A 115,343-nucleotide genomic window follows, 5' to 3' on the forward strand; every position below is an offset into this window, starting at 1 on the left:
TCTTGGATCCAATAATCCTTTCTTAGAAAACATATCGTTTACTGTAGGCAAATATCTTATTTTAAGCTTGTGTTTTCCGTTTTCTAAGAGATAAGGGTTCAGCTCTGTTGTATTGTTCATATTATCCTCATAAAATCGATCAATAAGAATATCATCTAAATAAAGTTCATAAGGGGTTAGTGCATTCACATGAACTGCGTAAGTAATTCTCTTTTCGGAGGGTATTTTGTTTACTATTTCCATTGCTTTTGTGTTGTTTGCTTGTTCTTTTTTTTGACAATTGATTAATGAAGTTATCAAGAGTAAATAAAATGTTATATTTTTCATATTCTAATTATCTTTGTTAAAAATATTTATTTCCCATGGATCTTTCGGATCTATAATTGAACGTATATAATCTGGTTCTTCATCTGGTTCTGAAGATTCTTCATCTGAATTATTTGTCGAAGCTTTCAATTTTACCCAAATTTTTGCACTCAATCCATTAAATTTAAGGAGTGCCGGACCTTTATTTTCTCTCTTATCATAGGTTATTCTGGATTCAAGCTTCATTTCGCCTTCTATTTTACCTTCTGCTTTACCACTACCGACCCCTTGTATGCTTACATTGATGTCAATTCCCGACCTGATATATATAGTTATTGGCAGATCAACCTGAATTTCACCGCCATCCCAACCGTCTATACTGTGATATTCTAATGCCTTTAATTCTACATTCACATCAACTGTAAATCCTATGTATATAAAATAATCAATTCGCACAGCGCCCAAAGTCAGATAATTTACTTTTTTTACGACTTGGGAAATTCTATGCATTGCCTGCCCAATCGGTCCTATAAATTGTGCATAATACAACAGATCCAACTCCCCTTTAACAGCAAATAATGGTTTCGCGGCAAATGCCAAGTTATAAAACGAGCCAATATTGTTTGGCATTTTTTTGCTTTGGGTAAACTTTCCATAAATTCCCCCGCTAAAACTAGGCATAGAAAGTTCGACTCTGAATGGGAGATTTTTTGCTTTTCTTTGTCTCCATCTTTGGGTCATTCTTCTCTCAGGTTCCCTTCCGTCAGATGCCCTTTCGGTACCAATGCCAATACTTTGTTCTGTATCTTCTGCTTCATCAGCAAATGAAAGGGCTCTCACTAATTCGTAAGTTTTCAGAAAAAAACTAATGGCTTGAAAAAGAGGAAAGCCATCACCTAGAGAAAGAGAATGTTCCTCTCCATTCAATTTGTACCCAGCATCAATCCCCAATTCATATTTCTTATCCCGAAGTTTCCAGTTTTTACTATGTTCGCTACGCCTTGCACCTTCTACTCTTTGATTTTGATTTCTCTCTGTAGTAAAAAGTCTTTTTTGATAATTAGTTGCTTGTGCTACTGCGAGAGGAGAATCTGTTTCGTACTTCACATTAATCCACCATTCAAAGTCCGGATACACCTCAATTTTTGCAATTTGATTGGGATAGCGGCAAGTAGAAATTGGAACAAAATAAGATTGTTTATGCGCCTCCTTCATAAAGATATATCTGGCGACCCAAGCAGTAGACTGCATATTCATATATGCTGTTGAATGTATGGCATCTACAGTATATCCTAAAATTTTTTGTAAAGCACTTTCATAAGTTTTATTATAAAAATAATGAAGCATTAATTTTAATCTATGATCACTTTCAAATTCGTAATCAATTCCTTCCGTCCATTTTTGAGCTTGTGACGGGTTATAAGATTGATCAGTTTTTATGACATCATAATCATTTTCATTTTTTCTGGAGTCAGAATATAGACCTGCATTTTTGAGTTGCTCTTGGTGCGTATTATCTTTTTCAGTATAATATCCATTTTTACCTCTTTTAGCAGCAAAAACTTTATCTACCTGAAAGACATTTTTCTTATCATCATGCTTTTGACCATCCTCTAATAGTAAGCCCTGACAAAAGACTCCTTTTGTCTTAAGATTATATAAAACAATAGTAATGTTTCTTGTTTTATCTCCCGCAATTATAGCAAATACATTATCAGTTTTATCTATTATTTTATCGGTTGCATCTTCATTAAAAAGAATAAATTTATCGCGTTCTTCATCATCATCCTGTATGGTTATCTTAGAATATCCACAAGGATCATTTTCTTTATGAAGATATTTAATATCCCCAATATACTGTATCATATTGGTTTTCTCAATTTCAATTCTTCGATAGATCATCTCCATGGTATCAAACCTTACCTCAATAAAAGGCTGCATTGGCAGATCTTCCCATTGTCCTGTCTGGGCATTGAACATTCTCCACTGCTGAAAATCGGTGTAGGTATTGTACGTTCCGGAAACGAGCATATCCTTTAATCGGGTTTCATAGTCGACGGGATTATTAAGTTCAGGATTTTGCGCTACTGAAAAATCGCGATTGGTGATATAGGCCTGTAGTTTGATATAATATTTCTGAGACTGGTTAGGCTTTTGGTGTGTTCCCAGGTCTCTCCATTCCGGATTAATAAAGAGATCAAATTCCTTGTATGAATTGTAAGATGTGGCATCGATCGTCTCCATAAAGGAGTCGAGAACCACCTCTTCGTTATCTTCGTTCATAAAAAATACTTCTCCCCGTATATTGCAGGTTTTGGTACTGTCGATGGCCTGTTTCCTGAAATCCGGCAATAAATGATTGCTGATATTCACCTTAGCGGACATCCCGTACAGATGCAGCTTACTATTATAGCCCGGCGGAAAATCAGCCTCATTCGCTGAAGGCGGTTTGATATACGCATATCTGATGTGCGGAGCTTTGATATACACCAGTTGTAGGTTCTGACTGGCAAATTTTCTTTCCGGATAATAGGTGTAGGGCATCAGCAGATAAATGTTTCCTGCGGTAAGCTCATTTGAAATCATATCAAGGTTGAAGTGTACGGTATTCCCCGAAAAAGAGAAGAGGATGTAAGGCTGGATCTTCGAAAATATATCCTCATTGCCGTAGGTGTTGGTTTTATTTTCTTTATTATACTCCGCTACCATTTTATTCCAGATAATTTCTTCTACCACAATCCATTTTACGGCAGGGAAATTTCCTTGATAATCTACCGCTTCACGGCTCATGCATTCCTTGTCGATATAAGCTTCTATATCGGTATTGATATTTGAGATTTCAATATACGCATCACGAATCGTGTACGATTTGGATGGCTTTAGTTTAATATTAAGAATTCCTCTGGGCATTGTAATTTATATTTCGGATTTGTTTTGTGGCTTTTTCTCAAAATTTTTCATATTAACAACAGGAAGAATATGCTGCAGCAGTTCTTCATCTGCATTATTGAAATTCTGTTTGCTAGGTTCTGCCGTCTGCCCTGATCTCAGAATACTGATGCAGTCTTTACCTCCGATGGGGCAGGTCGCTTTACTGTCCTCGGTTAAAATATATCCCTTGGGCGGATCATAAAGCACCTTTTCGTAGTAGTTACTCCATGAGGTTACAGATGCAGTGCAGGGATTATTATTCATCTTTGAGCAGTTTCCGAATGAATTTTTTTCAAAGGTGGTGCCTATATCTTTGTGGGTGGCGGCCAGCTTGCTTTTTCCCTGATGATCGTTGAGGTAGTATTTATTGTGGGTAAGCACCTTCAGCCGATCGGTCGTTTTACCGAACATGCAGCTGCAGATGGCGCCCTGTACGATTTTTTCTTTCAATGCCATTGTATATTGTGTTTTAATTTGTTATAAGTTGAGTCGGATCAATATGATAGTTTGCAAAAGCATTTTCTATATAATTTGAAAAATAATCTAGTGCTTTCCTGTAGACCCCTTCCTTGGTGGTCATAAAAAAATGATAAGTATCATTTTCCTCATTATAGCGCATTTCTCCTTTATTAAGGGTAAAAGATTCATGTTCAGATTCATTAATGATAACAAAAGAGGCATTTCCATGCTCAGTATGCATCCAGGAGTTTCCGGAGTCGTCAGTAAAGTTGATATAACTTCCCAAGCTGTAATTTTCGATAAGGCTCGCTTTGGTTTCCTTATTTCTCATCTTGAAACAATAGTCTAAAAAATTATTTCCGGCCTCCGCATGTTGTACTATAATAGGAGATCTGTACCTTAAATGAGCTAAAGGGCTGAACAGTTCAATAGGGAATGACGGATAGATTTCGTTGTAAGGATTGGTAAAGATATTGACCTTATTTTTTATAAATCGTGAAAAATATCTTGCGGCAATATTAAAAATTTCTTCAGCCGTCTGGGTATGTTTAATATGAAAACCATTGTCATAAAGCGTAGCTCCAGAAAGGAAAACTATTTTATAATGATATTGTTCACACTCATATTCGGTGTCATCTTTTCCGGTATATATCCATTTGTTTCCGTAGGGATCCATGAATACTAATGTATTTTCAGCCCTATTAAAATGAAGACAAAATCCTTCAAAGGTATGATACAGCTCAAAAGAATCGAAATAAGTAATTCTTCTGATACAATCCTCATAATCGTATGAATAAAAGTCACATAGGTTTTGTAAATAATATTTTGCGATCATCTGTGTCTGTTTTTATGATTAATTTTTTTGTTGATGTGGTTTATCCGAAGAAATCCCAAAATCCTTTTTTCTTCTTCTTTTCCATATAGATTTTATATTGTGCATTCTCGAAATCTATCCATTGTTGGCGGGTATAGTTCACCCCGTCGTAGGTTTTATAGATTTCCTCATCCTCGTCTTCGTCCTCATCATATACCAGAAAAGGACTTCTTTTTTCGGCGGGAGCGGTTTTGTTTTTTTCAGTATTCTGCTGGTATTGTGTAAATTCAATTCGCCTGACAGGAGTTTCTTTGCCCTCAGAATCTTTTGTGTATACCTCAAAATAGGCTCTGATATGCATTGGGAAAAGATGGAAAACATCCAGATCGAAGAAAACGTGCACTTTCATAAAGAAATCGTCTGTCTTCATGCCCGAATTTTTTGGTATAAAATATTCTGCTGCTTTAATTTTAAAAGATTTGAATTGAATTTGTACCGAGTGATAGCGGGTAATTTCCGGGTTAATTTCTTGTATCCCTTTGAATTTTACCGGGTTTTTATAGGGAACAACGGCCAGTGAAAGTTCAGTTTCTACCTTGTGAAGCGAACTGTAGTTAACGTAAAGGGGATGAAAGAATAAATTCCAGAACCAGTCATATTCCATACTCTTTTCAAAGGTTTTTCGGTCTTCAAGATTCCGTTCAAACGCTTCGTAAAAAGACTTTGCAATAGGCGTGGTATATTTTTGGGTGGCAGAAAATTTATTTCAGTGCCATCGGCCGTTCGTGATTTCATTGAAATTGGTAATCCCGGAATAATTTCCTTTTTCATCTGTTCCTACCTGAACAGGATGAATCGTTTTAGCCAGATCTTCGGCAATACGCTCATTGATTAAATCGGGCTGATGCCTGTTAAACCAAAAATGCTTTTTATCAATATTCAACAGATATCTGTTTTCTTTGGAAGTCAAAAGGATATTAATCGTATAGTCTATTCTTTTGGAAACTGAGGTGTTTGCTGCATCAAAATATTTTATTGTGGTAGCATAATTACGGGATCTGAGCCCTCTGAAATTGGGGGAAAGAATATGATCCTTGAGAGGTATGGTTTTGTTTGTCATCATGTTGTGTGTTTTTATCGAAGATTAATTGAGATCGGAAAATCAATTATCTTCTTACAATGTTACAAATTATTTCTCAAATTAATGATATCTAAATAAATAAAAATTTTGTTTAAAAATAATTCCTGTTGGAATCGTTTACAGAAGATTTCTAAGTGATTTTGAGTTTGTTTTTCTTAGTATGGTGATGGAATGGTAAGCAAATTTTGTACTTCAAATAAAGCTCTTTCATGATAAAATTTTATGTTTAAACGTAAAAATTAAACCTAAAAAATTCATAAAACACTTTCAAAAGACACAATTTTAAAAATGAATTAAGTAGTTTTACCTTAAATTTCAATTTATTTTCACTGAACAGCATTATGAAAGATATTAAAATGATTGTAACGGATATGGATGGCACTTTTCTGAACTCTTCCCACGAAGTAAGTCCGGAATTTCCTGAAATCTATGAAGAACTGAAAAAAAGAAATATCCTCTTTGTTCCTGCGAGTGGCAGACAAATGTTGGGCATCACTAAATATTTCGGGGCTATTGAGAACGAAATGGCTTTCATTGCTGAAAATGGGGGATATGTTATTTATAAAAATGAGGAGCTTTTCGCGGATCAGCTGGATCAGCAGTATATTGCTGAAATTATCAGAGCTATCCGTCATATTCCGGGGGCAACGGCTGTTTTGTCCGGGAAGAAAAAAGCGTATGTGGAAACGGATAATCAGGATTTTATCGATTATATTTCCCAGTTTTACACCGATAATGAAAGAAGAGAAGACCTGACAGAGCCTGTAGACGACAGCATCTTTAAAATTGCAATTTACCATCCTGAAGGTTCGGAAGACAATGTATATCCCGTTGCCAGAGCATTTGAAAAATACGATCTGGAGGTCGTTGTTTCCGGACAGTACTGGCTGGATATTATGAATAAAAATATCAATAAAGGTATTGCGTTAGAGAAACTTCAGAAATCCCTGAACATTACCCCTGAGGAGACCATGGCTTTTGGTGATTATATGAATGATATTCAGATGCTTGAAAACTCAAAATATTCGTATGCAATGAAGAATGCGCATCCTTCCGTGAAGAAAGCTGCCCAATTTGAAGCTTGCTCGAATGACAATTTTGGGGTGCTGGAAACAATTAAAGAATATCTGAAAAGTAATTAGTCATTCCTTAAAAACCAAGTAATATTTTGATTATCAGTTTTATGCACTTATATTTCGTAAAAAATCGTTGTAAAAAATTGCAATAAATTGTATTTTTAGGATATAAAAAGTGGCAAAATGTTAGGCAAAATAAGAGAGGATTTACAGCAGAATTTATTCAAGACCAGGCTTACGGAGCTTATTAATATGGAGCATCCGGTGGTAAAATTAGCTGGGGAGATTTCCTGGGATAAAATGGAGTCAGAGTTTGAGAAATTATTTTCAGAAAACGGAAGACCTTCTATTGCTATCCGTAAAATAGCAGGAATGCTTTTGCTCAAGGAAATGTTTAAAGAAAGTGATGAAAGTGTAATAGAGAGATGGATTGAGAATGCGTATTGGCAATATTTTACCGGAGAAACCTTTTCCCAGACAGAGCAGCCTTTCGATCCGAGCAATTTTGTACACTTCAGAAAAAGAATTGGAGATAAGGGTTTGGAATTTCTTTTGGGACAAAGCGTTTCTCTCCATCCCAAAGCCAAAACAGAAGATGAAGTTCAGGTAGATACGACGGTTCAGGAGAAGAACATTACCTTTCCTACCGATGCCAAATTAGCAAAAAAAGTAATCGACAATTGTAGAAAAATAGCAGAAAAAGAGAGCGTTGTACAAAGACAAAGCTACAGAAGAGTGAGCAAACAATTATTGCGGGACGCTTTTTTTGGACATCATCCCAGAAGACAGAAGAAGGCAAAAATGGCGAGGAAAAAGCTCAGGACGATTGGTAAAAGAGTTCTTCGGGAATTGGAAAGAAAACTTCCTAAAGATGTTTTGAAAGGCTACGAAGACGTTTTTAAAATTTACCTTAAAGCACTCACCCAAGAACGTACCACGAAAGATAAAATTTTACAGTCTTCACGAGCCACAAGTTGCGTGTATTGCGAAAGGAAAATCGGGAAAAGCATACGAGTTTGGGACAAAAGTAGCAGTAGTAAGAGGTCGGAAAACAGGGATCATCAGCTCGGTAAAGAGATTTTCTGGCAATCCTCACGATAGTAAAACTCTTGAAGAATCATTGGCACAGAGTGAGAGGGTAAGAAAATCCGTTGGCGGAACAAGACCTACGAAAGCCACTACAGACAGAGGATTTAAAGGAATCAAAGAAGTGGAAGGAACAGCAATTTTGCTTCCCGCAAAAAAAGAAAAAACAAAATATGGGCAACAAGTAGCCAGATTAAGATTCCGGGCAAGAGCAGCCATAGAACCTTGTATATCTCTCATTAAAAAGAAACCACTCCTTAGGATTAAACTTCCTGAAAGGAGTGGCTGGAGATATTAATAATGCATTATTAGCAGGGATTGGATACAATTTGAAGATGAGATTGAATCAAATCAAACAACAAATTCTTCTTTGGCTCGAACTTGTTCTCCGAATCTTTTTAGGCAAATATAATTTTCAAAGTCAAAAAACAGCTTTTTAAGGAGCGACTAATTAAATTTTAGCCACGAATGCACGAATTTTATTTCCCACAGATTGATAGGATTTTCGTGGGTGGGGCTGTTTCTGTTGGCTTTTCGCAAAGTCGCAAAGGTATTTTTTAATGCTTTATGTTTTTAAGTCGCAAGGATTTTATCAAAGATAAAATTGAGGGCTGCATATTATCGCCACGAATGCACGAATTTTTTATTTTCCACAGATTGATAGGATTTTCTTGGGTGGGGCTGTTTCTGTTGGCTTTTCGCAAAGTCGCAAAGGTATTTTTTAATGCTTTATGTTTTTAAGGCGCAAGGATTTTATCTTTGATAAAATTGAGGGCTGCATATTATCGCCACGAATGCACGAATTTTTTATTTCCCACAGATTGATAGGATTTTCGTGGGTGGGGCTGTTTCTGTTGGCTTTTCGCAAAGCCGCAAAGATTTTTTTAATACTTTATGTTTTTAAGTCGCAAGGATTTTATCAAAGATAAAATTGAGGGCTGCATATTATCGCCACGAATGCACGAATTTTTTATTTTCCACAGATTGATAGGATTTTCTTGGGTGGGGCTGTTTCTGTTGGCTTTTCGCAAAGTCGCAAAGGTATTTTTTAATGCTTTATGTTTTTAAGGCGCAAGGATTTTATCTTTGATAAAATGGAGGGCTGCATATTATCGCCACGAATGCACGAATTTTTTATTTCCCACAGATTGATAGGATTTTCGTGGGTGGGGCTGTTTCTGTTGGCTTTTCGCAAAGCCGCAAAGATTTTTTTAATACTTTATGTTTTTAAGGCGCAAGGATTTTATCTTTGATAAAATTGAGGGCTGCATATTGTGGCCACGAATGCACGAGTTTTATTTCCCGCAGATCACAGATTTTCGCAGATGATACCGTTAATTTTTTTGATAAACTTTTGACACATCTTGGTGAGCTTTTATAAGTAGAACGGCTTTGTGAAACTTAAGACATTTAGTAATAAAAATCTTCGAGACCTTAGTGTTCAATTTATAAGTTCATATCATAAGTTGCTATCATTTGCTGAGTAGAACGCCCTTGCGATCGAAGAATTTTCGACATCATAAAATAATAAACTTAGCGTTCGATAGCATTAAAAATCTGCTACGAATGCACGGATTTTTTCCCATAGATGATATAGAACAAAAAAGGCTACTTCATATAGAAATAGCCTTTGATATTTTTACTGTATTACGGTGCTTCTTGTTCGAACTGTATGGGCTGAGAAATAGCCTAATGCACCATTGCTGATATTGCTTGGCGGATTAGTTGGAGTCACACCTCCGCCAGGTCCACCTCCCGAAAGTTGCAGCAGAGCAGAGTAGTAGGTGTATACACTTTGGTCGATACACTGCATTTCCACATGAATGGTGTCGCCCACAACTACTTTGATGTCATCTACTTCCTTATCGTCGTTTGGAAGAATCAGAGGTCTCTGATTCGGCATTCCGTTGTTGACGTTATCAGAAAATTCAGAAAAAAACTTTTTAGGATTGTTATTGACGGTATAACTGAACAGATAACGGTTTCCTAAAGCCGGAGGATCTGTAAAAATGGGTAAAAGTGTATAGCTCGTTTCGCCGCCGACTGCAAAAGAATCCTGTTCAAGATCTTCAAAATCTACAGCATCAGGCATTGTACTTTGTGCCGTGTATTGCTGTCCTTCCGCAGTGATTTTTAAAGTATAAATTTTTCCGGACTGTCCCACAAAAGTTGAGGTTTGATAGGTTCCGTTCCCAACATATTGTAAAGTTTCGGTTTGTCCTGAATTGTCACTTAAAACTACCTCAGCATCAGCAATGACAGGATACTGATTAGCATTAGTAAATGCTACAGACTTAGTGATTTTCACAAAATAAGGTCCTGCCTGGTCAGTTACATTTCCTTCGATAACAATTTGTCCGCTCTGATCTTTAAGGTCGAGATCGATTTCCTTTTCACAAGAGGTCAATAAAAAAAGTGATAATATGATTAAGAATATATTTTTCATGAATTAAAATTTGAAATTATAAGTGATGTTCGGTACCCAACGGAATAGGGAAGTCTGCATGGCGCGGGTCGTTCCCGGCTTGTCAGGATTATCTTCAAAGGTAATGGTGTAGGCATTTTCTCTTCCGTACACATTGTAAATACCGAACGACCAAGATCCTTTAAAACGTTTGTTGGAACCTACACTCGGTTCGTAGGTGGCACTCAGATCCATTCTGTGATAAGCTGGCATACGGTCAGCATTTCTGTTGCTGTACTGGAAAACGGTTTGCCCGTTCAGTTCGTATTTTCCGGTTGGGAAAGTCACGGCATTTCCTGTGCTGTAAAGGAATAATCCTGAGAAAGACCATTTTGGATTCAGTTGATAGGTGGCCACAATAGAAAGGTCGTGGGTTTTGTCCTGTCTGGCATTGTACCAGTCGTTATCATTGATGCCGTCGATTTTTCTTTCGGTTTTAGATAAAGTATATGAAATCCATCCTGTCAGCTTGCCACTTTTCTTTTTAGCGATCAATTCGAGACCGTAGGCTCTTCCTTTTCCGAAAAGCAGTTCACTTTCCACATCGGCTGCTGTATCAAATGAAATCTGGGCTCCGTTTTTAAAATCAATTTGATTTTGCATGGATTTATAATACACTTCAGCATTCAATTCATAATTATTATTGCTGAAGTTTCTGCTGTAACCAACACTTACCTGGTCTGCAATTTCAGGCTTTACGCTGTAGCTGCTCCCAATCCACTGGTCGGTAGGGTTTCCGCTACCACTGTTGCTCAATAAATGAAGATTTTGTGTGTTTCTGGAATAGCCTCCTTTTACGCTGCTTACTTCATTTATTCTGTAATTGGCACTAATTCTCGGTTCTAAATTCACATACGTTTTCCCGAATTTCCCTTTTTCCAAAAACTCAGAGCCGATCAGATTACCATTTTCATACGTGTTGAAGGTATCGCCACCCAAAACACTGAACATGGAAAGCCTTAATCCATAATTAACGGTCAGCTTTTCTGTCGCTTTAAAATCATCATTCATATAAAGCGCATTTTCCCATGAATATCTCGGGTTTCTCGGAAAACTGCTGACGCTGGTTCCTGAAGCACTGCTCGGTGTTATGGTATGATAAATAGACTGCAAACCAAAACGAACCGAATGCTTATTTCCCGCAAACCACGTGAAATCCTGTTTTAAATTCCAGTCTTCGATCTGAGAATCCAGCCCAAACGTGTTATCATTGCTGGTTAAACTCACATTATAGTTGTAATTGCTGTAAATAAATGAGGTGTTTGAGAATAATTTACTGTTGATGATGCTATTCCAACGAAGCGTTGCCGTCGTATTTCCCCAATCGGTTGAAAAAGTATCGCCTAATCCCAAAACATCTCTTCCGAAATATCCTGATAAATAAAGGCGGTTGTTATCATTGATCTGATAATTGGCCTTTAAATTTAAATCATAAAAGTAAAGCTTGCTGTCTTTGAAATCGTCCGTCGATTTTAAAAATAAATCGGCATACGTTCTCCTTCCTGAAACGATGAAAGATGATTTTTCCTTTTGAATAGGACCTTCTACGCTCAATCGGCTGCTGATTAAACCAATTCCTCCATTGACGTTATAATCTTTATTGTTTCCGTCCTTCATTTTAACGTCCATCACGGACGAAAGCCGTCCTCCGTATTGTGCCGGGCTGTTTCCTTTGATGATACTCGCATCTTTCAAAGCATCACTGTTGAAGGTGCTGAAGAATCCCAATAAGTGTGATGCATTATAAACAGGAGCTTCATCAAGCAATATTAAATTTTGGTCGGATGCACCTCCTCTTACACTGAAACCGCTGCTTCCTTCGCCGTTACTTTTAATTCCCGGCAATAATTGAATGGTTTTCATAACATCTTTTTCACCAAACAAAACGGGTAGTTTTTCGATGTTTTTGATGCTTAATGTTTCCGTTCCCATTTGTGCGGAGGTCAGGTTTTTATCTTTTTTAACGCCGGAAATCACAACTTCATCAATTTTTCCTGTTCTTTCCTCTACTTTTTGTTCGGTTTCTTCCTCGCCGGAATTCAGTTCGAGGTTTTGCTTAATATTATCTTCAACATAGATGCTTTGTTGAAAATCTTTGTAACCCGGATTGGAAACAATCAGCGTGTATGTTCCTTTTGGTACTGATAAGGAGTAGAAACCATACTCATTGGCAACCACGGAGATCGTGGGATCTTCAGCGACTCTTATGGTGACGCCAATGAGTAATTCTCCATTTTTTTTATCTTTTACAGTGCCGCTTACCGAGTACTTTTGTTGCGCAAAAACGATTGTGCTAAAACAAATTGCTGCCGCGGAAGTGGCAATTTTCAAGGATAATGTCTGCATTTATAGGTGTTTAATGTGATGAAAATCTGAAAATATTAAATTTAATTTTCTTTAGACCAATTTACATGAACACAAAGTGAATTTTTGCTGTTCAGCCTTATATTTTTAAGGGTAATTAGAGTAAACTGGTTAAAGTTTTTAATGTGGTACAGTATATTATCGTAGGTTGAAGCAAAATATTGTTTACAGAAGAAAAAAAGTCTTTAAACATTACGTTTAAAGACTTTTTTGTGGTTGGGAGTCTGAAGCTGGAGGATGTAAGTTTAGGAAAGTTCTGAATTAAGGGAAGGTTTGTCTCTTATCACGATCATCACTTCCTGGCTTCCATCCTCCATCCTCATCAATCTCTATTCTTCATCAAAATCCAACCTGTAAATTTGATCTGAGGTTTATCTTTTGACGGTTCATCCCAGGTTAAATGGTACCAGTACGTTTGGGTAGGTACTTTTCTTCCCTGAATAGTTCCGTCCCAAGTGTAATTATTAAAAGAAGTTCCTTCAAAAATTTTATTTCCATATCGGTCATAGATAGTGAATGATAAATTTTTCTTGTATCCTAATTCTGAATAATTGATGGTATCATTGTATCCGTCGCCGTTTGGAGTGATTACATTCACTAAATTCGGAACCGTAACAGTCACCACTACAGGATCACAGTTGTAGAAATCTTTTACGTAAAATGTATTTTCACCTCTTATTAAGTTGGAGAAGACATTCGATTCCTGCCATTTAATTCCATCTAATGAATACTGGTAAGGTGCTCTTCCGCCTTTCACTTCAACTGCAGCTGTATTTCCTTCCAAGTGTATTTCTTTAATAACAGGAGATTCCGAAGGGATCACTTTTACTTCCTGTCTCAAAATACAGTCTCCGGTTTTAAGATCCACCCAATAGGTTCCTACGCCAATATTGGTGATGCTCTGCGTGGTCGCTCCGGTACTCCATAAATAAGAGGTAAATCCACTTCCTGCGTCCAAAGTTGTTGTATTTTCAATACAGATAATCTGATCTTTCAGGATGGTGGAGTAGACTGGCGGAATGACGTTGAGTGTTACCTTAGCGATACTTCCGCATCCATTGCTGTTGATTACTTTGATATAAGCAGCTCCGTTGGCAGAAATATAAGCCAGAGGATTGGTAATTTCATTGATTTCTGCAAGTGCATCATTGTAATTCGTGAAGTATTTCTTGGTAATCCCTGTTTCCGTAGTTACTGCCGCAACGGTAAGATTAAAAGTTCCTGTAGAAACATTATTCATATTGAAACAGGTTCTGATCGTCACATCATTGACAGTCGGAACCGGATAGTGTTTCAATGTAATTTTAGCAATCGCTGTACAGCCTGTAGACGTATTTATTTTAACATAGACCTCTCCTTCCACAGATGAAAAGGTGGCCGGATTGGTAATTTCATTGGTTCCTGCATTTAAATCTGCAAGTGTTCTGTAATATTGTTTGGTAACGTTGGTCTGGGTCGTCACATTGGCCTGTGTAAGATCAAAAACAGCCTGGCCATTCATCGGACAGCTGAATAAGGTCACATCGGTCTTATTCACAGGTTGAGGTGTCAAAATAATCTTCGCATCAGGGTTGTCACAAAATGTTCCGCTGTTGTCTTTTACAATCACATTCACGGTAGTGTTTGCCGAAAACTGATAATTAGCCGGATTGGTAACCGGAGTTCCGTTCACCACATAGGCAAAGGTGTAATTTGCTGGATTATTGACAAACTGAGACGTAAATGAGGTTAAATCTGTTGTCACAACACCTGTCAGTGCATTGGGACAAGTCTCTGAAGGCGTCACCGTTTCCTGAAGCAAAGGAACTTTATCAACATATACTTTTACATTCTTAATGGAATGTCTCGCACTTGCCGCCCCTGTAGAAGCTGAAAATCCGAAATATCCTTGTGTCATTGTCGCTGCTCCGCCGGAAGGGGCAAAAGATTGATTAACAACTGTATTATTATCAATTTTAATAGTAATGATCCAATTCGCAATATTATTAGGATCCACTTCTCCGTTTACCTCAACATGCCTGTAGGTGCTTCCGACAAAAGGAATCGTCGAAATAAGATCGGGAGTGTGAAAGCTGCTGTTGGGAGTATTATTGTATTCAATATTATTATTTCCGGCTGGAAGATTATTGGTTCCGTACAATACATGGACTTTGCTCATCTGGCCTTCCGAACTGTTGTTGAATATGTCGAATGCTACCATCAGCCCACTCGCATTGCTCGGAATTCCCAAGCCTCCACCCTGAACATACGATGCCGGCGGATTGGCCAGATACCAGAATGCAAAACCGTCGCCTCGTCCGTAGCTGGTGGTTCCGTTTCCGTCTATTCGGAAATCAAACTCTACTTTCCATTTATCGCAGTATTTAAGATTTATAGGATCATCAAGCTTAATTCCTCCTACCTGACTGATCTGGTCTGCCGTAAGCTGTATAAAATCTGTATTTACCGTAGCAGAAGGAACTAAGCTCCAGCCTGCGGTATTCACCGGATTTCCGGAAAGCTGATAAGACTGAGCTTGTACGTGATGACAAAGAGCCAGAAGCGCAACAAAACCTGTAACTAAAAACTTCTTCATGATATAAATGTTTAAACGCAAAACAAAAGGCTCTTTAAAAAAAGCCCTTTGTTTTATAATCAAGTGTATAGAATATTAATTTTTGATAATTTTTTTAGTGATCGTGTTTCCACTTTTTAGTTTAATTTCTACAATATACAATCCTTTTGGAGCAGATTCCAGATTAACCTGATTGTTGCTGAAGGATACATTTAATTTTTGTCCTGTTACATTGTAAACATTTACACTATCAACTAAAGTATCTGCTTTAATGTAAAGGATGCCTTTGGTTGGGTTAGGGTAGATTCCGACGTTTGCTTTTGACTTAATAATATCCGAAGTTCCAAGTGCCGCAGCTTCTTTGATACATCTTACAGACTGTCCGCCGTCTCTCCCCATGCTGTTGGTCATTGCTATATTTGCACTTACATATAAATGCTGTCCGGAACCCGTATAAGGAGATGAGCTACCCGTCCACAGATAAAGAAGTCCTCCTGGAGAATAAATTCCGCTATAATCTTTATATCCGGCAGCAACAAACTTTAAATTGCTTGCAAATGCTGAAGTTAAATCAGAAATATTTTCAGTAGTAAGAATATTTTGAACCTCATCTACTATAGGTAATCTCCAGTTGGTTCCGATAGCTTTACAAGGATCAACTCCCGTTGTGCTGCTTGCTGCAGATACTGTTTCTCCATCCCATTTGTCAGTGGTCTCGCCATCTTTCCACCAGTTTGAGGCTGAATTGTAACCCGCTGAATAGAAAGAAGGGCTTCCGTTGGCAATTCCCTCTGGGTTATTGGGTGATGGTGCCGTTCCTGTTAATGGTGAATTTCTTTTTTGATGTCCGTCTGCCCATCTTCCCCACTGGAAGAAGTCTCCGTACGCATTCTCATCGGTAAGACTCTCCGCTACTTTGGTACTTCCTAAGTTTTGCTGTAACCAAACTTTTCCGTCATTACCTCTCACTGTGTTGTATGTAACCGATTGCCCTGCGTACTGAAAAGTAACACAGCCAATATCTCCAGGGTTATTCCCGGGATCTGCGTTATTGCAGGCTTGTGAATTATCTGCCGGTAAAGCAATTCTTTTCACGATGGTATTATCTTCAGAATAGGCTAAAACAAGGTAATTATTCGTATTATCTACTGCCAGATCGTTGTAGGTAGCTTCTCCGTCAGAAATAAAATCACCACCGAAAGTTTCCCAGTTTTGAGTTGTGGTGTCTAGTTTGTAAGCTGTATTTCTTAAAAAGTTATCATCTTCCCATCGGCTGGCTACCACGTAAGGTACTCCTGCTGCTGTTACCGCCAGGGCTACATACTGCGTTTTCCCGTTTGAGAAATCAGCATTTCCAACTTGTGTCCAGGAAGTTCCGTCGAATTTCTTTACATTCACTTTTTTTGCTACAGAAGTCGTAGAAACATACGCCACGTAAAGATTATTATTAGCATCAATTGCTAAGTCAGATGAATAGTTCTCTCCCGACGAAGCGCCGTCAACAATACTTCCGCCTACTAAAGTCCAGGCGTCTGAAGATGTTGCATTTACACTGTTTTGATAAACGCGGAGGCCTCCCGAAACATTCGCTGTATACACCGTATTATTAGTCCCGATTACCATTTCTGCAAATTCGGCTCCGCTGGAAAATCCAGCATTTCCTACCTGCTCCCAAGCTCCGTTTACATAACGTTTTACCGTGCCGCTGCCGTAGCTTCCGTAAGCAAATAATACATTGGAAGGAGAAACTGCTGATGCCTGATAATTGGTTGTACTGGTGCTTACTTTGGGAAGTACTGTCCAGGAAGATCCGTCGAAATGTCTTGCCTCAAAACCTGTACCTTGATTGGTATAATATAAATTTGCTCCCGAATTATCGATGGATAAAGAGTTGTAAGTCGCGTAGCTCGTTGTAATTCCTGCGCTTCCTCCAACATAAGACCATGACGTTCCGTTAAATTTCTGAACCGAACCTTTTTCAGCTGCCACGTCGTAATAAGACAGGTAATAATTTCCGACATTATCAATAACCAGGTTATTGAAACTGCTTCCACCCGCCGAAACGGTAGAAACTCCTCCGACATTTTCCCATTGTTGAGCATGTAAATTACCCAAAACAAGTAATCCGAATCCGATTCCCAATTTTTTTAATAAGGGATGTGCAATCGTATACATAATTTTTATTTTTAATTATTCTAAATAACTTTGCAAAATTATGGGGTAGATCCATATTTTTATTATCATTTCCGAATATCTTGTTATCTGGGATTATCAATTTTAATTGAAAATGTGATTTATAGTAAAAAAATAAAGTCAGCGAACGTATATATTCACTGACTTTATTGATAACATTAATAAAAATTGTCAGGCTTTTGCGCATTACTTTTCGGTAAGCCATTGATTAAGATCTGACAGCATGGAAGAGTTAATAGTATGATCTTCATTGTATTTGTGAAACTGCGGCTGTACATGTTTCGACTGTAAAAAATCAAAAGCATCTACAGCATATTGAAATTTCAGAACCGAATCGTGGGTTCCGTGTGATATAAATATCTTAAGCTTCTGCAATTCGCTATCTTTGGCAATGAGAGGTTTTACTTCAGGAAGAAGTCGCCCACTCATTACAGCAATTCCTTTTATTTTTTCAGGTGCGGTCAGAGATACGCTGTAGCTCATAATTCCGCCCTGACTGAAACCAGCGAGATAGACATTATTTTCATCAAACTGTTCTACCTTCTTTAAATCATCAATAAATCGGATGATTTCTATTCGTGAATTTTCTGCCTGTTGCGCATTGATAACAGAACCTTCTGGGATAAACTGTACCTGAAACCAGGCATAACTGTTTTCCCTCAATGTTATCGGACCTCTTACCGAAACGATCAAAAAATCATCAGGTAAAGATTCTGTATAGGAAAACATATTTTTTTCATTGCTTCCGACACCGTGCAAAAGAATGATAAGCGGTGGGTTGAGTGAAGATGTTTTTGGTTTTCTCACCAAATACTGTAAATGGGGGGATGGGGAAGTTGTTGTCATTTTAAAACTGAAAAAAAATAATAATAAGGTAACTAAAGAAGCAGATAAAAACTGATGTTTTGTTTTTATCATGCTTTATCAATTTTCACGGACATCATATTGAGTGAACCGGCCACCAGTTCATCATTGAAAATCGTTACTTTTTCATCTTTTTCCTGAAGCCCTAAAATATAAAGCAAAGGAAGATAATGCTCAGGAGTAGGTATAGACAGCTGAACCTCTTTTCCCAGTTTATCATACTGAATTAGAGATTTATGGTCACCGTCCGTAATCAGCTGCTTTAATTTTTCGTTGGCGGCAATCGCCCAGTCATAACCAAAACCGGGAGTCATCATTTTGTCCCATGCTGCCATTCTGAGGTTGTGTACGGTATTTCCGCTTCCGATAATAAGGATGCCTTTTCTTCGTAATGCGGCCAGTTCTTTACCTAAAGCATAATGAAACTCCGGACCTTTTGTATAATCGATGCTCATTTCAATGATCGGAATGTCGGCATTGGGAAAGAGGAATTTTACAACCGTCCAGCATCCGTGATCCAAGCCCCATTCTTCGGTAAGACCTATATCGACAGATGAGATGAGTTTTTTTGTTTCAAAGGCCAGATCAGGGCTGCCGGGAGCAGGATACTGCACATCAAATAAAGCCTTAGGAAATCCTCCGAAATCGTGAATGGTTTCCGGATGTTCCATAGCGGTGACAAAGGTTCCTTTGGTTTCCCAATGTGCCGAAATACATAATATTGCTCTTGGTTTCGGAAGTTTTTGGGCAACTGCCTGAAATCCCTGGGTGAAAGTATTATCTTCCAGCGCATTCATCGGATTGCCGTGTCCCAGAAATAAAACGGGCATTCGTTCCGTAGGCGCCAGGTTATCTGTTAAGCTGTGGAGGGTATTCAGCTTCATTGCTGCCGCTCCGAGAGGTAAAAGTGCCATCGCTTTTAAAAAATCTTTTCGTTTCATACATTTTTAGAGACAGATTATGATCTGTTTAAAATTATGATACAAATTTCATCAATTTCAGTTGGCAGGAGGTAACACTTTTGGGAAGAAAAGTTGTGATTTTAAGAAATAATTTTGGCCATTTCTTTCTTGTACTCGGTAGGAGTGAAACCTGTTTTTTTCTTAAAAGCATGAGTGAAATAGGTTTTTTCTCTGAAACCCAATTCGTAGCCAATCTCAGCAACTGTTTTATCTGTACTGATTAAAAGACTTTTAGCTTCTGTAAGTTTGCGGATTTCTATAATCTCTGAAACACTCTGATGAAAAATATCCTGACAGATCAGATTTAGATTTCTGGTCGTCATGAATAGTTTTTCTGCATAAAAGTTAACATCTTTAGCTTCTCTGTAATGCTCTTCGAGGAGTTTTAAAAAATTTCTGAAAGTCAGACTCTGAATTTTTGTCGATTCATCATTATTGAGACTCAGTTTTTTCCGGTCGGACTCGATGATGGTGAAAAGGCTGCTCAGTAATTGACGGATAATGGAGAGATCTGGGCTTGGCTGAAGATATTCCTGCTCCATAATTTTACAGATACTGTCTAATCTCCCGAAACAGTCATCGGTTTTCAGGCTGATATTGGCTTTTTCATGGTAAGAAGAATACAGCTGAAAAACGGTTTCTGCAATAAATTCCCTTTTAAAACGGATAGCCCAGATATCGCATTTTCCGTCTTTCGGAAGTGGTTTTACGCGATGGGTTTTCCCCTGCGCAATGAAGCTTACAAAGGGGGCTTCTATCAATTGGGATTTGAAGTCTATAAAATGTTCCAGATACCCGGATTTTCCGATAAGAAGTTCTTCGAAATCATGATGATGAGGTTCATTTTCCATTTGGCTGATTTTTGCAGCTTCTTCTACATCGATGGTAAACATTTTAAATAACTCAGTCATGAGCATAAATGTAAAAAAAATTAGATTAAAATTGATGTTTTAATGTCAAAAAATGAATTAATGATAACAATACAATCCGGCTAGAGTGAGTTGAGAAAGTGTAGAAAAACCTCAAATAAATACATCAAGACAAAACCTAAAAAAGAAAATTTGTAAGTAAAAATTTTAAATCTTTTACTACTTTTATATGCATTAAATTCAAATTACGACGTATGAATATTGATCTGACTTCAAAAAAAGCTTTGGTAGGCGCTGCCACACAGGGAATCGGGGCGGGAATTGCCACCGAACTGGCCAGAAGCGGTGCCCATGTAACGGTGATGGCTCGCAATGAAGAAAAGCTGAAAAGTTTTGTTGCTTCACTTCCCATCGTAAATGCTCATCAGAAACATCATTATCTGGTGGCAGATTTTGGTAATTTCGAGCAATATAGAAAGATAATTACTCAGTTTTTCCAGCATCATTCTATTGATATTCTGGTGAATAATACAAATGGCCCTGAGCCGGGGATTGCTTTAGACAAAATTGTGGATGATTATCAGAAGGCCTTTGATCTGGTTTTTAAAGTGGTTTGTGAAACCACCACTTTGGCATTGCCTTATATGATTAAGCAAAAGCATGGCCGCATTATTAATGTTTCTTCTCTGTCGGTAAAAGAGCCGATTCCTAATCTGGTTTTATCAAACTCTATCCGTTCTGCGACGGCGGCGTGGGCAAAAACTTTGGCGAATGAAGTGGCACAGTATAATGTAACGGTCAATAATATTCTGACCGGATTTTTTGATACAGACCGTATTAAAAAATTGATCGATCACGAGGCTGAGCAAACCAGTAAGTCTGTTGAAGAAATAAAAAAAGGAAGGGAAAATAAAATTCCAATGAAAAGGTTGGGAAAAACAGAAGAGTATGGACATTTGGTGACTTTTTTAGCTTCGGATTATGCTGCTTATCATACAGGAACAAGTATTCCTCTGGATGGCGGACTGAATAATTCTTATTAAAAATTAATTTTTGTATAATATCAGCCTTTAATCCTTTGGGTTAAAGGTTTTTTATGCTTCATTATGAAACAAAAGATGATTTTTAACACTTTTTAATTCAATAAAAATACCTAGATTTGCAATTATTTTTATTGATTCTAATTAAGGTTTTCATGAGGACGGTTTTTCAACATTATTATTTTATTTCTTTTTATACTTTTAAAAGTCAATCTTTTAACAACTGCTTTAGTTCTGAAAATCATCAATATTCTTTTATTTTAAATTAATCTTATTCAGCTGTAATGAATAAATCTGTCGCAAGCATTTTGATGATTTGTGGTGCCATTTACATCAATGCCCAAACTTCATCAAACTTAAAAAATGATTCGTTAAAAGTGCAATCGATTGAAGAAGTGATTGTAACTTCATCTTATGGAACTAAAAAACTGAAAGAAGAAGTTGTTGGTTCTATCGTTACCCTTACAGAAAAAGATATCCAGACTTCACAACCGTATGAAAGTATTGATAAAATGATTGCCGGGCAGGCGCCGGGTGTTCAGATTGTGAATAATACGGAGTTGGGGAAGCCTGTGAGTATTAATATCAGAGGGCTTGGTTCTTTAGTTCCAATTTCAGGCATGATAGGAACTTCTACACAGCCATTAATTATTGTAGATGGTGTTATTATGCGTGAAGATAATCCGTTTGACCAAAATTTTTTCGACGGAACCGGGCAGCATTCAGAGATGAATATCAATCCGCTGGCGAGATTTAATACTGATAATATTGAAAGCATTAATATTCTTAAAGATGCAGCTGCAGTAGCACTTTATGGTGCTGAATCTGCGAACGGAGTAATATTAATAACCACTAAAAAAGGAAAAAAGGGAAAACCCACTTATTCATTTACCACACAGTATGGGGTTTCTCAAAGTATTAATAAGATAAAGTATCTCAGCGGAGAGCAATATTATAAGCTGTATACAGACTATACCAAAAATAACGGATCAAAGGATTTAAAGCCATGGAATGGAGTAGACGTCAATTGGTTTGATGCCATGAATGGAAACGGAGATTTTTACAAAACCAATTTTACAACCAGCGGTGGCGGAAAATACATTACGTATCGTGTAGGATTAGACTATTCTAAAAATAATGAATCTAAAATTTTCAATTCGCTGGAGAAAAAAGGGATCGATGCAAGCATTGCTTTTGATTATAAAAAGCTTAAAATAAATCTCTACGCGGCTTATAATAATTTTGTTAAAGATCAGCCTAATACTTATTTTAATTTTATTCTAGCGCCTGATAATGAGATTTATAATCCAGACGGCAGTTTTGCAGATACTGATTTTAATCTAACTCCCAACCCGTTAGCGGCAGCCACACAAAATATCAGTAATGTAAAGAATAACTCTTTAATCTCCAGTTTAAATGTGAGTTATGAATTAGCAAAGGGACTGAAAGTAAGCAGTTTATTTGGATTAGACCTTTCTGATAAAAAAAATACAGACTGGAAATCAGGACTTAACGCCAGCGGAATCACGGGTAAGAATTACGGAAGGAGCAGAATAAGCACTTCCGACAGTAAGAAATGGAACTGGAGCACACATCTGTACTACGAAAAAAACTTTTTAGAAAAACATCATGCCGATATTTTAATAGGAATGGAACTTCGCCATAATAAAGATTTTAAAGAAATCAATATGGGGGTTAATTTCGAGAATTTTGATACCTTCCAACTTCCCCAGTCTACCATTGGTACTTTTACTTACAGATCCTTGACGAATGAAGACAGCGGGAGAAGTTTCTTTTCACAGTTGAATTATGATTTCAGTAAAAAATACTTCCTATCTGCTACTATAAGAAGAGATGAAAGTTCTGCATTCGGAAAGGATGTAAATGCTTCTATTAATGGAGGAATTGGTGCTTCCTGGGTAATCTCCAATGAAAATTTTTTGAAAAACAGTTCTGTTTTGAGTTTCTTACGACTTCGTACTTCTTGGGGAATGACGGGGAACTCCAGAATAGGAAGTTACCGTTCTTCAGGTTTGTATAATATAGGTTATAATGGATTTATATATGAATCTGAATATGCTACTACAGACGGTTCTGCACCACCAAACAGAACATTGAGCTGGGAAAAAAATGAAAAATTGAACCTTGGCTTAGATTTTAATCTTTTTAGCAAGATTGACTTTACCGTGGAAGTTTTCAGAAATAACATTTCTGATATGATTGTAAACCGGGATGTACCCGTAGAAACAGGATATAGCACTGCGGAAATAAACGGAGCAGATATGTATAATCAGGGGATCGAATTTTCTGTACGTGGAAATTGGTTTAAAAAGAAAAATTTCACATGGAATACAAGTTTTAACCTGGCAAGTGTAAAAAATAAAGTCACCAGCCTTTTCGGGCTTGAAGAGAAGTATTCTTCAGCAGCAATAGCAAGAGGGCAGAAAGTAGGGGTGCCCACTTCTGCTATTTGGGGATATCAATGGCTGGGAGTAAATCCCGCCAATGGTCTCGATACCTATATGATAAATGGTGAAATAAAAGATGCCGGACAGTTTACCGCAAGCAATACTTCACAATATACCGTGATTGGTAATTCTCAACCGGATTTTACCGGTGGTTTAAGCAATCGGATTAGCTATAAAAATGTAAGTCTTTCATTTCTCATCAATTTTGAATGGGGAGGAGATGTTTTGGTTGGATCAGAGCTTATTGACAAGTACAATAATCTAATTAATAGAAATATGAGTGTAAATGCTCTGGATTATTGGACAGCACCAGGAGATATCGCTGAAAATAGGAAGCCTACCAGTAAGACGACCATTGCGAATTCAAGTAAATATATTTATGATAACAGTTATATTAAACTTCAGAATATCAATTTAAATTATCAGCTTCCATTGCGGAAAATAAAAAATAATTTTATTAAAAGTGCAAGCATTTTTATAGACTGTACCAACGTTTTGTACTGGTATAAAGAAAAATCTCCAGCGGGTAAAAATGGAATTCGTGAGTTCAGATATCTGTATCCTGAAATGAGAACTTTCAGTTTTGGTTTCAGAGCTAATTTTTAATACTAAAAAAATGAAAAAAATAATCATCCTGTCGTTTGTATTATTATCTGCTGTTTCCTGTAGTGATTTTTTGGAACATGAACCAGTGGAATCCATCTCTATCAATACTCAGCTTTCTACAAAAAAAGGAATGCTGCAAGCATTAAATGGAGTGTATTATGAGATAAGAGCTACTTATTTTTCAGAAGTTAATTATACATACGGAGATCTTTTAGGAGGTAATTTAAAATTTTCTCCCAGATCTTCAGGGTCAATATCTATCGCTGCAAATGTTCAGAATATCTATCAGTTTGATGATGATACTTCGGATAGTGATTTATCGGGATTTTATGGAAATTGTTATGATGTTATTAGTAATATTAATCTCATTATTCAATATGTAGATGATCTTCCGGATGCCACAACAGTTGAAATTAACGAGATAAAAGCTGAAGCATTAGCGTTGCGAGCTTTTACACATTTTCAATTATATAAGTATTATGCTCAGAATTATACTTATACTTCAGACGCTTCTCACTTAGGAATTGTTTATAATACTGCACCTCTGAAAGTAGGAACAGATTATCCATCAAGAAAAACAGTCGCCGAGACTTTTGTCTTACTGGAGGATGACATAAATAAGGCATTGGCTTTTGTTCAGCCTGACCAAGCAATTACTTCGGGAGAGACCGTAAACTTCATTAATCCTACTGCTGTAAAAACAATTGCTGCTGAAATTGCATTATGGAAAAACGACTGGCAGAAAGCTTATGATTACAGTAATGATATTATTAAAAATTCAGGAATAAGCTTGACTCCTAAAAATGAACTTGTGTCCAATTGGGCTACATCGGAAAGAATTTGGGAAATTGGAAAAACAGTGAATGCATCTCCTCTTCAAAGTCTCTACAATATTGGTTTAACAACTTATGCCAATTATGTTGCTTCTGATGATATTTATACTATATACACTTCCGATGATCTCAGAAAAAATCTTTTTGAAGCTAAAAGTATAAAGACGGGTACCACAATGGTTCCTTACAACTTTACAAAAAAATATACAGGAACTACGAGTAATCTGGTGTATCGATTAAGTTTACTTTATTTCATCCGTGCAGAGGCTGCTTTACATCTAGGAAATACTTCTCAGGCTTTAGCAGATATCAATACTGTTAGAAATCGTGCAGGATTAGCAGCTTTAAATTCAATTTCGATTGATGTTTTACTGGAAGAAAAAAGAAAAGAATTTGTCTTTGAAAATCAATACTTCTTTGATTTAATGAGAAATCATAAAAATATTATAAGAAACAACGGATGTATTTCCAATAATTGCAATCCGACTTATCCAAGCAATAAATTTGTGGCTCCGATTCCTTATAAATCACTGAATATAAACAGCAACATGCAGCAAAACCCAGGATATTAGCAGAGTATTAATATATTTTAATGTAAACCTTCTGATGCTTTTGTTTCAGGAGGTTTTTTTATTTTAAATTTATCCTGAACGGATTAAAGAACAGGTTGCACATTAAAAAGAACTAAGTAATCTATCGGTAGTGTAGAAATCAAGCGAGGCTGAGAAACTAAAGCTTTTATGTGAATGTCAGTTCGGTAGACTATTATTAATTCTCCAAAAGTAGATAGTATTTTGTGGATGTAAGTTGTTTGAAAGAATTAGAAGTTTAATTCATATCATTCCAATTATTTCTTATTATAAAAAATGATTGAAATTAATAGAAGTGATATTTGTCATGTCATTCTTTGCCAATCGTTTCTATATAGTCCTGAAAGCTAATTTTTATTATTTATTAAATTTTTTTTTAAATGAAGTTTTGATAAATTATATTTATTTCTAATATTTGTGAATAATAAAATATTTGCTAAATATGGCAAACTAATAACAAAAAATAATAAAATATGAAAAAGTTTTGGACTATTGGGCTATTATCTGCCCTTACAGTTTTTAACAGTTGCAGCAATAATGAGAACATTGCTCAGGAAAATGATTTTGAAAAAGTTGAACAACTTTTAAAAATGAAAAAACCTTTCTCACAAAATCAAAGAAACAAACTTATTGTAAAGTACGGAAGTGCTGAGAATTTCTATAACGAAATAATAAAAAGAAAATCATTTATCGCTGATACCAAAATCAAGAAAACCCAAAGTAAATTAACTCCTTATGTCTTCAAGGTTAAGCTAATTATGCCTGATGGTGATCACACGATTGATTGTGATGAAAGTACTTATATTTATGATCAGGCAAATATTTCAGGAATTGATTTACCAATTTGTGACAGAGCTGGGTCTAGTAGTTCTTGCGTAGCAAAGCTTGTAGAAGGTGATGTTGATAATACCTTAAATAATTTCTTATCAGATGGACAGTTACAATTAGGATACAGATTACTATGTGTAGCATATGCATTAAGTGATTGTACATTAGAAACGCATAAAGAAGAAACATTACCTGATGTTTAATTATAAAAAAATGAAATTATCCCTAACAGTTTTAGGGGTAATTTTATTATCAGCATGTTCACAGAAAAAAGAGATTTTTACACAAAAAGAAAATAATGATGTATTTACAGACTCTATTATCTCATCTGTAGTAAAGGAAAACAAACAAATAAAAGTTGATAGTTTAATACAAATTGATTATTTAGCATATTCTTTTAAATATTTAAATAAAGATTTCAAGATTTTAATAGATAATAATTCCTTCAACAAATCTCTGAAGGAAAATCATTATATAGAAGAAAGAATAAAAAATTATTCAGACTCATTGGGAGTAGTTTTAATGTATGAATTAAATGATTGGGATGCCACAAGAATTGCTAAACAACAAATAACATTTTCTTGGAAAAGGCTTGGTTATTATTTACATAGAAGTGACAGAGATTTAAAAAACTTAAACATTAAGTATGAATATAAACATCCTTATTTGATGTTTAGACATTTTAAAAGTAATGATGAAGAATCTGAGTTTAAAAAAGCTGAAATTAATAGAATCAAAAATATTTTAGTAACTGATTTTAAACAAGATTATAATATGATTACTAAATTGTCTAATGAAGAAATACTGAATAAATCTTTTGAATTAAATCCTGAAATTATAAGAATGAGAAATGAAGCGGCGAAAGAACACCAAAAATTGCACCAGCATTAATCTTATTTAGTCATTCCTTAAAAACCAAGTAATATTTTGATTATCAGTTTTTATGCACTTATATTTCGTAAAAAATCGTTGTAAAAAATTGCAATAAATTGTATTTTTAGGATATAAAAAGTGGCAAAATGTTAGGCAAAATAAGAGAGGATTTACAGCAGAATTTATTCAAGACCAGGCTTACGGAGCTTATTAATATGGAGCATCCGGTGGTAAAATTAGCTGGGGAGATTTCCTGGGATAAAATGGAGTCAGAGTTTGAGAAATTATTTTCAGAAAACGGAAGACCTTCTATTGCTATCCGTAAAATAGCAGGAATGCTTTTGCTCAAGGAAATGTTTAAAGAAAGTGATGAAAGTGTAATAGAGAGATGGATTGAGAATGCGTATTGGCAATATTTTACCGGAGAAACCTTTTTCCAGACAGAGCAGCCTTTCGATCCGAGCAATTTTGTACACTTCAGAAAAAGAATTGGAGATAAGGGTTTGGAATTTCTTTTGGGACAAAGCGTTTCTCTCCATCCCAAAGCCAAAACAGAAGATGAAGTTCAGGTAGATACGACGGTTCAGGAGAAGAACATTACCTTTCCTACCGATGCCAAATTAGCAAAAAAAGTAATCGACAATTGTAGAAAAATAGCAGAAAAAGAGAGCGTTGTACAAAGACAAAGCTACAGAAGAGTGAGCAAACAATTATTGCGGGACGCTTTTTTTGGACATCATCCCAGAAGACAGAAGAAGGCAAAAATGGCGAGGAAAAAGCTCAGGACGATTGGTAAAAGAGTTCTTCGGGAATTGGAAAGAAAACTTCCTAAAGATGTTTTGAAAGGCTACGAAGACGTTTTTAAAATTTACCTTAAAGCACTCACCCAAGAACGTACCACGAAAGATAAAATTTACAGTCTTCACGAGCCACAAGTTGCGTGTATTGCGAAAGGAAAATCGGGAAAAGCATACGAGTTTGGGACAAAAGTAGCAGTAGTAAGAGGTCGGAAAACAGGGATCATCAGCTCGGTAAAGAGATTTTCTGGCAATCCTCACGATAGTAAAACTCTTGAAGAATCATTGGCACAGAGTGAGAGGGTAAGAAAATCCGTTGGCGGAACAAGACCTACGAAAGCCACTACAGACAGAGGATTTAAAGGAATCAAAGAAGTGGAAGGAACAGCAATTTTGCTTCCCGCAAAAAAAGAAAAAACAAAATATGGGCAACAAGTAGCCAGATTAAGATTCCGGGCAAGAGCAGCCATAGAACCTTGTATCTCTCATTTAAAAAGAAACCACTCCTTAGGATTAAACTTCCTGAAAGGAGTGGCTGGAGATATTAATAATGCATTATTAGCAGGGATTGGATACAATTTGAAGATGAGATTGAATCAAATCAAACAACAAATTCTTCTTTGGCTCGAACTTGTTCTCCGAATCTTTTTAGGCAAATATAATTTTCAAAGTCAAAAAACAGCTTTTTAAGGAGCGACTATTTATATTTTTAATTGAATCACTTTTGTCTGAATCAATAAAAATAATTTAAGAATACCTATTTTTGCCAAAATTTTAAGGATCAATGAAGAATGTCATAAGCTGGATAGTCGTTTTATTTTTAACCGTTTCTCTTTTAAACAATTGCCTGAGCAATAAAGTAAATAAAGAGATCAACGAAAAAGCCTCGTTTATGGCAAAACTGAGAAAACTCTATTCTTCAGGAGATTCTTCCAACTGGCCAAAAGCATTGCTTGATCCTGAGGCTGTTCCTCATTTTTCAGAAATTGGACATTTGCCGGAAGTTCAATATCCGCAAGACAATCCGTATTCTGCGGAAAAAGCTCTTTTGGGTAAAACACTTTTTTATGATCCACGACTTTCAGGTTCTAATCAGATTGCGTGCGCTTCATGCCATGATCCTGAATTGGGCTGGTGTGACAACAGAACATTTTCTTTCGGTCACGACAGGCAGTTAGGAAGCAGAAATGCGATGAGTATCCTCAATGTTGCCTATGCAGCAACATTATTCTGGGATGGCCGTGCTGCTTCTCTGGAAGATCAGTCTCAGATGCCGATTCAGGATAAAAAAGAAATGAGCGAACATATTGATATTGCTGCCGGAAAAATTGCCAAGATCAAAGGATATGAAGCTTTATTTGAAAAAGCTTTTGGTGATAAAATGGTCACTAAAGATAAAATCGCCAAAGCCATTGCCACTTTTGAACGTACCATTAAAAGTCCGCCAAGTAAATTTGATCAGTTTATTGATGGGAAAGAAGATGCTTTTACCGATAATGAATTGATGGGACTTCATTTGTTCAGAACCAAAGCGCAATGTATCAATTGTCATAATTCAGGATATTTTTCCAATAATCGTTTTGAAAATACAGGAACTTCTTTATTAGGATCGAAACAGGAAGATCTGGGAAGATATTTAGTAACCAAAAACCCTGAAGATGCCGGAAAATTCAGAGTAACTTCGCTTCGTGAAATTACCAGAACCGGTCCTTGGATGCATAACGGAGCATTTATGACGATGGTAGATGTTATTCAATTTTACAGCAAAGGAAATCCCGAGCCTCCTAAAAAACGCTCAACGGTTTATGAAGGTGTAACTTTACATTCTGAAAAATCGCAAATGCTGAGGTTGTTGGAACTTACAGACGAAGAAGTTGCCCAGTTAGAAGCTTTTTTAGGTACTTTATCTACAAAAACTCAAAGAATAACGCCGCCGCAATTGCCTCAGTAGTTTTCAATAGGTTCTGTTTTTAAAAAGCATCAAAAAGGGTGGGGTTCATTACTTCGCTGCCGATCTGATCTGGAATTTACCATATAAACACCCGTAAAATACGGTTAAAATTTTTTGTCGAATCTGCCTTCAACGATATTTATGATTTCTTCACCTGCATAACGGTTTAGTTTTAATTCAAATGTTCCGGAAACTATTTGGTTTTCAAGATCAAGACGGGTGATTTTAAGTTTACAATCGTATTTGTTATTATAAAAAATATCATCAAAACTTCGCGAAAAATAAATGGTATTATCGCTTTCTCCATTATTGGGAGTGATGGTGTATGTTTTATTTAATTCAAAATGATCAACCTGATAATTGATGTATATGCTATTGTTATCCTTAATTCCTTTTAAATAAATTCTTATATAAGTTCTATCTTTAATTTTCTCACAATAGGTGTGAATTCCAGGACCGTCATTGGTGTAGTTTTTTGTAGCAACCCATACTTTTCCGTCAATAATAGCACCTCCGGTTCTCGCTCCGGTCTGCGTTGCGGCAGGTAAAGTATCTGTATCTACATTTTTATCGTAATCACGATGACAAGAAGTGAAAATTGAAAATATAACGAGTAATATATAGATATTTTTCATATTGATTTCAGTTCAAATGGTTTTTATATAGTTTGTTTTTCAAAGATATAAAAAAGAGCAAAACTTCATTTTATTTGAAATTAAATTTTAATGAATTCTCTATTTTCCAGTGAAATAATTAATTTTGTTGTAGTTTATGCGAAAAGAAAATTCTACCAATTCGATGAATGAAAAAGCACTGCAAAATTTTTGCAATGCTTCTAAAACGTTAATGATGATCAGCGGTCGCTGGAAACTTTCGATTTTATTTAAATTGCTTGATGAAAATATCAATTATTCTGAATTTAAAGTTCTTTTACCGGAAATTAGTGACAGAACACTTTCTAAACAGCTGAATGAAATGATTCAGGATGAATTGATTTCCAAAGAGAAAGATAAAACCTCTTCCATTTATTCACTCACGGAAAAAGGGAGAAAATTACAACTTGTTTTGTCTTCATTATCAGATTTTCAGAAGTAAAATTTTAGCCAAAATTCACATTTTCTAAAAATTCAATCACTTCGCCATTCGGGCTGTAGACCAAACTGTTTTTTACATTTACTGATTTGTTTTTATTGATCAGATCCAATTGAAATACACCTTCGCTAAGATCTTTTGCTCCGTATTCCAGCGCTTTTGTTCTTGCAGATTCGGCATCTTTCACCATAAAACAGATGTGAAGTAAAGCATTTTCAGTATATTCTTCATTTTCCAGCCGCCTTCTTCCCTGTGTTGGCATTTCTGCATTTTTATCACATATTTCCAAATAATAATTGATTTTTTGATGATGAAGCATAGCACATTTTTCAAGATTAAATTCCGGTAGCGACCAGCCATGAACAACTTCAAATCCTAATTTTATGTAAAAACCAATCGTTTCTTCAAAATTCTGAGCTTTGATGGATACATGGTGAAAGGCGGTAATATTGTCTGATAATTCCATTTTTATATTTAAATTTTTATCAAAGGTAAAAAGCGAAATATTCTGATGAAAGGACTTACAAAATTGTTAGTTCTCGGTTTGTTAATTTCGAAAAGGAAAGAATTTCATCTTAATTATAAAAAATAAGTAAATTGTACATGAATCTTTATAAAATGATCTTACGAAAAATTACAATTGCAACATTCTCTGTATTAAGTATTTCCTTTTTTGCTCAAACTAAAAAAGAGATGTCAAAGCTTATTCAAAGTGAATTTGAATGGGCTGATAAGCAGTATAAATATTTAATGAAAACCGTTCCCGAAGATAAGATGCCTCAGTCTTTTAAAGACGGAAAGCTGATTACTAAAGATATTTCGTGGTGGTGTTCAGGATTTTATCCGGGCTCACTTTGGATGATCTACGAGCAGACGAAAGATCCGGAAATCCGAAAAGAAGCGGAAAAAAGGCTAAAAATGATTGAGCCTAATAAAACATTTACCCGCGATCATGATTTAGGCTTTATGATGTTCTGCAGCTTCGGAAATGCGTATAGAATTACAAAAAATCCTGAATATAAAAATATTATTCTTACCTCTGCCGAGTCCCTTTCAACAAGATTTCGCCCGAATATGCAAGCGATTTTATCGTGGGATAAAATGGCTGATTTCAAAGGCCCTGTGATTATCGATAACATGATGAATCTTGAAATGCTGATGTGGGCGTCCCAAAATGGAGGCTCTAAAAAGCTGGAAGAGGTGGCCGTTACACATGCCAATACAACGATTAAAAATCATTTCCGTCGGGATTTCAGTTCGTATCATGTCATTGATTACGATGTGAATACGGGAGATGTTTTAAACAAAAAAACATTTCAGGGATATGCCGATTCTTCGGCTTGGGCGCGCGGACAGGGTTGGGCTTTATATGGCTACACCATGATGTATCGGTTGACGAAAGATAAAAAATATGTAATGCAGGCTCAGAATATAGCGAAATTTATTCTTAATCATCCTTCGATGCCTGAAGATAAGATTCCGTACTGGGATTTTGATGATCCTAAAATTCCGAATGTTCCGAGAGATGCTTCAGCAGCAGCAATTATTGCTTCTGCGTTGCTTGAGCTTGGGCAATATTCAAATGGAGAAGAAAAGCAACATTATATTGATACCGCAAAGCAAATTATTGTGAGTTTATCCGGTGAAAAATATCAGGCAAAACTGAATGAAAATGGTGGATTTTTATTGATGCACAGCACAGGAGGATTGCCATTAAATTCAGAGATTGATGTTCCGCTGATTTATGCAGATTATTATTTTCTGGAAGCTCTAAAAAGATATAAAGATTGGTATTTATAGAGGTTTCGGGCAAACCGAAGATTTGCCCGAAACTCATTTTCAATTAATCTCCAGGCTTATGAACATGAGGTTTTAATTTTGGATGCTTAGGTCGAGTTTCTGGATTTACTCTTGACCTTTCATCAGGTGTTCCATCTTTTTTCTTTGGTTTGGGGCCTGTTTTGATTGCTTCAATTGTATTCATAAATTAAAATTTTGTATTACAATCAAAAATATTTAAACCATTTGTTTGCACCTTACGGAAAACCATAATCTATTTATATTACCATTCGTTCAGTGAAATAACTTCCGCCTGTTTCGGGAAAACTTTTTCCATTAAAACCTGATGAACTTCCGAATCGCTATCAGTGCAACAATCAGAGATTACAGTTAATTCAAAATCTTTGTCTGCCGCTTCTCTCACGGTTGAGAGCACAATCCCACTTGTTGCGATACCGGTTAAAACCAAATGCTGAATATTCATGCCTCGAAGAACAACTTCAAGATCGCTTCCGCTGAAAGCGCTCACACGGCGTTTGGTAACGATAATATCATCTTTTTCCACCTTTAAATCGGGATGAATCGTAGACCAGTCGCTCATATCAACATTTGCCAAATGTTTTTTGAATTCTGAGAAAATCTTATTATTCTCATTCACTTCAGGAATTCGGTTTCTGAATCCCAACACCACAAAAATAACCGGAATACCTTCTTCGCGGGCTTTTTTAATAGCTTTTGCTACATTGTTTACAAGGTTTGAAGAATCTTCTACGCGGTTTAAGATAGATAACTGCATATCCATTACCAGCAATGCTTTGTTCATAGTTCTATTTTTTAGATTATATTTTATTGATAAATTCTTCTTCGGATTGATCTAATAATCCCTGATCTACAGGTTTTGCTTTTGCTTTTTTAAATAATAAATTCCTGAAAAACAAGGCAATTAAAATTCCGAAAATTCCTTCAATTAACAATGTTTTTTGTGCTCCGATTCTTTCAGAAACAAAACCTGTCAGCAAACTTCCCAATGGAAGCATACCAAATATCGCGGTAAGCAGGATGCTGATGGCACGCGAACGCATTTCAGGAATCACCTCAGATTGTACGATAATATTACAGGTTGTAAACTGTGCTACTGCCCCGAACCCTGTAACTGCTGCGAAAAACATGGAAACATAAAAATTGGTAGTGTAAGAAAAACAAATCAGTCCAATGCTGAGGATAATCGAGCTCAGAATCAGAATATTTCTCATGGAAGTTCCTTTTTTTAATGAAGCTAAAATCACTGTTGCCAATACAGCTCCGGCTCCGATAAAGCTCGAAATATAACCGAAAGTCTGGGCATCTCCATTAAAAATTTCCTTTGCATACACGGGAATCAGCGTGTCATAAGGTAAAATGAAAAGTCCGGTAATACACAGCATCACAATCACCCACATAATAGAGGGTTGCTGCTTAATATATTTAAAACCTTCTGCCAATTCGGTAAAAGTTCCTTTTTTTATTGATTTTTTAGGAATGGTTTTAATTTTCATAAAATAAATAGAAGCCATAACAGCGGCAAAGCTTCCTGCATTGATCAGGAAGCAGGTTCCGGCTCCGAATTTCTGTAAAATAATTCCCGAAAGAGCAGGACCTAATAATTTTGCAAGACTTGCCATCGCAGCGCTGAGGGAAAGAGCACTTTGTAAATCGTCATCATCTTCGACGACTTCATTGATCATCGATTGGCGGGCAGGAACATCATAAGCATTAATAATTCCGAGGAAAACACTTAAGATTAAAAAGCTCCAGATATTCTGATGGCCTGTCATCACTAAAAAAGCCAATATTGAAGCCTGAATTAATGATAAGATCTGAGTGATCTGAACAATTTTGTAACGATTGTAACGGTCGGCTGCAACACCTCCGAATGCAGAAAATATAAACGATGGAAACTGTTCTGCAAAAATAGTCAATCCCAACATAAACGCAGAATGGGTCATGCTGTAAATCACCCAAACCACAGCAGTTCGTTGCATCCAGGTTCCAAACTGGGAAACGGAACGTCCGAAAAAGTAAAGGGTATAATTTGTACTTCTAAATGCCTGAAATGTACTGATATTAGAAATTTTGCTCATAATAAAAAGATGATTTGACAAATAATGTAAAAGTGTCAAATTTTAATTAAATTTTTTTAACTAATATGTTTAATAACCATTGAAGTTAAAGTATTTACGGTATCCTGCAGATTTTCAAAATTATTTTTCAAACCCATTTCACGCCTTATTCCGCGGATGCTGCTCAATAAAATAAAAATAATAGTTTCCTGTTCTTTCATTGAAACCTCCGGAATATTTTGAGTATTGATACTTTCTGAAAATGCTTTGAACAAAAGATTTCCTTCCGCCGTCATCAGTCGTTGATGAACTTCTCTGATAACTTCCGTGTGTCGCGATTTTTCTTCCGCATTCATTCCTGCTTCAATTGCGATGAAAAATGAGGTTCTTTCCTCAGAGGTTTTAATTTTAGTCATACAAAAAGCCTGAACTTTCTCTTCAAAAGTCTGCTTTTTATTCATATTAAAATCAATTTCAGAAATCACTTCTTTCACTAAATTATCCAAAACAGCCTGAAAAACTTCTTCGCGGTTTTTGAAATAGTAATAAATGGAAGTTCTGCTTTTGCCGATGGCTTTGGAAATATCATCCATGGTCACTTTTTTCATTCCAAACTTCAGATACAGCGCTGAAGCTGTTTTCAGAATTTGTGTTGAAAGCTGATCTTGTTCTGTGCCGGATGACATTTATTATAATTTGAATGCAAAATTATAAAATATTTGACAAAAATACAAATAATGTCAAATTGTTTTTAGTTAAAATTTTATGGCATGATAATAGGTTGATTTTACATACACAATCACCAAAATTAGTATAATATGAAATCAAAAGAAGCTTTTAGAGAAAGTCTTATAGGAAAAACCGTCGTGATAACAGGAGGAACCAGTGGAGTAGGACGTGCTACTGCTGAAGCCTTTGCATTGGAAGGTTGTAATATTATTATTGCCGCAAGAGGGCAGGAAGCACTTGACGAGACCGTTGCCTTATGCAGAGGCTTAGGAGTGGGCGCGAAAGGAATTCCGACTGATGTTTCTATTGCTTCCGATGTTCAGAATCTGGCGAATAAAGCTTTGCAATTTAACGGAAGAATAGACATCTGGGTGAATAATGCAGGCGTAATGTCGAGCGGGAGATTTGAAGAAATACCCATGGACATCAATGAGCAGGTGATCAAAACCAATCTTTTTGGGTATATGCACGGAGCCTATAGCGTATTGCCGATTTTCAAAAAGCAAGAAGACGGAATTCTGATCAATAATGTTTCTATTGGCGGATTTATGCCTGCTCCCTACAGTGCAGTTTATTCGGCTACAAAATTTGGAATCCGCGGGATGATGGAGTGTCTTCATGGTGAAATTTCAGATTTTAAAAATATTCATATCTGTAATTTGTATCCACAGATTCAACGTTCCACAGGAAATATGCACTCAGCGAAATTTTCTGGATTAGATTTTAAAATTCCTCCATTTGCAGCAGATCCAAGAGATACCGCTGCGAAAATTGTGGAACTGGCGAAAAATCCAAGAAAAGATCTGTTTCCGGATTTTACGTCACTGATGCTTAAAAATATATACGGATTATTTCCAAAACCGATTATCAATACAGCATCCGCGGGAATGCGACTGATGATGAAAGTGAAAAATGCACCACCGGATTCAGGAAATGTGTTGGAGCCTTCTTCAGAACCTCACCGAATTTATGGAGAGACCATTTTGCCCGTTCCTTCTAAAAATACAAAGATTGCCATGTTAGCAGGACTTGGGTTAGGTTTGGCGTATATGTTTTTGAAAGTGAAGACTTCGAAGAAATAGGAATATGTAAGACTTTTAGACAATAGACGGATAGATAATAGACGGATAGACAATAGACGGATAGATGATAGACGGATAGATAATAGACCATACATATTTTGTCTATAATCTATCCGTCTATCATCTTTCTGTCAAATAAAAATATTTTGCAATATTCCCTCCAGCTACTTGGCTCTTATTACTTTTGCCTTTTTACTTTTAAGGATTAAGGATTAGATTTCACAGCATCATACATCATTGAGTCCTTTTGCTGATCGGTATAATCGTATTTGTAATTATAAAAAGAAGATTCCCAGTCACCATATCCTACATTTGGAATAATGATGAATTTTTTTCCGAAATCATTAGCTGAATTTTTTACAGCCGATGATCTTTCTGCTTCTGTTTTCTTATCAAAAATATTCGAGAAATCTGCAAGGTTATCGCCTAAAAGTAAAACGATATTATAATTTTTAGCAATATCATTTCGTCTGCTTTCTTTACTGCTTTCTTTAGAACGTACAATTAGATTGTTTTCATTCTGAAGTGGGAAATTGTATTTTTTCAGATTCTTTAAAGTTCCGGTACGTTCATTTTCTGTACGGTTGGTTACATAATATACCTGAACACCTTTGCTGGCCGCATATTGGTAAAACTCCTGAGAACCGGTCAACGGAGTGGCTGCACCTTTCGCAGTCCATTCTTCCCAAGTTTTTTGGTCATAACTTTTACCCATTTTTGCTCTTTCAACAGCATAATAGGAATTATCAAGAAAAGTCTCATCAATATCTGAAACAATGGCTAAAGGTTTATCCGATTTTTGTGCTAAAGCCTCATCCAGACGCAATTTTGCAATATTATAAGCCTGCAGACAAAGGGCTTCATATTCGGCAGCCCTCTGCTGATAAAAAGCGGCATATATTTTCCCGTCACGATTAAGATTTTCGTAAGGCGTATGTTGAGCTGAAGTTTCTGGTGATGCTGTTTTACAAGATGTCATTAAAGCCAGCGCACAGCTTCCGATAATCAGACTGAAATTTTTCATTGAAATAAATTAGAGAGAAACAAAGCTATGACAATTTGATTTTTGTCACAACTTTTTTCCTGATTTCTGATGATTTCAAATCTTTATCAACTGATTTTCGGAGAATTATAATGTTGATTTTAAGCTAATCTAAATTTGACTTATTTAATTAAAATTTATAAACAATAGCATTAATATTCATTCCCGCCCCCACTGAAGCAAAAAGTACAATATCTCCTTTTTCTATTTGATGAAGGTCTAATTCATCCTTCAGAATCATCGATAATAAAGAAGGAATAGTTGCTACACTGCTGTTTCCTAGCTTTTCAATAACCATCGGCATTACATTTTCCGGAACTTGCTTGTCGTAAAGTTGGTAAAATCTTTCAACAATTGCTTCATCCATCTTTTCATTAGCCTGATGAATAATAATTTTGTTCAGCTGATCGATAGAATATCCGCTTTTATCAAGACATTGTTTCATCGCATCCGGAACCTTTACCAAGGCAAATTCATAGATCTTTCTGCCATCCATTTTAATGTATTTGGTATCCTGGCAAGCATCATTATTATATGATTTTCCAAAGTATAAATAATCTTTTTCTTTGAAAGTAAAGGAAGCCGAAAGATGAGATTTTAGCCCCGATTCATCGCTACTTGTTTCTAAAACCACAGCTCCTGCGCCATCGGCATAGATCATACTGTCTCTGTCGTGAATATCAACTACTCGGGAAAGTGTTTCCGCACCGATTACCAAACATTTTTTAGCAATACCTGATCTGATAAAAGCATTGGCTTGAATCACACCTTCAATCCAGCCCGGACAACCGAACAGAACATCATAGGCAACACAGAAATTATTTTTTATCTGAAGTAAATGTTTCACTCGCGCCGCAAGACAAGGCACGGCATCCGATTGCACAGTTCCGAATTTTACATCACCAAAATTATGAGCAAATATAATATAATCAAGCGTTTCCGGATCTATTCCTGAATCTTCGATGGCCTTTTGAGCGGCTATTAATCCCAAGTCAGAAGTTACCTGATCGGCACTCGCATACCGCCTTTCTTCAATTCCTGTGATTTTTTTGAGTTTTGAGGTTATGGTTGCATTGTTCTCCTTTAGAGCGCTACCATCCTGACTTAAAAATAGGTGGTTATCGAAAAATAAATTAGTAATCGTTTCTGAAGGGATATAGTTTCCCACTCCGATAATCTTGCTTGTCATTTATACTTTGATATTCAGTATTTTAAATGTTAGAGGCCTGAATAAGTGCGTAAATATAATGATTAAATAGTAGAATTTGAATTTATTAGTAAAAGTTAATATAATTTAATAGAGTTTAGCATAATAACCGTTCTCCTTTTGAGTGTGATTTAATGAAAAATGAAATTTAATGAAAATGTGTCAATTTAGATTGTTTCAAAATAAAAAACCACTACCAATCAGTGCGATGGCAATGGTTTTTGAAATTTGTTAGTACGAATATTATTTTTAAACTACTTCATATTGGCTTTAATTTTTTCTTCTACATTTCTCCAGTCATAGATATGAAAAACTCGCCCGTTGCTCATCGCTACGAAGATGCCTTTCGGATATTTTGGACCTAAATTCACATGGGTTACCTCTGAACCATCACTTTCTTTTGTGGAGACAGGTATCTCGGCAATAATCCCTTTCGACGGATTTTCTCTTAAATAGACATTAAAAGTATCTTTCTGCTGATTGGAAACCAGAATATAACCCGTATTCGATGAAGTAGGGTAGATGGAAATTCCTTCTACATCAGATTTAAAATCTCCTTTTCCAAAAACGGCTAATTCTTCATTTCCTTTTGCCGGATCAGCGTAATATTGGTGAACGCCAAACTGCTCATCGGAATAATAGATATAACCCATTTCATCATCAACAGCAATACTTTCAATTTCCTTTAAGCCGCTGTATTTTCCGAATTTTCTTACAACTTCACCTGTAATCTTTCCGCCTTTTTCAACTAATTTATATTGCCAAAGATAGCCGTCACTTGGTCCCGATTTTCTTCCGGCAATCACAAAAATTTCTTCAGTCTGAGGATTTTTGTAGATTGAAATTCCCATCGGTCCGCGTTCAGTTTCTCCGTCAAAAACAGAGAATTCTCCCACTTCTTTTAAATCAGGAAGAGAATATAATTTCACTTTATTGGTTTCCCGTTCGGTAACGGCAGCAACATCGATTCTGTTTCCATTTAAAGTAAATCCGTATTCAAGATCCACATTGTTCGGACGTTTTAATCCGACTACTTTATTGATGATCTTTCCGTCCAGATCAAAAGCGTACAAACCACCGTCGGTATCTTTGTCTGTGCCAATGATGATGCTTTTTGATGCATCCTGAGGATTGATCCAGATCGCGGGATCATCCGTATCATGAACCACTGTTTCAGTGATTACACTTGGTTTTAATTTTTTTCCTAACTGGCTTTGTCCGGTACAGCTTAAGACAAACGGTAATACGGATAGCGCGATAATATAATTGACTCTTTTCATTTAAATTTTTCTAATTAAGACCTGATATTTTACACTGATTTAAATTTGATTTTATTAAAAATCAAATTTTACCCCCATTGTAAATCTTGGTCTGTAATATTCTGCCTGTGCGGTTCTGCTTTGGACTCCCTGGTAATATCTTAACGGCTGATTGGTTAAATTATTGGCTTCGGCAAATATCCGTAGCTTACTTGTGATTTTATAAGAGGCATTGGCGTCAAGGAAAATCTGTTTGTCATAATAACGGTCCTCAAAAGCATTTCCGCCCAATTCATCGATATAATGAGACGCATAGTTCATAGAAACTCTTGCTGAAAAACGTTTGTTTTCCCATGAAAGCGACCCGTTGAACATGTGGGGAGCAGCACCCGGAAGTCCAACGTCTGTTCTTTCATCACCATCTTCGTTGGTAATTCCTTTGGCTTTAGATTTTGTGTAGGTATAATTTACATATACTCCCAAACCTTTCCAAAATGCTCCGGGAATAAAGTCTAACTGTCTTTGTAATGCGACTTCAAATCCATAAATATCAACATTGTCTCCATTTCTCTGCTGGGTAAATCTCCAGTTGTTCTGCCCGGCAGGAATAGGGTTGGACTGCCCTGCAAAATCATTCGCAAAATCGTTTGCAGAATAGTTTCTTTTCGTATAAGTATAGATGAAATTGTTCAAATTTTTATAGAAAAGACCTCCCGAAAGAATGCCGACTGATTTGAAATATTTCTCCGCCATAAAATCAAAGTTATAAGCGTAGGTCGCTTTCAGGTTCGGGTTTCCGGCTGCAATGGTTTCATCCCCTGAAATAACATTTAAATAAGGAACCAATGAGTAGTAGTTAGGTCTTGCCAAAGCCGTTGTAAAAGCAGCGCGAAGCACTAAATCCTGCATTGGAACATATTTGAAAGACAGGTTAGGAAGTACATTGGTATAGGTATTTGTATTGGAGATTTTTCCTACCAAATCTTCTTCGTCCATCACATAATTTCCGGTATAATCAATTTTTGTGGTTTCAATACGTGCTCCCACAATCATGGATAATTGATCATTAAAATCCTGATCCCATCGGATGTATCCTGCGTAGATATTTTCCTTTGCGCTGTAATTGCTGGAAAGGAATTCTTCAGGTTTTGATTCGCCATTGAATAAACCAGGATTAAATAAATCCAAACCTCCCATATAAGAAGGGTTTACAAAAGTTCCCGGAACATAATTTCCTGCCTGAAAATTGTTTCCGTTTAAATTAACGGTCGGTACAGAAAGTAAGCTTCCCATATCATTGATTGGCTCAAAAGCATAATAATCATTTACCCTTTCTTTGTTCTTTAAACGAAGTCTTCCTCCCACACGAATTCTCCCTTTCTGATCCTGAATCACGGAAAAAGGAAAACGCAAATTCACTTTAGCTCCAAATTCTTTTTCCTGGGTGAAATCGTTTGCATCAGAAAGATCACTTAACGAATAATTTCCGAGATTTTCCGCTCCAATTGTTGAGATCATCGGTCTGTAAGAATCGCTGAAATCAGTGTTAAATTTCAAACCGTCGCTTTCAAATTCAATATAACGCTGATGCGGTTTTTTCTCGCTTGCCATGGCGTAGTTCATCGACCAGTCCAAATCTATTTTTGAACCTAAAACGTGCTCTCCGCGTAACGCGTAATTCTGAACTTTCTGTCTTTCAAGACGGGCATTGTCATTATTGAAATCTCCGCCTTTATTTTGTCTCGTCATGCTTCCTTTCCAACCTGTAATTTCCGTTTCGTCATCGTTGTAAACAGGTTTAATTTTATAGCCTAAAGCATAACGGTTTTCTCTGTCGGTTCTGAAATTATACATCGCCGAAGCATAGATCTTGTTTTTAGAATTGAATTCATAATCAAGATTAAGGTCAAAACTGTGTCTGATACGCTGAACATCATAATAACGGATTCCCATTTTGCTCACATAAGCCGTTTGTGCGGCATCATTCGCAAGGCTCCATGTTGGTTCAATATTATCAGATCCGAAATTGTTATTGTTATAAGAAAAACTGAAAACTGCACCCAATTTTTTATTTAAAAAACGGTCTCCATACACCAATCCGGCAGTATAATTTCCTTTTTCACGAATCGGGTTATACCCTCCGGCTAAAGTTGCAGAAATTCTCTGTCCGTTCGGAGAAGCCCTTGTAATAAGGTTTACAGAACCTCCGATCGCATCAGCATCCATATCGGGAGTTAAGGTTTTATTCACTTCAATGGTAGAAATCATATCAGAAGGAATCAAATCCATCTGAACATTTCTGTTGTCGCCTTCTGCAGACGGAATTCTGTCTCCGTTCAGCGTTACAGAATTTAAATTAGGCGCCAAACCTCTGATAATTAAATTTCTAGCTTCCCCCTGGTCGTTCTGGATGGTAATTCCGGGAACACGCTTCAAAGCATCACCAATATTGGCATCCGGAAAACGACCGACTTGGTCAGAAGAAATTACATTCGTAATGTTAGCGTTGTTTTTCTGTTTGTTTAAAGCTCTTGCCTGGTTTTTCAGCGTTCCGCCGCTTACCACAACTTCCTGAATGGTGGTCTCTTTTTTAGCAAAAACAATATTCTGTTTTGTATTTTTATCAGATTCTACAGTTACGTTGTATTCATGCGCTCCGTAGCCTAAATAATCCACTTTCATGGTATAAGTTCCGGCAGGAACGTTCAGGAAAATAAAATTTCCGTGTTCGTCTGATGTGGTGTAAATATTCCCCGGTGTCAGGGCAATTTTGGCTCCGGGTAATGCGATTTTAGAATCATCATTAATATTTCCCGAAACTGTACCACTCTGTGCATAAAAATAAATAGAAGCACACAATAAAACAGAAGTTAAAATTTTCTTCACTTTTCTTTCTTTAGATTTAAATTCTGGCAAAATTAAACGGTAGTTTAGAAAATCCTTTGAATATAAGATTAAGGTTGTTTTAACGAATTGTTAATAGAATTAATGGTTTTGAAAGATCTGGCGGATGATTTTTCACCTGATTTATAGAAATATTTTTATTATTTAATGCATAATTGATTTAAATCCAATACTTTTGCGACAGTGAATTAGTTGATGGGAATTTAGAGGTAAATAATTGATTTAATTAATATAAAAATGATCAAAAAACCTTTGCACAATTTCCATATTCCCGTAATGGGATTGGCGTATACGATAGATAGTCCTATTCGTGTGGCGCAATACGGAATATCTTCCGTAATTTCTATAATTGATGATGAGATTATAGAAAAAATGAAAAATTTTTACAGTAAGAAGCTTAATCTGAATTACTTAAGTGTTTCAACAAAGATAGACGACTACCGCGCCAGGAGAATTACAGATTATCTTGATATGGTAGATGATATCGTGAATGAAAAATTTGAGGCATTCAAAGATGAGATTTCTAAAAACAAAACGGCTCTGAAAAGCTTTATGGAAATGCTTCCAAATACTTCAGAGCTGAAAGACGGTTTGCAGAATTTTCTGAACAGGAACGAACTGGCTTCTACCATTAAAAATTTCATTGAAACCCATCTTTCTCCCGGAAGTATTGATGTTAATATCATGACGAAGGTGGATAAGGATAATTTTAAAGATAAGCAGCAATTGCCTGTGATTTATAATGATGCCCATGCTTCTTTACGCGGTTTTGCAAAAAGTAAATTATCTTCTTCGATGGTGCTTTCGGCAGGAATGAATCCAAGATTATACAGCTATATCGAAGAATTTAATGATTTTTTTCCGAATGAAAGCGGTCAGTTAAAGAAGAAAATTATTCTTAAAGTTAGTGATTTTCGTTCAGCGATGATTCAGGGGAATTTTTTAGCAAAAAAAGGACTTTGGGTTTCCGAATACAGAATTGAATCTGGCTTAAATTGTGGCGGACATGCTTTTGCTACAGAGGGGCTGCTTTTAGGACCGATTATGGAAGAGTTTAAGCAAAAAAAACGGCAACTGATCGACTCTGCACATCAATTGATGATAAAAGCTTTGGAGCAAAAAGGAAAGTTTGTAGTTCCCGAACCTTTGGAAATGAAGATTACCGTTCAGGGCGGAGTCGGCACTTCAGAAGAACATGATTTTCTTTTACAGCAGTATGATGTTGATAGTATCGGTTGGGGATCCCCGTTTTTACTTGTTCCGGAAGCGACTTCGGTGGATTCTGAAACGCGAAATTTGCTTTTACAATCTAAAGAAAAAGATTTTTATCTGAGCAACCTTTCGCCGCTGGGAGTTCCTTTTAATACCGTAAAAGGCACATCGAATGAAAGAATTAGACAGGAAAAAGAAAAGAAAAATCGATACGGAAGTTCTTGCCCGAAAAAATTGTTGGCGCTGAGTAAAGAATATTCTTTGGAAGGAATTTGCACCGCTTCTAAAAAGTTTCAGGATATTAAATTTGCCGAATTGGAAGCGGAAAAGCAGCAGCTGAATGATATTGAATATCAAAACAGAAAAGAAAATATAGCTGAAAAAGCCTGTCTTTGTGTTGGCTTGGTTAATTCTGCCTATCTTGAAAGTAATCTTGAAATAAAAGGTGAAAAACAGGGCGTAGTGATTTGTCCGGGACCCAATCTTGCTTTTTTTGATCAGGAAGTTTCGCTTTCAAAAATGGTACAGCATATTTACGGAAATGATGATATTTTAGGTGATAAAAACCGCCCGAATATGTTCATTAATGAGCTTAAAATGTATGTTGAACATTTGAAGAAGGAACTCAATGGTTTCACCGAAAATATAACCAATGCCCAAATAAAAAAATGGAATACTTTTAAGCAAAACCTTTTGCTGGGCGTAGAATATTATGAAAATTTGTTTAAAGAATCTGGTTTTTTCAGGAAGGATATTTATTTAATGAATCAGCTTTCTGAGTATAAACTGGAGATTTTGGAAGTTGAGATTCCTAAAATTTAAATGATAAATGTTATAATCCTTGTCAATGTTCAAAACCTTGACAAGGATTTTTCAAATTAAATTTAAACTAAAATAATTTTTTCAGAATCTTAAAAACAGATCCTCCGTTTACTCTCGTTCCGGAAGAACTGAAATTCACACTTGCACCACGTTTGCCAATAGTTGTAGAAACTCCTTTTTTACTGATATTTAAGTGAACTCCGGGGATTATTTTGATTCTTTTTCTGTAGCTCCAGCCCATGATATTTTTTTGTTTTATAATGACAAAATTATTAGAGTTGGATTGTAACTCATTACGGTTTCACGTAAAGAATAGAAATGATTTTTAACTAATATTGCTCATCAATTTAAAGTTTAAAACTATTTAGATTATACCATGGAAATATTACTCATTGTTATTTTGATTGGCGTTGTTTTCTTTTTTGTTGCCAAATCAAATAAATTAAAGAAAGAATTGCTTCAAAAAGATGCTCAGATCACCAGTTTAAATGTTGAAATCGGGCAACTCAGAACCGAAATTTTTAGATTTGAATCTGATACAAGATCATTGAATGATAAAAATAAAAGTTTAAAAACCGAAGTAGCGAATCTTCAGGTTGAAAGAAGAAATTTAGATGCTAAAATTAGACAGATTCAAACGACTAACGATACTTTAGAAGCTGATAAAGATTTACTTCATGAAAAAAATCAAAGTTTAAAAACGGAAGTGACAAATCTTAAAATTGAAAGAAGGGATTTAGATATTAAGATTTTAAAAGTTCAAGCTAATAATGACGCTTTAAAGAAATATCAGGATATCATTGATGTAAAAGTGGAGTGTGACTATCTTTTACAGAAAGCAGAAAAAGACAGTCGAAAATTAATCGAAAGAACACGGCAGGATCTTGTGGATGCCCAAAATGAAGCGAAAGAATCCCGAAAAGCAACCAAAGAATACAACGAAAAGAAGAATCGCGAAATCGCCTTATTGTTTGAAAATGCAGTAAACGAAGCGAAACGCATTGTTGAAACTGCGGAGTTAAAAGCCGAATCTATTGGTGGCGATGCGTATCGAAGTTTGAGAGAAGCTGACCAGATTGAAAACAGGATTCAGGCTATGAAAAATGTGATCAAAGGGTATGGAAACGAATATTTGGTTCCTACATATACTTTATTGGACGATTTAGCTCGTGATTACAGTCATAAAGAAGCGGGTGAAACATTGAAAAAACTGCGTGAGAATAATAAGCAGATGATCATTTCCCGACAAGCCGGAATCTGCGAATATATGGATGAAGAAAGAAGAAATACTGCTATCGATTTTGTGATTGATGCTTACAACGGAAAGGTAGATTCAATTATGGCATCGGTGAAAAAGGATAATTTCGGAATTTTAAAACAGAAAATAAATGATGCTTTTGAATTGGTGAATTTTAACGGACTCGCATTTAGAAAAGCAAGAATTTCGGAGATATACCATCATGCAAGGCTTGAAGAACTGAAATGGGCTTCGGTTATTCAGGAATTAAAATCTCAGGAACAAGAAGAGCAGCGACAGATTCGTGAGCAAATGCGAGAAGAGGAGAGGGCTCGACGTGATTATGAAAAGGCAATGAAAGAAGCGGAAAAAGAAGAATTAACACTTAAAAAACTGATTGAAAAAGCAGAATCTCAAGTGGCGAGGGCAAATGAAGAACAAAAATTGCTTTTCCAACAAAAACTTGATGAATTGCAGCAGAAATTAGAAGTGGCGGAAGAGAAAAACCAAAGGGCGATTTCTATGGCGCAGCAAACCCGGACAGGAAATGTGTATATTATTTCGAATATTGGCTCTTTTGGCGAAGATGTTTATAAAATCGGGATGACGAGAAGGCTGGAACCGATGGATCGTGTTCGCGAATTGGGTGATGCGAGTGTACCGTTTGAGTTTGATGTTCACGCGATGATCTATTCGGAAGATGCTCCGGCACTTGAAAAACAGCTGCACCGAAAGTTTCTTAAAAGTCAGTTGAATAAAATTAACCCAAGAAAGGAATTCTTCAGATTAAGCATCAATGATATTAAAAATTATGTTGAATCTATTGGTGTGGCTTGTAAATGGACATTAGCTGCAGAGGCAAAACAGTTCCGCGAAACAAAAAAACTGGAAGATGAGATGAAAAATAACCGCCAGTTGGAAGCCGATTGGGAACATTATCAGGAAGAAATTAATCCTGTAATTTATGAAGAAGCCGAAATAGAGGAGGTGGAAATATAATTCACAGAAAAATATATTAATTTTATTCTGCTGAATTTTAGAATTATAACAAGTTTTCCTAATGTTTATCGGGAAAATATTTTGCTGGTATTAAAAATGTTTCTATATTTGCACCACTGAAAACAACGATATAATCGGAGTTTCAAAGGAGAGTTGGCAGAGTGGTCGATTGCGGCAGTCTTGAAAACTGTTGACTGTAACAGGTCCGGGGGTTCGAATCCCTCACTCTCCGCCAGTTGGGAAACCAAAATAAGCTAAAACGCTGTAAATATCAATGTTTACAGCGTTTTTTGTTTTGTACAAGTATCAAAGAAAATCAAAAAAGGCCATATTAAAAGGGATCTAAAATGGATCAGGCGCAAAATTTGGGGACAAGGCAAAAGAGTTTAGATACTATAAGGTGAGATTTTTTGCTCTCGCAGATTTTGCAGATGATGCAGATTCTTTTCCTTACACTTTACATATTGAACACGAAGCCCCGCCAAGTTTTTGACAACTCCCGTTTTAAGTCTCACCAAACCTTTCTACCTATAAAAGACCGCAAAGGTTAAAACAAAAACAAAAATCAACGATACCATCTGTGGAAAATCTATGCGATCTGTAGAAAAATAAAAATATTCGAGTATCCGTGGCGATAATATGCAGCCCTCAATTTTATCTTTGATAAAATTCTTGCGACTTAAAAACATAAAGCATTAAAAAATATCTTTGCTGCTTTGCGAAAAAAACCAACAAATAGAGCAGCATCTGTTAAAATCTGCACCATCTGTGGGGAAAAAAAAATATTCGAGTATCCGTGGCGATAATATACTGCCCTCAAATTTTATCTTTGATAAAATCCTTGCGACTTAAAAACATAAAAACATAAAAACACCCCCCAAAAAAATATCTTTGCGGCTTTGCGAAAAAAAACCAACAAATAGAGCAGCATCTTTGAAAATCTGCACGATCTCTGTAGGAAATAAAAATATTCGAGTATCCGTGGCGATAATATGCAGCCCTCAATTTTATCTTTGATAAAATCCTTGCGTCTTAAAAAACATAAAGTATTAAAAAATATCTTTGCGGCTTTGCAAAAAAACCAACAAATAGAGCAGGATCCCCTGTGGGGAATAAAAATATTCGTGCATTCGTGACAAAAAATACATCTTCCCCCCCCCCCACCCCCCACTAAAACAATTTCTCCCCAAGTTTTGAAACTGATCCAAAATTGGTAGGAAAAGAGTTTGCAAAAGGAACTTTAACTCGTTGAAGTCATTTAAAACTTTTTTGTGTTATAAAACTTTCTTAGTGCAATGACCATAAATGCTAGATAATTAGTCATTCCTTAAAAACCAAGTAATATTTTGATTATCAGTTTTATGCACTTATATTTCGTAAAAAATCGTTGTAAAAAATTGCAATAAATTGTATTTTTAATATAAAAAGTGGCAAAATGTTAGGCAAAATAAGAGAGGATTTACAGCAGAATTTATTCAAGACCAGGCTTACGGAGCTTATTAATATGGAGCATCCGGTGGTAAAATTAGCTGGGGAGATTTCCTGGGATAAAATGGAGTCAGAGTTTGAGAAAATTATTTTCAGAAAACGGAAGACCTTCTACCCCCCCCCACCACACTATCCGTAAAAATAGCAGGAATGCTTTTGCTCAAGGAAATGTTTAAAGAAAGTGATGAAAGTGTAATAGAGAGATGGATTGAGAATGCGTATTGGCAATATTTTACCGGAGAAACCTTTTTCCAGACAGAGCAGCCTTTCGATCCGAGCAATTTTGTACACTTCAGAAAAAAGAATTGGAGATAAGGGTTTGGAATTTTCTTTTGGGACAAAGCGTTTCTCTCCATCCCAAAGCCAAAACAGAAGATGAAGTTCAGGTAGATACGACGGTTCAGGAGAAGAACATTACCTTTCCTACCGATGCCAAATTAGCAAAAAAAGTAATCGACAATTGTAGAAAAATAGCAGAAAAAGAGAGCGTTGTACAAAGACAAAGCTACAGAAGAGTGAGCAAACAATTATTGCGGGACGCTTTTTTTTTTGGACATCATCCCAGAAGACAGAAGAAGGCAAAAATGGCGAGGAAAAAGCTCAGGACGATTGGTAAAAGAGTTTCTTCGGGAATTGGAAAAAAAACTTCCTAAAGATGTTTTGAAAGGCTACGAAGACGTTTTTAAAATTTACCTTAAAGCACTCACCCAAGAACGTACCACGAAAGATAAAAATTTACAGTCTTCACGAGCCACAAGTTGCGTGTATTGCGAAAGGAAAATCGGGAAAAGCATACGAGTTTGGGACAAAAGTAGCAGCAGTAAAAGAGGTCGGAAAACAGGGATCATCAGCTCGGTAAAGAGATTTTCTGGCAATCCTCACGATAGTAAAACTCTTGAAGAATCATTGGCACAGAGTGAGACCCCCCCCACCCCAAAAGAAAATCCGTTGGCGGAACAAGACCTACGAAAGCCACTACAGACAGAGGATTTAAAGGAATCAAAGAAGTGGGAAGGAACAGCAATTTTGCTTCCCGCAAAAAAAGAAAAACAAAATATGGGCAACAAGTAGCCAGATTAAGATTCCGGGCAAGAGCAGCCATAGAACCTTGTATCTCTCATTTAAAAAGAAACCACTCCTTAGGATTAAACTTCCTGAAAGGAGTGGCTGGAGATATTAATAATGCATTATTAGCAGGGATTGGATACAATTTGAAGATGAGATTGAATCAAATCAAACAACAAATTCTTCTTTGGCTCGAACTTGTTCTCCGAATCTTTTTAGGCAAATATAATTTTCAAAGTCAAAAAACAGCTTTTTAAGGAGCGACCCCCCCCAAAAAAGATTTCCAACTAGACCACAGTAGTATCAAACCTATTGAGCAATGATCTAAAAGCTGTCTAACCAAGCATTTGTTCTTTCCTATAGTATATCTTTGATGGGTATAAAAGCTCATCAAAATAAATCTCGTCTGTATCTGAGCCATTACGCTTATTGAAAGCAATATTTGCTATGATATCTTTATTTTCACAATACTTTCTGAAGTTTTGAGCATCAAAACCCTGCATCAGCATTCATAAATAATCCCTTTACAACAATATCTGCCTTTTCTAATGTTTGAGTGATCTGATCAAAATAGATTTCAATATGATACAGATCATTATGATTTCCTGCAATAGGGTCTGACATTGCTAAACCCCCCCCCCCTGTCTATCTGCAAAATAAAGCGAAGTAGTGGTCTTTTCTCTTTTTACAAACCACCCCTTGATAAGCGACCTCTTCTCCTCCCCGTAATGCTGATGTATGACTCCCGTCTAAATCTGCACTGGGATAAATCTAATTTCGATTTATTTTTTGATAATAGCTTTATCCAGCAATCTTGCCAAATATTTTTTACACACCATTTACGAAAATGATAGAAAACACTTTGATAGGTCAAAACATTCTCTGCAAAAAGACTTTTTACAGGTAAATAAGCCCATTGAACCCCTGTTTTCAGTTTGTATAATATGCAATTTACTATTTCAGCAAGAGGGGCTTTGGGAAAAAATCCTCGTTTTGGCTTAGGAAGATTAGGTACTATTTCATTTTCTATTATATCTTTGTCTAGTACTTGGTACATCATCGGCTTGATTTGTTTTTTATGTTTCGCAACACAAAAATAAACAAGCCGTTTTTTTTTATATTAAAAGTTTAAATGACTTCATAATTATCAGATTCTAATAGTGATAATAAATTTTCATCTATTGTTTCAAGTCCGACATTATACAATTTATGCAAAGTATCATAGTGATTATTGTCTAAAAAAGAAACTTCAGAATTAACAATATCAATTAAAGCTGTTCTTTTATACCCTTTACAGGGTATTATGTCAGCTCTCAGGAAATACTTCATTACAGATCAATTATTTGAGAGATATTTTTATAATAGTTCAGTGGAACAATCGATTGACCGCCGTATTTTTTAACAGAAATTTTTTCCGGTTTGATAGGTGTTTTTTCTGATTTTTCTTTATTCTTTATAGTGTTATACTTTCTAACTGTTGCAAACAATAGATTTTTCTCTTTCATAAATAAATTCAAATATTTTGTTGTAAACATCAAAGTCTCCTAAAACCTCTATAATGTCGTATTGGCCATGCGGATTAACTTCTAAAAAATAATAATTACCTAAATCATCAATTAATAGATCTATTGATCCAAATCTCAGATCCAGCTTCTTCATGAGTTCAATTATTTTTGTTTTAATAGAGGCATCCAGCGCAAACGGCATATCAACATCGTAGCTCTTCTTGTGTTTAGCTACAGAGAAAATATGCTCATCAATGTATACACTACGAACTTCAATGATATAACTTACAAATTCTTGAGATGTTGAAGGCAGTAACGTTTCTTGAAATTTATCAAGATCTGTACAGCTCATGATAACAGTTTCATGTTGAAAATATTCCCCCTTTCGAGTTTCTCCTGATAAAAAATCGTTTATGCGCTTAGCAACAAATATATTTTGAGATCTTTCGGAAAAATATCTTTTAATATCTTTTTTACCGGTTGTAATTATGGAGTTTGGTATTTCAAAACCAAGACTTTTTGCTATTTCATTTGTCTTTAGCTTGTTTTCATTATCGTATGGTATTGAAAGATTGGGTGTTTTTTGTAATATAAAAGCTATAAACTCATTTAATTTACGCCACTCTGAATTTAAAAATAATAAAATCTCTTTGTCGAATTCTTCAAAATCAGATTCAATAAATTCAATACATAAATTCAGATTTGAGGATGACGAGAATATACAGCTAATTGATTCTAGTATGATATGTTTTTGGTTTATTACCAAAACAGTAGAAGTATCATTATTTTGCTCAACTGAAATCGAATAAATTTTTGTTGGATCGATTACTTCAAAATCAATACTTTTAGCTATTAATAAGTCGAAAAGTTTATAATTAGTAAAATTATTTTCAGGATTAAAAATAAGAACCATTTCATTTGTGTTTAAATTTGTGGACGATAGCTGTTAGTCCAGCTCTAAATCTTCACCGATCATACATATTTTTTCTCGTCTTTCATTTAGTTTATCAGGATCAATGACTGGAGGATAAATTGTTTTACGGTCATCACTTTTATAAATGCCATAAAACTGTTTAGAAATAATACCCGGCAATTGTTGTTTTGTATTTCCAAGTAATTCTTTCGGATTCTTTTTAATTGCTTCTAGTGACTCATATCCGGTTTTTTTAATATAATAATAATCAAATATTCTTGCAAAATGATATGGGCTTAGATCTTGGTTTTTTATTGCTTCTTTCAAGTAAGGTAATAAAGTTTCAATTTGATTAGGCTTAAAATGTAACAGAGCCTGTGTAAAGTCGTAAGATATATCAACATGATATATGTTCAAGTCTTGACCACTTACAGAAATTCCCGGCCATTTTCTTATCTGATTAATAATCCCAATAAGTTTAGTATAATTTTTATTATTTCTCTCTTCTCTTTTTTTATTTCCTACAAGTACAGACTGAGATTTCTTATCATCTTCATGTATTTCATTAAGTAATTTTGCGATTTCATTATTTTTAGCTGAAGATGTAGTATTCTTAAGATTTTCTTTTATAATACTTTTGTCTATACAAGAGGGAGCTTCATTAAGTATTGTATTAATACTAACTCCATTGGATATTAACATTTTAGAAACAGATACAAAACGATCTTCCTTACAGTTTTTTGCATAAACTTTTAATGAAAAAAAGAGGTCAACAGACAATGGCTTGCTGTTTGATGACAGAGCTTTTTGGATCAAAGAATCCAAAACTACAAAGTCTGTTGACCCTTGATTATATTTTAGTTTAGCGCTGTTGAAATTCCCATAATAAGGAGAGCAAGTAAAATCTTCAAAATTATTTTTTTGAGCATACAAGAACCCTATATTAAGGGTACAGAAAAATAATATTATTTTTTTCATTGCAACAGCATTTTTTAGCACTCCTGTACTTTTATCTTACGAAGAGAACCATCGTTATTGTCAATATAAGTAATAGTAATACAAGTACCATCATTAGCGCTACCTTGTACCACGTCTTTAGTTCTAGCACCCATCACTTTGGACATTGCTAATGAATTAAGTTGATTTTGTTTTAATTTTTCCATTATTAAATATTTTTTTAATTACCGTTACTTTCTACGTATCTAACTTTTACAACAACAGTTCCGTTATTTCTATCAATTGTAGTTACTTCTGCGCAATTTGGTCCTCCCATATCAAGCATTTGAACACTTTTTGATCTTGAACCAAGAACCTGAGCATACTGATTTTTAGTTAGCTCATGTCCCATGAACTTTTCTAATTTGTTTGTCATTTTTTTGAATTATGAATTTAATAAAATATTTTTGTCATACAATCCCTGACATGGGCTTTGCTGATCAGCATTTTATATTCATACTTTTGTACTGTACACATACAAAAATAAAATATTTGTGTTTTTACCTGAAGCAAAGATGCAGCAAGATCGAATGACTATGCAAGTGATTGATTCCTAAATTCATGAATTTACGCATATAAATTCATGAATTTATGGTATATAAAGTATTGTAAAAAAGCTATTTACGTTATTTTTAAAGTATTAAACCATAATCTTTTCAATTTCTTTTAAATATATAGAAAGTGGTGTTCCTGTTAGTCGTGGTCGGAAGATTATTATTTATTTCCCTGTGCCGCCCCCCCCCCCCCCCCCCCCCCCCCCCCCCCCCCCCCCCCACTACACTTTATGTTGCTCTCTTTTATTATATAATAAATAATTCTTTTCTTTTAGATATAGTTAGATCTTATTCCAATTTTGTGCTACAAAACTGTTGAGCTGATCTCTCATGACAATGTGGCTTGCCTGTGGCAGACGAATTATTTTTTCAACTTTCTGAAAGCTCTCTTTTGTTTTTGGTACATGGTAAGCTTTTACGAAGGCATTACAGAAATAAATAACTTCGTACGTTTCTTTTTTATTGACCTTTTGCCTATTCCGGACATCGGTAAACTTAGAATTGACTCCTTTAGTAACTGTCCTTTGATAATCATTGTTGACCAGGTCATTTTCATTAAATTCTCCCATAAATATTTTGTTTTGTGTTCTTTAAAGATAATAATTTTTATATTCTTACTTTTCTATTTATGGTAAATTATACAAATTTCAGAAAACGAAAATATTACAAATAGTCAAATCAATGTGATTACACAGAGTAAATTATCCTGGACTATCCAGAAAATCTTCCAGCCTAATATCTTTTCCCAAACCAAACTTTTGCTTAAGCCTGTATTTAAAAATTCTAGCACTATGAGGTTCCACCGAAAGAGTTTGTGCAATCTGATTAGTAGACATCTTAAAGTAAATAAAAGTACAGTATTTCAAATCTAAAGGATTGAGATTTTGTATTTTCTTCTTATTAAGTTTGTTGAAAAAATCAGGATGAATATCCTGCAACTGTTTTCTTGTGTGTTCAAAATCTGCGTTAGAAAGCATTTCCTCTTTTATCAGTTTTTTTAAGTCAAAACTTGTACTCTCACCTTGATCAATTTCATGACTGATTTTTTGCAGCATTTTATTCTTATGTTCTATAATTACTGAGTTTGCCAAAGCCTCCTTTTCTAACTGATTTTTTTTAAGTTCCAGCAATTCCTGTTCGGCTTTTAACCTAGCTTGTTCCTCTTTTTCTATTTTAATCTGGAGTACACTTTTTTCAAGCACATCATTTTTATCGGATTGTAGTTTTTTCTCTCTTTCTACTGAATAGCGTAGTTTGAAATAATAGGAAATGCATATAAATACTAAGCCAATATAATTGCTACAAAAAGACCTGCATAAAGCTAGTCATGGTCGGAAGAAAAATCTTCCGACTTTTTTGTTTTATCACCATCTTTCGGCTACTACTAAAGTGGATCATTACAGTAAGGTTTTGCACGGCAAAAAAATGTTCTATCTTCTCTTGTTCTGCATCTTTGATAACGAAAAACTAAGTCAGAGAACTTTGGAAGATACATTTAACAGCAGCGGGTTCAAAGCACTTTTTGTTTTGGGGGAAGCAGAGAAAATTCGAAGAAGCTCAATCTCAGAGAGACTTTCCAGAATCGATTCTAATTATTTCAAAGAGATCTATGAGCATATGTACACAAGATTTTCGGAACTTTATTCTAAGACCGAAATCGAAAAATACAACTTAATCAGAGTAGACAGCACTATTGTTGCAGATACCTGTAATAAGCTCAAAGAAGGAATCGATCAGAAAGTAGGAAAAAGCTGGTGAAATTCAGTTTTTCGTTTGATGGAATTTTACCTTCGGCAGTAGAGGTTTTTACGGGACAAAAATATTCGGCAGAAGACAATGCACTTGCCGAAGCTGTTTTGAAACAGATAAAAAAAGAAGAACATCACCATAATATTTATACCATAGACAGGGGATTGCAATCCACCAGAACAATGAAAGAGTTTGAAGAGAAGTGCATGAAATTTATTATTCGCTCCAAAGAAAACAGAAAATTTGAAGAGATTGAATCTTTTCTTGAAACAGAAAATATTCTAAAATGGAATGACTGGAAAGTCATCAAAGACAGTAAAGTAAAACTTTATACCGGAAAACCTATTCAAAACAAGCGTGGAAACATCCATCATCGGGAAGAAAAAGTAGAGACCTGTTTTCGCTTGCTGGTCATCAAAAATGAAAAAACAAACAAAGAATTTTGGTTTCTAACCAATGAGTTTGAGCTCTCTGCAAGAGAAATATCGGACTACTACCGTAAAAGATGGGATATTGAAGTGTTTTTCAGGTTTATGAAACAGGAGCTTAATTTAATTCATCTTATTTCACTCAATAAAAACGGAATTGAAGTAATGGTTTATATGACAATGATTGCTTCTATGTTGTTATTAATCTATAAAAAAGCAAACAGTTTAGGTTATAAAACCGCAAAAAGGCGCATCACAATGGAACTTCGAGATATGATTACCGCGATTTTAATCGTCTTCGCAGGTGGTGATCCTGCTAAAGTATTTAAAACATAAAAATGGTCGGAATTTCTTCCGACCACGACTAGGCTTACAGGGCATTCTATGGGCGGTTATGAAACCAATTTTATTGCAACAAAATCAAACCGTTTTGCGGCATATCTATCAGGAGCTTCTGTAAATAATATTGTAAAGTTTTACTTTTCTTATAATACTCATTTTAATCTTTTCGACTTTTCAAGATTTGAAAATGGGCAACACGAAATGAATGTTCCTTTTTCAGAGAATAAGGAAAAGTATTTTAAGAATAATCCGATTCATGAGGTGGAAAAAGTAAATGCCCCGATGCTCTTATGGGCAGGTTTAAAAGATGAAAATGTGACTCCGGATCAGACAATGGCTTTTTACACAGGGCTTCTAAGAAACCGAAAACCTGCGATTGCTTTATTGTATAAGGAAAAAGGGCATGATTTGGGAATAGGAAGCAGGGAAAGTAAAGATTTAAACCTGAAAACTTTGGAATGGTGGGGGTATTTTTTGAAGGATGAAAAAATGTACCGTGGATTGAGAAGGAGATGGTAAAATAACATTAGTTTTTCACAAAAAAACAAGTAATTTAAGCATAAAAGATCAATTTTTTATAACCAAGGCCTTACTTTTTACTATTGCCAATTTAGGAAAGTATCATTCACATGAAAAAATCTTTTTGGGTATCTCAAAAAAATCTTTCCGCTAGGCTCCAATAATTTTTTCAGACACTCCTGAATCCTGCGGACAAAAAGATTTCAAGCCGAATCCTCCAATTTTGGAGGATTCGGTTTTACGTGCCTGCTCCTGTTCTCGGTCAAAGGCAAAGAAAAAGTCGGAACCTCAGTTATACGAATCAATTCAATCAAAATTACTCTAAACTCATCAATAGTAAAGATCAATTCTGTTTTACAATTGTAAAGGAAAAGAAAAAAGTCGAGTGTCCTCGAAACCAAATCAATTCATTGGAAGTGTTACAGTCCACAAAATACAACTAAATATCGTCGAATGAAATGTCAAAAACGAAAAAGTCGACACGATTGTGTTTTCTAAAGTATTAAGATTATTGTTACATTAAACTAAATATTCAATTTTCTGATTTGTAAAATGATGTTAACTGACTTTCTTTTCCTAATTTTAGAAAGTAGGAAGTTTAAAATTTCAATTGTAAATAATGTTTATCAATCTATTATTATAAAGGAAGTGAAAACAATTATAACCCAAAATCGAGTAGAAATTAGTATCTAAGTGTAATTTTCAAGTTTTTAATGAAAGATAATCTTAACAAGCAAATTGATATGTTTCGTTCCTTATTCCAAGGCAGGGAAGACGTGTTTGCAATTCGTTGGGAGAAATCTGGAAAGTCCGGCTATATGCCTCCCTATCAGTATGACCCGTATCATTATCGGGTACATAAAATGAATGGTGGAACTTTTGCAAATTATCCACACAAAACCTATTTACCACTTACCGATAACGAAATTCAAAAACATTTAAACGGTATCCAACAAATTGGAATTTATCCTTTATTAATGGATAATACTTCGTGGTTTTTAGTTGCAGATTTTGACAAACAAAATTGGCAAAAGGAAGCTGTAAATTTCTTAAAATCCTGCAAAGAGAAGAATATCCCTGCATATTTGGAGCGTTCCCGTTCCGGAAATGGAGGACACATCTGGATATTTTTTGACAAACCTTATCCGGCTATCCGAAGCCGCAAGATTTTTATTTCTATTTTGGAAGAGTCGGGAGCTTTTTCAATGTTTGACAAAGGTTCAAGTTTCGATAGATTATTTCCTAATCAGGATTTTCTTTCGGGAAAAGGTTTGGGTAATTTGATAGCCCTGCCATTTTTTAAACCTGCAATGGAAAATGGAAATAGTTGTTTTATCAATCCTGAAACATTTGAACCTTATCCCGATCAATGGCAGTTTTTGAATGAAATAGAAAGGATTCCGGTTGACATATTGGAGGATTTCTATCAGGAAGTTTCTCCAATACAAAATCTACAAATTCCTAAAAGCAAAAACGGCAGGCTTACCATTACACTTCAACAAAATATCCGTATTCAAAGAGATGGATTGGCGACTTCACTTATCAATTTTCTGAAAGAAGAATTGAATCTTGCTAATTCAGAATTCTTTATCAAGAAAAAATCGGGTAAAACTACTTTTGGAACAGAGCGCTATTTTAAACTGATTGAAGAGACAGAAAACGAAATTATTATTCCACGAGGTTTTATTGGAAAATTGCTTCGATTTTGTAAAGAACAAAACTTGGATTTTGATTTTCAAGACCATCGAAAACAAAAAGAAAAAGTTGGATTTTCATTTAATACAACATTAAAAGAACATCAGGATAAGGTCATTGATGGTATTTCAAAAAAGGATTTTGGAGTAATCGTTGCTCCACCCGGTTCTGGTAAAACAATAATGGGCTTAAAAATTATTGCAGATAAGAAACAACCAGCTTTAATCGTTGTTCATCGCAAACAATTACTAGAACAATGGCAGGAAAGAGTGCAAGCATTTATAGGAATTCCTAAACATGAAATTGGTATTATTGGGCAAGGAAAAGCAAAAATTGGAAAACAGATTACAATTGCTACCATTCAGAGTTTACCAAAGCAAATTGAGCAGATCCAGAATCAATTCGGAACCATTCTCGTTGACGAATGTCATCACATTCCTGCCAAAACTTTCCGTGATACGATTGAAAAGTTGGAAACATTTTACCTATATGGACTAACAGCGACACCATTCAGGAAATACAATGATCATAAATTGATTTTTGCTTTTCTCGGAGAAGTAATCTCAGAAATTACAAGCAACGAAATTGAAAATTTTAAACACGCTCAAATTATTGTCAGAAACACTAAACTGGATATTCCGTTCAATTCAAAAACAGATAATTTTGAAACCCTTTCAAAAATTTTAATTCACGATTCGGAAAGAAACAAGTTTATTCTGGATAACATAAAAACAGAGCTTTCCAAAGGAAAGCGAATTGCAATTATCACGGAAAGGAAAGAACATATTGATACACTTTACCTTTTCCTGAAGCAATCTTATGAAGTGATTACACTGAGTGGCGATGATTCTGAAAGTAATAGAAAATTAAAATGGCAAATTTTACAACAAGATAACTTTCAGATATTTATAACCACCGGACAGTATTTTGGAGAAGGTTCGGATTTATCAAATATCAGTTCTTTGTTTCTGGTATATCCGTTTTCATTCAAAGGCAAGTTGATTCAATACATTGGTCGCGTACAACGGTCTGAAATCAGCCCAACGATCTATGATTATCGGGACAGCAAAATTGATTACCTGAACAAACTGTTTTTAAAACGAAATACCTATTACCGTCAAATAGCAAGACAGGCAAGTTTGTTTGATGAACCAACAGAGGGTACTCCTGAAAGACAAAGTTTGGTCATAGAGAAACAAATTAAAATAGCTATAGAAGATTTAGATTTCAGATATGGGAATGTTGGTTTTAAATACATAAACAAAGAAAACGATCAACAATTAGATTTTGAAATAGAAAATGAGGAATTTAGACCGGAGTTTGAAGTTTTGAAACCTTATTTTATCAAGGTTTTGAGATCAAAATATGTTAAAATTGATATTTATGCTGAAATAGAAAATGGTGTTATTTTATCACAATTAGCTACATCCTCTGATCTGGAAAACATCAATAAAGAAATAATAGGAAGTGTAAAATTTCAATTTCTCAATAAAAATTTTATCAGTCAGATTCCGACATTGAAACAAAACATTCTTACAACCGATGAACTACCAAAAAATCAAAATATTTATACCGATGCGCAGAGTATTTTGGAAAATTTATTAAATGGAAAACAGTATAAACATTCCAACCATATTCAGTATTTGGCAGATAAGCATGAACGACATGTTATGAAACTAAGGTTTGTTTTACAGCCGTTTTCCTTTGTGTTTTTAATTGCCGGAGAGCAAAGTTATCACATTGTTTTAGAAACCTTAGATACAGAAGAAGCCACCTACATTTGGCATACAGACAAAAATAAATCAGTACTAATGGAGACTGTAAAGCAAATAGACAAAGAACTCAATATTATCCGAGACAAAGGACGGCAAGCCTATTTAGAAACCAATCCGCAGAACTTTTCAAGAGTTATGCACGATTATTCTAATGATAATAAAGGTTTTATAGTGTGGAAGGGGCAATTAGAAGAACGATTAGTTTAAGCATATAGAAACTACTAACTACATCTTTTGTCAGATAATGATTGCATGCTAATATAGTTATTGAATTTAAGTCAGTTAAATTTCGAGAAACTTGTTAAGAAGATGGCACAGTCAACATCCAAGTTTGCATAAAAATTATCATATTTTTTCTAGGTGAGTAGTATTTACTCATCCAGCCTGTCTAAACTTTTTTTTACAATGTCATAGCGAACCACCAGGTCAGCTACGATCTCTTTCAAACGTGCGTTTTCCTTCTTCAGGTCTGATACTTCATCACTCGTAGCCTCGCGAGCGACATCTCCATTTAAGCGCTTCTTTCCTGCTTCCATAAACTCCTTGTTCCAGGAATAAAACTGCGACTGTGCAATATTATGGTTCCTGCAAAGTTCGGCTACGGAGGTCTCCGCTCGAAGACCTTCCATCACGATTAAAATCTTTTGCTCTGCGGTAAATATTCTGCGGGTGTTTTGCCGAATATCTTTTACAAATTTTTCGGTCGGTTTCTTTTTCGGTGCTGCCATAATTAAAATTACTCTTTTTATGAAAACACTCCTTAACTTTTCAATATCTAATGTCTACTTTTTGCTGACGATTTACATAAGAACCAAACCTACTTTGCTTTCGGATATGTTAGATATTTCAATATTTATCTGTATAGCATATAAATAAGAGATAACCATAAAGTGGTAAGTCAGATGCAAAAAGCACTGAACGAAATTAAATTTACAATTGATAAACAAGGGAATTTACTGAGAGTTGAGAATTTAGATCAGATCAAAGATCGTTGGCAAAGTGTTAAATCTGAAGCTATAGAATATAACCGTAGTAATACTTCTTTAGTTGAACTGTTTAAGATTCAGGACGAAGCTTTTGAGAACAAGGGTGGTGTAGAGGCAATGGTAAGAGCTATGGAATTTTTTGATATTTATATCAATAATCTTTATGGCAGAGATTTTTTTTCAAGAGTAAAAAAATCAATTCCTAATCTTTTCAGATCTGGTACAATTCCGTTCGTTCTTAAATATGACAGCAACAAAAATAAAGATTTTGAAAACGTGAGTAATGTAATTCTTTAACCTCAAAATGTCAAATGACGTGTCCTATTGGAGGAACAATTACTTATGCACCTGGGATAACAAGTACTTGGCAAGCTCTAATTTACACTGCACGAAATACAGGTTGGGTATGTCTTGAAGGTGCCATGCTTGGAAAGCTTGGTTCTGCAGGGTTTGGTGCTTTTGCGGGAACAGCAACACCTGCAATGTCTACAGCTTTGATGAACTTTGCATTTTTAAATGTTTCTGCGAGAGCTTTAGCAGCAGGTGATCAGGTTGTATTTGAGGGAATGTTGCGTAATGGAAAAGATTTTAGCGAAACAGGTGATGAAGCAATTTCAGGTTTGACTATATTTGAACAGCCTTTTATCCAAATTTGGAAAAAGGCCACAGGGGAAAGTGCTCAGTCTTTGAACTGGCAGGATTTCTATTATGCGGGATTATCTCTTGTAGGTACCAGAGCAATGTATGAGAGTGCCAGAACAAATCCTAATATAGCAGCCGGGATTTACAGACAAGGAGCTCAGCTAGGTAATGCCTTAAAAAACGGTAAACTTTTTGAGCGGGTAACTTTAGAAGGTCGATTTGGTCTTGAATCTATCCATGATAATCCCGTGTGGAGAGCATTGTGGGAGCAGGCTAAAGAGAATAAAAGAAATACAGGAAATGAAAACCCTCTGACCAGATATGAAAATGGGCTGCGTGGACGGATCCCTAATCGAAGAAAAAATGTATCATATGAACGAGAAGCTTTTAGTTATATTGAACAAGAATTTAGAAAGCTTGCAGCAGAACGAGGGGTTGAAGTTCCATCTGGACAAGTACATCATAACAATTGGCCTATTGAAAAATATTCAGATAATGCACTGGATCCCAAAAATCTTTATCCTACCGAACCCAGAACCGCAACGGAAAATCAACATAGAGATATCCATAGAGCTACAAGTACAGGACCACATCCATATAACACACCAATAAGCCCTAAGCATGAAAAACCATTGTATGAATATAATCCACGCCCTTTTGATGATAATGATAACGATTAAGTTATGAATGAAATTATAAATGAAATTTACCCGGATTCTCGAATAATTGATATTTCAATAGGAATCATAAAGCCATTTAATGAATATAGTGGATGGGAATATTATGGAACTACATCAAAAAATGAAAAAAGTGATTTTCCTTTTCCTCCTTTATTTATTCCCATCGTCATAGATTATAATTCAACCCCTGTTGCAGAGGGAATTATTAAACATTGGTTTTTGGATAGAACCCCCTCATTTGGATACATGGATTTCGGAAGTGGTTTTCAAATCGGAGAGTCAGCAAAGAATTCGGAACAGTTCATTAAAGGAATTTTATTCGAACAGTTTTTAAATGAGTATAATTCGGTAATCACCGATGAACTTCTAAATTTAGCTCATGAATTGAATATTTCAAACGAAGAGTTATCTGTGTTTAATGAAATTAGTAGGAGAGAAATTAACAACACAGAATGTTTTCTTCCTTCTTTCATCAAAAACCAACCATTGAACTGCGTCTATAATGAATACGATTATAGAGGCGGTTACCCAAGCAATGAAAATATAATTATTGATAAAAATATAGATCAGGCTTCCTTTTTTGAAATTTTTCATAAAGAATGGATAGGATATAATGCAGAGAAAAAAGGTTTTTCATTATTTCGAAAGGAACCCAAATATAAGCCAATTGAAAATATTCCGGAATGGCTAAAACCCAATGTAGATAAGAAGGATTTGTTTGAGAATTATATAGATAAGGAAGAGCTTGGCATGGCTTGGCTTACATTAAATGGTCCTGGTTTTAATCCTACTGAAGTTGGTGAAAGATTACAACGGCTGAAAGAGTTTTCCAATGAAAAAGGGTTTCATCTTTGGGTTGACTTCTGGTGTGCAAAATATGGGAATAGTAATAGCTTCGTATTTATTTAAAAGTATCTTGAACGAATAATGCAAATATGGAGGAGATCTTATTGGAGCTAAAGATATCAAATGAATTAATTTCCCTATATAAAGGAAACATACCTATTATTGATGAATATAGTATGTATAAATTTTATCTAAATGAGGATAAATCTAGTTCTTTTCCGCATCCCCCCTTCATTATTCCTTTTATGTATAGTTATGATGCTGATCACTATCATATAGGAATAGTTAAGCACTGGTTTAATGATAGGCCATTGACTTTTGGTGATATGACTGATGGAAGTGCTTTTGCAACAACGGAAATTGCAAAAACAGAAAAACAACTTTTTAATCGCTTATTATTTAATGAGTTTGTAAACAATGAAGACTGCAAAGTTACTGATAGATTAGTACAATGTAAGCAACTTATGGGGTTACATGATTTGAATTTTGGCGATTTAGAAAAAATAAACAGCATTCACTTTGATAATGCAGAATGTTATGTCGATGCTTTAATTGAAAACCCACCCTTATCATGCATAGCTGACGAAGAAAGATATAAGGGTGATTTTCCTGCAAATGAAAGTATTGTTATTTCTTCAAATCTTGCTAATGCATGTTATTTTGAAATTTTTCATAAAGAGTGGATAGGATATAATACGGAAAAAAAAGGGTTTTCATTATTTCGAAAAGAATCCAAATATAAGCCACTAGAAAACATTCCGGAATGGTTAAGACCAGATGTAGATAAGAAAGAATTATTTGAAAATTATATGGAAAAAAGAGATTTTGGCAAGGCTTGGCTTACGATAAATGGTCCTGGTTTTAATCCTATCGAAGTGGGTGAAAGATTACAACGGCTGAAAGAGTTTTCCAATGAAAAAGGGTTTCATCTTTGGGTTGACTTCTGGTGTGAGAAATATGGGAAGAAGGAGAGCTTTATATTTATTTAACTTAAAATTGAAATGTATCTATGATTATGTTCACAGGGCAACATAGTGAATTAGCAAATAATCGTTACAACGGACTTTCGTGGACTTCAAGTGTAGACTACCTAAAGACCTTTTTGAAATAAGGTTTATCTCTTAAAAATATTTCTATGATTTTTAACACTGACCAGGGATGTCAATTTACGAGTGAGGTATTCATTAAAACATTGAAATCAAACAAAATAGAAATATCAATGGACGGCAAAGGAAGAGCTTTGGACAATATTTTTATCGAAAGATTATGAAAAAGCGTAAAATATGAGCATGTATATTTACATGTATGCGAAGATGGAATATCCGTGTATAAAGGCCTTGCAAAGTATTTTGAGTTTTATAACGAAAGAAGGTTGCACCAATCTTTGAGTTACAAAACTCCCAACCAAATTTATGAGCAGAAAGTTGCTTAGGAAAATAGAAAAAAAATATCTTAATATTTGCCTAATTCTGTCCTAAGGATGGGGAGTATTATACTTTTAAATTTAATCTAAGCAGTAAAAAAATATCCCATTAAAGCAGAAATCTAATTTAATGGGATATTTTGAGAATCATTGGTATGCGTTATTAGAACGCTTGAATTACCAATTATTAATATTAGCGGATTTTTCAAGGATGGATTTGATCAAATCATTAAAGTACGAGTTTACAATTTGATGGTTTTTCTCTCCTCTAGGCTCACCATTGCTCTTGAAATAAAACTTTTTCACATTCATTTTATTCACAGTACCGTTGTAGTTCATGGTTTCTGCACTAAAAGTAGGACCATTGATTCTTATCTTTCCATCTTTAAACAAAAAAGATAAGGTATAATCTACATCATAATAAATACCAGAGATACCACCGGATGTCTTAAGGCCTCTATTTTTATAAGCTGCTAAAGTAATAGCCTGCCCAGGAACCAATGTCAAGCCATTTTTAGGATTGGAATACAGACTATTGATCGACTTTAATACATTGTCATAAAGTTCCTGCTGTTTAGCACCAGGAACTTCCACTACAGTATAATCCAAATTCTCTTTAGACACGAACCCTGTTGGTGCTAGGGTAAAATATTGTGAAAATGCGGAATTTGTAAATAATAGCAAAAATATTCCGGTCAAGATGTAATTTTTCATATTTAATTGTTTTAGGAGAAGCAACTCAGCCAAATTTACAAACTAAGTCGTTAGATGATCATTTTTTTTGTAATATACATCTTTTTGAAGGAAAATCAAAAATGAGAAGGTTAGTGATTTCCTTTCGTGACCGTGTTGTTTAAATACTTTTTAAAAACGATGTTTTTAATCTTCCCTCATACAATATTTTAAACATTATTATCAGAAAAGAGTCGTGGAAATCACCCTTTATTTTTTCTTCTTTTCCTTAATTTCATTTTTATTTGAGATTCAAAAGTGATGTACTAATTTAGTAATCTGTATACCCTATTGCTCAGCCATAAACTCCTGCATGGGCATTTGGGTTCGGAGGTGAGAAGGGCGGCAGAAAATGAAGTGCTGTACATGGGGTGTTTCTTTTTGTTTTCTTTCCACTGAATTGTCTTTTCTATAGGGTAAGGTCTTGATTAGTAGAATTACTACAATTTGTTAAATTTATCATAATTCATTTTGCCGTGATCCTGTAATGTCTTAAATTGCTGTACCAAAATCATCGAAATTATGAAAAATAATATGTACCGAACCCAAGGAATGTTGTTTCCTGACCTTTGAAATAAGGGTTTTCAAACTATAGATTTTACCCCGCCTGTTACTCAGCCCAATTAAAATATAACCTTGTATACTGATTTATTTTAAGTTTGATCTTGTTCTGAGATATAGTCAATAGTCAATATTGAATGTCTAAAAAAATATACAGCGAAAAAATACCATCATGTTTCAAGAACAAAACAATCTACCTGAAAAGACATCGGGTTCAGAAAAAATAGATGCTAAAAAAAAGGCAAAGTCCGGCCGTACGGAGGAAGCTCTTTCCTATACAGCCAACAACACTGTTGAAATGCCACAAATGCTTAATCAATCTGTAATTCCTACCGAGGCAGCTGTCGTAAGGGAGAGGATATGGCCTAAGCAGCCGACTTCAAAAATCCACAATTCCTCCGCCATCGCAGAAAATGAAGTTGCAGGAATAAACAGGGTTGTTCGCCTGGATATTCACATTGAGGGTACTCCCATTAAGTATTTCAAGCACTTTAAATTAACGCAAAGTGCGGTGAGGCATCATGGATTTGATTTAACGCTGGCGCACGATGCCCTGGGAACTACGGAAAACCATAATCTGGAATCTGTGCAGAGTTTTCTCGGGAAGAGAATAACAGTGGTATTTAAATACAAAGATGTTGAAGAGGGACCTGAAAGAAATTTTATAGGAGTAATCACTGAAGTTGGATTCAGTCAGGAAAAAGGAAGTCTTGGAAACCTCGTTCTATCCGGTTACAGTCCTACAGTTCTGATGGATGCGGCTCCTCATATTCAGAGCTTTGGTGGTAAGCAGTCTATTAGCCTTAACAGTATTGCAACCAGCGTTATAGAGGATGCTTTAGATAAGAATAAATATGATTTTAGGGTCGATGCAAATTTCGGTAACCTGCCATATAGTTCACAGTATGAGGAGACTCACTATAATTATCTTGCCCGTATTGCAGAAGCCTACGGAGAGCAGTTTTTCTATGATGGGGAAGTATTGCATTTCGGGAAACTGCCGCCACAGGAAAAGCCTATAGTTCTTACTTACGGGAGCAATTTAACAGATGTTAAAATCAAAATGAAGGTGCAGCATGTTAATCCATCTTTTTATGGATATAACAGCAGCAAAAATGAAAGGTTTTCCGGTGGCAGCTCAGCCATACATCATACTTCTGATATTGCTAAACGGGCATATGACATATCTCAGAATACTTTCCGGACGAAATCTTTACGCGTGGCACCTATTAAGGCTACCTCTTTTATGGATATTGATGCCTCCCAAAAGGGAACCGCAGGAAGTAAAGCAGCAGAGGTTTTTATTACTTCAGGCAACACAACAGTCCCTTTTCTGTATCCGGGGTGTATTGCAGATATAGAGATGAGAAAAACAGACAGTAATGAAACGGCGTACTTTACAAAGCTGATGCTGCTTGAGGTCTATCACGAAGTTGATGCCCGGGGATATTATACAGGAAGTTTTCAGGCTATTGCATCTGATACGGGATATTTGCCAAGGCCAGAATTTATTCTCCCAACTGCAGAACCTCAATTTGGCAAAGTCGTTTCTAATACAGATCCGTTAAACCAGGGGAGAGTACAGGTACAGTTTGACTGGCAGACAGGGCAGGACTGCACAGAATTTATTCGTGTAATGTCTCCCGATGCAGGTAGCAGTGATAAGGTGAACAAAAACAGAGGATTTATGTCAGTCCCCGAAATTGGTGATCAGGTTATCATAAATTTTGTGCATTCTCATCCTGACAGGCCTTTTGTGATGGGGGGGATGTTTCACGGAGGTATCGGTTCAGGTGGCGGTAAAGGAAATAATATCATGAGTTTCAGTGGCCGAAGCGGTGCTGAGCTGAAATATGATAATGGAGCCGGCTCCATGAATCTTAAAGATCAGGGGGGAGCAAGCATGCATTTCGACGGAACAGGAAATGCAGTGGTTCAGGCCAACACAGATCACACGACAAATACCGGAAATAACAATACCATTAATGCAGGGAGCACCACTACGATTAATGTCGGAGCGAAAGAAGGAACACCGGCACAATCGGTGTTTAAAATGGATGCCGGCGGAAATGTTGTTATTGATGCCAAAACTTCTATCACTTTAAAAGTGGGTGATAACCTTCTGTCTATTGATAAAAAAGGACTTATCAAACTGAACGGAAAGAATCTCGAGCAAAAAGCAGACAATAATTTTGAACTGAATGCAAAACGGGTGAACCAGACTGCAAAGGGATCTAATTTTAAGATCAACAGCGATCAAAATGTAATTGTTACCGGAGGTAATGAAGTTAAAATGAAATAATTAAGCCATGCAATATCTAAAAAATAACGCTATCCTAAGATGTGACAAGGGATTAATTCCCTCCATTCTTAATGTAACGAGCAACAGTAAAATCAAAAACAGGGATGGTCTGTTTGCTACGGATAAGGACAACACTGCAGGAGTGAATATTACTCATTTTACATTATGCAGTGTGGCGGGCATCTGTCGTCTTAATCTAAATCTGGCTGGTCAGAAGCTTAACTGGATCAATACAGTACCTAAAGTTAAGATCAAAGATACGAAGGCTCTGTTTGAAGCGTCGAAGTGTATCTGTCCGCTTGGCGGAATTATAACAAGTATGAACTCAGGACAAATATAAATACTATGCCAGCATTAGCATTGGGAGCAGGACTGGCCGCATTGGCTGTGGCCATTATAGAAGCTTTGATACTTGCGATAATTATTGTCGCACTGATACTTATTGTTGCCTATATTGTTGTTAAAATTGTAGAGCTCGTCCAGGGCTGGAGCAATCCGACAGCTGATGATGTGTGGGATGATACAGCACCACCTGTTGCGCCACCAATCCCCGTACCTGAAACCAAACCCCTTGATATTCCTATTCCCATCCCATTAGCCGTTCCTATTGATAAAGATGTACCTTCTGAATCAGGACCGTTTAATGTATATGATGTACATGTGAATGTTCCGGGAGATTACGGAGATTATCAGAGGGGAGTTGCGGATCCCGATTCGATTTTCATGGGGGCAGGTGAGATCTATAAATATGGGATTACAAAATATGGATCCGTCCTTAGAAGATATGAAGCTTTTTCATGGACAAGCCCAAAAGAAGCAATGATTTTACGAAATCTAAGAAGTGGTTTTTTCGGACCTTATGAATGGTACGCTTTCCGCCGAAGTTACGCTTATGCAAGGTTTATAGAAAACGGACTGATAGCGGCTTATTTTGCCATCCGGGGAAAACTGCCCCCGGGGAATACAGGATATTATTAAATTTAGATCATAAAGATTAAAAAATGAACGAAAAAGAAGTTAAGAAATACCTTTCAGATGCCAGGAAGCATCGGAGTAATGGAGAATTTGCCGAATCTCTGGCTTTATTACATCAGGTGAACAACGAGTTTCCGGAAAATGTGACGTATCGTTACCTGCTGGCCTCTACTTATTTCGAGAGCATGAGTACAGAACCGGCTAAAAAATATGTACAGGAAGCTATTGCTCTGGATGCTGGTTTTAAGGAGAATTACGAGCTGCTAGGTGATATTTACCAGAAAGAAGGAGATGTTGAGTTAGCGAGAACAAATTATGAAAAAGCTTATGATCTCGATTCTCATTATATCAGTGTGAATGAAAAGCTTATACAGATATATCTCAAAATTAAAAATTACGAAGGTGTGATCAAAGTTTGTGATCATCTCATGAGTATAATTCCGGTGGATACTTCTTCTGCGAAAGCAAGAGCCTTAACTTCTATTTATCTGGGTTGCCTGCTGTACAGAAGCTGGGCTTTGGTTTACCTTAAAGATTATGAATCTGCAGTGAAACAAATTGAAGATATAAAGACAATGGACAAGGAAACAGGGGTTCCGTCTTATCCGGGTATGTATAAAAATGAAGATGAATCACTTTTCAAGTTATATTACCGACTGAAAAATACAGAAAAAGCCGAACATTACAGGAACTTATTAAGAGAAGAGTACGGCTATGGTGAAGAGGCCATCAGAAAACTGGAGACTGAAGCAGACCAGGATATTATGCTGTTCAGACAGCGTCCTGAAATAATGGTACATTTAGGATTGAGCTAGTGAAAGCCAATCTGTAACAGGAGATTAGTTTGGATAACCATAGTGGGAATTTAAAAAATGTGAAGCAATGACAAATGATCTGAGTGAAATTAACCGTATCGAAAGTCTTACACAGGAATATTTTAATAAGGGAGAAATCCGTTTAGGGCTGAAGACATATCGGACCCTACTGGAGATGTGTCCTGAAGAAAAGATCTACTACCTCAATTATATTGGTTTTCTTTTGGATGAATTTGTCATTGTTGAGCTGTTGTGGTCTTCCTATGAAGAAGCCATTGCGTGTTGCAATCGGGCTTTAAGAGAGGTGAAGAATCCTGATAAAGAAGGCTTTTATGCAAAAAAAACAGAGATTTATCTCTTGATGATCGGTGTAAATCCCGAGTGGTATCGCGAAAATAGAACAGAAATTGAAAGTTTTATCGAATCTTCACTTGAAAAGTACCCCGAAAATACGCTTATTCTAAAATGTGCGTTGTCACTTTTCAGTATAAACGGTACAACTGAAAAGTATGATGCTGTTTTAGATCAATTATTAGTAATTCATCCGGACGATTTTATGTTGATTATTCAGAAGGTTGTGAGACTGGAAGAGCAAAGCAGAATAGAAGATGCTGTTTCCCTCCTTGAAAACTGGATTAGTATCAACCCAGGCTCGGGATACCTGAGCACTGCGTACACTAAAATTATCTCGTTGTCCAAACTTGCAGAAGATTTCGAAAAGGCAGAGCACTATCAAGATGTATTAGATAATCTATAAATATGGTATTAAAAGTTAAAGAAGAGTCCAAAGAACTTTATCGGTCGGAGTACAGGAAAAGTACTGTTTATAAAAATAATACCCTGTCCAGTCTTAGCTCTTTAAACAGTTTTTCCCAAAGTATTCGAAAGAAAGATGTTCTTGAATTTGAATTTGTGAATAAGGATGTTTCAGATGATAAAGCAAATATTCTCATTTTTTCTCCTGTGCAATTTCAGCTGGATCAGCACAAGAATATTTTCCGGATTATCAACAAAAAACAGCTGAAAGTACAATGGAATAAGTACAAGGAGAAAAATCGGAGTAGTAAGAATAATACATTTTTATTCTTGTACGAAAGACTTTATTTTAAAATAGATCTCGGGATGGAGTATGATCTGATATCCAACAGCTCACATATTTCTTTTTTTGTCGATGTTTATCATAAAGATATGGAGGTGGGATCTTCTCTGGACGGCATGTCCTGGGTACATACCCCTCTGGCACTTCCGCTGAAGATTGAATACATTATACGGGAAATTACTGATCAGGAATTGGTTTTGGATGGAACTGTTTCTCTTGATGAAGATAAACTGAGCCAGCTGATAACAGATAAGCAATTTCAGCAACGGGCAAAACCTTATCATTTTACAAAAGATTTCACAATTATTTCCGAGATCAGATCAGTATTCGATATGAATACAGGTTATTTAAAACATGGAAATTTTTTATTGAAAATATACAGTAAGCAGGAGGAAATTGCTGAGGAGGTCGATTCAAAAGTTACATTTTTATAGTTTTTATTTTTTCGTAACCGATATGCTTGTAATGATGATTTTTTTGCCCGTAAATATTCAAATACGAAGCAAAAGTCTATCTTAAAACAGCATTAAAATAATACCGATCAATTAAAGGTTTTAAGGCAGATGATCTACAAAAATCTGTTCCGGACCGCTGAAATTTATTGTATCCGTAAAAAATATAAAATCATAAGTCCTGAAGATTTTTCAGTCAAAATAAATTCAGTTTTGGAATTGTTACCAGTTCATACAGAGGTATCAGTAGCATGGGTTATGAACAATGAGACGGGATATTTTGGTGTGAGAAAAGATGAAAAACAGATTTCCGGTCTGGATAACAGAGCATCAGCATTCGAGATAGGTTCTGTTACTAAAGCACTGACAGGTAGAGTACTGTCACAGATGATGTCAGACGGTAAAGTTAGTCTTGAAGATCCATATGGAAATGATCGAACCATTATGCTCGGAGGCCGTTCAATAACAGGAACTGCGAATTAAGACAGCGAAATCACGATTTTTAATACCATTATATCTTTTAAATTCCCTTTACATTATTCAACCCCTGATGGGTTATACCATCATTAAACACTTGTTCATCGGGTTTCACCCGACGCTATTTATATTTAAGGTAAATTCAAAAAGAAAACAGTATAAGGTTCTCTATGAGCCGTTTTCTGCTATTTCTGTTCAAATGATCTTAAGGTTCCGTCTTCATTAAAGTCGATGCTGTAAACAGAGCGTTCGTTTTGTATAGCGTTGGGAAACCATTCCACTTTCTTTCTGCCCACTCCGGAGTAGATTGTAAACGTAACATCTTTACTGCCGATTTCCCTTTTCTTTTGCTCGACAATTTTAAAAACCCGATTGGCATTAATGAAAGGCACTTTGTCCAGACTGACGATATCATCTTTCACAACGGTATATTTTGATAATGCAACGGGTTTAGGTTTTTGCCATTGTCCTTCGTCGAATGTGTATTGATCTACATATTTGGGATTTCCGGGATTTTGTATCTTAACGATAATTTGTCCGTTGCCGTAGAAATAAATAAATTCGTAGATATTTATTGCATGGCCTTTAAACTCCGGAAGAGCACGCAGTTTTTTTTCGGCATCTTCGAGAAGCCCAGGATCTGAGGCTATTGAAATGGGCAGCTCATCCTTATATTCAGGTAATTCAAGGTGCTCTTTAGTCGCGGCCACAGATTTCGAAGATGTACTTAAAGTATCCTCTTTTTGAGACACCTTCGCAGGATCTCCTGGATCTGAGAGGGTATCGGCAATACTCTTTTTAAAGTCTTTACAACCTGTTAACAATAACAGAACTATGAAAGAATATGGGATCGATTTTTTCATATTTAATAATTGAGGTCATCTGAAAAAGTAAAATTTTTAGGATCATCGGGCATATAAAATACCTCTCGGTGCCTGAGAGATGAGATACGTCCGATATCCATCAATGAAACAACTTCTTTTTTAGAGGTTTGATATATCTTACCATTCTTATCCCTAAATTCCAGATCATATTTTACCTGAGGCTGTTCATTAATATAGGTTCCCGTTTGTTTTACCTGAGTTACTTTCGCGACCGCGAGCTGTCCCCAGAACTTTAATTTAAGTTTTTTTCTTGGATTGCCTGCAAATACTTTAATGATAAAATAAAAGATCACACTGAAGAAAATCAGTGCAGCCGGACTGACGAGTAAAGGATGGAATAATTCAAGAAAACGCCATCCGTTTCCGCCATTTTCATGGGCATAGGCATATGTATAATAATATACAACCCCCAAAAGAAACAGAAACCATACGATATACGGTATATAATTTATTTTTGCCTGAGATCCGGCAATAAATACAAAAGGGTAGCGTTTAAAGTCGGGATCTACAATCAATTGTACCTTTTTCCCTGTTTCGTAGCGTTTCTCTTTAGGCTCAGTATCATTCACTGCAATGGTATGCTTTATTCTTTCGTGAGAAAAATTATTGGCTTCAAGAGTGATTTCCTTAGCTTCTGAATGATCATTATTCTTTTTCACTTTTTTTACCTCTCGAATGATGCCGGAAATTGCTCTTCCTGACGCTTCCATCCGGCGCATATTGATTTTTGCACCGATTCCGCTTTTAAAAAGAATATACAGTGCGTAGCCGAATACCCATCCCCATAGGAGAAAGCTTAAAGCAAGATAGAAAAGGGCTGCTTTTCCATTGGGTGTATTTAAGCTGGTGGGTTCCCCATTATAATAAATGATCGCCGGATGTATAAAAACGAAATACGGAACCATTAAAGCAATTGGAAGGAAAGGAAGAAATTTTAAAATATTTTTCATATCCTGAGACTTGATGTGCAGCTCAAACATAATAATTTTAAACAGAATAGCCAAGTTTAACCCAATAAATGTCGGCTTGTTAAAGATTTATTATTAAAAAAGATGATAATTTGGAATCCCTATTGACCACTGCTCCTAAAATTTTGACCTAAAAAGTTTGATGGCTGTTGCGTCTGATGTTTAGAGTAGCCATCAGTTTTTTTGATGAGTGCCTTTTGAGGATATATTACCTTGGTTACACCTCCCAAAGCAATCTGAGAATTCTTAAATTTGTTTATTAAAATCAGGAATAATTGTATTACTGTGGAGGTGGGGGAGTATTATATCTGTCTCATATCCGGAAATAAAAACGACAATATTATGCAATAATTGTTTCAAAAAAGCAAATCCTGTATTAAGAAATCACAATATGAGAATTAACGTTAGTTTAATACATAGGTGGGTGAATTATAATTACTTTTGAAAAATCAAAATCAGGTGATATATATAATTTTTATAAAAAATATGAAGAGAGCAAAATTTTCATTACAAAAAAAAGATGAATCTCAGCTTTTGATAAATTAAAATTATGAATCATATTTTCAAATGATCCTCATAATTTTAAAAGCATAACTAAAACTAACAGCCACCGTAAATGAACTCAATCTATCAGGATTTCTCAATTTTCAATTTAAAACTTACTTTACCGGATATCACTTCGGAGACATTTGATAACAACTGTTTACAGTTATTATTTCAGGATCAGATGAGGTGAGTCTATCTATTTTTTCCCTTACACACGGGCACAGCACTTTGATAACAATTTTTATACAGCGCAGGTACTTTCCTCATTCACTCAACAGGACTAGAGACGGTAAACCGAGAAGATGAATTCCTAAAGGTAAAATGAGGGTGACCGTGACTGATAATTAAAGTAAAGAATACTATGCTAAATAGCTTTCTCTATCAGATGGAGTCAGTTTTTTTAAGGACTTTCCTGTAACATCAGGGAGTTATCCTGCTGTATAAAAATGTCGAAGTTTCTGCATGACCGCGAATAATGAATTTTTAACCTTAAAGGCAGATAATCAGAGGGATTGACTGCAAAAATATTGAATAAATAAATTTCTGTTCTAAAAAACTATGACCATGGACAATGAACCAAATATTACCGGAACTCAGTATAAAGATATTGCTGGCCGTATACCGCAGCGATATCCGTTCCTATTTGTTGACCGGATTATTGAAGTAAGCAAAGATAAGGCGGTATGCTTGAAAAATGTAAGTCTCACAGATCCATATCTTGTCGGGCATTTTCCGGATGAACCTGTATTTCCAGGAGTATTACTCGTGGAGGCCTGTGCTCAGGTGGGAGGTATTATGATCGCGGAACATGAAGACTATAGCCGGAAAGGATATATTGCCATGCTTGATCAATTTAAATTTATAGATTTCATTATACCGGGAGACACGGTGTATATAACCTGCCATTTGATCAGCCTTTTCGGTAAATTCGTAAAAACTTCTGTAGAGGCCAGGGTGAATAATAAGATCGTGGGTAAAGGGACGATTACTTATAATTTTAAAAAATAATAGTATGAGTACCAGAGATAATAAAGTGGTGGTCACTGCGATGGGAGTTTGTTCTCCGTTAGGCAATTCTGTAGAAAAATTTATAGAAAATTATAAAAAATATAATGCTGAAATTTCATTTAAAATAAATGACCATCTCCTGGAGGAAGAGTTGTCGGCATTCAAAAAAGTCAACCAAAGGAGAATGGATCGTGTTACCAGGATAGCCATGCTGGCCGCTGCCTCTTGTTTAAGGGATTCCGGATTGGAGATTGATGGATCCAACATTCATGACGTTGGGGGTATCTTTTCAACAGAATACGGTCCTATCGCCAGTGCGCGCGATTTTATCAATTCCGGCTTTGAATTGGGTCTTAATTCGGCGAGTCCCTTATTATTCCCTTATACCGTAGGGAACGCGGCGCCCGGGGCTATAACGATACTGATGGGTGCCCGGGGATTCAATACAACGCTTTCGGGGCATAATCCGGTGGCCTATACCTATGATGTAATCTCCAGTGGCAAAGCTAAAGCTATTTTGGCAGGCGGTTTTGAAGAGCTTGTCCCTGAAATAGAGGAATCTTATTCAAAAAGAACAATTTCAAAGCAAGGGATCAGGGAGGCAGCACCCATTCGCAGACTTTCAGAGGGAAGTGCGATGTTGTTTCTGGAGTCGGAGGCTTTTGCCAGATCAAGAAAGGCAGAAGTCCTTTTCGAGGTATGTGGCTACGGAGTCAGTTCAAATCTGCAAAAGGATGAGGTTTCTATTGATAATTTTGGATATGTGGCTCCTCATATTATTGTTAATACCATGGCTTCTGCCCTGAAAAGAAGCGGAGTCGATGCCGGTCAGATATCATTAATTGTTTCCTTGTCGCGGGATGACAGTCATCAGGTTAATTCTGAGGAGACTGCCGTAAAAAGCATCTGGAATGAAGACAGCCCTCATATTCATTATATCAAACAAAAGTTAGGTGAAACTTTTGGGTCTTCAGGCTGTTTTGCCACAATTGTAGGATATCTTATCGGACTGGATTTCAAAACATCTTCAGATTCAAAAAAATGGGTGATGATCAACAGCTACCATATCGGAGGTAACTGTGTCAGTGTAATCATTGCTATTTAATTATTAATAAAAAAAATGAAAGATATCATCGATCTAAAAAATAAGGTGGTTTTAGTGACCGGAGCTACAGGAGGCCTGGGTCAGGAGATATGTCTCAGGCTCGCTCAGTGCGGAGCAATACCGGTCGTGCACTACAACTCCAATTCCGTGGAAGCGGAAAACCTGGTGAAAAAAATACAGGCCTTAGGTATTGAAACATTTAGTTGTAAAGCAGATATCCGCATAGAGGCGGAGGTTAAAATGCTGACCAAAACAATCATGGAAAAAATGGGTCGTATTGACTGTCTGGTTAATAACGCAGGTATTCTTCTGAGAGGGTTTCTTGCCATGCAGTCTCTTGAAAAATACAGGGACGCTGTCGACATTAATTTGATGGGAAACTTTTTGGTAAGCAAATATGTTACACAAATCATGATCAGTCAAAAATACGGTTCCATCGTGAATGTTAGCTCTGCTGCAGGGATGGGAGGATTAAAAGGGCAGGGGGTATACAGTTCCACGAAAGGCGCTTTGAACTCTCTCACTATTGTGATGGCGAAAGAAATGGCGGACTTCAATGTCAGGGTGAATGCTGTTGCTCCTGGGTTTATTGCTTCCGGAATGTTGGAAAAGGCGACCAAGCAGGATGAAAAATATAAGGAAATAATCCCCCTTAAAAGATTTGGGGAAGCATCAGAAGTCTCTTCGGTTGTTTTATTTCTTTTATCTGACGCGGCCAGTTATATGACCGGACAGGTGCTGGTGATAGATGGCGGCCTCTTAATATCTTAAAAAAACAAACATTTAAAAACCTATAAAATGAACTCACAAGAAAGAAAACAGATCATTAAAGATTTAATTGTAAACAGATTAAACCTAAAAATTAAGGCATCAGAAATTCAGGATGACGCCATGTTGTTTGCTCCCGAAGAAGAAAACGGGATCGGGCTGGACTCGGTAGACGCATTAGAGCTTGCGGTATCGATCAATAATACATTTGATGTCACCATCAGCGATGATGATATGTCGATTTTTAATTCTGTTGATTCCATCAATGATTTTGTTGAAAAACAGCTACAGCCTGAATTGTAAGCACAGTATAGACCTTTATTCCTATTCAATACAACATGGTAATTGGTACAGATATTATTAAAATTTCCAGAATTAAAAGACTGATCGAAAGAAAAGAAGGAAATGCTCTGGAATTCATTCTTACGGCCAATGAAAGAGCGTTAAAAAAGAGCCCCCATTCCGTAGCGGGAATCTTCGCTGCAAAGGAGGCTCTTCTTAAAGCCTTCGGAATCGGTTTTTCCAGAGGACTCGGTCGGTTGCTCGAAATTGAAGTGAAATACGATCCCTATGGTAAACCTTTCCTCATTACGTCGGGAATTGTAAAGGAGATCCAGGACACCAAAGAAATCAGGAATGTAGAACTCAGTATTTCTCATGATGGAGATTACTGTGTGGCATTTGTAGTCTGTATATAATAGGAGGTTTACTGTTAATGAAGTTGTTTAAATTTTATTGCTGCGGCACCATACTTCCGAGCAATGAATTTAAACAGCTTTTGTAAAAAAGAACAAAGTTTTTAAAATGAGCACCAAAAAAAATAAATATGATGTGGTTATTATTGGTTCCGGACTGGGTTCCATAGCCTGTGCTAGTTTCATTGCGAAGATGTATAAACTCAAGGTTCTCGTTGTTGAACAGAATAAAAAGGCCGGCGGATTGTCTCAATCTATTGTAACGGATCATGATGTGGAACTTGAAATCGGTATTCATCAGGTTGGAGAACTGGGGTCGGAAACTCTGTTTTCTAAGCTAATGTCTTATATCAGTGATGGAAAAAGCAGCTGGCAAAAATTACCGGATCCGTTTATTAAATTCCATTTTCCCGATTTTGTGTATGAAGTAACATCGGGAGAGTTGAATCATATTTCCGGGCTTTCCAGGTTATTTCCTTCAGAAGAAGCAAATATTCATCAGTATTACAGGGATATAGAGCAGGTCACAAAATGGTACAGGAACTTTACAACAGAATCATTGAATAATAACAGGCTCAGGTTACAGAAGTTACTGGATTTAGAGCCTGGAAAAATGGCGATGATGACGACCGGTGACTATCTGGATCACCGTTTTACAAATGAAAAATTAAAAAGTTTAATAGCAAGTCATTGGACAGATTATGGATTACCCCCACACACGAGTGCTTTTTTAAAACATGCCCTATTGGTTAATAATCATAAGGACGGGGTGTATTATCCTCAATTCGGATCAACCCAATTTATTGACTCAATTGTGGATACTGTGGTGAGGAACGATGGTGAATTTATTTTTAATTCGCGGGTACAAGAAATTAAATACGAGGGAAAAAGGGCTCACTCCGTTGCGGTCATCAATGAAGAAACCGGTGAAAAAACTGTTGTACAAGCCTCTGTTGTCATATCGGGAATAGGCCTGTACAATACGTATGGGAAGTTATTGGACAAAAATCTGGCTCCGGAGAAGCTCAGTGCTATTGAAAGCTTTAAGAAACATGGAGTAAGCTTCATCAAATTATTTGCCACATTAAAGCATGATCCCCGATCTGTAGGAGCGGATGCCACTCTGTCGTGGGTCTATCCAGGGTATGATCACGACCAAAATTTTAAAGAGAGAAAAACGCTTCCCGGGGAGTATATCTCACAATTTTCTCTGTCATTCCCCTCTCTGAAGAAGAACGGAAATCCTATCCATAGTATGAAGATTAATACTTTAGTCGATTATGATGCTTTTACGCGATGGCTGGGAGATCAGGCATCCGGGGAAGACTATGAAAGAATAAAGCTGGAAATAGGGGAATCACTTCTGGATGCTGCTGAAAAACTTCATCCGGGGTTAAGAGACTTAATCGATCATTGGGATCTGTATACTCCGGCATCTGCAAAAAGGGATACAGGACATTATAAAGGCAATATTTTCGGAATACCCGATATACCGGAGCGTTATAAGAATCTGGATCTTAACTGTTTTACCCCTTTAGAAAATGTCTTTGTTACAGGGGCAGATATCACCACATCTGGTGTTTATGGTGCTGTTTTAAGCGGTGCGCTTACGGCATCTGCTGCTTTTAAAGATAAACAGTTCTTCCTGAAAATTATTCAGAATACATCCCTGGACAAAATGAAAAATAATATTTAAATGAGGCCGTTTTCCTACCTAATTTTACTTCTGGTTATCTTACCTGCATCCTGGGGTGCCCAGGTCACTGTAGCCGGGAAAATAGTTGACAGAGAAGGTGCTCCGGTTTCTTCAGCTGCGGTCTATCTGAAAGACAGTTATGACGGAACCAGCTCTTCGGCTGACGGGACATTTAGCTTTAAAACAGACCTGGACGGAAAACAGGTGATTACTGTAGAATTATCTGGTTTTAAATCCATAGAAGCCCCTCTGGAGCTTACTACGGATCTCCTGAACCTGAACTATGTCCTGTATAAAGATGAGAAAATAAAAACCATAGAAACTGTCTCAATTGTAGCAGGCTCTTTTGATGCCAGCGATGCAAAAAAATCTATTGCCTTGAAACCCATGGATATTGTTACGACTCCCAGTGCGGGAGGAGATATTTACGGAGCATTGTCTACTTTGCCAGGAACACAAACTGTCGGAGAAACAGGTAAACTCTTTGTTCGCGGGGGAGAAGATTATGAAGCAAGAACATTCATTGACGGGATCCAGGTAGAATCTCCCTATCAGCAAAGACCGGGAGGAATTCCCACCAAGGGGAGGTTTTCTCCTTTACTTTTTTCCGGTACTCTTTTCAGTACGGGAGGCTATTCTGCGGAATATGGACAGGCGCTATCATCCGTGGTTTTATTAAAAACAGATGCCGCACCGGCCAGTGATAAGCTTAATATAAATCTATATTCGTTGGGGCTTGGAGTATCGGGGACCAAAAAGATGGAAAAGTCCGCTTATATAGCAGCTTTTGATTATACCGATCTGGGACCTTATTTCAAGGTGGTTCCACAAACCACAGACTGGCAGAAAGCTCCTAAAACAATATCAGGCTCGTTAAATATCATCAATAATACAGGAAAGGGAGGGCTGAGCAAAACACTGATCTCCTATAATGACGACCGGTCATCAATGTATTATCCTTATTATGGATATAGCAAACCGAATGTATTACTATCCCTTACCAACCGAAATCTTTTTATTAAAAATTCATTCCGTACAAGGTTAAGTGAAAAAACAGTACTCAACACAGGAATCGGATTCGGAATAGATAAAAATGACCTGGAGCTCGACAGCCTGGCTATTAAAGATGAGCTTTTTTCAGGGCAGGTTAAAATTAATCTTGCTCACACAATTTCTCAAAAAATAAAGCTGAATTACGGAGGAGATTTTTTCGTGAAAAACTTTAATGAGCGTATTATAATTGACGGGACTCTGCAAAATTTAAAGTTTAATGATTTGCAGACCGCCTTTTTTACCGAAACAGAATATAATATTTCTGAAAAATGGGCTCTTAGATTAGGATTGAGGGGTGAAAATACAACCATTGGAGATCATTTCAGGCTAATGCCCAGAGCTTCTGCCGCTTATCGTCTCTCAGAATACAGCCAGCTTTCAGCGGCCTATGGAATCTTTTATCAGAACCCACAGTTTCAGTATCTTAAATTTACAGATCAGCTTATTCCGGAAAAAGCCTCTCATTTTATTTTGAACTATCAGTATAAGAATAAAGGCCGATTGCTGAGGCTGGAAGCATTCTATAAAGAGTATAAAAATCTTATTACCTATAAAGTGGAAAATTTTCCGGATCCTTCTAACTATGAAAATAACGGTTATGGCTACGCTAAAGGTATTGACTTTTTTTATCGTGACAGTGAATCGATAAAGGACGGTGACTTTTGGTTCAGCTATTCCTATTTGGATACTAAAAAACTTTACCGTGATTATATACTGTATACAACGCCTATATTCTTTTCAAAACACAATTTCAGTTTTGTTTATAAACAATGGATCTCCCAGATAAAAAGTTTTCTGGGAATGTCATATACCTACGCCAGCGGGAGACCTTATTTTGATCCCAATCAACCGGCAGACCGTTTTCTTTCTGACAGAACAAAACCCTATCACAATGTAAGTATCAACTATTCATACGATATGTCGGCCATCACAAAAATCCCCGTAACCGTATATGCTTCAGTGAGCAATATCTTTGGAAGTCAGAATGTTTTCGGGTATAATAATGCATATAATACCACGACCAAAAAGTATGATTTAATTCCGATTGTATCCCAGGCAAATATATTCTATCTCCTGGCTCTATTCATCAATTTATAAATTTTTATCCTATGAAAAAAAGAATCGTATTACTTGTACTGGCATTTTTTCTTGTCCCGTTCGGCTCGAAAGCACAAACCAGATATGAGAAAGAAATGACAACTGCGCTGGAAGCACTATACAAAGCGAATGATCTCACTACTTATAAGACACTTGCCAATAAGTTTGAGGCAATTTCAAGAGTGGAAAAAGACCAGTGGCTTCCGAAATATTATGTAAGTTATGTCTATACCGTACTGGCACATTTTGAGAAGGAAACTGACCGTAAAGACCAATCTCTGGAGACCGCTCAGAATTATTTTGATAAGTCCAAAGCCCAATCGGGAAATAAAGAAGAGCTCGCTATTCTGCAGGCTTATATTCACCAGTCATCTTTCTTTGTATCTCCTATGGCACGTTTGAATGACTTCGGAACCAACAGTACTGAAATTGAAGGATTATTAAAAACCTATCCGAATAATCCGCGCATTAATTTACTTCAGGGAATACAGCTGTTCAATAAACCGGGATTCCTGGGGGGAGGAGCCGCAAAAGCAAAACCTTTTTTTCAGAAAGCAGAGGCTATTTACAATAAATCTCAGAATGTAAATTCTTTAAATCCAAATTGGGGCAGAACACTGAATACCATTTATCTAAAAAAAAGTGAATAAAATATATGAATACATCTGAAGTAAAAGAAAAAATTGTCATATCCGGGTTGGGCGTTTACTGTTCAATCGGCAAAAATGTGGATGAATTGGTTGAGTCTCTATCAGAATCCAAGCTCGGATTCGATTATGTAGATGAATTTCATACCGAGGGCTACAGAAATACCCATGCAGGAGTGATTAAAGATATTGAAAATATAGATTCTCTCACGGGGCTTCGCTCTTCCCTTATTCTGAAGCCTTCTGTATACCAGGCTATTGAAGATTCCGGGATATTTGATACAGAAGTTGACCGTTCGAGAATATCCATTTCAGTAGGCACTTCCCTTACCGGATACGGAGGTTTTGTGACCTGCTTATTTGAGCGTCATTATGAGGAAAAAAATGAAAGATATGAATCCTCACTAAATGAGCATATGAAAGTCAACTACCTGGAGTCGATCAATAATATCCCGGGCACTCTCCTGGCTACAGAAATTGCACTGGAGTATGATATATCCGGAATGTTGTCATCTTCCATCACCGCGTGTAGCGCAAGCGGCAATGCGATGGCTATCGCGGTTGACACCATTAGAAACGGACTGGCGGATGTTGTGATTGTGGGAGCTGTTGATCCGCTGTCTGAGCTTACCTATATGGGATTCCATACCTTAAGAGCGATGTCTCCCGGTCAGCCTAAACCACTGGATAAAAACAGGGAGGGACTCCTTATCGGCGAAGGTTCGGGCTGTATTATTATTGAAAGTGAATCACATGCCAGGGCACGGGGTGCAAAAATATATGCGGAAATAGCGGGTTACGGATTAAGCAATGATGCCTACCATGCAACCCAGCCTCATCCTGAAGGAGAAGGGGGAGTGCTGGCAATGAAAATCGCTTTGGATGAAGCTGATCTCAGCTCAGGCGAAATTCAGTACATCAATATGCACGGAACAGGAACAAAACATAATGACCAGGCTGAATTAAAGGCTGTTGAGCGCGTATTTGGAGACCGGTTAAAACAGATACCGATAAGCTCTTCAAAATCAATGATCGGCCATACGCTTGGTGCTGCAGGGTGTATAGAAGCTGTAATCTGCATTCTTGCCTTACATCATAATTTCCTACCCCCAAGTTTAAATTTTGAAACCCCTATTGATCATTTTGATTATCAGGTGGTGACAGCTGCAAAGAGCCGGGAGCTGAATGTTGTCATGAACAATTCATTTGGCTTCGGAGGAAATGGGGCATCCTTTATTTTCAAAAAGTAATTTGCTCATCTGTTATGGATACCAAAGAATTTAGGACAAAACTGTTAATTGAAAAGCTATCAAAAATATATCCCGATCGTTTTTCTCAGAATCTGGTTGACATGAGATCGGCTGAATATCGGAAGATATTAATCATAGCACCACATGCTGATGATGAGGTGATTGGATGTGGTGCTGCAATTGATCATTTTATCGGTCAGGGAGCCCATATCACCGTTCTGATTGTTACCCAGGAAAGCAGCCGGTCAATCGCCAGATACTACGATTACACCCCTCAGCAGAGAATGGAGGAAAGTTACGAGGCGCAATCGGTGTTGGGATATCATGAACTGGAATATTTCAATTTTCCCGAGCTTATGCTGCGGAGTGATGCTCTTTTACAGAAAAGCTTTTGTCTGGAGCTTCATGACTTTATCGTTAAGCATCAGCCAGATTGTGTTTTTATTCCCAATAAAGAAGAAATGCATCCTGATCATCAGATAATTGGAGAGCTCTCGGAGGGTGTTTTAGCAAAAGGTGTAAAAAGCAAAAGTTTTACACAGCTTCAGGCGGCCATTGTTTATGAAATCTGGGGACCGGTGGTGATGAATTCGTTTCTTGAAATTTCTGATACGGCATATGCCAAAAAAATACAGGGAATCCGCTGTTACAGATCTCAGTTATCATCAGTGGATTACGAAAAAATCATTGAGTTTATCGGATGGTCCCGAGGCAAAGACCTTGCGAATACAGGAGCTCAATCTCCTGAACTTAAATTTAAAATAGCAGAAGGCTACAGGCTTTGTAATTATAAAGAAAATTGAATGTTGGAAACTATGTTTAGTGTTGTCATATGCAGTTTCAATAAATCCGGCTCATTGACTGCTGTTTTAACCAATATGAATCGGCTGGTTAAAGAAAATACGGAGTGCCCCTTTGAGGTTATCGTGGTGGTTGACGGCTCAACCGATAATACGTTGGAAGCCATCGGGAAACTCACTGTAAAATATCCGATTCGCGTATTTTATATTGAAAACTCGGGATTATCCAATGCCAGAAATTTCGGGCTGGATCAAAGCCTTGGCCGCTATATCGTTTTTTGTGATGATGATGTTGTTTTTCATCCCGATTATTTCATCCATCTCCAAATGTCGATCCAGAGGTATCCTGATCATGTTCATATCGGAAATCTTATCAATATTGATAAAGAATACTCCGCAGGTATTGTTCGCAGCCTTTTAAATAATGAGGATGTTAATTATAATACATTAGGGGAGAAGAAAAAAGATCACGTTTTCTTTGAAGCTGCAAAACAGCTCTTTTTTTACAGGAATGAGAATGACGATTTTACGACAGCTATATGGTGGGCAGTAGTGACAGGGGGAAATTTATGCATCCCGAAATACTATTTTGAAACATGCGGTGTGTTCGATCATCATATAAAAGGATGGGGCCCTGAAGATGCTGACCTTTGTTACCGGTTTTTTCTTAAAGGAGTAAAAGCTACTTATAATGATTCCTGTCTGCTTTATCATCTGGATCATCCGAGAGACCTGAAGGCGATTTATGATACAATGACTACAAATGCAGTGTATTTTATAAAAAAATATGAAAAACCGAAGGAACTGTATGCCTATTTAAATTTTACTAATGGCAAAATCTCTCTGAATGATTTTAATGAGCTATGCTGTGATATATTCGGAATGGAAAAAGTCAATATTCCAGCATTTTCAATGAGTATGAAAGATTACTCTGGCAGAGAACAGTTTTTAAAACATCAACCATGACATTAACCGAATTATATAAACAAAATTATCTGCCGGGCTTTGACTGCAGAATGGCAACATTCAGGAATAACCTGGCTTATTATGGGCATTATCTTTCAAATGGCATGATGCTCGGACTTTCAGGATGCTTATCCTTTATTTATTCTGAGCCTGAGCAAAGCAGGATTCCCTATTATACGATCTTAGGAATTACAGACCAGACTCTGGAAGGGCTGTCATCTGTTTTTGACAGTTACCTGAGTTATGAAGCCTGTCCTTTTGATAGGGACGAGGTATTGCTCCTGCTTAAAAAAAAACTTGATCAGAAAATATTGGTCAACGCCGCTGTTAACCGTCCGCTGCTTCAACACTTAAGGGCGGGTAATTTTGTAGAGGATTTTGTTTTTAACTCTGCCTACACAGGGTTTCATTTTGTAACCATAACCGACATAAGCGAAGGTATGATTACTTTTTTTGAAACAGATTATTCCAAACCATTACAATATGATGTTGATACCTTTATGCATTTATGGTTTTATGATACTATACACAAAAGAAAGCTTCACGATTCGAGCCAGGCTTGTAACGGAAGATATTATACGATTGATCCTCCGAAATTTTCTCCCCATCACAATAAACATGCCTTGCTGTTTTTAATCGAAAAAGTCACCAACAATTTTTTCGCGGAGGGAATGAGGTACCGGAATGGCTTACAGGCATTACAGGCATTCTTTGATGGTCTTAAAACCTGGAGCTCCCAAATGGATAAAACCTGTGCTGTTAAAAGTATATTCTATATGAAAATTCTGGAAATGAACCTAAGTGGCGGAGGATTTGGAAGGAGATTGTACAGCTCATTTCTGGCAGAAGTTGCACAGATCGTAGAGGATGAAAATCTGCCGGCCATTGCAGGCGAGTTCAGAGAGACCTCCAAACTATGGGCCAACTTTATGAATGCCATTTCTTCTGACGAAACTATAAAAAGTCTCATGGCAGATGATTTTGAGGCACTCAGGGCTATCACAGAAACTTATTCAGCGAATATTATTGCTGCAGAAATCAAACAATTTACCCTTTTAAATAACTGGATAAAACTAAAAAAATAGTTACAATGATCTCTAAAACACTTGAATTGAACGAAATAGTAATTAAACCGAGATTTTGTGAAATAGATTCTCTTTTAATTGTTCACCATTCCAGATTTATACCTTGGGTGGAAGAGGCCAACTTTAATTTCGTGGAGCAGGTCCTGAATATTTCCCGCAAGCAATTATTTGAAATAGACCTCTATAACCCCATCCATAAGTTAGAGTTTTTGTATAAAAATAATGTAAGATGGGACGATGAGCTGATTGTAAGTACCATCATGGAGTATAATCAATTTGCCCTGTTTACCATGCACAATACCATTCGTTGCAGGAAAAATCCATCGAAAATTTTTGCTACTGCGAAGATCTCACTTCTGATTGCAAATAAAGAGCTTAAATTAAAACTTCTGATGCCGGATTTCTATCTTTCCAAAATTAAGCAGGCCGAAAAAGTATATCCACAATATTTTATACAATCTGACCATGTACACCATTCCAAATGATATAGGATACTGCCTCTCTACGGTTTTAAAAGATTATTCCGTGGAGATGGACGCAGAGATCTGTCTGATACTTTGCAGCCCTTTGTGGTTAGGCTTACATATTTCTTCGGAACATCATTACTTTCCTATCAGAAGAAATGAAATCTCATATGTAAACCCTTTGTTTCTTGAGAACTTCTCTGTTAACTCCAATTGTTTATTTATCCCCAGCAGAGCCAATTCTAAGGAAAGTTTCGACTATCTTAAATACAGAAACGGAAATCGTAAAAAGACCCTGGTTAAAGTTGCTGAGAATATTGCATACACTGCCGATAACGGAGATGTTAATAGGGCATATGAAGAAGCTCACAGACCTGTACTGGCCATTATTGATCAAATTTCAGATGTTAATGATGCGACCGTCAGTACAGCAGTATCTCTTATTTTCTCAAAAGAAAACCAGATCACAATACCGAAAAGACATTTTATGGATCATTGGTCCTGTGAATCCAGTCATATTTATACAGATCTGTTTAGAATCATTCCATCAAAAAATACCTTTTCTGAGGAGCTTACTACAATAAAAATTAAATCGGCTCTTGAAAAGCAACATCTGAATTTAAGATCAAATAATAAATCACTTCTTACGGGAAATGCAGTATTGGAATTTTTAAAGGAGGGATTAGAAAAAAAGCTTGAAAACTATGCCTCCCCAAAACAACATAGGGATTTATGGCGAAATAAGCACGGGATCATTCAGCTCAGGGAAGATTATGCTAAGGCGCTGGACAAATTACATTTTATGGATGAATGGGGAGACATACAGGCTATAAAAGAAAGTGTCTTAAAATCGAAAGAAGCTTGGCGTTTATTTTTTGAAATCTTTAATGATGATGCACTTGCAGCACAAACACTTGTCCGGTGTTATGAAGCTCTTATAGATGTTGAAAGTGAATGTATTGACAATTTTAATAAAATGTTATAAATGGAACATGCCCCCGTAATAATAAGCGATTATAAGCATAAACCAGGCGGATCCTGTATCGTAACTGCTTTAAGTGGAATTTACAGACATAAAGGATTGGATTTCGGTCCCGAACAGATTATTGGCCTGGGTTCAGGGCTTCAGTTTGCCTATGGCTACAATCCCTTTGAAAAGAACTACAGAATTGAATTTATTTCTTCACAGCTTTTCTACTCTCTCTTATCCAATACAGGGACATATGGTGAAGAATTTGAATTTTCAGATCAGGAAAAATCGCTGGCAAGAGTCTTAGAATTGATCGACAATAATATGCCCGTTCCGGTAATGATGGATCCCTTATACTGTGAAGGGCTGATGAAACGTACGCCGCAGGAATTCATCAGGCATATTCCATCCCATATGATGGTGGTATATGGTTATGATCTTTCTCTTGGTCAGATATTCCTGTATGACAGCCCTCAGTTTAACCCTGTCAGTATGAAAATAGATGATTTTGTAAAAGCAAGATGTTCCGGTCCCACTTTGCCGGCCAATAAACATGTGGAATTTTATTTTCCGGAAACCATTTATCCCTATGACAGATCTGTGAAACTGGCCATCCGTAAAGTCATCAGTGTATATAAATATTCAGAAAAACATCTTGCTCACAAATCGGGGTTTCAGGCGATAGACAGATTTACGGCGAATGTGAAGAACTGGAGGCAAATATTTAATGATGCTGAAATTACAGAGAATGCGAGATTATTTATGATGGGCGTAACCAATGGACATGCCACTAAAGGTGCATTCAGAACCCAATATTCTGTTTTTCTGGATCAGGCATCTGAAAGAATGAGAGGTAACGGTTTTTATCAGTCCTCAAAAATCTATTATGATTTGGGTAAATTATGGATAGAGTTTCAAAAGGCCCTGAATATACTTATTAAAGATCCCGGAGCCCATGACATATGGAAAGACAAATCATCTTTCTCCCAATTGCTGGATGAGATTAATGATAAAGAAAAGATGGCCATTAATATTTTAGAAAAAGAACTAACACGTATTTAAATGGAGAAGCCTGTTGTTATACAAGTTAAAAACCTTAGCAAGAGTTACAGTGGCATCCGGATTCTGGATGATATTTCATTTAACATCTACCACGGAGAAGTCGTTGGCCTTGCCGGAATTAACGGTGCCGGTAAAAGTACTTTAATCGAAAGTATTGAAGGATTGAGGAAGATAGAAAATGGCTCAGTCCATGTGTTGGGCAAATCAATAGATAAACATTATAAAAGTATTCAGAAGGAAATAGGAATCCAGCTGCAGAGAACGAGCCTTATCGGAAATATTACTTTAGATGAGACCCTGACTCTCTTTAAAACCCTCTATAATGTAAAAACGGATAATGAAACTCTGCTGCGAAGAGTGAGTCTTCAGGAGGCAGCAAAAAAAAAAGTAAAACATTTATCAGGAGGGCAGTACCAAAGATTTAATTTGTGTCTTGCCATACTTAATGATCCCAAGATCCTTTTTCTGGATGAACCCACTACAGGGCTGGATCCCATTGCAAGAAGAGAGCTTTGGTCCATCATTAAAGGGTTAAAAATAAAGGGGGTGACCATTCTTGTGACGACCCATTACTTAGATGAAGCACAGGAAATCTGTGATAAAATCCTCATTCTCGGCAATCAAAAAATCTTGGCTTACGATACTCCTTTCAATTTGATCAAAAAGCTCGAAAATGAGAAAACAATCATAGTAAGCGGTATTGAAGTGCTGAGCAGGGCGGATCTGGAGGTGCTGGAAAAGAAATTTAAATTACAATATACTGAAGAAAAAATGTTTATTTATACCTACGATATCGGAAAGACCCTCAATGAGTTTTTTGAATGGACTAAGCTTAACCATAAGAGTATAACAGATGTCAGTGTGAGGTCTTCAAATTTAGAAGATGTTTTTATGACGTATACAACAGCATCGGTAATGAACAAAAAAAATAAAACTGTATGAGAAATAGTATCGTAGTATCCAGAATATTTATTCTTATTTTTCTTAGGGATAAGCTTAACCTTTTCTTCAGTTTTTTCTTTAATGCTTTTTTAATGGTTATGCTTGGCTTTTATGTCAGTAATCGTTTTGACGTCGGAACCATAGGGGTTTATGATGACCTCAGATCCGGCTTTTCTAATCAGTTTATAAAAGCTCTCAGTAACGATCCTGCGGTAAAAATCAGGAAGTTTAATGATACCCTTTCTCTTTTTAAAGCAGTAGAAAAAGGGGAGATTGTCGCCGGGATAAAAATTAACAGATCTTTTGAAGGATTACAAGATCCTGTAGGGGATCCTCTGTCTCATGACAAGCAATTACAGATCTATGGAAGCTCCGAAAACATGATGTGGGTAAAAATGCTTGAACCGGGTATTAAGATTGCGGTACTTAATACCAATAATACGTCAAAAAAAATGATCTCTAAAATAGATATGGGAACTGAGACCCTTAAATCTAAAAACATCAACTATTTTAGATCCATTTTTCCTGGAGTGCTTGTTTTTTCTGTTATGGGCTTATCATTTACAGGTGCAATGTCGTTGTTATATTTCAGAAAATCGGATGTTTTAAAACGTCTGAAGATCACTCCCCTTAAAAAATATGAATTTCTGACCGGCTTTATTGCGGCCTATTTTATATTGTTGCTGTTACAGGCCGTCTTATATATTTTTATTGCCTGGTTGGTATTTGGATATGTATTTACAGGGAACTATCTGCAAATTGGTTTACTCATTATGTGTTGTGGTCTTCTGTTTATATTGCTTGGAATTACAGTGGCCAATATTGTTCCCAGTGTAGACTCTGGAAACAATATTATAAGATTTTTAAATTTTCCGGCTTCCTTCTTATGCGGGGTATTTATTCCGATTGAAACATTGCCTAAAATTTTGCAGTATGTATCTGTTATCCATCCGCTTACCTATTTTACGGCGGCAATGCGTAATGCTGTGAATTACAATGCGGCATTCACCGGTAACGCTTCAAATTATATGATCATTTTCATATTAATAACGGTTCTCGCTGTTGTATCTGTAAAAACCTTCAAATGGGAGGCTCAATCTTAAAAGTCAAATAAGCATGAAAAAATTACTGGTAATAGAAACTGATGGGATTTCTGAAATAAAAAAAGAATGTGATCTACTGGGATGGCATCCTGTTTTTATCAGAACCAATCAATACGCAAGCTGGCTTCCTCAGGAAAGAACAGAAGACGAGTTTGATATCCGCTCGACAGCCGATTTATCGTATTTTGATATCATTAAGCTTGCATTGGATGAACAGGTGGCAGGAATTCTGCCGATATCTCTGTTGGAGCCGGAAGGAGTCAGGGACAGTCTGGTCAGGGATTATATTGTCAACCATCAGATTCCCATTCGTATGGTGGCTAATTCACCTGCTACCATGGAAAGTACATTTGACAAGTGGCTAACGAAATCCATTCTTGGTTATTTTAATATTCCGGTTACCCCGGATAGACCCATTAACAGGATTGAAGATCTCGGTGATATTGTAAAAGAATTTGGCTTTCCTCTAATTGTTAAAGAGCGTAAAAGCTATACGGGTATGGGCGTAAGGATCATAAATGCTGAGGAAGAACTGGTTAGGTATATAACCAAAAATAGTAAAAAGGAACTCTTCGCCGAGCCTTTTCTCTCAGGATCAGAAATCAGTATGGAAGTTATAGTCTGGAACGACAAAATATTTTTTCAACCTTTAGTATATAAAGGAGAGACAAGACTCAATATTATTGAACATCCCGCCTATAGACCCCGAATTTCACCTTACCAATCTGGGTCGGCTCTGGAACGTAAGATGATAACGATCGTATCAAAGGCTGTTGAACATCTTCAGCTAAACGGTGCAGCGGAATTTGAGTTTCTTATTGTTGACGGCGAACCTCTTATCATGGAGATTAATCCAAGAATATCAGGCGTAACGAGATTGTGCAATGCGGCCGGAGGAGCAAATGTATACCGGGAGCTTACCTACCTTTGTACCCAGGATACCCTTCGTAAAGACCTGGCAATACATCCGAATAACTATGCGATCCAATTTCCACTGAACATCAATCCTGAAGGTGATCTTCTGAAAGAGATGCAGCAGGACCCGCATATAAGTTATATTAAACCGGTTACCTGGATGCCGATTCTGCCTATCAGAAGCAATGTCATCATGAGCTATGATACTCCGGATGGCTTGCTAAAGGGAATCAGAGCTCTGGAACATCTTACTGATCCACGATATATAAACGAAGCCTTACAATCATTTGATTTTTTTTAAAGGCAGATTATTTTATTGCATAATGAACATTTAGTATTTTGAGAATGAACGATTATTCATTTTTACATCAGACCAATATTATCCTTCATATTGTAGCGGGATCCTTGGCTCTTATTGCGGGGCTGATCGCTATCGTAACAACAAAAGGAGGGAAGAGTCATCGTAAGTCCGGAATCGTATTTCTTATCTTTCTTATGATGGTGATCATTACGGGACTGGTTGGTGTTTTTGTATTCGGACGGAATATATTCCTCTTGATCATTACCATGTTAAGTGGCTATCTGGGTTTTTCAGGCTATCGCGTACTAAAGTCCAGATCAAATAAGATTTATATGGCGGATGTTGTCATCGCCCTGATTGTATTGACTGCTACCGGCTACTTTTTATACTATTTGAAATCAATAGGTTTTATATGGTCGCCAATTATTGTTTACAGCACGGTGGGGTATTTGGTAGGTATGATCACGTATGATTTTATCCGCTATTTAATTCCTGCAGGTAGATACCGGAATCTGTGGTTATATGAGCATATCGTAAAAATGATAAGTGCCTTTAGCGGAATACTTTCGGCATTTACAGGAACCGTTCTTCCGCAGTATCATCCTTACAGTCAGTTTTTACCTTCTGTATTGGGAACTGTAGTGGCGGTTGGTTTTATGGTATATGTATACAATAGGAAAACGAAAAATAGGTTTATCCGGAAATAGTAAAAAACAGCTCATTCTTCAGTTTTAGATTTCACTTAATAATAATGATTTTAATACTATATGAAACAACAAGAGGCAGTCGGAAGTTTTAATGCTACAGCGGTAGTACAGGATGTTTATAATCATCACAATACACAGAGTCCTTTTCCTGATCAGTGTACTTTGGCAGATCTTTTTTTTGAGCAGGTAAAATCGGTTCCACAGAATATTGCCATCATAGAAAAAGATAAACAGTATACCTATTTGGAATTAGGAACAGAAGTAAACAGATTGATCCGTATTCTCCGAAATAAGGAGCTCGAAAAAGGAAGTGCCATTGTAATCCTGCTGGAGCCAGGATTTCATCTGCTGGCAACGATGCTGGCAGTACAGAAATCAGGACATTATTATATACCCATTGATATCCGGTCATCCGGTACCCATGTTCACTATATGGTATCAGACTGTAATCCAGGTTTGATTATGACGAGCAGTACGGTCTCTGCCACCTATTCTTTTCATCACAGGATAGCTGTTTGTCTGGTCGATGTGCCGTCGATAAGTGATAGCAGCAGTGTGAATGAGAGAGACCGGATTCAGGTGGAGGATACGGCGTATGTTATGTATACTTCGGGAACCTCAGGAAGACCTAAAAGAGTAGCCGTATCCCACCGGTCACTGGTCAATTATTGTTTTTGGGCCATGCACGAATACCGTACAGAAGATCGTTGTGTTTTTCCTTTAATAACCTCTGTTTCCTTTGATCTCACGATTACCTCTCTTTTTGTGCCACTCATCTGTGGCGGATCAATTGTTGTTACGGTGGGTAATGAAGAAGAGACTCCTGTATTGACGGCGATAAGGGAAAATAAAGTGAATATAATTAAGTTAACACCCTCACAATTGCTTTTGATTGCAAATAATGCCGTTTCCGAGCAGCAGTATTGTAACAGTAGTGTTCGTGTGTTTGTGGTTGGTGGAGAAGATTTAAGTGCAAAATTATGTCACAAAATTACGGCCTTATTCGGAGGGAATATAAAAATATATAATGAATACGGACCTACCGAGGCTACTGTAGGCTGTATGATCTATGAATTTGATCCAAAGAATAACACAACAGGCCTTATTCCTGTCGGTAAACCGATTAGTAACTCCCGTATTTATCTGTTAGATAGATTGTTGATGCCTGTTGGGGAAGGGGAGGTTGGTGAGATTTATATTGCAGGAGCAGGGCTGGCAAAAGAATATATGAACAATCCAAAAATGAATACCGAAAGGTTTATTCCTGATCCTTTTGTTAAAAACGAGAAGATGTATAAATCCGGTGACTTAGGACGTTGGAACGCCTTTGGGGAATTGGAATGTCTGGGGCGTTTGGAAAGGCGGGTTGTAATAGAGGGACAAATTATTCTGTTAAGCGAAATAGAAAATACCGTCACAAATCATGAGTCGGTTCTTTCCTCCTTTGCTGCCATTCGGAGCAAGGATGATGGTGGCAGTATGCTTTGTGTGTATGTTATACCATGCGAAAAAGGTTCGGGGAAAGATGAAATAGATCGTCTGAAAGATGAACTTATACCCCTGACGAAGGAAGTTTTAACCGTTGATATCTGGACTGAAATCATTGTCGTGGACAGTTTCCCCTTAAATTTGAATGATAAAATGGCTGCGGACAGATTATGATATTTTTATGAACAGCATTTTATAATAGAATCTTTAAATTTTACAGGTTCTAAGTAAACGGCTATATTCCCTATCGGTGGTATGCTGATGCAATATTCCGTGAGCAATCCGATACGGGATGCTCTTCTATCGGCTTTTCTACTCTTCCCTCAACAACCAAATCTGTTAAGCAGAAATTAGGAGGAGGGATGCTTTAAGACCGTCTCTTTTTTTAAGTTGCCGACTGCACAGGACAAAATATGGATGAGCTGCCGTTTCCACCAATAATTCAAACGAATAGAGGATTAATTGTCAAAAAGTAAATGCAAAAAGTATAATTAAATGTATTATATTTAAGCTGAATTCAGGACATCTGTGAACTGGAAGAGAGAAGTCGAGTTTTTTTATCTCCTGATCAGACCTGAAAGAAGATTTACATTATAAAGGTTTTTATTCTGGTATGTTTTTTTATGGAATATTGGAAGATGAAACAGATCTAAAATAGAAAAACTATAGGGTAATACTGTTTTCTTTTTGAATGGCACCTTAATAAACCCCAAAGGAGCTAAATATCAGTAGTGTGGGGTGAAACCCGATGAACAGGTATTTAATGATGCTATAACCCCTCAGAGGTTGAATAATGTAAAAGAAATTTCAAAGATAAAATGGTATAAGCTACGTCAATAGATTGATACAGGTTTCATTCTGTGTAACACTTGTACCTAAAATAAAAGAAACCGGTATAAAAAATAAAAGACATGAATAGAATCAATAAAATTTTTTGTCGGTGCTGTATATTCATCTTAATGTCAGTTTACCTGAATGTATTTTCTCAAAGTGGCGGAAATAAGGATGCCTATACTTACACAGTCAGAGAGGAGTATGGGGATCTGAATCATGACGGTAAAATGGATAAACTAATCGTGAAAATGGATACAGTGGGGACAACGAGACCCTTGAAACTGGAGATTTTTCTGTCTCAGCCTAACGGAAAATATGCTTTGGAGGTCTCTTCAGATCAAATTATTGAGCCTCAATATCCTGCCGAAAAACAGGGACGGTATAATGGTTTCCAGATTCCCGATTTTATCATTGAAAAAGGAATTTTAAAAATGTGGAGCGAAATGGAAGGGGGGAATATCACTTATCATTTCAAATACAACAAAGGAAATTTTGAATTAATTTACGTTGAAAAGCTCACAAACGATGCAACCCAACCTTATATTGATGAAAATACAGTATTCACAGAGACTACATTTGACCTGGTAACAGGCATCAGAATAGAAACTGATGAAAGATCAGGTTCTGCTGGAACACTAAAGGTGAGAAAGAAAAAAGTTTTCATACGCCCCCTGCCTAAAATACAGGATTTTAAATTTTCTGATAAAGAGCTTTATTAGCTGGCTTCTGTAAACAGTCCGCAGGTCCCATCGCCTGACAGGGTTTAAAAATCAGTAGATTGGGTTAGCGGCTTCCATTGTTGGTAATCTGAACGGAGTAATTCTAATTTACTCATGGCACGGGAATAAGCATCACTTCCTAAAAGTAAATATAAAGGAGGCTGATCCATCTCCGTAATTTCCATCATTACTTTGGCTGCTTTTTCAGGATCGCCTGCCTGGGTTCCACCTGCCGCGGCAAAACGATGGTTAAGAGTGTGGAGATGGCCATATGCATCAATAGTATTTTCAGCTAAAACGAGAGAGTCGGGGTTGTTAAAGTTAGTGCGGAAAGAACCGGGAGCGATCAGTGTTACCTGGATGCCAAGAGATTTCACGTCCTCTGCCAGCACTTCTGTAAGACCAATGACTGCATGTTTTGCGGCAGCATATACAGACCAGCCCGCTGATGGTGCAATCCCTGCAATAGAGGAAATATTGATAATGTGACCGGATGACTGACTACGCATAATGGGTAACACATGCCTGATCACATTCATGGTTCCGAATACGTTAATATCAAAGCTGTCACGTGTTTCTTTGTCGCTAAGCTCTTCTATACTTCCACCAATTCCGTATCCTGCATTATTGACAACAACGTCTATTTTTCCAAATCTTTGCCGGGTCTTCAGGATTGCCGATACAACACTTTGCTCATTGGCTAATTCTACCTGCAACGGGAGAAAATCAGCGGTGTTTTCGTGACCCAGCTCATTCACAAGAACCTCCGTATGACGGGAAGTGGCTGCCACTTTACTGCCTTCTGCCAGCAATTGTCTTATTAATGCTAATCCCAGGCCTTTGGAGGCTCCGGTGATAAACCATACTTTTTGTTTTTTCATAGGTCTGATTATTTATAAGGCAAAGTTAGACCTTCCTTGCTGCCCTTCTTTACCTAAATCAAACAAGTGCTGTCAAAATTCAAACACTACGGACGGAGGTAGGAGTAACCTTCGTTTGTTTTTTGAAAAAATAAGCAAAATGGGAAGGGTTCGAAAACCCAAGTCTATCACTGATTTCAGATATATTCCAGTCACTATGTTTCAAGAGGGCTGTTGCTTCCGCTGCAATTCGTTGGGAGATGTGTTCCGTGGTGGTTTTTCCTGTGGTCTTTTTTACTGCCCGGTTGAGGTGGTTAACATGTACTGAGAGCTTTTCCGCAAAATCAATTGCCGAACGCAGCTCAAGAAATTGATCCGTAGATTCTATCGGAAACTGCCTTTCAAGCATTTCAGTAAAAATAGAGGTGAGGCGTGCGTTTGTATCAGGATGGTGGTAGAGCGTTTCTCCAGGTTGTATTTTCATCGCAAAATGAAGAAGCTCGAATACATGATTTCTTAAAAGATCATATTTAAAACGATAATCTGACTGTCGTTCATGAAGCATTTTTTCAAAAAAAGACTCCACTTCTTTATCCTGATCTTCACTGAGGGGAAATTCATGTCTGCCGTCCCTTTTAAACATATCGATGTCCTGAATACCATTTCTGAGATGATCAATATAAAAAAGATCTTTGAAAACACAGAAGAAGCCCGTTGATTCTTTATCCAGACGTTCAAACCGATAAGGCATCGCGGGATTGAAAAACAGAAGCGTGCTTCCGTTGATCTCGATACTTTTATGGGCATAATGACAGCGGTGCCTGCCTCGAATCAGCATGATCTTGTAAAAATCATAACGCGCATAGGGGGCAGGGGAGGCTCCTTCATTAAGTTTTGTCAGGCGAAAAACATTAAAGCCTCCTGCCTCATAGGGCGGAAGTAATGGTGTTTCACTGAACTTATGGGCATAAAATGAGTCTAAACTTGTTTTCTCCGGCATCATACAAAATTACAAATTATGGTCTTAATGATGATAATACATCGTAGACCCGCCTTTTCCCTGCTGCTTTTTCTTCTTTATTTCGTAAATGAAAATTTTAAGAACTCCTTTAAAATGTAAACATGCTCTTAAATTTCAGTATTTCTGTAAAGGGCTTATCAAAGCTTTTATCATCCATCAAAAATATCGCTGATAATGGGGATTTTTTTATCCTCTCATAGTTTTTAATATTGAATATTGAAATGTATACTATATCAGCATATGAAAACGACAATAATAGGCATCTTTTTTATCATGAACTTTTTCATGGCCTGCTCACAACAGGATAAGTATTATATTCCGGCACTTTCTTCCCGCCCTGAGGACATCCAGATTGTTCCTTTCCTAACAAAGGAGAACGATTTTATATATGTGAATAAGTTGAGCCTGAAGCCTGCTTTCGGTCATACATTCAAGACAGCATCTATTTATACTTCCACCGGTTTTGCCGTTGTGACCAATAAAGCAGATGAATATGCCGTCATAAACGATACGGGGAAAATAGTCCTTGATTTCTCACCTAAGGAAATTAACCTGAACTGCGTGAATGGAATTACATTTTACAAAAGAGAAATCGAATATAAAAAGAAAATGCCGGTTTGGAAATGGGACTGGAATATCATGGGCAGCGGCATTCAAAAAAAACAAACTTATCACGATATAGAAGTAGGTATTCTTGAAACCGGGCAGGTATTGATTAGAAAAGATCTGCCTTATCTGGAAGATGATGTTGATCTCAATATGATATCTATCGATGAGAAACACCTTTTTTGGAATGGTAGCATCTATGAAATGAACAAGAATCGTCTGAATAAAAGTGAGCAGAATATTGCTGATATGCTTAATGATAAACGCTATATCAAAATATCCGACGGGAATTTTTCACTCTATAATCTTAATCAGAAAAAAGCAGTTCACAGCAATCTGGAAGGAACTGAAATGCTTTCTGTTGTATATGGTAAGGAAACCATAACCCTGACTGAGGTCAACAAAGAACGGTACAAACCCGAGGTGCCAAAACTTCTGGAAGACAGGAAATCCAATAATCTATATGCTTTTCCTCTTTATGAAAAGCCTTTTCCGAAAGAAATTACAAAGGCAACAGCTTCTCAGATTGATTTTATCCGCAAAACATCTTTGGTGTATTCTATGGAGGGTTCTCCTTATTTTCTATTGGGCGTTTTCAACTATGACGAAGCTGTCTGGGCCTATGACTGGTTGTATATTGATACGAATGGCGTAGTCTTTGAGCAACCGGAGATGACCGTCCATTTTAAAGTCCTCGATCAGATTGGAAATCTGGTTTGGCCCGACAGAAAGATGATTTTTCCGGATATACTCAATACTGAAAAGTGGAAGTTTGGAAAAATTAGTTCCTACACCGGTATGGAAGACCTGTATATTATCGCAGTTGAAAATCGAAAGCAGGAAAGGAATATGGGATTATGGAACAGCCGTACCCAATCCTGGGATATCCCCCCGGAATACCATCATATCAATGTTTTGGATACAGAAAAACAAATTTATGCACTTCAGAAAAACGATGATGGCTTATACAGACTTTACCATCTTAAAGACAGGAAAATGATAGGTGAGAAAGGCTATGACTCTGTTAATTCCGAGGGGTTAGTTTCCGTTAAAAACGGTTCTGACCTCATCGTTTATTATTATATCGATATTAACTCCGGAAGAGAATACCGTGAAAAGTAAGAGATAAAGCTCATCCTCTTTTCTTTTTGAATTTCCCTTAAAACCCCCGAAGAGCTTAAATGTGAATGGCGTCGGGTGAAACCCGATGGATATGTGTTCAATGATGTAATAACCTGAAAGGATTAAATAATCTAATGGAAATTTCAAAGATAAAATGGTATGAAAGTGACAGTCAAAATTCTTAAACAGCAAGAAAACAGTAAAATGAAGATCAAGATAAAAAAACGGAGACTTCCATCTGGTGGCTTTACGTTGCTTCTTATTCTCCTGACTCTCAGCTGCCGGAAAGCTGACGAAAAAAAAACAGGTTTTCAGAATGATCTTAAAAATACCCGGTGGATTGTTGATTCCGGCGGGATTATCGGCGCCGGCGGGGATTCAGTCTATTATCTCTCCAGACGAATAGATTCTCTCCAATTATTCAACTTTCATGCGATTGATTTTTTGGACGAGGAGAAGTTCACCAGCTATGACAGTTGGGAGTGCGGGAATGATTGTTTTACCCGGGCATTCGGAAGATATTATTTCACCGGAAATCAGAAGGTAATAATGGAAATAGACAGCATAAGCACGATCGGAACCTGCATGGCTCCGACACGGATTTTTGAACCATCAGAAACAAGAATTTTCGATCTGTCAAGAGAAGGAAAAGGGCTCATATTTAGAGAAAATAAAAGTAAGATCTCCCAAGAGAAATAACTGTTCTTTTAAGGTGTTTTTTACATCAAAAAGGCTTCTCGATATGTCCGGAGATATGAAATTCACTGCAGGAAAGGAAGCTTCCGATGTCCCGATGATTCATTTAGTTTCTTATCTGGCTGAAAGCAGGGATTGTATCGGATACCGGTTTTTCACAATTTTGCAGGACAGTATTTTAGAAATACAAGGCGTGTTATTAAACATCTGTGTTAATGATGAGGCACCGGACATAATGACTCATAAAACGCTAATATCTGTTATATTTTAATACATGGTTAAAGGAAAATTAAAGAATATTGAAAATGAAAAAAATGATTATATCTGCCATAGCAGCATGGCTTATGAATATAAGCATCACTGCACAGGAAAAAATCTATTTCGATGAAAACTGGGAAGTCACGACAAAGGACAAAATGGTTTATTACCGCGAAACGGAAACTAAAGACAAACGAATCCTGATCCGGGATTATTATACGGACGGAACACTCCAGATGGAAGGCCCTGCAGTCGATACAACAGCCGGAAGTGAAATTTTTGACGGAACAGTAACCTGGTATAGTCCTGAAGGAAAAATGGTGATTCAAAAATCTTTTGTAAACGGAAGTGAGATAGGTCCTTCAAGGTCATTTGATGAAAAAGGAAGACCTATTCAGGAATTTTTTTACAAAAAAGACGGTACTTTTACCGGTAAAATTTATAACTATAAAGACCCTGAGGGTTCCTCTTCCTATAATGCCGTTTCGTTCTACGACAGTCCGTACTCGTACAAAACAATCGTGTATGATGAGGATATAAAAGGTATACGATATGAAGCTGAAAGTAGCGACGCATTGGAATACTTTACCAAATACTACGGAGAAAATGGTAAATATATAGGTAAAAGTTCCCTGGGGGATGATAAAGATTACTGGGATGTTGAATACTACTACAATCCGATGGTAGTTTCGAGAGTGCAGAAGAAAAATAAAAACGGGGAGCTTATCGAAGGGGTGATCTACGATAGAAATGGTAAAATTCTACAGGAAGAAAAGAAAAATAAAAAAGGAGGTTTCAAAAAAACGTATGATCACAACGGAAAGCTGATCGGAAATCTCAGCTATAAGTACGATAAGGAAAGTGAATCTTTAGTTCCGCAGGATGGCGATGATTATTGGTTTAATTCTACATTTTCGGGCTATATTTCCATCGATTCCTATAAAAATGGAGCGGCAGTATCCGTCAAATATTTTGATGAAGATGCCCGGTTAGCTTCAGAAAAATTCGTCGAAGGGTTTGATACTGTTAAAATAAACTATTACAGCCCTGACGGGACGATAAAAGGAGTCCTAAACTACCGAGAAGGGCAACCTTACAACGGTATTTTATATGACGAGCTCGCAGAACAGCAATACCAAAACGGAACGGTCATCCTTTCCAAAACCTTCACGGATAAGGAACAGTTGAAATCAGAATCAAAAATCAATACTGAAAATACCCTTTATCACACCTCAGTGTATGATCACAAAGGAAAGGTTATCTATACCTACAGCAAACCCGCAGAGGAATCCGAGTTTTTTACAGCGAAGATCACCCAGTATGTGAACGGAAAACAAGTCAGCAAAGCTGTTATAAAAGATGGGGTTATTGAAAGCGGAAAAATCAGTTACAAAGTTGACGGAGGATCAAAAGAATTGGCACGCCAGGGAGACCGTATCCTGTTAAAATTCTATAATAAGGACGGAAAACTGATTCAGAATACTGAATTATTCGAGGAAAATGACCGTATTGATGAATGGGGTGGACTGAATAAAATAACAACGGAGGCAGATTTGCTTCGTGAAGAATCTGAGCCCATAGATTAAGGGGCTTCTATGACCGCCACCTTGGGTAATCAGGATATTCCGGAGGGATCCTGATTACCCAAGGTTATGTAAGATCCCGCTGCCAAAGATTTCGGATGACAGATGAGGCTGTTTTCTATTATTTTTCCGTTCTGTTTAACAGCGACTTTTAGTGACTGGGTGAAGGTCACGCAGAAAAACGGAGAAAACAGAAGGGACAATTTAATTTTTTTCAGCATAAATTTTTAAATTATAAAATTAAGGCTGCGTATAGACACCCGCTTATTTAAGAGGAGAAATTCCTGTTTTGTAAAAAAAATCGAAAAATACAGGAAAATCTCCTTTAGTGTCTGCATGACATGTAAGTAAGCTCTTAAAATAAACTGATTTTCAGCTGGATTTTAATATAGGACGCTTTTTGCTTTTTATTTTTTGCCGGGGTGGATGTGGTAGGATAAACCTCGGCATAAAAGGTATCGTGATTCATCCAGAAGCCCTTTTTTTCGTCCGAGAATTTAAATCCTGTAAAATTAACATAGAGCTGATTGATCTGTTTCTTTGTTTCAGGAAAATACTGAGCCATCATAAAATCCGATCCTGTATCATTATTATTGCTTATTGAAGAAATCCTGTTGATAGAAGGAATGGTATGAGGATAGCCGGAGGTGAACAGATCCATAGAAAATCCCTCTTTCGGGTTATAAAAGGTATAAAAGGCATTATTGGCATCCTGGTTGTCTTCCCTAAAGACCTCAAGACCCAGAAAAGGAGAGTATCCGATGTATTGATAAGACAGAAGGCCATCTTCTGTAGGCAGGTTTTCATATTGCTGGATTTTTATTTCCCGTCCGTCTTTGTCACTGATCCAGTTGTTGCCTTTTAGTATAATATGAGGATTTTTAATTAAAACTTCATCTGCTTTTGATTTCAGAGCCTCATGATATTCTGCGGCCGTTACTTCTTCCACACTGCCATATTGGGTGAATGATTTGTTGTTGAAATCAGTTTGCTCCCTATAGGTGCTGCTTCTAATCTCATTAAGGTTAATCCCCTTTAATGTGAGATCAAATGAGGCCGTAAATTCAGATTTCAGAACGAAGGCTTCTATGCTGTTGGAAATGGTATTGTTAATGCTGAAATGAATGGAGTAAAAATCATCAAATTCTTCAAATCCATAATAGTTATCAAGCTTTTGGTAAGGAACTTTAAGATAAGCCGAATCTTTATTTGGAGCCACATAAAAGCGAACGGAATCAAGCTTCGTAAACAATTGAAAAGGAACTTCCTGAATATTGTCTACGCCTTTTATTTTTTTGAAATCCGCAAATGTGATAACGCTGTCGTGATGTGCTGCTTTGGCTTTATTGCTTTCCTTTTTTTTGTCCTGAGGGTTACATGCCAGAGTACTCACTAAAAGAGAAGAAATCAGAAATGGATATGTAATTTTCATTGCTTACTTTTTGCTGTAAAAGTAGAATTAATACGATGAGCCTCCAACAAAATGCTCTTTTACCACTGAAAAATGGCTGATATCAGGGATAAATTGCCAACTGTTTTTTAAACAATTTTGTGACTCGTAAATGGAGTTGTATTCCTTAATTTTATACCTATGAAAAATATAATATGTAGCCTTTCACTTCTGACTTTTTCACTGAACGCCTGTAATTCGGGAACCGAAAAAAAAACGGAATCTAAGGATCCCATCATGATAAAGTCCGGTTCCAAGGGGGAAATCTCTCGAAAAGAAGACGTGAAAACATCGGAAATTCCGAAAGAGCTTAATGAATTAATTCCTGTTGATATACTGGATGGCAAAAGTAAAAATGTTTATGAAAAATATGGGATTGAATTCTCAGGAAATTGTTATGCCTGCGATTTGGCAAACCTTTCTGTTACGAAAAACAAAATAGTTTGGACCAACGTCTGTGATGAAAAAGATACTTTTGAGATCAATACTTTTACATCTGCTACAGAAGGAAATACAACGGTTATCAAAACCGCGCAAAGCACTTATATCTTAACGAAGATTGATGAAGCGCCGGTTTACAAATTGGTAACGGAAGGGGAAAAACCGAATCCTAAAAATAAAAGATTATCAGGGTATTTTACCACAAAACAGGCATTACCCCTTTTCAGGGAGCACGACTGTGGTGATTTTGAGGGCTAAAATATTCCGTCATTTTTCTGATATTGCTGCATAAGGGAGGATGGGAATTTTGACAACTCCCGTTTTAAGTCTCACTAAACCGTTCTACTGATAAAAGATCTAAAAGGTTAAGCAAAGAAAATCAACGATATCATCTGTGGAAAATCTGAGGCAATCTGTGGGAAATAAAAAATTCGTGCATTCGTGGCCAAAATATGCAGCCCTCCATTTTATCAAAGATAAAATCCTTGCGCCTTAAAAACATAAAGTATTAAAAAATACCTTTGCGACTTTGCGAAAAGCCAACAGAAACAGCCCCACCCACGAAAATCCTATCAATCTGTGGGAAATAAAAAATTCGTGCATTCGTGGCGATAATATGCAGCCCTCCATTTTATCAAAGATAAAATCCTTGCGCCTTAAAAAACATAAAGCATTAAAAAATACCTTTACGACTTTGCGAAAAACCAACAGAAACAGCCTACCCACGAAAATCCTATCAATCTGTGGGAAATAAAAAATTCGTGCATTCGTGGCCAAAATATGCAGCCCTCCATTTTATCAAAGATAAAATCCTTGCGCCTTAAAAACATAAAGTATTAAAAAATACCTTTGCGACTTTGCGAAAAGCCAACAGAAATAGCCCCACCCAAGAAAATCCTATCAATCTGTGGGAAATAAAAAATTCGTGCATTCGTGGCGATAATATGCAGCCCTCCATTTTATCAAAGATAAAATCCTTGCGCGCCTTAAAAACATAAAGCATTAAAAAATACCTTTGCGACTTTGCGAAAAGCCAACAGAAACAGCCCCACCCACGAAAATCCTATCAATCTGTGGGAAATAAAAAATTCGTGCATTCGTGGCGATAATATGCAGCCCTCCATTTTATCAAAGATAAAATCCTTGCGCCTTAAAAACATAAAAGCATTAAAAAAATACCTTTGCGACTTTGCGAAAAGCCAACAGAAACAGCCTACCCACGAAAATCCTATCAATCTGTGGGAAATAAAAAATTCGTGCATTTGTGGCAAAAAATACATCTAAACAATTTCTCCCCAAGTTTTGAAATTGATCCCATACCAGTCTTAACTCCTATACCTTTATTCAGCAGTATAATAAGCCTTCTTGAGATCAATTTTTACTCGTTCAGCCTTCTTACATTATAAATTTCATGAAAAAGGGGTATATTTGCTCCACGCTTTAGGGGTATTCTGAAAAGAATTGAGAGAGTCCCTTTGAACCTGATACGGCTCACACCGACGTAGGGAAAGGCAGGAATTCATCTTTTGATGTTTTCTTTTTATTTATTTTCCTAAAGCGCTATAAAGTAAAACGTATATGGAAAATAACTTTTGGAGTTCTATTCAATCGGTCAGAAATCAATCACCGCTTATCCATAACATGACCAATTTACGTGGTTATGAATACGACTGCCAATGCTTTGCTGGCGGTCGGCGCTTCCCCCATTATGGCGCACGCAAAATCTGAAGTCATAGAGATGGTCAATATTTCAGGTGCTTTAGTAGTCAACATCGGGACGCTTGATGAATATTGGAGTGAATCTATGCTGATTGCCGCAGAGGAAGCTTCCCGAATTCAGAAAACATGGGTTTTAGATCCGGTTGGAGCGGGAGCTACGGCTTTTAGAAATGATGTTTTAGCAAAGCTTTTAGAATTCAAGCCAACAATTATACGCGGGAATGCTTCAGAGATTATTGCTCTTGCAAGAAAAATACAGCGATAACAAAAGGAGTAGACAGTACGGCCGAAAGTAATGAGGCGATATCTGCTGCAAAATATCTGATTGAAAAATATCAGTCTGTTGTTTGTATTTCGGGGGCAACAGATATTATTATGAATGGCAATGAAACTTATTTTGTCGATAACGGACATCCGATGATGACCAAAGTAACGGGATTAGGTTGCTCGGCATCAGCGATTGTCGGGGCTTGTGCTGCTGTTTCGGAAAATAAAACAGAAGCCACCATAGCAGCAATGTCACTGTTGGGAATGGCCGGAGAACTGGCAGAGAAGATTTCAAACGGACCGGGGAGTCTTCAGGTCAATATTTTAGATAAACTCTGGAATATTTCTGAACAGGAGTTTTTTGAAAATGTAAATATTTCTAAAAAATGAGTCTAATACGTTCTTTTCCCTATCAATTATATCTTGTGATTTCAGAAAAAGACTGTAAGGGTCGAAATCTTCTGGAGGTTGCTGAACAGGCGATTTTAGGCGGTGTAGACATCATCCAGTTGCGTGAAAAATGGGCTTCCGATGAGGATTTTCTCACCATTGCGCTTCGTCTTAAAGAAATAACCGATAAATATCAAATTCCTTTGTCATTAATGATAATACTTTTGTCGTCCCAAAGAGGCTGACGCTTTTGGAATTCATGTGGGAAATAATGATGTTCAGCCTTCCGTTTTACGTGAAACTTCATTTGAAAACAAAGTGATAGGATACTCCATAGAATATCTGAGCCAGCTTGAAAGCCAGGAGACTGTACTTTCTGATTATTTGGGAGTGAGCCCGATTTTTAAAACAGACACCAAAAAAGATACCGTTACCGAATGGGGACTTGAAGGGCTTTCTAAAATAAGAATGCTTACGGATAAGCCGCTGGTGGCCATTGGTAATATCCATCTGAAGAATGCAAAAGCAGTCATGGAAGCCGGAGCAGATTGTATTGCCGTTGTATCGGAGATTTGTGGTGCAGAAAATCCTCAAAAGGCTGCCTTTAAACTAAAAAATGAAATCCTTTTATGAATAAATATACATATCCTTCCGTTCTTACGATTGCAGGTTTTGACGGAAGCGGCGGTGTGCCGGTATTCAGGCGGATATCAAAACCATTTCCGCTTTGGGCTGTTATGCCACTTCAGTGTTAACGGCTCTGCCAGTACAGAATACACAAGGTGTAAGAAGTATTTTTCCAATTCCTGTGGAAGCAGTCTCGCAGCAGATCAAAGCCATTTTGGACGATATATTTCCTGATGCCATAAAAATAGGCATGGTTCATACTCCTGAGCTGGTTGATGTCATTACGGAAACTTTAGCCCAATACAAAAAGGTTCCCATTGTATTTGATCCGGTGATGGGTGGCAACCAGCGGACATCGGCTGATAGAGGAAAAAACAATTGAGGTTATTATTAAGAAACTTTTTCCGATTGCTGAGATCATTACTCCCAATATGGATGAAGCGGCCATTTTAGCAGAGATGGAAGTCTGGACTTTAGCGGATATGAAATTGGCGGGCGAACGAATCAGGGAACTGGGTTGCAGAAATATATTGCTGAAAGGCGGTCATCTGGAAACAGAGAATATTACCTCCTTATTTTACAGTGGTGAAAATAACTGTGAGAACATTGAGTCGCTGAAAACAGAAACTAAAAATACCCATGGTTCGGGATGTACGCTTTCCTCGGCGATTGCCTCTTTTATTGCGCAAGGAAGGAGTCTTGATACAGCGGTTGTTCTGTCACAGCAGTATGTATCCGATGCCATTCTCAACGGTCGGGATGTACAGACCGGAAAAGGAAATGGCCCTTTGAATCACTTTTTTAACCCTCAAAAGCTTATTAAAAATGAATTGGTCTGAAACTGCATGGCGATCTATAGAAAAGATTTATCAGGATATTATAGAAATGCCTTTTATAGAAGAATTGTCACAGGGAACCTTGGAAAAACAGAAGTTCCAGTTTTATATCGCTCAGGATTCTTTGTATCTGGAGCATTTCGGAAGAACATTGGCATTGATTGGAAGCAAAGCCTATGATACCCAAGATGCCTTATCCTTTATGCGTTTTGCCGAAAATGCGATTGTGGTTGAGAATGCACTGCATGAATCTTATTTTAAAGAATTTGACATTTCGGATAAAGGAATTTTGCAGCCCGTATGTCATCATTATATTCATTTTTTAAGAAGTACTGCTGCTTTTGAGTCTGTAGAGGTTGCTATGGCAGCTACTTTACCATGCTTTTGGATCTATAAAAGGGTAGGAGACCATATTATTCATCAAACGGAAAAGGAAGATCATCCTTTTGAGAGCTGGATTGAAACATACGGTGGCGAAGAGTTTGGAATGGCCGTAGAAAAGGCGATCTCAATCTGTAATAAAGCGGCGGAAAATACAACTCCTGAAATCAGAAACAGAATGAAAGAAGCTTTTATAACCGCTTCCCGTTTAGAGTTCCTGTTTTGGCAGGCCGCTTATGATTTGAATGTTTGGTTATAAAAAGTGAGGCATAACGATTGTTGTAAATTACTATACTGACTATAGTTTTTGATTCTGTAGTTTCCGCTTTGAGACACTGGGATAGGGACTGCTCAGAGCCGTGTACAAAAATTTTCTCTTTTTTTTTTAAAAAAAACCGTTTATAATGTTCTGATTATTAAATATTTCATTCTTTTTGTTGAATGAAAATCAGTGTAATCCCCTTTATTTAAAAGAAAAAATTGGAATTTAAAAAAATAGTTGTATATTTGCATCACAATATCGCGGGATGGAGCAGTAGGTAGCTCGTCGGGCTCATAACCCGAAGGTCATCGGTTCGAGTCCGGTTCCCGCTACTAGGTAAAGAATCATACAAAACGTATGATTCTTTTTTTTTTTTTTATCAAATTTTTTCGAAAAAGTGGATCAAGTACAAAAGTTGGGGACAAGGCAAAAGAGTTTAGATACTATAAGGTGAGATTTTTTGCTCTCGCAGATTTTGCAGATGATGCAGATTCTTTTCCTTACACTTTACATATTGAACACGAAGCCCCGCCAAGTTTTTTGACAACTCCCGTTTTAAGTCTCACCAAACCTTTCTATAAAAGACTGCAAAGGTTAAACAAAGAAAATCAACGATACCATCTGTGGAAAATCTATGCGATCTGTGGGAAATAAAAATATTCGAGTATCCGTGGCGATAATATGCAGCCCTCAATTTTATCTTTGATAAAATCCTTGCGTCTTAAAAACATAAAGTATTAAAAAAAATATCTTTGCGGCTTTGCGAAAAACCAACAAAATAGAGCAAGATCTGTGGGGAATAAAAATATTCGAGTATCTGTGGCGATAATATGCAGCCCTCAATTTTATCTTTGATAAAATCCTTGCGTCTTAAAAACATAAAGTATTAAAAAATATCTTTGCGGCTTTGCGAAAAACCAACAAATAGAGCCGGATCTGTGGGGAATAAAAATATTCGAGTATCTGTGGCGATAATATGCAGCCCTCAATTTTATCTTTGATAAAATCCTTGCGCCTTAAAAACATAAAGCATTAAAAAAATATCTTTGCGGTTTTGCGAAAAACCAACAAATAGAGCAGCATCTTTGAAAATCTGCACGATCTGTGGGGAATAAAAATATTCGAGTATCCGTGGCGATAATATACTGCCCTCAATTTTATCTTTGATAAAATCCTTGCGCCTTAAAAACATCAAGTATTAAAAAAAAATCTTTGCGTCTCTGCGAAAAACCAACAGAAACAGCAGCATCTGAAAATCTGCGATCTGTGGGAAATAAAAAATTCGAGTATCCGTGGCGATAATATGCAGCCCTCAATTTTATCTTTGATAAAATCCTTGCGCCTTAAAAACATCAAGTATTAAAAAAAAATCTTTACGTCTTTGTGAAAAACCAACGGAAACAGCCTTACCCGTGAAAATCCTAGCATCTGTGGGAAATAAAAATATTCGTGCATTCATGGCCATACGATGCAGCCCTCCAAGTTAATTATCAATTTAAAAATTTATTTGCAGATAGTGTAACGATTGAATTATGGGGCTTTCGTCAATATAAAAAGAAATATGGATTTAAAAATTTGAAACTGGAAAATTTTTCTACCCATCTTATCGATTCATTACAGTTGGCTAATGATCATATCAATTAGATTAAAAAATAGACTAACTCCCACTCAATAGTGAAAATTTAAGTACGCGTTTGATTATTAGGTGAAGCATAATAAAAAAGGCAAAAATATTTTCTTAATTATCATAGTAAATGTTCTATATTTGTGGAAACACAAAAATACATATGAGAAAAATCTTTATTCTGTTCATTATTCTGTCATTTTATTTTTCAAACTGTGCTTCAGCACATATTGTAAGCATAACAGACTCCGTTAGATTTAATAAAGGATTAAATACCAGAAAGGAAAACGGACATCTATTTTTATCATCCACTACAGATCGTTTTTTAAAATCGGAAAGTAATGATCCTGATACCGATGCCGAAATTGGTAAAGCCATAGGATCATTTAACAAACTTGAAAGCAGTGGGAATTTTACCAATACGATCAATCCCAGTGATCTTACCGAACTTCCGATAGGAATACGCGAAAATATCTCCAATGTGGAGTATGGCATTGTGGTCACTAAAGCCAAATTTACCCCAGAGTATGCGCTCATTAATGTATATGCCCGTGTTGTGACCCCACAGCAAGGGATTGAAGGGGGTAAGAAAACCCTTTTTTTTGGTGCTGAAGATATAAAGCTTTCTTATAACGGGAAAATTATTGGTGATGCCAAGTTATCCTTATTGGGTGATATCAATATGCCTTTCAATCAAAATCAATGGATGCTTACTCTTGAAGGAGGGCGTATCAATAAACTCAATGGTGGGAGTGTAAATGACAATACTTATGTGATTATCGATTGTGATGGCATCAAAGAACTTTCACTAAAAGGAAATGTCCAGATCTCAAGAAATGTATTGGTTCCGCTGGATCAGAACGGAGCCGTTTTACCGGAAATTGGAAACAATGGACAAACCAACAGAGTTCGCGGAGATTTTGCTTTTAAAGCTACGGACTGGAATGATATTCTGGTGAAAGTGAGCATCTCACCTTTTGCAATTACATCTCAAATTAAAAATCAGGATAAAGGATATTTTTCATTCTTTGTGAATAATGCTGTTTTGGATTTGAGTGACTTGCGGACTGATCCAAGTGTTGTATTTCCCCAATACTATGATACTCATGGCTATTTGATTGGAGGGGCAGAATCCTGGCGGGGGTTATACGTCCAGACTTTAAATATAGGACTTCCCCAGGAATTTAAAACAGAAGACCATATCGACAGCAGGGTTTCTTTTGAAGCGAATAATCTTCTGATCGATTCTTATGGTGTATCAGGAAGTTTTGCGGCTAATAATCTATTTCCGATTGACAGAGGAGTAACCAATAAAGAAAATGCATGGAGATATTCTCTGGATAAAATTGGAGTTGATTTAGCTGCCTCTAAAATTGTAGGAGCCAACCTGGAAGGAACAGTTCAGCTTCCTATTCAAAAAAATAATGACAGTCAAAATAATGGTATCCCTAAGTATTTGGGATACCGTGGTATGATAACGGAAGAAGAGTATTTAATTTCTGTTACCACTTTTGATCAGATTAAATTTGATATCTGGAGTGCAAAAGCAATGATTGACGCAGGATCAACTATTGAGATGAGGGTGAAAAATCGCGAATTTTTACCCAAAGCTATTCTTAACGGCAGTCTGGATATTGGAGCCAATGCAAAATACGCAGAAAGTAGTGATCCTAATGAAAAGAAAGATGCTGATTTTAAAGGGGTAAAGTTTCAGGGTTTGACCCTTCAAACAAAAGCACCTTACATCACAGCACAATATTTTGGGGTTAAAGGCGAACAGAAATTAGCAGGCTTTCCTGCGAGCATTAAAGATATCGTAATTATTGCCGATGGTTCTCAGGTAAGCTTAGGATTTGACGTAAGCGTAAGCCTACAGGAAGATCGTTTTTCTGCTACAGGGGGAATGATGATCAGGGGGCTTATTGCTAACGAAAATAATAAACAACGGTGGAGATACGATGGTTTTAATTTAACAAAATTAGGGCTTAGAAAGGTTGATATTGGAGTAGCAATTGTCACGGGAGAATTTCAGATCATGCGTAATGATCCCCTTTATGGCAATGGATTTACTGCACATCTTAATGCTGAAATAAAAGGGATAAAAGGAGTTACTGTTGATGTGAATGCAGCTTATGGTTTCAGCACTTTCAGGTATTGGGGCTTTGAAGGCTCAGTAAAAGGGCTCAAGATCCAGGCAACAGCACTTACGATTACAGGGTTTACAGGCGGGGCGTTTTATCATATGATTCCGGACAGGGATATGACCATAAATCCAGCCTACGCAGACAAGGCATTGGTCTTAAAGCCTGATAATACAGTAGGCTTAGCTCTAAGAGCCGGAATTTACGGTTCGATTGCCGACGAAAAAGCAGTCAGTATTATGGCTGGATTTAATATTTCCACCAATCCCAATGGCGGTTTAGCCAATATCGGATTTTTAGGAGAGGCTGTTGTGATGGCTGATTTATCTAAACTGGTGCCGGGAGATCCTTTAGCAGGAGTAAAAGATAAGTTCAAAGAAATGACCGGAAAACCCGGCTTCCTGAATGATATTAAAAAGAGTGGTGTAGGAAAGACCTTTTTAGATACAAAAATGGTTGATGAGCAATATCCGGTCACTGAAAAAGTAGAGGGGTCCATTTATGCAAAGCTGGCTATGAATTACGATTTCAATAATAGCGTTTTTCATGCAAGCCTTGATGTTTTTGTAGATATTGCTCACGGAATTATTAAAGGTATCGGTCCTAATGGAAGGGCAGGATGGGCGGTTGTCCACATTGCACCGGATGAATGGTATATGCACATTGGAACCCCGACAGATATGATCGGGTTAAAAGTTGGCCTGGGAAGTTTCTATCTTCAGTCCGGAAGCTACTTTATGGTAGGAACCCGTATTCCGGGTAGCCCGCCGCCACCGCCTGAAGTGGCAGAGATTTTAGGGCTTGAGGCTAATGATCTTGACTATATGAGCAGCCTGAATGCATTAGGTGAAGGAAAAGGTTTTGCATTCGGAACCCACCTGAAGTTTGATACAGGAGATATGACCGCTTTGTTCCTTTACGCCCGTTTCCAGGCAGGTTTAGGAACAGATATTATGCTGAAAAACTATGGTGAAGCAAAATGTTCCAACCGTGGCGGAGATCAGATCGGTATCAACGGATGGTATGCCAACGGACAGGCTTATGTTTATTTGCAGGGTGAGCTTGGAATTAAAATAAAACTGTGGTTCATCAAAAAGAAAATTCCTATTATCAAAGCCGGTGTTGCTTCTTTATTACAGGCAAAAGGACCTAATCCCTATTGGGTGAGAGGATACCTTGGTGGGTATTATAACCTGCTTGGAGGGATGATCAAAGGAAGATTCAGATTCAAGATGGAATTCGGAGAAGAATGCGTACTGGAAAACTCCTCTGTTCTTGGAGGCATGAAGATTATTTCTGACCTTACTCCCAAAAAAGATGAAACCGATGTAGACGTATTTGCAATTCCGCAGGCAACTTTCGCTGTTCGCGTGAATGACCCGATTGTAATTCCTGAAGATGACGGAGACCATACTTACAAAGTTGTGGTAGATAAAATGACCATTATCGATGATCAGGGTAAAGAAATTAAAGGAGTTATAGAATATGCCAATTCTAAAGATGTAGCCAACTTTGTTTCTGAAGATATTCTTCCTCCGAATAAAACATTAAAAGCGATCGCTCAGGTAAGTTTCATGGAGAAAAAGAACGGAATGTATGAAGTGGTAATGGCTGACGGACAAAAAGCAATTGAAATAGAAGAAAGAACGTTTACAACAGGATCAGCTCCTACCGTTATCCCTTTGAGTAATATTAAATATGCCTATCCGGTTCCTGAGCAGGAAAATTATTATACAGGAGAAGCCAATACAGGGTATATACAGCTGAAGCGCGGACAGGATTATTTATTTGATGATCCCAACTGGAACACGGTATCCGCGTTTGCTGCTGAATCACCTGCTGAAAGTAATTTCTCTTATAACACCAATGATAATGTGGTCAATTTCAATGTACCTCATCTTGGGAAACAAAAGGATTACACCTTTGCATTAATTGCAAAAAATAAAAATGGAAATAGCAGTTCCACAGAAAATAGCACGGTTGAAGAGACGGTAAAAACAGAGACGAGTACAGATGATTCTGCCGTTTCGGTAACTACTGAGGTTAAAAAAGCGCAGAGTCTTTCTAAAAACGGGGAGATTGAAAGATTGGCATTTACCTTCAGAACCAGTAAGTATAATACATTCGAAAACAAGCTATCTTCATTGAACTTTAATCCTTTGTGGATCAAATTAAGCTCCGATGTGGTTACCCTTCAGAATAATATGAATGCTGATGAATATTTTGATGCCACTGAAATTTCAGGCTCAAAATATACAGACAATAAACCTTTGATTGATCTTACGGCATTGATGGATGATTCCTTTGCGGGTAAATTTAAGGGATTGATTTATAATAATTATCCAATTGATGAATTAACATTAAACAGAGCAGAAAGTGAAGATGATTTTGCGGGGATTCCACCCACAAAAGCATTCCCTGTCTTTACATCCTA

105 protein-coding genes, 2 tRNA genes, 3 pseudogenes and 1 riboswitch (2 of these 111 running past the window's edge) are annotated in these 115,343 nt (G+C 36.7%); of the genes and pseudogenes, 70 read left to right on the forward strand and 40 right to left on the reverse strand.

Annotated features, from left to right (window positions below; translation table 11 throughout):
- The 6 genes from VUJ46_RS00970 to VUJ46_RS00995 all read right to left on the reverse strand — a co-directional run.
- On the reverse strand, nt 1-327 hold the 5' end (the start) of the coding sequence (locus tag VUJ46_RS00970) for a hypothetical protein (protein ID WP_326983151.1). It extends 621 nt beyond the left edge of the window; 327 of the gene's 948 nt are visible here — the first part of the coding sequence; the start codon lies at nt 325-327; its stop codon lies beyond the left edge, outside the window.
- Between the two features lie 3 nt (nt 328-330).
- On the reverse strand, nt 331-3,216 hold the full coding sequence (locus VUJ46_RS00975; RefSeq protein ID WP_326983152.1) for a hypothetical protein: 2,886 nt from the start codon (nt 3,214-3,216) through the stop codon (nt 331-333).
- A gap of 6 nt (nt 3,217-3,222) precedes the next feature.
- Nucleotides 3,223-3,693 (reverse strand): DUF4280 domain-containing protein, encoded by a 471-nt coding sequence (locus VUJ46_RS00980; protein WP_326983153.1) that lies wholly within the window; start codon nt 3,691-3,693, stop codon nt 3,223-3,225.
- Between the two features lie 13 nt (nt 3,694-3,706).
- Complete coding sequence (locus VUJ46_RS00985; protein ID WP_326983154.1) at nt 3,707-4,531, reverse strand: hypothetical protein; 825 nt, start codon at nt 4,529-4,531, stop codon at nt 3,707-3,709.
- Between the two features lie 40 nt (nt 4,532-4,571).
- The gene (locus VUJ46_RS00990) at nt 4,572-5,174 is read right to left on the reverse strand and encodes a hypothetical protein (protein WP_326983155.1); all 603 of its coding nucleotides are present in this window, start codon (nt 5,172-5,174) and stop codon (nt 4,572-4,574) included.
- Nucleotides 5,175-5,276: 102 nt separating this feature from the next.
- Nucleotides 5,277-5,633 carry a hypothetical protein gene (locus VUJ46_RS00995; RefSeq protein ID WP_326983156.1) on the reverse strand — a complete coding sequence of 119 codons (357 nt, stop codon included), beginning with the start codon at nt 5,631-5,633 and terminating at the stop codon, nt 5,277-5,279.
- Between the two features lie 359 nt (nt 5,634-5,992).
- On the opposite strand from VUJ46_RS00995, the gene VUJ46_RS01000 reads away from it, so the two are divergent.
- From VUJ46_RS01000 to VUJ46_RS01010, 3 genes are all read left to right on the forward strand, one after another.
- Nucleotides 5,993-6,793, forward strand: coding sequence for an HAD family hydrolase (locus tag VUJ46_RS01000; RefSeq protein ID WP_326983157.1), 801 nt, complete (start codon nt 5,993-5,995; stop codon nt 6,791-6,793).
- A 117-nt stretch (nt 6,794-6,910) separates the two neighbouring features.
- Nucleotides 6,911-7,828, forward strand: a complete 918-nt coding sequence (locus VUJ46_RS01005; protein WP_326983158.1) for a transposase — start codon at nt 6,911-6,913, stop codon at nt 7,826-7,828.
- Nucleotides 7,710-8,111 carry a transposase gene (locus tag VUJ46_RS01010; RefSeq protein ID WP_326985132.1) on the forward strand — a complete coding sequence of 134 codons (402 nt, stop codon included), beginning with the start codon at nt 7,710-7,712 and terminating at the stop codon, nt 8,109-8,111. The genes VUJ46_RS01005 and VUJ46_RS01010 overlap by 119 nt, the downstream gene beginning before the upstream one ends.
- 1,341 nt (nt 8,112-9,452) lie before the next feature.
- On the opposite strand, the gene VUJ46_RS01015 is transcribed toward VUJ46_RS01010, so the two are convergent.
- From VUJ46_RS01015 to VUJ46_RS01045, 7 genes are all read right to left on the reverse strand, one after another.
- Entirely contained in the window at nt 9,453-10,259 is an 807-nt protein-coding gene (locus VUJ46_RS01015) for a DUF4249 domain-containing protein (RefSeq protein ID WP_326983159.1), read from the reverse strand.
- Between the two features lie 3 nt (nt 10,260-10,262).
- Complete coding sequence (locus VUJ46_RS01020; RefSeq protein WP_326983160.1) at nt 10,263-12,623, reverse strand: TonB-dependent receptor; 2,361 nt, start codon at nt 12,621-12,623, stop codon at nt 10,263-10,265.
- Between the two features lie 340 nt (nt 12,624-12,963).
- On the reverse strand, nt 12,964-15,216 hold the full coding sequence (locus VUJ46_RS01025; protein ID WP_326983161.1) for a T9SS type B sorting domain-containing protein: 2,253 nt from the start codon (nt 15,214-15,216) through the stop codon (nt 12,964-12,966).
- 75 nt (nt 15,217-15,291) lie between these two features.
- Nucleotides 15,292-17,370, reverse strand: a complete 2,079-nt coding sequence (locus VUJ46_RS01030) for a T9SS type A sorting domain-containing protein (RefSeq protein ID WP_326983162.1) — start codon at nt 17,368-17,370, stop codon at nt 15,292-15,294.
- A gap of 204 nt (nt 17,371-17,574) precedes the next feature.
- Nucleotides 17,575-18,306 (reverse strand): alpha/beta hydrolase, encoded by a 732-nt coding sequence (locus VUJ46_RS01035; RefSeq protein WP_326983163.1) that lies wholly within the window; start codon nt 18,304-18,306, stop codon nt 17,575-17,577.
- The gene (gene ygiD, locus VUJ46_RS01040; protein ID WP_326983164.1) at nt 18,303-19,193 is read right to left on the reverse strand and encodes a 4,5-DOPA dioxygenase extradiol; all 891 of its coding nucleotides are present in this window, start codon (nt 19,191-19,193) and stop codon (nt 18,303-18,305) included. The genes VUJ46_RS01035 and ygiD overlap by 4 nt, the downstream gene beginning before the upstream one ends.
- Before the next feature lie 101 nt (nt 19,194-19,294).
- Entirely contained in the window at nt 19,295-20,125 is an 831-nt protein-coding gene (locus VUJ46_RS01045; RefSeq protein ID WP_326983165.1) for an AraC family transcriptional regulator, read from the reverse strand.
- 212 nt (nt 20,126-20,337) lie between these two features.
- On the opposite strand from VUJ46_RS01045, the gene VUJ46_RS01050 reads away from it, so the two are divergent.
- From VUJ46_RS01050 to VUJ46_RS01080, 7 genes are all read left to right on the forward strand, one after another.
- Nucleotides 20,338-21,126 (forward strand): SDR family oxidoreductase, encoded by a 789-nt coding sequence (locus tag VUJ46_RS01050; RefSeq protein ID WP_326983166.1) that lies wholly within the window; start codon nt 20,338-20,340, stop codon nt 21,124-21,126.
- 281 nt (nt 21,127-21,407) lie between these two features.
- Nucleotides 21,408-24,197, forward strand: a complete 2,790-nt coding sequence (locus VUJ46_RS01055) for a SusC/RagA family TonB-linked outer membrane protein (protein ID WP_326983167.1) — start codon at nt 21,408-21,410, stop codon at nt 24,195-24,197.
- A gap of 10 nt (nt 24,198-24,207) precedes the next feature.
- The gene (locus VUJ46_RS01060) at nt 24,208-25,602 is read left to right on the forward strand and encodes a RagB/SusD family nutrient uptake outer membrane protein (RefSeq protein ID WP_326983168.1); all 1,395 of its coding nucleotides are present in this window, start codon (nt 24,208-24,210) and stop codon (nt 25,600-25,602) included.
- A gap of 491 nt (nt 25,603-26,093) precedes the next feature.
- On the forward strand, nt 26,094-26,651 hold the full coding sequence (locus VUJ46_RS01065) for a 2Fe-2S iron-sulfur cluster-binding protein (RefSeq protein WP_326983169.1): 558 nt from the start codon (nt 26,094-26,096) through the stop codon (nt 26,649-26,651).
- A 10-nt stretch (nt 26,652-26,661) separates the two neighbouring features.
- Nucleotides 26,662-27,339: a hypothetical protein gene (locus tag VUJ46_RS01070; RefSeq protein WP_326983170.1), complete on the forward strand. Its 678-nt coding sequence runs from the start codon at nt 26,662-26,664 to the stop codon at nt 27,337-27,339.
- Between the two features lie 128 nt (nt 27,340-27,467).
- Entirely contained in the window at nt 27,468-28,808 is a 1,341-nt protein-coding gene (locus tag VUJ46_RS01075; protein ID WP_326981209.1) for an IS5 family transposase, read from the forward strand.
- A 94-nt stretch (nt 28,809-28,902) separates the two neighbouring features.
- Nucleotides 28,903-30,069 (forward strand): cytochrome-c peroxidase, encoded by a 1,167-nt coding sequence (locus VUJ46_RS01080; protein ID WP_326983171.1) that lies wholly within the window; start codon nt 28,903-28,905, stop codon nt 30,067-30,069.
- A gap of 104 nt (nt 30,070-30,173) precedes the next feature.
- On the opposite strand, the gene VUJ46_RS01085 is transcribed toward VUJ46_RS01080, so the two are convergent.
- Nucleotides 30,174-30,704 carry a hypothetical protein gene (locus VUJ46_RS01085; RefSeq protein WP_326983172.1) on the reverse strand — a complete coding sequence of 177 codons (531 nt, stop codon included), beginning with the start codon at nt 30,702-30,704 and terminating at the stop codon, nt 30,174-30,176.
- 136 nt (nt 30,705-30,840) lie between these two features.
- Between VUJ46_RS01085 and VUJ46_RS01090 the strand changes: the two genes are divergently transcribed.
- Nucleotides 30,841-31,164, forward strand: coding sequence for a winged helix-turn-helix transcriptional regulator (locus VUJ46_RS01090; protein ID WP_326983173.1), 324 nt, complete (start codon nt 30,841-30,843; stop codon nt 31,162-31,164).
- Nucleotides 31,165-31,168: 4 nt separating this feature from the next.
- Here the strand turns inward: VUJ46_RS01090 and VUJ46_RS01095 are convergent, their stop codons facing one another.
- On the reverse strand, nt 31,169-31,627 hold the full coding sequence (locus VUJ46_RS01095) for a VOC family protein (protein ID WP_326983174.1): 459 nt from the start codon (nt 31,625-31,627) through the stop codon (nt 31,169-31,171).
- Between the two features lie 227 nt (nt 31,628-31,854).
- Between VUJ46_RS01095 and VUJ46_RS01100 the strand changes: the two genes are divergently transcribed.
- Nucleotides 31,855-32,961, forward strand: coding sequence for a glycoside hydrolase family 88 protein (locus VUJ46_RS01100; protein ID WP_326983175.1), 1,107 nt, complete (start codon nt 31,855-31,857; stop codon nt 32,959-32,961).
- Between the two features lie 43 nt (nt 32,962-33,004).
- On the opposite strand, the gene VUJ46_RS01105 is transcribed toward VUJ46_RS01100, so the two are convergent.
- The 4 genes from VUJ46_RS01105 to VUJ46_RS01120 all read right to left on the reverse strand — a co-directional run bounded on the left by VUJ46_RS01105 (nt 33,005) and on the right by VUJ46_RS01120 (nt 35,725).
- Nucleotides 33,005-33,145, reverse strand: a complete 141-nt coding sequence (locus VUJ46_RS01105; protein ID WP_326983176.1) for a hypothetical protein — start codon at nt 33,143-33,145, stop codon at nt 33,005-33,007.
- Nucleotides 33,146-33,223: 78 nt separating this feature from the next.
- Nucleotides 33,224-33,763 (reverse strand): cysteine hydrolase family protein, encoded by a 540-nt coding sequence (locus VUJ46_RS01110; RefSeq protein ID WP_326983177.1) that lies wholly within the window; start codon nt 33,761-33,763, stop codon nt 33,224-33,226.
- Between the two features lie 16 nt (nt 33,764-33,779).
- Complete coding sequence (locus VUJ46_RS01115; RefSeq protein ID WP_326983178.1) at nt 33,780-35,060, reverse strand: MFS transporter; 1,281 nt, start codon at nt 35,058-35,060, stop codon at nt 33,780-33,782.
- A 56-nt stretch (nt 35,061-35,116) separates the two neighbouring features.
- Complete coding sequence (locus VUJ46_RS01120; protein WP_326983179.1) at nt 35,117-35,725, reverse strand: TetR/AcrR family transcriptional regulator; 609 nt, start codon at nt 35,723-35,725, stop codon at nt 35,117-35,119.
- A gap of 132 nt (nt 35,726-35,857) precedes the next feature.
- Between VUJ46_RS01120 and VUJ46_RS01125 the strand changes: the two genes are divergently transcribed.
- On the forward strand, nt 35,858-36,850 hold the full coding sequence (locus tag VUJ46_RS01125; protein ID WP_326983180.1) for an SDR family NAD(P)-dependent oxidoreductase: 993 nt from the start codon (nt 35,858-35,860) through the stop codon (nt 36,848-36,850).
- A 205-nt stretch (nt 36,851-37,055) separates the two neighbouring features.
- Here VUJ46_RS01125 and VUJ46_RS01130 read toward each other — a convergent pair whose 3' ends face one another.
- From VUJ46_RS01130 to VUJ46_RS01145, 4 genes are all read right to left on the reverse strand, one after another.
- Entirely contained in the window at nt 37,056-37,874 is an 819-nt protein-coding gene (locus VUJ46_RS01130) for a 5'-nucleotidase, lipoprotein e(P4) family (protein ID WP_326983181.1), read from the reverse strand.
- Nucleotides 37,875-38,022: 148 nt separating this feature from the next.
- The gene (locus VUJ46_RS01135; RefSeq protein WP_326983182.1) at nt 38,023-39,081 is read right to left on the reverse strand and encodes a 3-oxoacyl-ACP synthase III family protein; all 1,059 of its coding nucleotides are present in this window, start codon (nt 39,079-39,081) and stop codon (nt 38,023-38,025) included.
- Nucleotides 39,082-39,353: 272 nt separating this feature from the next.
- The gene (locus VUJ46_RS01140; RefSeq protein WP_326983183.1) at nt 39,354-40,379 is read right to left on the reverse strand and encodes a phytase; all 1,026 of its coding nucleotides are present in this window, start codon (nt 40,377-40,379) and stop codon (nt 39,354-39,356) included.
- A 54-nt stretch (nt 40,380-40,433) separates the two neighbouring features.
- A complete protein-coding gene (locus VUJ46_RS01145) occupies nt 40,434-43,244 on the reverse strand; it encodes a TonB-dependent receptor (RefSeq protein ID WP_326983184.1) in 2,811 nt (936 codons plus the stop codon).
- A gap of 255 nt (nt 43,245-43,499) precedes the next feature.
- Here VUJ46_RS01145 and VUJ46_RS01150 point away from each other — a divergent pair, with 255 nt between their 5' ends.
- Nucleotides 43,500-45,296, forward strand: coding sequence for a hypothetical protein (locus tag VUJ46_RS01150; RefSeq protein WP_326983185.1), 1,797 nt, complete (start codon nt 43,500-43,502; stop codon nt 45,294-45,296).
- Nucleotides 45,297-45,363: 67 nt separating this feature from the next.
- On the opposite strand, the gene VUJ46_RS01155 is transcribed toward VUJ46_RS01150, so the two are convergent.
- Nucleotides 45,364-45,537, reverse strand: coding sequence for a DUF4236 domain-containing protein (locus VUJ46_RS01155; RefSeq protein ID WP_326983186.1), 174 nt, complete (start codon nt 45,535-45,537; stop codon nt 45,364-45,366).
- Between the two features lie 135 nt (nt 45,538-45,672).
- On the opposite strand from VUJ46_RS01155, the gene VUJ46_RS01160 reads away from it, so the two are divergent.
- From VUJ46_RS01160 to VUJ46_RS01190, 7 genes are all read left to right on the forward strand, one after another.
- A complete protein-coding gene (locus tag VUJ46_RS01160; protein WP_326983187.1) occupies nt 45,673-47,532 on the forward strand; it encodes a DUF4041 domain-containing protein in 1,860 nt (619 codons plus the stop codon).
- A 147-nt stretch (nt 47,533-47,679) separates the two neighbouring features.
- A tRNA-Ser gene (locus VUJ46_RS01165) sits at nt 47,680-47,767 on the forward strand.
- A gap of 1,200 nt (nt 47,768-48,967) precedes the next feature.
- Nucleotides 48,968-49,159 (forward strand): hypothetical protein, encoded by a 192-nt coding sequence (locus VUJ46_RS01170; RefSeq protein WP_326983188.1) that lies wholly within the window; start codon nt 48,968-48,970, stop codon nt 49,157-49,159.
- A gap of 11 nt (nt 49,160-49,170) precedes the next feature.
- Nucleotides 49,171-49,335 carry a transposase gene (locus VUJ46_RS01175; protein ID WP_326983189.1) on the forward strand — a complete coding sequence of 55 codons (165 nt, stop codon included), beginning with the start codon at nt 49,171-49,173 and terminating at the stop codon, nt 49,333-49,335.
- Nucleotides 49,326-49,673 (forward strand): hypothetical protein, encoded by a 348-nt coding sequence (locus VUJ46_RS01180; RefSeq protein WP_326983190.1) that lies wholly within the window; start codon nt 49,326-49,328, stop codon nt 49,671-49,673. The genes VUJ46_RS01175 and VUJ46_RS01180 overlap by 10 nt, the downstream gene beginning before the upstream one ends.
- Nucleotides 49,630-50,091: a hypothetical protein gene (locus VUJ46_RS01185; RefSeq protein WP_326983191.1), complete on the forward strand. Its 462-nt coding sequence runs from the start codon at nt 49,630-49,632 to the stop codon at nt 50,089-50,091. The genes VUJ46_RS01180 and VUJ46_RS01185 overlap by 44 nt, the downstream gene beginning before the upstream one ends.
- Nucleotides 50,028-50,342 carry a hypothetical protein gene (locus VUJ46_RS01190; RefSeq protein WP_326985133.1) on the forward strand — a complete coding sequence of 105 codons (315 nt, stop codon included), beginning with the start codon at nt 50,028-50,030 and terminating at the stop codon, nt 50,340-50,342. The genes VUJ46_RS01185 and VUJ46_RS01190 overlap by 64 nt, the downstream gene beginning before the upstream one ends.
- 232 nt (nt 50,343-50,574) lie before the next feature.
- Here the strand turns inward: VUJ46_RS01190 and VUJ46_RS22945 are convergent, their stop codons facing one another.
- From VUJ46_RS22945 to VUJ46_RS01230, 9 genes are all read right to left on the reverse strand, one after another.
- The gene (locus VUJ46_RS22945; RefSeq protein WP_442784940.1) at nt 50,575-50,709 is read right to left on the reverse strand and encodes a hypothetical protein; all 135 of its coding nucleotides are present in this window, start codon (nt 50,707-50,709) and stop codon (nt 50,575-50,577) included.
- A gap of 61 nt (nt 50,710-50,770) precedes the next feature.
- Nucleotides 50,771-51,145, reverse strand: coding sequence for a transposase (locus tag VUJ46_RS22950; RefSeq protein ID WP_442784941.1), 375 nt, complete (start codon nt 51,143-51,145; stop codon nt 50,771-50,773).
- Nucleotides 51,146-51,413: 268 nt separating this feature from the next.
- Nucleotides 51,414-51,590 (reverse strand): hypothetical protein, encoded by a 177-nt coding sequence (locus VUJ46_RS01200; protein WP_326983192.1) that lies wholly within the window; start codon nt 51,588-51,590, stop codon nt 51,414-51,416.
- Nucleotides 51,556-52,503 (reverse strand): hypothetical protein, encoded by a 948-nt coding sequence (locus VUJ46_RS01205; protein WP_326983193.1) that lies wholly within the window; start codon nt 52,501-52,503, stop codon nt 51,556-51,558. Before VUJ46_RS01205 ends, VUJ46_RS01200 begins: the two co-directional genes overlap by 35 nt.
- Before the next feature lie 33 nt (nt 52,504-52,536).
- Entirely contained in the window at nt 52,537-53,481 is a 945-nt protein-coding gene (locus tag VUJ46_RS01210) for a hypothetical protein (RefSeq protein ID WP_326983194.1), read from the reverse strand.
- A 14-nt stretch (nt 53,482-53,495) separates the two neighbouring features.
- Nucleotides 53,496-53,666: a hypothetical protein gene (locus VUJ46_RS01215; protein WP_326983195.1), complete on the reverse strand. Its 171-nt coding sequence runs from the start codon at nt 53,664-53,666 to the stop codon at nt 53,496-53,498.
- Between the two features lie 14 nt (nt 53,667-53,680).
- The gene (locus VUJ46_RS01220) at nt 53,681-53,875 is read right to left on the reverse strand and encodes a hypothetical protein (RefSeq protein ID WP_326983196.1); all 195 of its coding nucleotides are present in this window, start codon (nt 53,873-53,875) and stop codon (nt 53,681-53,683) included.
- 459 nt (nt 53,876-54,334) lie between these two features.
- Nucleotides 54,335-54,622: a hypothetical protein gene (locus VUJ46_RS01225; protein ID WP_326983197.1), complete on the reverse strand. Its 288-nt coding sequence runs from the start codon at nt 54,620-54,622 to the stop codon at nt 54,335-54,337.
- Nucleotides 54,623-54,754: 132 nt separating this feature from the next.
- Nucleotides 54,755-55,255, reverse strand: a complete 501-nt coding sequence (locus VUJ46_RS01230; RefSeq protein WP_326983198.1) for a hypothetical protein — start codon at nt 55,253-55,255, stop codon at nt 54,755-54,757.
- Between the two features lie 94 nt (nt 55,256-55,349).
- Here VUJ46_RS01230 and VUJ46_RS01235 point away from each other — a divergent pair, with 94 nt between their 5' ends.
- From VUJ46_RS01235 to VUJ46_RS01250, 4 genes are all read left to right on the forward strand, one after another.
- Nucleotides 55,350-55,811 (forward strand): hypothetical protein, encoded by a 462-nt coding sequence (locus tag VUJ46_RS01235; protein ID WP_326983199.1) that lies wholly within the window; start codon nt 55,350-55,352, stop codon nt 55,809-55,811.
- Entirely contained in the window at nt 55,808-56,566 is a 759-nt protein-coding gene (locus tag VUJ46_RS01240) for a transposase (protein WP_326983200.1), read from the forward strand. Before VUJ46_RS01235 ends, VUJ46_RS01240 begins: the two co-directional genes overlap by 4 nt.
- Before the next feature lie 48 nt (nt 56,567-56,614).
- Entirely contained in the window at nt 56,615-57,091 is a 477-nt protein-coding gene (locus VUJ46_RS01245) for an alpha/beta hydrolase family protein (protein WP_326983201.1), read from the forward strand.
- 713 nt (nt 57,092-57,804) lie between these two features.
- On the forward strand, nt 57,805-60,768 hold the full coding sequence (locus VUJ46_RS01250) for a TOTE conflict system archaeo-eukaryotic primase domain-containing protein (protein WP_326983202.1): 2,964 nt from the start codon (nt 57,805-57,807) through the stop codon (nt 60,766-60,768).
- Between the two features lie 176 nt (nt 60,769-60,944).
- Here VUJ46_RS01250 and VUJ46_RS01255 read toward each other — a convergent pair.
- Nucleotides 60,945-61,289: pseudogene (locus VUJ46_RS01255) on the reverse strand (transposase); the annotation flags it as partial.
- Between the two features lie 174 nt (nt 61,290-61,463).
- On the opposite strand from VUJ46_RS01255, the gene VUJ46_RS01260 reads away from it, so the two are divergent.
- From VUJ46_RS01260 to VUJ46_RS22955, 5 genes and pseudogenes are all read left to right on the forward strand, one after another.
- Entirely contained in the window at nt 61,464-61,844 is a 381-nt protein-coding gene (locus tag VUJ46_RS01260) for a hypothetical protein (RefSeq protein WP_326983203.1), read from the forward strand.
- A 14-nt stretch (nt 61,845-61,858) separates the two neighbouring features.
- On the forward strand, nt 61,859-62,869 hold the full coding sequence (locus tag VUJ46_RS01265) for a hypothetical protein (protein WP_326983204.1): 1,011 nt from the start codon (nt 61,859-61,861) through the stop codon (nt 62,867-62,869).
- 3 nt (nt 62,870-62,872) lie between these two features.
- Nucleotides 62,873-63,778, forward strand: coding sequence for a hypothetical protein (locus VUJ46_RS01270; protein ID WP_326983205.1), 906 nt, complete (start codon nt 62,873-62,875; stop codon nt 63,776-63,778).
- 26 nt (nt 63,779-63,804) lie between these two features.
- Nucleotides 63,805-64,704: a hypothetical protein gene (locus VUJ46_RS01275; protein WP_326983206.1), complete on the forward strand. Its 900-nt coding sequence runs from the start codon at nt 63,805-63,807 to the stop codon at nt 64,702-64,704.
- Nucleotides 64,705-64,853: 149 nt separating this feature from the next.
- Nucleotides 64,854-65,147: pseudogene (locus VUJ46_RS22955) on the forward strand (transposase); the annotation flags it as partial.
- A 168-nt stretch (nt 65,148-65,315) separates the two neighbouring features.
- Here the strand turns inward: VUJ46_RS22955 and VUJ46_RS01280 are convergent.
- Nucleotides 65,316-65,852, reverse strand: a complete 537-nt coding sequence (locus tag VUJ46_RS01280) for a DUF4468 domain-containing protein (RefSeq protein WP_326983207.1) — start codon at nt 65,850-65,852, stop codon at nt 65,316-65,318.
- A gap of 751 nt (nt 65,853-66,603) precedes the next feature.
- Here VUJ46_RS01280 and VUJ46_RS01285 point away from each other — a divergent pair.
- The 7 genes from VUJ46_RS01285 (at nt 66,604) to VUJ46_RS01315 (ending at nt 72,557) form a co-directional block, all read left to right on the forward strand.
- Nucleotides 66,604-68,733, forward strand: a complete 2,130-nt coding sequence (locus VUJ46_RS01285) for a type VI secretion system Vgr family protein (RefSeq protein ID WP_326983208.1) — start codon at nt 66,604-66,606, stop codon at nt 68,731-68,733.
- Between the two features lie 7 nt (nt 68,734-68,740).
- A complete protein-coding gene (locus VUJ46_RS01290) occupies nt 68,741-69,073 on the forward strand; it encodes a DUF4280 domain-containing protein (RefSeq protein ID WP_326983209.1) in 333 nt (110 codons plus the stop codon).
- A gap of 5 nt (nt 69,074-69,078) precedes the next feature.
- Nucleotides 69,079-69,711 (forward strand): hypothetical protein, encoded by a 633-nt coding sequence (locus VUJ46_RS01295; RefSeq protein WP_326983210.1) that lies wholly within the window; start codon nt 69,079-69,081, stop codon nt 69,709-69,711.
- A 23-nt stretch (nt 69,712-69,734) separates the two neighbouring features.
- On the forward strand, nt 69,735-70,523 hold the full coding sequence (locus tag VUJ46_RS01300) for a tetratricopeptide repeat protein (protein ID WP_326983211.1): 789 nt from the start codon (nt 69,735-69,737) through the stop codon (nt 70,521-70,523).
- 67 nt (nt 70,524-70,590) lie between these two features.
- Nucleotides 70,591-71,280, forward strand: a complete 690-nt coding sequence (locus VUJ46_RS01305) for a hypothetical protein (protein ID WP_326983212.1) — start codon at nt 70,591-70,593, stop codon at nt 71,278-71,280.
- 2 nt (nt 71,281-71,282) lie between these two features.
- Nucleotides 71,283-72,056, forward strand: coding sequence for a hypothetical protein (locus tag VUJ46_RS01310; RefSeq protein WP_326983213.1), 774 nt, complete (start codon nt 71,283-71,285; stop codon nt 72,054-72,056).
- Nucleotides 72,057-72,287: 231 nt separating this feature from the next.
- Nucleotides 72,288-72,557, forward strand: a complete 270-nt coding sequence (locus VUJ46_RS01315; protein ID WP_326983214.1) for a hypothetical protein — start codon at nt 72,288-72,290, stop codon at nt 72,555-72,557.
- 179 nt (nt 72,558-72,736) lie between these two features.
- Here VUJ46_RS01315 and VUJ46_RS01320 read toward each other — a convergent pair whose 3' ends face one another.
- Both VUJ46_RS01320 and VUJ46_RS01325 read right to left on the reverse strand, forming a co-directional pair.
- Nucleotides 72,737-73,414, reverse strand: coding sequence for a hypothetical protein (locus VUJ46_RS01320; RefSeq protein WP_326983215.1), 678 nt, complete (start codon nt 73,412-73,414; stop codon nt 72,737-72,739).
- Nucleotides 73,415-73,416: 2 nt separating this feature from the next.
- Nucleotides 73,417-74,385, reverse strand: coding sequence for a hypothetical protein (locus tag VUJ46_RS01325; protein ID WP_326983216.1), 969 nt, complete (start codon nt 74,383-74,385; stop codon nt 73,417-73,419).
- A gap of 1,128 nt (nt 74,386-75,513) precedes the next feature.
- Between VUJ46_RS01325 and fabZ the strand changes: the two genes are divergently transcribed.
- From fabZ to VUJ46_RS01430, 21 genes are all read left to right on the forward strand, one after another.
- Nucleotides 75,514-75,957: a 3-hydroxyacyl-ACP dehydratase FabZ gene (gene fabZ, locus VUJ46_RS01330; RefSeq protein ID WP_326983217.1), complete on the forward strand. Its 444-nt coding sequence runs from the start codon at nt 75,514-75,516 to the stop codon at nt 75,955-75,957.
- A 4-nt stretch (nt 75,958-75,961) separates the two neighbouring features.
- Nucleotides 75,962-77,062, forward strand: a complete 1,101-nt coding sequence (locus VUJ46_RS01335) for a beta-ketoacyl synthase N-terminal-like domain-containing protein (RefSeq protein ID WP_326983218.1) — start codon at nt 75,962-75,964, stop codon at nt 77,060-77,062.
- A gap of 15 nt (nt 77,063-77,077) precedes the next feature.
- A complete protein-coding gene (locus tag VUJ46_RS01340; RefSeq protein ID WP_326983219.1) occupies nt 77,078-77,833 on the forward strand; it encodes an SDR family NAD(P)-dependent oxidoreductase in 756 nt (251 codons plus the stop codon).
- 27 nt (nt 77,834-77,860) lie between these two features.
- The gene (locus tag VUJ46_RS01345) at nt 77,861-78,133 is read left to right on the forward strand and encodes an acyl carrier protein (RefSeq protein ID WP_326983220.1); all 273 of its coding nucleotides are present in this window, start codon (nt 77,861-77,863) and stop codon (nt 78,131-78,133) included.
- Nucleotides 78,134-78,168: 35 nt separating this feature from the next.
- Entirely contained in the window at nt 78,169-78,528 is a 360-nt protein-coding gene (gene acpS / locus VUJ46_RS01350; protein WP_326983221.1) for a holo-ACP synthase, read from the forward strand.
- 106 nt (nt 78,529-78,634) lie between these two features.
- Nucleotides 78,635-80,221, forward strand: coding sequence for a phytoene desaturase family protein (locus VUJ46_RS01355; RefSeq protein ID WP_326983222.1), 1,587 nt, complete (start codon nt 78,635-78,637; stop codon nt 80,219-80,221).
- A complete protein-coding gene (locus tag VUJ46_RS01360) occupies nt 80,222-82,372 on the forward strand; it encodes a TonB-dependent receptor (protein WP_326983223.1) in 2,151 nt (716 codons plus the stop codon).
- A gap of 11 nt (nt 82,373-82,383) precedes the next feature.
- Complete coding sequence (locus VUJ46_RS01365; RefSeq protein ID WP_326983224.1) at nt 82,384-83,022, forward strand: hypothetical protein; 639 nt, start codon at nt 82,384-82,386, stop codon at nt 83,020-83,022.
- 5 nt (nt 83,023-83,027) lie between these two features.
- Nucleotides 83,028-84,269 (forward strand): beta-ketoacyl-[acyl-carrier-protein] synthase family protein, encoded by a 1,242-nt coding sequence (locus VUJ46_RS01370; protein WP_326983225.1) that lies wholly within the window; start codon nt 83,028-83,030, stop codon nt 84,267-84,269.
- Nucleotides 84,270-84,283: 14 nt separating this feature from the next.
- The gene (locus tag VUJ46_RS01375; protein WP_326983226.1) at nt 84,284-85,072 is read left to right on the forward strand and encodes a PIG-L deacetylase family protein; all 789 of its coding nucleotides are present in this window, start codon (nt 84,284-84,286) and stop codon (nt 85,070-85,072) included.
- Entirely contained in the window at nt 85,073-86,035 is a 963-nt protein-coding gene (locus tag VUJ46_RS01380; RefSeq protein ID WP_326983227.1) for a glycosyltransferase family 2 protein, read from the forward strand.
- Nucleotides 86,032-87,120: a DUF4872 domain-containing protein gene (locus VUJ46_RS01385; protein WP_326983228.1), complete on the forward strand. Its 1,089-nt coding sequence runs from the start codon at nt 86,032-86,034 to the stop codon at nt 87,118-87,120. The genes VUJ46_RS01380 and VUJ46_RS01385 overlap by 4 nt, the downstream gene beginning before the upstream one ends.
- 5 nt (nt 87,121-87,125) lie before the next feature.
- Nucleotides 87,126-87,605, forward strand: coding sequence for an acyl-CoA thioesterase (locus VUJ46_RS01390; protein ID WP_326983229.1), 480 nt, complete (start codon nt 87,126-87,128; stop codon nt 87,603-87,605).
- Nucleotides 87,586-88,569 (forward strand): hypothetical protein, encoded by a 984-nt coding sequence (locus tag VUJ46_RS01395; RefSeq protein WP_326983230.1) that lies wholly within the window; start codon nt 87,586-87,588, stop codon nt 88,567-88,569. Before VUJ46_RS01390 ends, VUJ46_RS01395 begins: the two co-directional genes overlap by 20 nt.
- Nucleotides 88,570-89,616 carry a DUF4872 domain-containing protein gene (locus VUJ46_RS01400; RefSeq protein WP_326983231.1) on the forward strand — a complete coding sequence of 349 codons (1,047 nt, stop codon included), beginning with the start codon at nt 88,570-88,572 and terminating at the stop codon, nt 89,614-89,616.
- Nucleotides 89,617-90,558, forward strand: coding sequence for an ABC transporter ATP-binding protein (locus VUJ46_RS01405; protein WP_326983232.1), 942 nt, complete (start codon nt 89,617-89,619; stop codon nt 90,556-90,558). It begins immediately after the preceding gene.
- A complete protein-coding gene (locus tag VUJ46_RS01410; protein WP_326983233.1) occupies nt 90,555-91,661 on the forward strand; it encodes an ABC transporter permease in 1,107 nt (368 codons plus the stop codon). The genes VUJ46_RS01405 and VUJ46_RS01410 overlap by 4 nt, the downstream gene beginning before the upstream one ends.
- Nucleotides 91,662-91,674: 13 nt before the next feature.
- Nucleotides 91,675-92,877, forward strand: coding sequence for an ATP-grasp domain-containing protein (locus VUJ46_RS01415; RefSeq protein WP_326983234.1), 1,203 nt, complete (start codon nt 91,675-91,677; stop codon nt 92,875-92,877).
- Nucleotides 92,878-92,921: 44 nt separating this feature from the next.
- Nucleotides 92,922-93,584 carry a hypothetical protein gene (locus VUJ46_RS01420; RefSeq protein ID WP_326983235.1) on the forward strand — a complete coding sequence of 221 codons (663 nt, stop codon included), beginning with the start codon at nt 92,922-92,924 and terminating at the stop codon, nt 93,582-93,584.
- 60 nt (nt 93,585-93,644) lie between these two features.
- Nucleotides 93,645-95,246, forward strand: coding sequence for an amino acid adenylation domain-containing protein (locus VUJ46_RS01425; protein WP_326983236.1), 1,602 nt, complete (start codon nt 93,645-93,647; stop codon nt 95,244-95,246).
- Between the two features lie 785 nt (nt 95,247-96,031).
- On the forward strand, nt 96,032-96,625 hold the full coding sequence (locus VUJ46_RS01430; RefSeq protein ID WP_326983237.1) for a hypothetical protein: 594 nt from the start codon (nt 96,032-96,034) through the stop codon (nt 96,623-96,625).
- A gap of 44 nt (nt 96,626-96,669) precedes the next feature.
- On the opposite strand, the gene VUJ46_RS01435 is transcribed toward VUJ46_RS01430, so the two are convergent.
- Both VUJ46_RS01435 and VUJ46_RS01440 read right to left on the reverse strand, forming a co-directional pair.
- Nucleotides 96,670-97,506, reverse strand: a complete 837-nt coding sequence (locus VUJ46_RS01435) for an SDR family oxidoreductase (protein ID WP_326983238.1) — start codon at nt 97,504-97,506, stop codon at nt 96,670-96,672.
- 79 nt (nt 97,507-97,585) lie between these two features.
- Nucleotides 97,586-98,488, reverse strand: coding sequence for a helix-turn-helix domain-containing protein (locus tag VUJ46_RS01440; protein ID WP_326983239.1), 903 nt, complete (start codon nt 98,486-98,488; stop codon nt 97,586-97,588).
- Nucleotides 98,489-98,746: 258 nt separating this feature from the next.
- Here VUJ46_RS01440 and VUJ46_RS01445 point away from each other — a divergent pair, with 258 nt between their 5' ends.
- From VUJ46_RS01445 to VUJ46_RS01455, 3 genes are all read left to right on the forward strand, one after another.
- Nucleotides 98,747-100,234, forward strand: coding sequence for a hypothetical protein (locus VUJ46_RS01445; RefSeq protein WP_326983240.1), 1,488 nt, complete (start codon nt 98,747-98,749; stop codon nt 100,232-100,234).
- 204 nt (nt 100,235-100,438) lie between these two features.
- Nucleotides 100,439-100,933 carry a hypothetical protein gene (locus VUJ46_RS01450; protein ID WP_326983241.1) on the forward strand — a complete coding sequence of 165 codons (495 nt, stop codon included), beginning with the start codon at nt 100,439-100,441 and terminating at the stop codon, nt 100,931-100,933.
- Between the two features lie 302 nt (nt 100,934-101,235).
- Nucleotides 101,236-102,774 (forward strand): hypothetical protein, encoded by a 1,539-nt coding sequence (locus VUJ46_RS01455; RefSeq protein ID WP_326983242.1) that lies wholly within the window; start codon nt 101,236-101,238, stop codon nt 102,772-102,774.
- A gap of 352 nt (nt 102,775-103,126) precedes the next feature.
- Here VUJ46_RS01455 and VUJ46_RS01460 read toward each other — a convergent pair whose 3' ends face one another.
- Nucleotides 103,127-104,203, reverse strand: a complete 1,077-nt coding sequence (locus VUJ46_RS01460) for a resolvase (protein ID WP_326983243.1) — start codon at nt 104,201-104,203, stop codon at nt 103,127-103,129.
- Between the two features lie 159 nt (nt 104,204-104,362).
- Here VUJ46_RS01460 and VUJ46_RS01465 point away from each other — a divergent pair, with 159 nt between their 5' ends.
- The 9 genes and pseudogenes from VUJ46_RS01465 to VUJ46_RS01505 all read left to right on the forward strand — a co-directional run.
- Complete coding sequence (locus tag VUJ46_RS01465) at nt 104,363-104,920, forward strand: hypothetical protein (RefSeq protein WP_326983244.1); 558 nt, start codon at nt 104,363-104,365, stop codon at nt 104,918-104,920.
- 1,174 nt (nt 104,921-106,094) lie between these two features.
- A riboswitch (TPP riboswitch) is annotated at nt 106,095-106,187 on the forward strand.
- Nucleotides 106,188-106,322: 135 nt separating this feature from the next.
- On the forward strand, nt 106,323-106,646 hold the full coding sequence (locus VUJ46_RS01470; RefSeq protein ID WP_326983245.1) for a hydroxyethylthiazole kinase: 324 nt from the start codon (nt 106,323-106,325) through the stop codon (nt 106,644-106,646).
- Between the two features lie 38 nt (nt 106,647-106,684).
- Complete coding sequence (locus tag VUJ46_RS01475) at nt 106,685-107,038, forward strand: hydroxyethylthiazole kinase (RefSeq protein WP_326985063.1); 354 nt, start codon at nt 106,685-106,687, stop codon at nt 107,036-107,038.
- Nucleotides 107,035-107,283: a thiamine phosphate synthase gene (locus tag VUJ46_RS01480; RefSeq protein ID WP_326983246.1), complete on the forward strand. Its 249-nt coding sequence runs from the start codon at nt 107,035-107,037 to the stop codon at nt 107,281-107,283. Before VUJ46_RS01475 ends, VUJ46_RS01480 begins: the two co-directional genes overlap by 4 nt.
- A 16-nt stretch (nt 107,284-107,299) precedes the next feature.
- Nucleotides 107,300-107,671, forward strand: a complete 372-nt coding sequence (locus VUJ46_RS01485; RefSeq protein ID WP_326983247.1) for a thiamine phosphate synthase — start codon at nt 107,300-107,302, stop codon at nt 107,669-107,671.
- A pseudogene (thiD, locus tag VUJ46_RS01490) lies at nt 107,668-108,504 on the forward strand (bifunctional hydroxymethylpyrimidine kinase/phosphomethylpyrimidine kinase). The gene VUJ46_RS01485 and the pseudogene thiD overlap by 4 nt, the downstream one beginning before the upstream one ends.
- Nucleotides 108,491-109,141, forward strand: coding sequence for a thiaminase II (gene tenA, locus VUJ46_RS01495; RefSeq protein ID WP_326983248.1), 651 nt, complete (start codon nt 108,491-108,493; stop codon nt 109,139-109,141). The pseudogene thiD and the gene tenA overlap by 14 nt, the downstream one beginning before the upstream one ends.
- Before the next feature lie 262 nt (nt 109,142-109,403).
- Nucleotides 109,404-109,476 (forward strand) — tRNA-Met (locus VUJ46_RS01500).
- Between the two features lie 1,455 nt (nt 109,477-110,931).
- Nucleotides 110,932-115,343, forward strand: partial view of a hypothetical protein gene (locus VUJ46_RS01505; RefSeq protein WP_326983249.1) — the 5' portion only. The gene runs 286 nt beyond the window's last position; only the first 4,412 of its 4,698 coding nucleotides appear in the window; its start codon is at nt 110,932-110,934; its stop codon lies off the right edge, out of view.

This window comes from Chryseobacterium sp. MYb264, from assembly GCF_035974275.1.
Lineage (GTDB): Bacteria > Bacteroidota > Bacteroidia > Flavobacteriales > Weeksellaceae > Chryseobacterium.

What these genes read in the sequence shown, in the direction of transcription:
- VUJ46_RS00975 (WP_326983152.1), bottom strand. Translation starts at nt 3,216, where the DNA reads ATGCCCAGAGGAATTCTTAATATTAAACTAAAGCCATCCAAATCGTAC.
- VUJ46_RS00980 (WP_326983153.1), bottom strand. Translation starts at nt 3,693, where the DNA reads ATGGCATTGAAAGAAAAAATCGTACAGGGCGCCATCTGCAGCTGCATG.
- VUJ46_RS00985 (WP_326983154.1), bottom strand. Translation starts at nt 4,531, where the DNA reads ATGATCGCAAAATATTATTTACAAAACCTATGTGACTTTTATTCATAC.
- VUJ46_RS00990 (WP_326983155.1), bottom strand. Translation starts at nt 5,174, where the DNA reads ATGGAATATGACTGGTTCTGGAATTTATTCTTTCATCCCCTTTACGTT.
- VUJ46_RS00995 (WP_326983156.1), bottom strand. Translation starts at nt 5,633, where the DNA reads ATGATGACAAACAAAACCATACCTCTCAAGGATCATATTCTTTCCCCC.
- VUJ46_RS01000 (WP_326983157.1), top strand. Translation starts at nt 5,993, where the DNA reads ATGAAAGATATTAAAATGATTGTAACGGATATGGATGGCACTTTTCTG.
- VUJ46_RS01005 (WP_326983158.1), top strand. Translation starts at nt 6,911, where the DNA reads ATGTTAGGCAAAATAAGAGAGGATTTACAGCAGAATTTATTCAAGACC.
- VUJ46_RS01015 (WP_326983159.1), bottom strand. Translation starts at nt 10,259, where the DNA reads ATGAAAAATATATTCTTAATCATATTATCACTTTTTTTATTGACCTCT.
- VUJ46_RS01020 (WP_326983160.1), bottom strand. Translation starts at nt 12,623, where the DNA reads ATGCAGACATTATCCTTGAAAATTGCCACTTCCGCGGCAGCAATTTGT.
- VUJ46_RS01025 (WP_326983161.1), bottom strand. Translation starts at nt 15,216, where the DNA reads ATGAAGAAGTTTTTAGTTACAGGTTTTGTTGCGCTTCTGGCTCTTTGT.
- VUJ46_RS01030 (WP_326983162.1), bottom strand. Translation starts at nt 17,370, where the DNA reads ATGTATACGATTGCACATCCCTTATTAAAAAAATTGGGAATCGGATTC.
- VUJ46_RS01035 (WP_326983163.1), bottom strand. Translation starts at nt 18,306, where the DNA reads ATGATAAAAACAAAACATCAGTTTTTATCTGCTTCTTTAGTTACCTTA.
- ygiD (WP_326983164.1), bottom strand. Translation starts at nt 19,193, where the DNA reads ATGAAACGAAAAGATTTTTTAAAAGCGATGGCACTTTTACCTCTCGGA.
- VUJ46_RS01045 (WP_326983165.1), bottom strand. Translation starts at nt 20,125, where the DNA reads ATGACTGAGTTATTTAAAATGTTTACCATCGATGTAGAAGAAGCTGCA.
- VUJ46_RS01050 (WP_326983166.1), top strand. Translation starts at nt 20,338, where the DNA reads ATGAATATTGATCTGACTTCAAAAAAAGCTTTGGTAGGCGCTGCCACA.
- VUJ46_RS01055 (WP_326983167.1), top strand. Translation starts at nt 21,408, where the DNA reads ATGAATAAATCTGTCGCAAGCATTTTGATGATTTGTGGTGCCATTTAC.
- VUJ46_RS01060 (WP_326983168.1), top strand. Translation starts at nt 24,208, where the DNA reads ATGAAAAAAATAATCATCCTGTCGTTTGTATTATTATCTGCTGTTTCC.
- VUJ46_RS01065 (WP_326983169.1), top strand. Translation starts at nt 26,094, where the DNA reads ATGAAAAAGTTTTGGACTATTGGGCTATTATCTGCCCTTACAGTTTTT.
- VUJ46_RS01070 (WP_326983170.1), top strand. Translation starts at nt 26,662, where the DNA reads ATGAAATTATCCCTAACAGTTTTAGGGGTAATTTTATTATCAGCATGT.
- VUJ46_RS01075 (WP_326981209.1), top strand. Translation starts at nt 27,468, where the DNA reads ATGTTAGGCAAAATAAGAGAGGATTTACAGCAGAATTTATTCAAGACC.
- VUJ46_RS01080 (WP_326983171.1), top strand. Translation starts at nt 28,903, where the DNA reads ATGAAGAATGTCATAAGCTGGATAGTCGTTTTATTTTTAACCGTTTCT.
- VUJ46_RS01085 (WP_326983172.1), bottom strand. Translation starts at nt 30,704, where the DNA reads ATGAAAAATATCTATATATTACTCGTTATATTTTCAATTTTCACTTCT.
- VUJ46_RS01090 (WP_326983173.1), top strand. Translation starts at nt 30,841, where the DNA reads ATGCGAAAAGAAAATTCTACCAATTCGATGAATGAAAAAGCACTGCAA.
- VUJ46_RS01095 (WP_326983174.1), bottom strand. Translation starts at nt 31,627, where the DNA reads ATGGAATTATCAGACAATATTACCGCCTTTCACCATGTATCCATCAAA.
- VUJ46_RS01100 (WP_326983175.1), top strand. Translation starts at nt 31,855, where the DNA reads ATGTCAAAGCTTATTCAAAGTGAATTTGAATGGGCTGATAAGCAGTAT.
- VUJ46_RS01105 (WP_326983176.1), bottom strand. Translation starts at nt 33,145, where the DNA reads ATGAATACAATTGAAGCAATCAAAACAGGCCCCAAACCAAAGAAAAAA.
- VUJ46_RS01110 (WP_326983177.1), bottom strand. Translation starts at nt 33,763, where the DNA reads ATGAACAAAGCATTGCTGGTAATGGATATGCAGTTATCTATCTTAAAC.
- VUJ46_RS01115 (WP_326983178.1), bottom strand. Translation starts at nt 35,060, where the DNA reads ATGAGCAAAATTTCTAATATCAGTACATTTCAGGCATTTAGAAGTACA.
- VUJ46_RS01120 (WP_326983179.1), bottom strand. Translation starts at nt 35,725, where the DNA reads ATGTCATCCGGCACAGAACAAGATCAGCTTTCAACACAAATTCTGAAA.
- VUJ46_RS01125 (WP_326983180.1), top strand. Translation starts at nt 35,858, where the DNA reads ATGAAATCAAAAGAAGCTTTTAGAGAAAGTCTTATAGGAAAAACCGTC.
- VUJ46_RS01130 (WP_326983181.1), bottom strand. Translation starts at nt 37,874, where the DNA reads ATGAAAAATTTCAGTCTGATTATCGGAAGCTGTGCGCTGGCTTTAATG.
- VUJ46_RS01135 (WP_326983182.1), bottom strand. Translation starts at nt 39,081, where the DNA reads ATGACAAGCAAGATTATCGGAGTGGGAAACTATATCCCTTCAGAAACG.
- VUJ46_RS01140 (WP_326983183.1), bottom strand. Translation starts at nt 40,379, where the DNA reads ATGAAAAGAGTCAATTATATTATCGCGCTATCCGTATTACCGTTTGTC.
- VUJ46_RS01150 (WP_326983185.1), top strand. Translation starts at nt 43,500, where the DNA reads ATGATCAAAAAACCTTTGCACAATTTCCATATTCCCGTAATGGGATTG.
- VUJ46_RS01155 (WP_326983186.1), bottom strand. Translation starts at nt 45,537, where the DNA reads ATGGGCTGGAGCTACAGAAAAAGAATCAAAATAATCCCCGGAGTTCAC.
- VUJ46_RS01160 (WP_326983187.1), top strand. Translation starts at nt 45,673, where the DNA reads ATGGAAATATTACTCATTGTTATTTTGATTGGCGTTGTTTTCTTTTTT.
- VUJ46_RS01170 (WP_326983188.1), top strand. Translation starts at nt 48,968, where the DNA reads ATGTTAGGCAAAATAAGAGAGGATTTACAGCAGAATTTATTCAAGACC.
- VUJ46_RS01175 (WP_326983189.1), top strand. Translation starts at nt 49,171, where the DNA reads ATGCTTTTGCTCAAGGAAATGTTTAAAGAAAGTGATGAAAGTGTAATA.
- VUJ46_RS22945 (WP_442784940.1), bottom strand. Translation starts at nt 50,709, where the DNA reads ATGTCAGACCCTATTGCAGGAAATCATAATGATCTGTATCATATTGAA.
- VUJ46_RS22950 (WP_442784941.1), bottom strand. Translation starts at nt 51,145, where the DNA reads ATGATGTACCAAGTACTAGACAAAGATATAATAGAAAATGAAATAGTA.
- VUJ46_RS01200 (WP_326983192.1), bottom strand. Translation starts at nt 51,590, where the DNA reads ATGAAAGAGAAAAATCTATTGTTTGCAACAGTTAGAAAGTATAACACT.
- VUJ46_RS01205 (WP_326983193.1), bottom strand. Translation starts at nt 52,503, where the DNA reads ATGGTTCTTATTTTTAATCCTGAAAATAATTTTACTAATTATAAACTT.
- VUJ46_RS01210 (WP_326983194.1), bottom strand. Translation starts at nt 53,481, where the DNA reads ATGAAAAAAATAATATTATTTTTCTGTACCCTTAATATAGGGTTCTTG.
- VUJ46_RS01215 (WP_326983195.1), bottom strand. Translation starts at nt 53,666, where the DNA reads ATGGAAAAATTAAAACAAAATCAACTTAATTCATTAGCAATGTCCAAA.
- VUJ46_RS01220 (WP_326983196.1), bottom strand. Translation starts at nt 53,875, where the DNA reads ATGACAAACAAATTAGAAAAGTTCATGGGACATGAGCTAACTAAAAAT.
- VUJ46_RS01225 (WP_326983197.1), bottom strand. Translation starts at nt 54,622, where the DNA reads ATGGGAGAATTTAATGAAAATGACCTGGTCAACAATGATTATCAAAGG.
- VUJ46_RS01245 (WP_326983201.1), top strand. Translation starts at nt 56,615, where the DNA reads ATGGGCGGTTATGAAACCAATTTTATTGCAACAAAATCAAACCGTTTT.
- VUJ46_RS01250 (WP_326983202.1), top strand. Translation starts at nt 57,805, where the DNA reads ATGAAAGATAATCTTAACAAGCAAATTGATATGTTTCGTTCCTTATTC.
- VUJ46_RS01260 (WP_326983203.1), top strand. Translation starts at nt 61,464, where the DNA reads ATGCAAAAAGCACTGAACGAAATTAAATTTACAATTGATAAACAAGGG.
- VUJ46_RS01265 (WP_326983204.1), top strand. Translation starts at nt 61,859, where the DNA reads ATGACGTGTCCTATTGGAGGAACAATTACTTATGCACCTGGGATAACA.
- VUJ46_RS01270 (WP_326983205.1), top strand. Translation starts at nt 62,873, where the DNA reads ATGAATGAAATTATAAATGAAATTTACCCGGATTCTCGAATAATTGAT.
- VUJ46_RS01275 (WP_326983206.1), top strand. Translation starts at nt 63,805, where the DNA reads ATGGAGGAGATCTTATTGGAGCTAAAGATATCAAATGAATTAATTTCC.
- VUJ46_RS01280 (WP_326983207.1), bottom strand. Translation starts at nt 65,852, where the DNA reads ATGAAAAATTACATCTTGACCGGAATATTTTTGCTATTATTTACAAAT.
- VUJ46_RS01285 (WP_326983208.1), top strand. Translation starts at nt 66,604, where the DNA reads ATGTTTCAAGAACAAAACAATCTACCTGAAAAGACATCGGGTTCAGAA.
- VUJ46_RS01290 (WP_326983209.1), top strand. Translation starts at nt 68,741, where the DNA reads ATGCAATATCTAAAAAATAACGCTATCCTAAGATGTGACAAGGGATTA.
- VUJ46_RS01295 (WP_326983210.1), top strand. Translation starts at nt 69,079, where the DNA reads ATGCCAGCATTAGCATTGGGAGCAGGACTGGCCGCATTGGCTGTGGCC.
- VUJ46_RS01300 (WP_326983211.1), top strand. Translation starts at nt 69,735, where the DNA reads ATGAACGAAAAAGAAGTTAAGAAATACCTTTCAGATGCCAGGAAGCAT.
- VUJ46_RS01305 (WP_326983212.1), top strand. Translation starts at nt 70,591, where the DNA reads ATGACAAATGATCTGAGTGAAATTAACCGTATCGAAAGTCTTACACAG.
- VUJ46_RS01310 (WP_326983213.1), top strand. Translation starts at nt 71,283, where the DNA reads ATGGTATTAAAAGTTAAAGAAGAGTCCAAAGAACTTTATCGGTCGGAG.
- VUJ46_RS01320 (WP_326983215.1), bottom strand. Translation starts at nt 73,414, where the DNA reads ATGAAAAAATCGATCCCATATTCTTTCATAGTTCTGTTATTGTTAACA.
- VUJ46_RS01325 (WP_326983216.1), bottom strand. Translation starts at nt 74,385, where the DNA reads ATGAAAAATATTTTAAAATTTCTTCCTTTCCTTCCAATTGCTTTAATG.
- fabZ (WP_326983217.1), top strand. Translation starts at nt 75,514, where the DNA reads ATGGACAATGAACCAAATATTACCGGAACTCAGTATAAAGATATTGCT.
- VUJ46_RS01335 (WP_326983218.1), top strand. Translation starts at nt 75,962, where the DNA reads ATGAGTACCAGAGATAATAAAGTGGTGGTCACTGCGATGGGAGTTTGT.
- VUJ46_RS01340 (WP_326983219.1), top strand. Translation starts at nt 77,078, where the DNA reads ATGAAAGATATCATCGATCTAAAAAATAAGGTGGTTTTAGTGACCGGA.
- VUJ46_RS01345 (WP_326983220.1), top strand. Translation starts at nt 77,861, where the DNA reads ATGAACTCACAAGAAAGAAAACAGATCATTAAAGATTTAATTGTAAAC.
- acpS (WP_326983221.1), top strand. Translation starts at nt 78,169, where the DNA reads ATGGTAATTGGTACAGATATTATTAAAATTTCCAGAATTAAAAGACTG.
- VUJ46_RS01355 (WP_326983222.1), top strand. Translation starts at nt 78,635, where the DNA reads ATGAGCACCAAAAAAAATAAATATGATGTGGTTATTATTGGTTCCGGA.
- VUJ46_RS01360 (WP_326983223.1), top strand. Translation starts at nt 80,222, where the DNA reads ATGAGGCCGTTTTCCTACCTAATTTTACTTCTGGTTATCTTACCTGCA.
- VUJ46_RS01365 (WP_326983224.1), top strand. Translation starts at nt 82,384, where the DNA reads ATGAAAAAAAGAATCGTATTACTTGTACTGGCATTTTTTCTTGTCCCG.
- VUJ46_RS01370 (WP_326983225.1), top strand. Translation starts at nt 83,028, where the DNA reads ATGAATACATCTGAAGTAAAAGAAAAAATTGTCATATCCGGGTTGGGC.
- VUJ46_RS01375 (WP_326983226.1), top strand. Translation starts at nt 84,284, where the DNA reads ATGGATACCAAAGAATTTAGGACAAAACTGTTAATTGAAAAGCTATCA.
- VUJ46_RS01380 (WP_326983227.1), top strand. Translation starts at nt 85,073, where the DNA reads ATGTTGGAAACTATGTTTAGTGTTGTCATATGCAGTTTCAATAAATCC.
- VUJ46_RS01385 (WP_326983228.1), top strand. Translation starts at nt 86,032, where the DNA reads ATGACATTAACCGAATTATATAAACAAAATTATCTGCCGGGCTTTGAC.
- VUJ46_RS01390 (WP_326983229.1), top strand. Translation starts at nt 87,126, where the DNA reads ATGATCTCTAAAACACTTGAATTGAACGAAATAGTAATTAAACCGAGA.
- VUJ46_RS01395 (WP_326983230.1), top strand. Translation starts at nt 87,586, where the DNA reads ATGTACACCATTCCAAATGATATAGGATACTGCCTCTCTACGGTTTTA.
- VUJ46_RS01400 (WP_326983231.1), top strand. Translation starts at nt 88,570, where the DNA reads ATGGAACATGCCCCCGTAATAATAAGCGATTATAAGCATAAACCAGGC.
- VUJ46_RS01405 (WP_326983232.1), top strand. Translation starts at nt 89,617, where the DNA reads ATGGAGAAGCCTGTTGTTATACAAGTTAAAAACCTTAGCAAGAGTTAC.
- VUJ46_RS01410 (WP_326983233.1), top strand. Translation starts at nt 90,555, where the DNA reads ATGAGAAATAGTATCGTAGTATCCAGAATATTTATTCTTATTTTTCTT.
- VUJ46_RS01415 (WP_326983234.1), top strand. Translation starts at nt 91,675, where the DNA reads ATGAAAAAATTACTGGTAATAGAAACTGATGGGATTTCTGAAATAAAA.
- VUJ46_RS01420 (WP_326983235.1), top strand. Translation starts at nt 92,922, where the DNA reads ATGAACGATTATTCATTTTTACATCAGACCAATATTATCCTTCATATT.
- VUJ46_RS01425 (WP_326983236.1), top strand. Translation starts at nt 93,645, where the DNA reads ATGAAACAACAAGAGGCAGTCGGAAGTTTTAATGCTACAGCGGTAGTA.
- VUJ46_RS01430 (WP_326983237.1), top strand. Translation starts at nt 96,032, where the DNA reads ATGTCAGTTTACCTGAATGTATTTTCTCAAAGTGGCGGAAATAAGGAT.
- VUJ46_RS01435 (WP_326983238.1), bottom strand. Translation starts at nt 97,506, where the DNA reads ATGAAAAAACAAAAAGTATGGTTTATCACCGGAGCCTCCAAAGGCCTG.
- VUJ46_RS01440 (WP_326983239.1), bottom strand. Translation starts at nt 98,488, where the DNA reads ATGATGCCGGAGAAAACAAGTTTAGACTCATTTTATGCCCATAAGTTC.
- VUJ46_RS01445 (WP_326983240.1), top strand. Translation starts at nt 98,747, where the DNA reads ATGAAAACGACAATAATAGGCATCTTTTTTATCATGAACTTTTTCATG.
- VUJ46_RS01450 (WP_326983241.1), top strand. Translation starts at nt 100,439, where the DNA reads ATGAAGATCAAGATAAAAAAACGGAGACTTCCATCTGGTGGCTTTACG.
- VUJ46_RS01455 (WP_326983242.1), top strand. Translation starts at nt 101,236, where the DNA reads ATGAAAAAAATGATTATATCTGCCATAGCAGCATGGCTTATGAATATA.
- VUJ46_RS01460 (WP_326983243.1), bottom strand. Translation starts at nt 104,203, where the DNA reads ATGAAAATTACATATCCATTTCTGATTTCTTCTCTTTTAGTGAGTACT.
- VUJ46_RS01465 (WP_326983244.1), top strand. Translation starts at nt 104,363, where the DNA reads ATGAAAAATATAATATGTAGCCTTTCACTTCTGACTTTTTCACTGAAC.
- VUJ46_RS01470 (WP_326983245.1), top strand. Translation starts at nt 106,323, where the DNA reads ATGAATACGACTGCCAATGCTTTGCTGGCGGTCGGCGCTTCCCCCATT.
- VUJ46_RS01480 (WP_326983246.1), top strand. Translation starts at nt 107,035, where the DNA reads ATGAGTCTAATACGTTCTTTTCCCTATCAATTATATCTTGTGATTTCA.
- tenA (WP_326983248.1), top strand. Translation starts at nt 108,491, where the DNA reads ATGAATTGGTCTGAAACTGCATGGCGATCTATAGAAAAGATTTATCAG.